The following is a 111,975-nucleotide window of genomic DNA, read 5'->3' on the forward strand; positions in this document are numbered from 1 at the left end:
CGTGCTGCCCTACAAGCAGACGCCGTGGGGCGAGCAGGTCGCCGAATACATGCTCTACGTGCTGTGGGACCTCGGCCTGAAGGTCGGCCACGCCACCCGCAACATCGACGAATGCATCCGACTGTCGCGCGGCGACATCACCATCCGCACCTCGATCCTGGAGGCCCGCTTCCTGTGGGGCGACGAGAAGCTGTTCGACGACCTCGTCGCGCGCTTTGACGAGGAGGTGGTGAAGGACACCGGGCCGGAATACGTCCAGGCCAAGCTCGCCGAGCGCGACGAGCGCCACCGCAAGGCGGGCGAGAGCCGCTACGTCGTCGAGCCCAACGTCAAGGACGGCAAGGGCGGCCTGCGCGACCTGCACACGCTGTTCTGGATCGGCAAATATTTCTATCGCGTGCGCACCGGCGAGGAACTGGTGGGGCAGGGCGTCTTCACCGCCGCAGAATACAGGCAGTTCCTCAAGGCCGAGGACTTCCTCTGGGCGGTGCGCTGCCACATGCACTTCGCCACCGGGAAGGCGGAGGAGCGGCTGCATTTCGACATCCAGCGCGAGATCGCCGAACGGCTGGGCTACACCACCCATCCCGGCCTGTCGGCGGTCGAGCGCTTCATGAAGGACTACTTCCTCGTGGCGAAGGACGTCGGCGACCTGACCCGCATCTTCTGCGCCGCACTCGAGGAAGAACAGGCCAAGCACGTTCCGGGCTTCAACCGGCTGTTCCTCAGCTTCTCGCGCCGCAAGAAGAAGCTGCCCGGCACCAGCGACTTTCTGGTCGACAACAACCGCATCACCATCGCGGCCGACGATGTCTTCACCAAGGATCCGGTGAATCTCGTCCGGCTGTTCTGGCTCGCCGACAAGCACGGGCTGGAATACCACCCCGACGCGTTGAAGCTGGTCACGCGTTCGCTCGGCCTCATCGACCGCACCCTGCGGCGCGACGCGGAGGGCAACCGCCTGTTCATGGACATCCTGACCTCGGACAGGAATCCGGAACTGAACATGCGCCGGATGAACGAGGCAGGCGTGCTCGGCCGGCTGATCCCCGATTTCGGCAAGATCGTCGCGATGATGCAGTTCAACATGTATCATCACTATACGGTGGACGAGCATCTGATCCGCTGCATCGGCGTGCTGTCGGAGCTGGAGCACGGCGACGGCGAGAAGCTGCACCCGCTGTCGCACAAGCTGATGCCGGGCCTGAAGGCGCAGCGCGAAATGCTCTACACGGCGGTGCTGCTGCACGACATCGCCAAGGGCAGACCGGAAGACCACTCCGAGGCCGGCGCCAAGATCGCCCGGCGGATCTGCCCGCATATGGGCTTCAATCCGGCCGAGACGGACACGATCGCCTGGCTCGTGGAGAACCACCTGGTGATGTCGCTGACCGCGCAGACGCGCGACCTGAACGACCGCAAGACGATCGAGGACTTCGCCGCGGTCGTGCAGTCGGTCGAACGGCTGAAGATGCTTCTGATCCTCACCGTCTGCGACATCCGCGGCGTGGGGCCGGGCGTGTGGAACGGCTGGAAGGGCCAGCTCCTGCGCACGCTCTACTACGAGACGGAGCTGCTGCTGACAGGCGGTTTCTCGGAGGTCGCGCGCGAGACCCGCGCCGCCGCCGCGCGGGCGCGGCTGCTGGAAGCGCTGTCCGGCTGGAGCGAACGCGACGCCAAGCGCCTCGTGAAGCTGCACTACGACAACTATCTTCTGACCGTCGACCTCGCCGACCAGCTGCGCCATGCCGAGTTCATCCGCCAGGCCGACCAGTCGAAGAAGAGCCTCGCCACGATGGTGAAGACGCTGGAATTCGAGGGCGTGACGGAGATCACCGTGCTTGCGCCCGACCATCCACGGCTGCTGTCGGTGATCGCGGGCGCTTGTGCCGCGGCCGGCGGCAACATCGTCGACGCGCAGATCTTCACCACCACGGACGGGCGGGCGCTGGACACGATCCTGATCAGCCGCGAGTTCGACATGGACGAGGACGAGCGCCGCCGGGGCGAGCGCGTCGGCAGGCTGATCGAGGACGTGCTGTCGGGCCGCACCTGGCTGCCGGAGATGATCGAGAAGCGCACCAAGCTCAAGCGCGGCTCGAAGGCCTTCACGATCGAGCCCTTTGCCGAGATCCGCAACACGCTGTCGAACCGCTTCTCGGTGCTCGAGGTGGAAGGGCTGGACAGGCCCGGCCTGCTGTCGGAGATCACCGGCGCGATCTCGGACCTGTCGCTCGACATCGCCTCGGCGCACATCACCACCTTCGGCGAGAAGGTGATCGACACCTTCTACGTCACCGACCTGACCGGCCAGAAGATCGAGAACCCGACGCGGCAGGGCGCGATCCGCGACCGGCTGATCGCAACGCTGGAAGGCGGCGCAGGCAAGCCGCAGCGCGCCAAGGCGGCGGCGGAATGAGGGGCCGACCCCAGACTGCGGGAGAAGCGCATCCCCGCGACGTCGGCGAAGGCGCCCCCCTCTGGCCTGCCGGCCATCTCCCCCTCAAGGGGGAGATCGGCAGCTCCTGCGATCCCACTCTTCCCGCGAAGCTGGCGATTGGCGAAAGCCGTTGCGCCAGCCAATCTCCCCCTTGAGGGGGAGATGGCCGGCAGGCCAGAGGGGGGGCGGGCGAGAACGCAGCGCCGGCGCCGGAGCGCCGCATGAGCCTCCTTAAGAAATTCGCGACCGTCGCGTCCGGCACGCTGATGAGCCGGGTGCTGGGCTTTGCGCGCGAGATGATGATGGCGGCGGCGCTGGGCACCGGGCCGGTGGCGGACGCCTTCTATGCGGCGTTCCAGTTTCCAAACACGTTCCGGCGGCTGTTCGCGGAGGGCGCGTTCAACGCCGCTTTCGTGCCGCTGTTCGCCAAGGAGATCGAGGCGAACGGCATCGACGGCGCGCGGCGCTTTTCCGAGGAAGTCTTCGGCGTCCTGTTCACCACGCTTCTGGCGCTGACCATCGTCATGGAACTGGCCATGCCGCTGATCGTCACCTACGGCATCGCGCCCGGCTTCGCCGACGACCCGGGCAAGCTGGCGCTGACCAAGTCGCTCGCCGCGATCATGTTCCCCTACCTCGTCTGCATGTCGCTGGCCGCGATGATGGCCGGCATGCTGAACTCGCTGCGGCGCTATTTCGCGGCGGCGGTGGCGCCGGTCTTCCTCAACATCATCCTCGTCGCCGTCCTCGCCTATGCCTGGTGGCGCGGCGCAAGCGGCCTCAACGTCGGCTACTGGATGGCGTGGGGCGTGATGGCGGCGGGCGTCGTGCAGCTTGCCATCGTGTGGTTCGCGGTGCGCCATGCCGGGGTGCGGCTGGGGTTCCGCCGTCCGCGCCTGACGCCGAACGTGAAGCGCCTGCTCTGGCTGGCCCTGCCGGCGGCGATCACCGGCGGCATCACCCAGATCAACACGCTGATCGGTACCGCCATCGCGACCGGGCAGGAAGGGGCGGTGGCCTCGCTCAATCTCGCCGACCGCTTCTACCAGCTGCCGCTGGGCGTGGTGGGCGTGGCGGTGGCGATCGTGCTTTTGCCGGAACTGTCGCGCGCGCTGAAGGCCGGCAACCTGACGGAGGCGGCAAACCTGCAGAACCGCTCGGTCGAGTTTACCCTGTTCCTGACGCTGCCGGCGACGGCGGCGCTGCTGGTCATCGCCGAGCCGATCGTGCGCGTGCTCTACGAGCGCGGGGCATTCACGGCCGACGACACGACGCGTGTCGCCTTCATCCTGTCGATCTTCGGCCTCGGCCTGCCCGCCTTCGTGCTGATTAAGGCCTTCACGCCGGGCTATTTCGCCCGCGAGGACACCCGCACGCCGATGATCTTCGCCGCGATCTCGGTGGCGGTGAACGTCGCCCTCGCGCTGGCGCTGTTTCCGTCGATGGGTGCGCCGGGCATCGCGGTCGCCTCCGCGGTCGCTGGCTGGATCAATGCCGGGCTGCTGCTGGCCGTTCTGATCTGGCGCGGCCAGTGGGGCATGGACAGGCCGCTCTTGACGCGGCTGCCGCGCATCCTGCTGTCAGCGGCCGCGATGGCCGGCGCGCTGTGGTATGCCACCGGCCTCGCTGCGCCCTGGCTCGTCCGCTCGGCCGGGCTGTTCAACCAGGTGTTGGCGCTGGGCGCGCTGGTGGCGGCCGGCGCGCTGATCTACTTCGCGCTCGCCTTCGCCACCGGCGGGGCCGACATCGGCATGGTGAAGCGCAATATCAGAAGGCGCACGAAGGCCTCGCCGGACGATACCGGAGAGAACCTCTAGGAGGCGTCCGGCCTCTTGATTGTGACCCCGCCATCCGCCATAAGCCGCCTCGTTTCGCCTGCCCCAGACGGGAATCGTCCCGGGGGCTTGGGCCCTCCACCAGCCACGGAACCAGCCATGTCGTTCAAGAAACTCGTCTTCTCCGGCGTCCAGCCGACCGGAAACCTCCACCTCGGCAACTATCTCGGCGCGATCCGCAAGTTCGTCGCGCTGCAGGAGCAGTCCGACTGCATCTACTGCGTCGTCGACATGCACGCGATCACGATGTGGCAAGAGCCGGCGGAGCTGGAGAACTCGACGCGCGAGGTGACCGCGGCGTTCCTGGCGGCCGGGATCGACCCGACCAAGCACATCGTCTTCAACCAGAGCCGGGTGATGCAGCATGCCGAGCTCGCCTGGGTGTTCAACTGCGTCGCCCGCATGGGCTGGCTGAACAAGATGACCCAGTTCAAGGACAAGGCCGGCAAGGACCGCGAGAACGCCTCGGTCGGCCTGTTCGCCTATCCGACACTGATGGCGGCCGACATCCTGGTCTACCGCGCCACGCATGTGCCGGTGGGCGACGACCAGAAGCAGCACCTGGAGCTGACGCGCGAGATCGCGCAGAAGTTCAACCACGACTTCTCCGACCGCATCCGCGACCTTGGCGTGGGCGTCGAGATGAAGTCGGGCGAAGAGACGGTGCACGGCTTCTTCCCGATCACCGAACCGGTGATCGAGGGCGAGGCGACGCGGGTGATGAGCCTGCGCGACGGCACCAAGAAAATGTCGAAGTCGGACCCATCCGACCTGTCGCGCATCAACCTGACGGACGACGCCGAGACGATCGCCAAGAAGATCCGCAAGGCCAAGACAGACCCGCAGCCGCTGCCCTCCGAGGTCGAGGGGCTGAAGGAACGGCCGGACGCGGACAATCTGGTCGGCATCTACGCCGCGCTCGCCGGGAAGACGCGCGAGCAGGTGCTTGGCGAGTTCGGCGGGCAGCAGTTCTCGGTGTTCAAGCCGGCGCTGGCCGATCTCGCCGTGGACAAGCTCGCGCCGATCGCCGCCGAGATGCGGCGCATCTCGGCCGACCGGGCTTATGTCGACCAGGTGCTGCGCGACGGCGGCGAGCGCGCGGGCGCGCTGGCCGAGAAGACGATGAAGGACGTGCGCCGGATCGTCGGCCTGCTGGGCGACTGATCCTGCCCTTGTGGCCTGCTTGCCGCCGGGCCCGCCCGGTGGCAGATTGCCGCCGATCAACCGGACGCATTGAATGGTCTCCAAACGCCTGATCCGCGAAGCCGGCCACCGCCGGAAATTCCTCGCGGTGATCGACGAAACGCCCGAATGCGAGCGCGCGGTGGCCTATGCCTCGCGGCGCGCCAAGACGACGGGCGGGGCGCTGGTGCTGCTGTTCGTGATCGAGACCGCCGAGTTCCAGCATTTCCTTGGCGTCGAGGCGGTGATGCGGCAGGAGGCGACCGCGACGGCGCAGGCTGCCCTCGACGCGGCGGCGGCCACCGTGAGAAGCCGCCACGGCATCGAGCCGGAACTGGCGATCCGCGAGGGCACCAAGGCGGGCGAGATCCACAAGCTGATCGAAGAGGACCAGGACATCGCCATCCTGGTTCTCGCGGCGGGCGCCGCGAAGGAGGGCCCGGGCCCGCTCGTCGCCTCGATCGCCGGCAAGGGCGCGGCCTTCCCCATCCCGGTCACGATCGTGCCCTATAATCTGACCGACGAGGATATCGACAGCCTCGCCTGACACAGCGAATGTCGCTTGAAACCCGCCTCGTGCAGGTCTATTTTAGAATAATTCCAAACTCGACCCTTGAAGTCGACCACGTGGAGAAGCGGCATGTTCATCCAGACCGAGGCGACACCGAACCCGGCCACCCTCAAATTCCTGCCCGGCGTTGTCGTGCTCACCGACGGAACGGCCGACTTTCGCGATGCCGCGAGCGCGAGCGAAGCCTCGCCGCTGGCCGGCGCGCTGTTTTCCGTGCCGGGCGTGACCGGCGTCTTCTTCGGCTACGACTTCGTCACCGTGACCAAGGACGGCCCCGACTGGCAGCACCTCAAGCCGGCGATCCTGGGCGCGATCATGGAGCACTTCATGGCCGGCCGGCCGGTGATGAACTCCGGCTCGCAGGCGGCTGCCGATACGGCCGAGACGGACGGCGAGTTCTACGACAAGGCCGACGAGGAGATCGTCGTCACGATCAAGGAACTGCTCGACACGCGCGTGCGCCCGGCCGTCGCCCAGGACGGCGGCGACATCACCTTCCGCGGCTACGAGAACGGCACCGTGTTCCTGAACATGAAGGGCGCCTGCGCCGGCTGCCCGTCCTCGACCGCGACGCTGAAGCACGGCATCCAGAACCTGCTGAAGCACTTCGTGCCCGAGGTGCAGCAGGTGGAGCAGGTAGCCTGAGGCGGTAGGCAGTAGGGGCTTCATCCTCCACAGCCGTCGTCCCGGACGCCGAAGGCGATCCGGGATCCATTCTTCTCCGCGATTGGCGTCGGGCCAGGATTCCAACCAGCAATGGATCCCGGCTGACCTCCGGTCGCCGGGATGACGATCGGAGAGGTGTGCGGCGGATCAGGGAGATGCCGTGGTCGGGCATGAGGCGGGTCGCCTGTCCGAAAAATCCCCAAGTTCTCCGCAGTTGCCTGTCGGATACAAAAAAGCCGGGTCCCCCGACCCGGCTTTTCTTCAGGCGCCCCCGCCCATGAAACTGAAGCGTGCTACTTCACGATCACCTTCGCGCCCACCTCGACGCGGTTGTAGAGATCGATGACGTCCTGGTTGATCAGGCGGATGCAGCCCGACGACATTGCCTTGCCGATCGACCACCATTCAGGCGTGCCGTGCAGGCGGTAGCCCGTGTCGCCGCCCTTGTTGAAGAGATACATCGCGCGCGCGCCGAGCGCATTGTCGAGGCCGGGGCCCATGCCGCCGCGATACTTGGCGAGCTCGGGCTTGCGCTTGATCATGGCCGCCGGCGGCGTCCACACCGGCCATTCCTTCTTCATGGCGACGCGCGAGGTGCCCTTCCACTCGAAGCCCTCGCGGCCGACGCCGATGCCGTAGCGCACGGCCTTGCCGCCGCCCATCACGTAGTAGAGGTGCTTCGCGCCGGTGTCGACGATCACGGTGCCGGGCACTTCAGTGGTGTCGTAGTTCACCACCTGGCGGCGGTATTCCTTGGGAAGCTTCGCCAGCGGGATGGCGGGGAGCTGGTAGCCCGCGTCCTTCTTCCCGCCATAGGAATTGCTGAACATGGACGCGCCGTCGGTCGCGCAACCTGATATGGCGGTTGCGGCGGCGAGCAGGCCGGCAACGAGCAATGATCTGAATTTCATATCGAATCCCGCAAGTGATCCAGCAACAATACAGCCCGATTCGAGCCGCAATTTCGTCAACATTACTAAGCGGCAGGTTGCGCGCTTGCCAAGCGTATTGCGCCGGGCTTTGCTCTGACCCGGCCATTGAGGTCCGGTCTATGGCATTTCTGCAACAGAACACCCATCTGTCCTGCAAGACAAGTATGAACGACAAGGGAGATTCGACATGAATATCGGGCGCGCAGCGGAGCTTTCCGGCCTGCCGGCGAAGACCATCCGGTATTACGAGGACATCGGCCTGATCAGCGCCGACCGCGCGACGAACGGCTATCGCGACTATTCGCAGGCCGACATCCACCGGTTGTCCTTCCTGCACCGGGCGCGGGCGCTCGGTTTCTCGATCGAGGACTGCCGCCAGCTCCTCGACCTCTACCGCGACCGCAACCGCGCCAGCCACGACGTGCGCGAGATCGCCAAGTCGCATGTCACGGCGATCGACGAGAAGCTGAGGGAACTGCAGTCGATGCGCGCGACGCTGAACCGCCTCATCCATGCCTGCCACGGCGACGACCGGCCGGATTGTCCGATCCTGGAGGATATCGCGGGGGAGGTTAGGCAGTAGGCAGTAGGCAGTAGGCAGTAGGCAGTAGGCAGTAGGTGTTCCCTTCCTAAGCCCTACTGCCTACTCACTACTGCCTCTTCTCCAAACGAAAACCGCCGGCCAAGGGCCGGCGGCTCGCGAAGTCTAAGACCGATCAGCCGATCAGTAGGGGCACTTGTTGTCGGTGCGGTAGTCGTGCACCTGGATGGTGCCGGCGATGATGTCGGCCTTGGCCTTCTCGACCGCGGTCTTCATCTCGGGCGTGATCAGCGGCGCGTTGTTGTCGTCCATCGCGTAGTCGATGCCGCCATCGGCGACGCCGAGAACGTTGATGCCGCCGGTGAACTTGCCGTCCTGGGCGTCCTTGAAGGAGTTGTAGACCGCGACATCGACGCGCTTGAGCATCGAGGTCAGGATCTTGCCCGGGAACAGGTAGTTCTGGTTGGAGTCAACGCCGATGCCGAGCTTGCCGCCGTCGGCCGCGGCTTCCAGCGCGCCGAGGCCGGCGCCGCCGGCAGCTGCGTAGATCACGTCAGCGCCCTGGTCCATCTGTGTCTTGGCGATCTCGGTGGCCTTCGGCTTGTTGCCCCAGGCTTCCGGCGTGTCGCCGATCATGTTCTCGAACACCTGCGTCGCGCCAGCGGCCTTGGCGCCGCCGACATAGCCGCAGCCGAAGGCGGAGATGAGCGGGATGTTCATGCCGCCGACGAAGCCGACCTTCTTGGTGGTCGACGCCATGCCGGCGAGCACGCCGACGAGGTAGGAGCCTTCCTGTTCCTTGAACACGACCGAGCGGACGTTCGGCGCATCGGCGACACCGTCGATGATGGTGAAGCTGATCTCGGGATATTCCTTGGCGATCGCGGCGAGCGGCGTGGCCCAGGAGAAGCCGGCCATCACGATCGGGTTGTTGCCGTCGTCGGCGAAGCGGCGCAGCGCCTGCTCGCGCTCTTCCTCGCCCTTGATCTCGTATTCGCGGTATTCGATGCCCGTTTCCTTCTTGAACTTCTCGGCGCCGTTGAACGACGACTCGTTGAAGGACTTGTCGAACTTGCCGCCGAGGTCGAACAGCAGCGCGGGCTTGACGTCGGCCGCATAGGCCGAGAATGACATTGCGGTGGCGGCCATCAGGCCGAGAATGATACGCTTCATGTGATCCACACCCTGTTGGTTTTCTCTTCCGGTCGCCGTCCTACGGTGCGTTCTCCTGCGCCGTGGCGTCTCCCCGCAGGCGCGAAAACGCCCGCTCGAATTTCAATCTTGCATGGCGTCGCGCAAATTTCACGCGGAATCTTTGACCATCCGGAAAAGGTCCGTGTCATGGAAAAGGCCCGGGGAACGACGCCGTTCCCCGGGCCTTTCATGTCAAAACCGCAGGTGCGGCATGCGCTCAGGCGGCGGCCGGAGCCGGCACCGCGCATTCGACGCCGGTGCCCCGCAGCCCGCAATAGCCGTAGGGGTTCTTCGCCAGATACTGCTGGTGATCCTCCTCCGCATAGTAGAATTCCGGCGCGGGGCGGAACTCGGTGGTGATCTTCTCCCGCCCGGCCTTGGAAAGTGCTGCCGCATAGGCGTCGCGCGAGGCAAGGGCGGCATCGAGCTGTTCGGCCGTCGTGGTGTAGATCGTCGAGCGGTAGGTCGTGCCGACATCGTTGCCCTGCCGCATGCCTTGCGTCGGGTCGTGGCTTTCCCAGAACAGCTTGAGCAGCGTCGACAGGCTGACCTGCGCCGGATCGAAGATCACCTTCACCACCTCGGCGTGGCCGGTCATCCCGGTGCAGGTCTCCTGATAGGTCGGGTTCGGCGTCTCGCCGCCGGCATAGCCGACGGCCGTCAGCCACACGCCGGGCGTCTGCCAGAACAGCCGCTCCGCGCCCCAGAAACAGCCCATGCCGAAATAGATGGTCTCGAAGCCTTCCGGCGCGGCGTCCTTGAGCGGCCGCTTGAAGACGTGGTGGCGCGACGCCGTCGGGATCGGCCGCTCGCGGCCGGGCAGCGCCTCGCCGGGCTTCGGCATCTGGATCTTCTTGTTCATGATGTCAGTCAGGAAGAACATGCTTGCTTTCCTTTCGAAAGAAATCAGCGACCGGCGGCGAACATGCCGGCGGAGGGTTGAGGCCTGTGTCCGACTGCGTAGAGCAGAAGGGCAAGTGCCGCGAAGAAGATGAAGGCCGGAACCTTCAACAGCGTCAGCAGCGCGGGATCCCACAGGAAGCCCCAGACCCCGGCCAACAGGCCCTGCAGCGCCGTTAGCAAAGAGGGTGCGTGCTCGTACCACAGCGCGCCGAGCGGCGTCGGATCGAATTTCGACAGCGCGATCGAGCGCGTCGCATCCATCACCGCCAGGATCACCGAGAGCGCGAGGGAAACGGCAGCCAGCAGCCTGAAGAGGAACCTCACCATCCGATTTGTTCGCCGTGTCGCCAGGAATGACGCTTATGTAGGCCTGCGCGCCGCGATCATCAATCCGGGCACGGGGATTTGACGGCGCGTGAGGATCAGGCTCTGCGCCCGCGCCGCGTGCGTAGCACGGCGAAGATCGGTCCGCCGATGGCGCCGAGGATGAGCCCGAGCAGGCCGATCGCGGCCGCCGCATAGCCGCAGCCGCCCTCGAAGCAGGAGACGTCCAGCCAGTCGACGATGACCGAACCGGCCAGCAGGCCGATGCCGAGCCCCGCCGCGCCGCCGAGGATGAGGCCGAGCACGGCGTTGAGCACGAGCACGCCGGCGGGGACGGGTCCGGCCGGGACGGCGGGCGCGGTCGCCGTCATCGCTGTCGCGGGGTGCGGGCGGCGCACGAGCACGATCGTCCACACCGAGATCGCGACGGAGACGGCGGCGATCAGCCAGGGCGACCAGGTCGGCGTGAAAGCGCCGATGAACAGGGTGGCGAGGGAAAAGCCGATGTCGGCGAGGATGGCCAGCCCGGCCCAGAGCGTGAACCAGAACGGAAAGCGCGGCGACCTGCGCCAGGCGAGACCGAGAACGTAGAGGCCGAGCAGGACCTGGACGAGGCCGGCGGCCTGGCTGGCATAGATGTAGCCCATGACGCCCGCCGGCAGCTCGATGCCGAACACGGCCCACCCGCTCTGCCACAGCCCGCGCAGCGACAGGAACATCGAGGCGCAGAGCCAGATGACGGGCGCGGCCGCGACGAGATCCTGGTGGAAGGCACGCCCGCCCTGCGCCGGCTCCTGGTTCATCGTCATGGCTTCTCCTCGCGTTTTGCCGGCATCAGGGCGCCGGAACCAGCGCGGCAGACTTGCCACTGCTGCGTAACGGCCGGGTGCCGGGCGGAAGCCGGCTTGTAATTATGATCCGCAGGCCGCCCAAAAGGCTTGGCTTTCGCAGATCGATCGACTACATGCAGGCCGCATTCGCGGCCCGCCCGCGATCGCGGAGGGGTGGCCGAGTGGTTGAAGGCGCACGCCTGGAAAGTGTGTATACGGGAAACCGTATCGCGGGTTCGAATCCCGCTCCCTCCGCCATTTCCGACAGAAACGGGCACTGATTTCGTTGGGGTTTTGATCCCCACCCGTGCCCGTCAATATCTTCTGCGCTCATACCCAGTTCCGGCCTCGGCGAGGTCTGTATGGCGAATGGCGAGATGACCATACTAGACGACCTGTTGCGGGCGCCTTTCGATGAGGCCTTTCCAGCTTCCGATCATAGAGGCGAAGCTGATATCGGACATATTCGATAGATAGGCTTCGCCCGATGGCGTGAGCGGCACGAAATCGTATGAAACTTTGACGTTCTGTACCGGCGCCGCTTGCGCTGCACAGGACATCGACGTACGCCAGACGAGACGTGGGTGTTACGCGGAGGTAGCGCGCATGGCGCGCGGCCGTATCGTAGTCCAGACATGTCCAGATGGTGGACTCGTCACCCTGGCCAGTGCGGAATACCATGCCGGTTTTGGTTTCCCCGGATGCCGGCTCAAGGTAATCGGGCAGCCAATCAGGGTCCCACATCTCCTCGCCCTTGGGCGTGAACAGTGGAAATGCCTCGTCCGGCTCGAGCGCAAGTTCGAAGCTGTGGCTAAAGGTCTTCATCACTTCCTCTTCCTTGACGGTTCGGGGTGGAGATGACTGTCGGCGCTGGTCCATCGGCAGCCATACACATCCCGCAGTTTTTCGATGACTGCCCGCGTCTCGGCACCGAAGGCAGACTTGCCTTCGAATGCATGCAGGCAAATGCCCTCGAGCAAGTCGCCGAGGCTCATCTCATGATACTCGGCCAAGCCCTTGAGCACTTTGACGAGCGATGCATCCATACGGACGCCCGTTTGAATTCTTTCCATGAGGAGTTCGGTACCATATTACCTTGGTAACATCAAGCGATGATTCCGCCGCCGGCGCCGCTCTGCGCTGTGCACAGACGTTGTGAAGCAGCGCAGCGAGGCCGGGCATTGCTGGGGGGATCAGGCAGGAACGTAGGTCAGCCTGATCACGTCCTCGTCGATCCGGTCGCTGGCCACGAGGCGGAGTGGTGGCCGGGGGCCGGCGAAGAACGGTTTGCCGCGCCCGAGCACGGCGGGATGGAGGTAGAGCCGATATTCGTCGACCAGGCCGAGATCGGTCAGGCTTTGCGCCAGCTCCGGTCCGGAAACGGTGATCTCTCCGGCGAGCCTGGCCTTCAGGTCGCGGATTGCCGTCTCGAGGTCGCCCTCGACGAGCGTGGCGTTGGGGCCGACCGACTTCAACGTGCGCGACACGACCCATTTCGGCTGGCGCCGCCATGCCGCGGCGAACTCGTGCTGCTCCGGACTCCATTCGGGACGGTCTTCGTCCCAGTAGTTCATGGTCTCGTACATGCGGCGGCCGTACACGCTGCCGGCCAGGCCGCGCACATGCTCTATCCAGTGGCGAAACAGCGCGGGGCTCGTCCGCATTTCCGTATGGTCGACGTAACCGTCGAGGGATTGGTTCATTCCGAAGACGAGCTTCGCCATGCCGCAGATCCTCCATCCCAGGTCGTTCAGGATAGCTTGAGCCGCCGGCAGGCGTAAGGGGAAGCCGGCGCACGACGTCTTCGTTACGCAAGCTCGTTTCGCCTTGCCGAGCTGCCACGCCTTCCGCCGCGCTTGCCGGCCACGTCGACGAGGCGCCGGAATGTCGGGCACTCCATATGCGACGGCGCGCGGCAGTCGGCGACGTGGCGGAGCGTGGCGCGCAGCGCGGTCAGCTCGTGGATCTGGCGGTCGATCTCGGCGGCCTTCTGGTGCAGCACGTCGCGCGGCAGCTCCGGCATGCCGTTGCTGCCGAACATGCCGGCGATCTCGTCCAGCGAGAAGCCGGCCGACTTTCCCATCGCAATCAGCTTGAGCTGCAACAGCACCTCGGGCGGAAACTGCCGGCGCAGACCGTGGCGGGACACCGAGGAGATCAGCCCGGCCTCCTCGTAGTAGCGCAGCGCCGAGGGTTTGATTCCGCTTCGGGCCGCGACCTCTCCGATATCCAGAAATTTCATGCTTGACCTCAAGTCGACTTGAAGTGGCAGCCTGCTCCCGAATTAGAATTCAGGCAAGAGGGCCAGACGATGGAACAGGCGGAAGCGCGCGTTTCGACGAAGGCGCAGACAGGAATCATGATCACATTGGCGCTGGCGATGCTGTTGGCCTCGCTCGGCACCAGCATCGCCAACATCGCGCTGCCGGCGCTGGCCGAGGCATTCCAGGCGCCGTTCGCGCAGGTACAGGCGGTCGTCGTCGCCTATCTCGCGGCCCTGACGGTCTCCGTGCTCGTCGCCGGCCGGCTCGGCGACACGTATGGGCTGAAACAAATGCTGGTCGCCGGGCTGACCGTCTTTGCCGTGGCCTCGCTGCTGTGCGCGGTTGCGCCGACTCTATGGCTGCTGACCGCGGCGCGAGCGCTGCAGGGCATCGGCGCCGCCTTCCTCATGACGCTCTCCATGGCGCTGATGCGCCAGACGGCGGGAGAGGCGCGGGTCGGGCGGGCCATGGGCCTGCTCGGCACGGTCTCTGCGCTGGGGACGGCGCTCGGCCCCTCGCTTGGCGGCCTGCTGATCCCGGACACCGGGTGGCGCGGCATCTTCTGGGTGCAGATGCCGCTGGCGGTGCTGGCGCTGGTCCTCGCCGTCACGACGCTGCCGGACGCTCGGGGAAGGGGAAAGGCACCGTCTGCTGGCCTGTGGACGGTGTTGGATCGGAGCCTCGCGGCCAATCTCCTGGTCAACGCGCTGGTCGCCGCGGTGATGATGACGACGCTGGTGGTCGGCCCCTTCTATCTCGGCCTTGGTCTCGGGCTCGAGGCAAGGCATGTCGGGCTCGTCATGGCGGTGGGCCCGGTGATCTCCATCTTCAGCGGGGTCCCGTCCGGCCGGCTGGTGGACGCCTGGGGCAGCGGGCGCGTGCTCGCCGTCGGGCTCATCCTTCTGGCAGCCGGAGCGCTGCTGCTGGCACTTTTGCCAAGCGGGATCGGCGTCACCGGCTACGTTCTATCCATCATGGTCCTGACGCCGGGCTACCAACTCTTTCAGGCCGCCAACACGACGGCCGCCCTGGCGGACGTGCCCGGCGACCGGCGCGGCATGGTTTCAGGGGTGCTGAACCTGTCGCGCAATATCGGCCTGATCGCGGGGGCATCGCTGATGGGCGCCGTCTTCGCCTTCGGTGTCGGAACCGGAGAGTTCGCCCGCGCGAGCGGCCCGGACATTGCCGCCGGGATGCGGCTGACCTTCCTGCTGGCCGCCGGGATGATGCTCCTCGCAATCGGGGTTGTCTCCGGGCGTCGCAGCCCCGCCAAACGCGAGCGGTGATCGCCCTCGCCTGCGCAGCCGGCGCGGACCGCCGACGAGTGCCGCGCGAGACCTGCCTCGCACGGGAGCCCGCAGCCATGCTAACCCCCAAGCAGCCTGTCGGCGATCATCTCGCCGATGGGGATGGCGGAGGTGGCGGCAGGCGACGGGGCGTTGCAGACGTGGAGCTGGCGCTCGCTGCCGACGAACAGGAAGTCGTGCGCCAGCGCGCCGTCGCGCATGACCGCCTGGGCGCGGATGCCGGCGGGATAGGGCGCCAGGTCGTCCAGGGCGAGCGAGGGGCAGTATTTGCGGCACTCCTCCAGATAGCCGCCGCGCCACATCGAATTGCGCAGCTCGACGGCAGCGGAGCGCCAATGCGTGGCGAGCGCCTTCCAGAGGCCGGGATAGGCGGCCCAGTCGGCGGTATCGCGCATGTCGACGCCGAACCGCCGGTATTTCTCGCGCGCGAAGCCGAGCACGGCATTGGGCCCGACGGTGACGCTGCCGTCGATCATGCGGGTGAGATGAATGCCGAGGAAGGGCAGGTCCGGATCGGGCGCCGGATAGATCAGCGTGGAGACGATCCGGTTCAGCCGCGGCGGCAGACGGAAATACTCGCCCCGGAAGGGCACGATCCGGTGCTCGATGCGCAGTCCCGCGAGGCGGGCGAGCCGGTCGGACTGCAGCCCGGCGCAGGCGAGCAGCCGGCGCGCCGTCCAGCTCCGGCCGGTGGTAGCGACTGAGACGCCGTCGCCCTGTTCCCTGCACCGAGACGACCTCGCTGCCGCGCACGATCTCCCCGCCGGCGGCGACGATCGCGGCCGCCATGGCGTCGCAGATCCTGCGATAGTCGACGATGCCGGTCGATGGGGTGAAGACGGCGCCGAGGCCGACGATGTTCGGCTCGCGCCGGCGCAGCTCCGTCGCGTCGATCCGCTCGGCGGCAATGCCGTTCTGGGCGGCACGTTCGAAGAGAGCGTCGAGGCGGTGCAGTTCGAGTTCGTTGGTGGCGACGATGTGCTTGCCGCAGATCTCGACCGGGATCTCGTGCCGGCGGGCGAAGGCCAGCGTCGCCTCGGCGCCGCGCCGGCACAGCTCCGCCTTCAGGCTTCCCGGCTGGTAGTAGATGCCGGAATGGATGACGCCGCTGTTGTGGCCGGTCTGGTGGCTGCCGAGGACCTCTTCCTTCTCCAGCAGGAGGAGGCTCGACCCCGGCCGGCGTTCCAGCAGTTTCATGGCGCTGGCCAGCCCGACGATGCCGCCGCCGACGACGATGAAATCGTAGATCATGCCCGCCTCCGCAACGACGCCACCAGGCGCCGTTCCTTCCACGCGGAGTCGGCTCGCGCAAGGTGCCGGCTCGGCGGCGGCCTTCTCAGCCGCCGGTTGCCGATGCGGTGTGTTCCCGCGGCAGCGGCGCGGCCGGGCGGGGATCTGCATAGCTTCGCAGGCCGTCGGCGCGGGATGTCCGGCCGGCGTAGCCGAGGTCGCGGCGCGCGGCGTCGTCGTTGACGGTGAATTCCCGTCCGATCATGCGCATCATTGAGCGCGAGACCGGCGGGTCGCCCTCCCGGCGTGTGACGGCCCATATGGCGTCCAGCATCCGGCCGGCGGCGGAGGCGAGCCAGTAGGGCATGGAGCGCAGCCCGTCGACGGACAGGCCCTGCAGGCTCGCGAGCGAGGCGACGAAGGCGCGAAAGGTCTGCGGTTCCGGATCCTTGATGAAATAGGCCCGCCCGCCCGGCCCGCGTTCGAGCGCGCATTTTACCGCTTCGACGACATTGTCGACGTGGCAGGTCGAAACGGAGTAGTCGCCGCGATCGACGAAAGCGAACCTGCCGGACCTGATGGCATCCGGCAGTTCGCGGCTGAAGGCGTCGCCGGGCCCCCAGATCGCCGGCGGGCGGAGCGCGATGGTGCGGAAACCGGGCCCGTTGGCCGCCAGCACCAGCGGCTCGGCCCGCGCCTTGCTGGCCAGATAGGCGGAGAAGTGGTTCGGGAAGGTGGGTGCGCTTTCATCGGCGTCCCGGACCGGCGTGCCGGCATCGTCCATGATGATGCCGGCCGCGCTGATGTAGACGAAGGTCTTCGCCCCGGCTCGGCGGGCTGCCTGCAGAAGTGCCGCGGTGCCGTCGACATTGGTGCGGAAGAACGGTGCGCGAGGCCCCGAAAAGCGGAACAGCGCGGCCGCGTGGACCACGGCGTCGACCGTGGGAAGGGAGAGCGGCGCGCCGCCTTCCAGGTCGCCGTCGACGGGCGATGCGCCCAACGCCCGCAGCCTGGCATGAGAGGATGAGGCGCGGGTGAGGGCGAATATCTGGTGGCCGTCCTGCGCGAGGCTCGGGATCAGGCGGCCGCCGAGAAGGCCGGTGCCTCCCGTGACAAGGATCTTCATGGCTGTGGACCTTTCGATTCGGGATTGAGGATGGTGCGTATCGCGCTCTCGCGGATGTCTTCGAGGGCGGCGGGAGCGGGCGGCGGCGACCGGCGGAGCTGGGCCGTCACATGGAGCAGCGAGGCGGCGTTCGCGGACGCCCATACGATGTCGGCCGCCACCTCGATCGAGGGACCGAGCCGTCCGATGGCGGCAATGGCCGCGATGCGCTCGATCAGGAGCGCGAAGCCCTGCTCGGCGGCGGGAATCTGGCCGCCGGCAAGGACGCGGCTCATCATCGCCGCGTAGAGCCGGGGGCGCGCCGCCGCGAAGCGCACATAGTCGTCCCAGCCCTCACGCAACGCCGTGACTGGGTCGGCGGACTGGACCGCCGCCCGCTTGCTGTCGAGGAACTGCGCGAATGCCTCCGCCAGGGCCGCGCTCAGGAGCCCGTCGGCGCTGCCGTAGTGATGGTAGAGCGTGGGCGCGGTGACGTTCGCGATGGCGCAGACGCTGCGCGTCGAGAACTTCGCCTCGCCTTCCTCCTCGAGAATCTTCAGAGCCGCAGTGAGCAGGGTGACACGTGTATCCATACCTGCCACTATAGCACCGCTATATCAGGTGTCTATAGCGGTGCTATATTATTCGCGCAACGTGATGTCATTCCAACATGTGAATTTCCACCATAGGATGCCTTCGAATGCTGCCTTAGGGACTTGGATAGGGCGATGACGAAGAAGCTGGCGAAATCGGCGGTCTCGCAAAGGCGGGTTCTCGACGCCGCCGCCAAGATCTTCCGCGACTACGGCTATGCCGGCACGACCATGCGCGCGATCGCGGACGAGGCGGATCTCAAGGCCGGCAGCATCTACTACCACAACAAGTCGAAGGACGAGCTGATCGGCGCGGTGCTCGAGATCGGCATCCGGGCCGTCACGGACAATGTCGACAGGGCTCTTACGGCCCTGCCGGACACGGCAACGGGGCGAGATCGCATCGAGACGGCCATCCGCGCCCACCTGTCGGCGATCATCGAGGTCGGCGACTATACCCTCGCCACCCGACGCGCTCTCGGCCAGGTGCCGGAGCCGATCCGCGCGAGGAACAGGCAGATGAGGGACGCATACGGCGCGATCTGGCAGAAGATCCTCGCCGACGCGCATGAGCGCGGCGAGTTCAATACGACGGCCAATCTCTCGCTTGCCCGTATCTTCATTCTCGGCGGGCTGAACTGGACCGTCGAATGGTTCAAGCCGGGCGGCCGCTCGATCGACGACGTGGCGCGCGAGTTCGCGTCGGTCGTGCTGGACGGGCTGTCGGGCAAGGGCGGCGCTGCCACGGTGGAGTCCGTCGGGGTCCGTTAGGAGCCCCGACGCTCCCTCGAAGGGCCGGACATCGCCCAGTCGGCCGTCATACGGTGTTCTATCGTCAGCTCTCGTAGTCGACGGTGGTCATCATGCCCGCTGCCATGTGGTAGAGATGGTGGCAGTGGAACGCCCAGCTGCCCGGGTTGGACGCGTCGAAGGCGACCGTCACCTCGCTCATCGGCGGCAGCCAGACCGTGTCGCGCACCGCACCGGCGAAACGACGGCCATCGATTGCGACCACCTGGAAATGGTGTCCGTGCAGGTGCATCGGATGGCCCATCATGCTGTCGTTGCGCATGACGAGCTCCACCCGCTCACCCTGCCTCACACGGACGGGCTGGTGTTCGCCCCAGGCCCTGCCGTTCAGCGTCCAGGCATAGCCCTGCATCGTGCCGCCGAGAACGATCGGCACAGACCTGGCGGCCTTGCCGGCGTCCGTCGGCGCCTTTGCCTGCAATCGGCCTTCAAGCGCGAGGTCGAGCGCGGCGGCTTGGGTTTCGCCGGTCGGCGCGATGCGCTTCAGCACCCCGTCCTTCGTCGCGAGGACGAAGCCGGTGCGTTCGACGCTGCCTTCGCGAAGCGCGAGGATGGGCCACGCGCCATCCTCTCCGGCGAGGCGGATGCGGATGTCGATGCGCTGACCCATCGCAAGCGGGAACCGACGGCCCGCGACTGGAACGATCGCATTGCCGTCGACGGCGACGAGTTCGCCCTCGAGCGCGCCGGTGTCGATCCAGAACGCGGTGGCGGTGGCGCCGTTGATGAGGCGCAGCCGCACCCGCCCGTTCCGCTCGACGCGGAAAACCTGCGGGTCGTCGAGCGTGCGGTCGTTGGCGAGATAGGCGTCGTAGTCGATGTCGTTGATGTCCATGGCCATGCCGCCATGGCCGGCCCTCATGTTGCCGCCCATGCCATGCCCCATCATGCCGTGGCCCGCCATGCCGCCGCCGGTCGTCCCCGCGAGCCCTGCCAGAAGCTCTTCGGGGCTGCTGAAGCTGAAGTCGTGCAGCAGCACGACGACCTCCTGCTCGTCCAGTCCGGCCTCCGCCGGATCAGCGACGACCAGCGGCGCGGCGAGCAACTGCTGTTCCTGCAGCGTGTGGGCATGCATCCAGTGCGTACCGGGTGTGCTCAGCGGAAAGGCGTAGTCGAAGGATTCGCCGGGCTTTAGCAGCGGCTGCGGAAGGTCCGGGTACGCCGTCCTGGCCGTAGGGCGGCAGGAGGCCGTGCCAATGGATCAGCGTCGGCGCGTCGAGGCCGTTTTCGAGCCGGACGCTGAAATCCCTGCCGGCGTCGAGGGAGAGGCCCGGCTTTCCGTCCGGCCCGGCGAGGCCGAACACCGTGGCGGCGCGGCCGCCGACCTCGATGGTACGGTGTTCGGCCCGAAGCAGGGGCGGGGTCGCTGCCGAGGCGACGCCGGGAGCGAGGAGGGTGGGAAGGGTGCTTGCGGCTCCGCAAGCGGCGGTGGATGCCAGAAACTGGCGTCTGGACAAGGATGTCATGGTTCAGGTCTTTCCTGTTCGTGACGGCGGCCTTTCGGCCGATCTGCACGCGCGCGAACCCGGTCGCGCGCATGCGCTCAGGCGGTCACGGAAAGCTCGGGAGGTCGCAATGTGAGCCTGTCGTCGACAGGCGTGGACACGATCGGGCGGGCGGGTGCGAACACGCTGCCGTGCGACGTGGCGACGAAGCCCGTCGCCGGCAACGGCGCGCAGACGGCGCATCCGGGGCCGGAGACGCAGCAGTCGGCCGCGCCCGGCTCCTGATCGGCGCAGGGGGAGGCATGCTGGTGGCCGGAGGGCGCCTGTTCGTGGTGCATCGCGAGCTGCGTCCCGGCGGGCGAAGCCTGCGCGTGGCCGGGGCCGGCGGCGAATGCGGAGGCAAGCAGGATTGCTGCAAGGCACAGGACGAGCCAGCCTTGGGCGGCGAGACCGGACAGTCCGCCACGCCCGCCGAGCCTCTTCGATCGCCTTGCGCCTGCGCTCACCGTTGTCGTTCTTTCCCGTGGCCTCGCGGCATGACGCGGATACTGCCGCGCCGGCGTCCCTGCGCCTTGTCTCAGATCAAGCCTTGGCCGCTTCTGGGCTTTCCTTGCGGTAGAGCCGGAGCAGCTGTGCGTTGATGGCGACGATGATGGTGCTCGCCGACATGAACACGGCGCCGACCGCCGGCGTCATCAAAAAGCCGGTGCCGAAGGTGATGCCGGCGGCCATCGGGATGGCGATGACGTTGTAGGCCGTGGCCCAGATCAGGTTCTGCACCATCTTGCGATAGGTGGCGCGCGACAGGCCGAGGATGGCGGCGACATCGCGCGGGTCGCTGCGCACCAGCACCACGTCGGCGGATTCGACCGCCACGTCCGTGCCGGCGCCGATCGCGACGCCGAGGTCGGCCTGCACCAGCGCCGGTGCATCGTTGACGCCGTCGCCGACCATGGCGACCTGCAGGCCGCGTGCCTGGAGTTCCTTGATCTTTGCCGACTTCTGGTCGGGAAGCACCTCGGCGAAATATTCGCTGATGCCCAGATCCTTGGAGACGGCGTCTGCGACGCCCCTAGCGTCACCCGTCAGCATGATGGAGCTGATGCCGAGGCCCTTCAGCTCAGCGATCACCTGCCGCGACTCGGCCCGCACGATGTCGGCCAGCGCGAACAGCGCGCGGGGCGTGCCGTCGCGCACCAGCACGACGACCGTCTTGCCCTGCGATTCCAGTTGCGCCAGCTCGGCCGCCGCGATCGGCTTGCCGGTGCGGGCGAGATGGCCGGGGCTGACGATCGAGACGTCCTGTCCCTCGACCTCGGCGACGATGCCCTCGCCGGTGACGTTGCGCACCCCGCTCGGGCGAGGAAGGTCGATGCCGCGATCCTTCGCCGCGGCGACGATGCCATGCGCGATCGGATGTTCGGACTGGCTCTCGGCGGAGGCGGCGAAGCGCAGCTCCTCGTCCTCGCTGCCGCCGGCCAGAAGCACGATGTCGCTGACGCCGAAGCGCCCCTCGGTCAGCGTGCCGGTCTTGTCGAAGACGACCGCATCGAGATTGCGCGCGCGCTCGAAGGCGGCGCGGTCGCGGATCAGCAGGCCGCTGCCGGCGCTGAGCGAGGTGCTGACGGCCACGACGAGCGGCACGGCGAGGCCAAGCGCGTGCGGACAGGCGATGACCATCACGGTGACCATGCGCTCGATGGCGAACTGCGCGCTTTCGCCGAGCGCCAGCCAGACGACGAGCGTGCCGACGCCGACGCCGAGCGCGATGTAGGTCAACCAGCCGGCGGCGCGGTTGGCGATGTCCTGCGTGCGCGAGCGCGTGCCCTGCGCCTCGCGGACGAGGTTGATCACCTGCGCGAGATAGGTCTTGTCGCCGGTGGCAGTGACCTCGATGGTAACGGCGCCGGCGCCGTTGATCGCGCCGCCTATGGCGCTGGCGCCCGGCTCTTTCGAGACCGGTCGCGACTCGCCTGTCAGCATCGCCTCGTTGAACGAGGATTTTCCCTCAATGATGGTGCCGTCCACCGGGACCTTCGAGCCGGGGCGGATCAGGACGCGGTCGCCGGGCAGCAGCGCAGAGATGGGAACATCCTCGACCGCGCCGTCGGCGCCGATCCGCGCCGCGGTGTCGGGCAGGAGCCGCACGAGCTCCTCCAGCGCCCGCGATGCGCCCATCACCGAGCGCATCTCCAGCCAGTGGCCGAGCAGCATGATGACGATCAGCGTCACCAGCTCCCAGTAGAAGGACATGCCCTCGACGCCGAAGGTGACGGCGGCGGAGTAGACATAGGCGACGCTGATCGCGAGCGCGATCAGCGTCATCATGCCGGGCTTGCGGTCGCGCAGCTCGGCCAAGAAGCCGGTCAGGAAGGGCCAGCCGCCGTAGAAGAAGACGATGGTCGACAGCGCGAAGACCACGATCTCGCTGCCGGGAAACGACAGGAGCGCATCGAGGCCGAGGAAATGCCGGATCATCGGCGACAGCAGCAGCACCGGCGGCGTCAGCGCGAGCGAGACCCAGAAGCGGCGGCGGAAATCGGCGACCATCGCGCCGTGGTCGGAGTGGCCGGCATGACCGGAGGAAGCCGCTCCGTGGCCGGCAGTGTGCGGCGCGGCAGGCGCTGCCGCGTGCCCCTTATGCCCCTGGTGATGGTGCCCCTGGTGGTGCTCGTGTTCCATCCTGTGCCTCGCCTGTCTTCGGACAACGGGTAGTCATCCGCACAAAAGATGGAGGTTCCAGCAGCGGGAAGGTCAAGGGGGCCTCAAGGCGATTGTCGCCGGGGTGTCCGCATTTGCGCGGACGCGCCTGTCGCCGGTGGCTGAAGCACGGATATGAAAGGAAAGGGCGGCGGTGCGGGACAGCCGAAAACCGTCGCCATGCCACGTCGGCATGGCGTCTCCGCTCATGCCTTAGATGTCACTCATCGATGATCGCGACGGCACGGCACCAGCCGGCGGAGGCCTTTTCGATCTTGACCGGGAAGCAGCTCACCATGAAGCCGGTCGAGGGCAGGTCTTCCAGCCGGTGCAGCTTCTCGATGTGGCAGTAGCCGGTGTGGCGGCCGGCCTTGTGGCCTTCCCAGATCAGCGAGGCGTCCTTGGTCTCGATGTATTTCTTCGCTGTGTGGATAAAGGGCGCATCCCAGCTCCAGCCGTCGGTGCCGGTGACGCGCACGCCGCGGTCGAGCAGATACATCGTCGCCTCGTAGCCCATGCCGCAGCCGCTGGCGACATAGTCCGGCTGGCCGAACTTCACGCCGGCCGAGGTGTTGACCACGACGATCTCCAGCGGCTTCAGCTCGTGGCCGATGCGCTTCAGCTCGGCCTCGACGTCGGCAGCGGTCGCGACATAGCCGTCGGGGAAGTGACGGAAGTCGAGCTTGACGCCGGGCTGATAGCACCAGTCGAGCGGGATGTCGTCGATCCGCCACGCCGGCTCGCCGTGGTTCATCGTCGGATGATAGTGCCACGGTGCGTCGAGATGCGTGCCGTTGTGCGTCGACAGCACGACGCGCTCGACCGCCCAGCCGGCCCCGTCGGGCAGGTCTTCCGCCTTGAGACCGGGAAAGAAGGACAGGATCTGGGCGAGGCTCTGCGTGTGGTCGATATATTCGATCGACGGGATCTGGATCGGCGGGTCCGCCGGGATGTCGTTGGCGATGGGTATGGAAAGGTCGACGATGCGACGGGCCATGGTTTCCTCCTCCTCCAAAGCAATTCCAGCAAAAGTGTGAAGCGGTTTTGCGTCCGGAATTGCGTGAAAACAAACAGATTGGTCGAGTGGTCAGCCCTGCTGCCGCACGACCTTGTTCTTCAGGATGCCGATCTTCTCGAATTCGAGTTCGACCACATCTCCGTTGGCGAGGAAACGGCCGGTCTCCAGTCCGCAGCCATTGCCGATCGTGCCGGAGCCGATGAACTCGCCGGCATGGACCGTCTCGTCTTGCGACATGTGGGCGAGGATCTCCTCGAAGCTGAACAGCATGCCGGCCGTGGTGCTCTCGCAGCGCGTCTCGCCGTTGACGCGCACGGCCGCCTTCAGCGAATAGGGATCGGGGATCTCGTCCTTGGTGACGATCCACGGGCCGAGCACGTTGGCGCCGTCGAAGCTCTTGCCCTTGGCGGGACCGAGGAAGCCGGGCATCTCCTTGCCCTGCTGGTCGCGGGCGGAGAAGTCGTTGAAGATGGTGTAGCCGAAGATGTGGTCGCGCGCCTTGGCCGCGCTCACATTGGCGCCGGTCCTGCCGATCACCACGCCGTATTCCAGTTCGTAGTCCATGACCTTGGAATAGCGCGGCCAGGTGATGGTGGCGCCCGGGCCGCGCACGATCATGCGGTTGGTGATGTAGTAGATCGGGATCTGGCGGTAGATGTCGGCCAGCGGCGGCAAGGGTTCCGAGGCGAGCGCGGCCATGTCGCCGCCGCTCATCAGCTGGCGCATGCCGCGGCCAGACTGGCGAATATGCGTCTCGTAGCTCATCCCGTCGCGCATCTGCCGCGGCTCGGGCAACGGCGCCAGGAGCTCGACGTCGCCTATCGCGGAGGAGAGCGCCGGATCCTGCCCATGCGCCTCGAACAGTCGCTCCGCCTGCTCCAGGCCCGCATCGCCGGCATCGATCAGCGCCAGCATGGACGCGAAGGGCGCCGTGCCGGCCCCGCTTCGGGATGCCGCCGCGGCGAGGTCGAAGACACGGGTTCCGTCCCCATGCACGATCGCGATCCGCGCCGCGTTCGATCCTGTCCGATAGGTGGCCAGCTTCATGTTCGTCCTCCCGACTTGCTTGCGTATAGATTTTATGATTTTATCGATATTCGAAACTGGCGCGCTTTGGAAGCCGGATTCTGGGAGGAAATCGATGAAGCTCATGATGAAGGCTGCGCTCGGCGCGGCCGTGGTTCTCGCATCCTGGACGGGGCTCGCCGCCGCCCAGACCAAGATCAATATCGGCTGCACCGCGACGACGGACTGCGCCTCGGCGGCCGTGGCGCTGGAAGACGGCATCTTCAAGAAGAACGGCCTCGACGCGACGATGACGCTGATCGGCCTGAACTCGAACATCCCGGCAGCCCTGCTGTCGGACTCGGTGCAGATCGGCGGCCCGACGCCGTCGGTGTTCCTGCAGGCGGTGGACGGCGGGCTAGACCTCGTCGCGGTGGCGGGCGCGAGCTCCACGTCGAAGACCACCTTCGACACCGCCGGCGTCGTGGCCTCGCCCGCGAGTGGCATCAAGGAGCCGAAGGACTTCGTCGGCAAGAAGGTCGGCGCGCCCGGCATCGGCGCCTTCCTGCAGGTCCTGTTCTCGAAATGGCTGATCGACAACGGCGTCGATCCGAAGCAGGTGAACTTCGTTGAGGTCACCTTCCCGACCATGAACGATACGCTGAAATCCGGCGCGGTGGACGCGGTGGTGACGGCCGAGCCGATGATGTCGCGCATCATCGCCAGCGGCACCGGCACGGTCGCGGGCTACTATCTGGAGAAGCTGCCCGAGCGGCGTCCGGCGATCCTCTACGCCTCGACCCGCGCCTGGGCCGACGCCAATCCGGACACGGTAAAGGCCTTCCGTGCATCGATCGAGGAGGCGGCGAAGATCGTCAACGACAATCCCGAAAAGGGTCGGCAGGCGATCGCCAACTTCACCAAGATCCCGATGGACGTGCTGTCCAAGATGAAGCTCTCCGTCTCCGATCCGAAGATCGAGCAGGAGCAGCTCGACTGGTGGGTCGCGACGATGAACGAGCAGAACATGCTCCAGGGCAAGCCCGACACGGCTGCGCTCATCCAGAAATGACCGACGTAAGGGACAAGCCCGACCTGTTCGGGGAGGCCGCGCACTTCGCGGCCTCCGAAACGCTCAGCGAGCGCGCCTCGGCGCTCGTCGAGCACGACATCCTCGCCGGCGTGTGGCAGCCGGGCGAGCGGCTGGCGGTGCAGGCGCTGTCCGAGCGCTACGGCATCGGCGCGACGCCGCTGCGGGAAGGGCTGTCCCGGCTCGTGTCGCGCGGGCTGATCGGGGCCGTCGGCCAGAAGGGCTTCCGCGTCGCCGCCATGTCGAGCTCCGACCTCGTCGACATCACGCTGGTCAGGACGACCATCGAGGTGGAGGCGCTGCGCCGCTCGATCCGCTTGGGCGGCGACGACTGGGAGGCGACCATCGTCGCGACACTGCACCGGTTGTCCCGCTCGGTCGAGCGCGACCCGGAGACGATGCGCGAGGGCACGCCGGAGTTCGACAGGCTGCACAAGGCCTTCCACCGCGCGCTGCTGGAGGCGTGCGGCTCCGAGCGGCTGCTGCGGCTGCATGACGATCTCTACTATCAGGCCTATCGCTACCGGCGCGCGATGATGCGCAGATTCACCGTGCATACCGATTTCATCGAGCCGCACCGGATCCTGGCCGAGATCGTCCTCGCCCGCGACGAGGAGGCCGCCGTGGCGGAGCTGACGCGCCACCTCGCGACGACGCTCGATGTCGTCTACGGTGGCGGGGAGGGAGGAGCATGAACATGGCCGCAACGAACGTGAAGGCAGCGCCCGCGGTCATTGGCTTCGACCGCGTCAGCCTGGCCTATGGCGACCGCACGATCATCTCGGACCTCAGCCTCGACGTCGGCCGCGGCGAGATCGTCTGCATCATCGGCCCGTCGGGCTGCGGCAAGACCACAGCGCTGCGCATGGCTGGCGGGCTGGTGCGGCCGAGCCGGGGCGCAGTGCGCCTGCTGGGCGAGCCGCTCACCGCGCCGCGCCGCGATGTCGCGATCGTCTTCCAGGATTACGGCAAGGCGCTGCTGCCCTGGCGCACGGCGTCTGCCAACGTCTCGCTGGCGCTGGAGGCGGCGGGAACGCCGCGCGCCGGGCGCGACGAGCGCATCCGCACGCTGCTGGCCAAGGTCGGCCTGACCGGACACGAGGACAAGTATCCGACCGAGATGTCGGGCGGAATGCAGCAGCGCATCCAGATCGCACGCTGCCTGGCGCAGGACCCGGCCGTGCTGTTGATGGACGAGCCGTTCGGCGCCCTCGACGCCATGACGCGGCAGGGCCTGCAGGACGAGATGCTGTCGATCGTCGCCGAGACGGGCGCGACGGTGTTCTTCGTCACGCACGACCTCGAGGAGGCAGTCTATCTCGGCGACCGCGTGATCGGGCTCCTGCCCAATCCCGGCCGCGTCGGCATCGACCTGCGCGTCGACCTGCCGCGTCCGCGCAACCAGCTCGAGACGCGCGAGATGCCCGAATTCCTGCGCCTGCGCCGCCAGCTCTTCGACTTCATCGAGAAGGCCGAGCGATGAAGGAGCAGTGGTGGAAGGGGCTGGTCGTCCCTGCCGTGCTGATCGTGCTCGCCGAACTCGCCATGCGGGTTTACGGTTCGACCTCGATGTCGCTGGCCGCGCCGAGCGACATCCTTGCCGCATTGGTAAGGGCACTCGCTGACGGCTCCATCCTGGTCGCGACCCGCGACACGCTGGTCACCGCCGGCGCGGGGCTGGCGATCGGCTGCGCGGTCGGTCTCGCGCTCGGCATCCTGTTCGGCCTCGTCAGGCCGCTCGACCGGCTGATGGAGGTCACGATCGAGGCGATCAGGCCGATCCCCTCGGTCGCGGTTCTTCCGATCGCCATGCTGGTCTTCGGCTTCGGCTACGGCATGGAAATCGCCATCGTCGCCTTCTCCTGCCTCTGGCCGATCATGATCATGACCCGTTCGGCGATGGCCGGCATCGAGCCGCGCCTGATGGAAGTGTCGCGCGCGCTCAGGCTCTCGGCCTTCGACCGCGTGCGCAAGATCGTGCTGCCGGCCGCGTTGCCGCGCATCATCGTCGCCTTCCGGCTCGCAGCCGCCGTCGCGCTCGTCGTGTCCGTCACGGTCGAGATCGCGGCCAATCCGCTCGGGCTCGGCTACGGCATCCTCGTCGCGCAGCAGGGCCTGCAGCCGGCGCTGATGCTCGCCTATCTGGTCTGGATCGGCATCGTCGGATGGGGACTGAACGCGCTTCTGTCGCTGGCGCAGAACCGCCTGTTCGGACGCGCCGCGCGCACGGGGGCGCAGGCATGAAGTCGTCCCGCCTCGCCTGGCTCGCCGCGAGCTTCGCCGTCGCCGCCCTGTTCGTCTGGGGCTGGCAGTTGCTGGCGGATTACAAGCTCGTCAATCCGGTGTTCCTGCCCGGCCCCGACCGGACCTGGGGCGCGCTGATGCGCGGCTTCACGACTGGCGATCTGGGCGTGAAGCTTCTCGCAACGGTCGAGCGGATGTTCTGGGGCTGGCTGATCGCTTCGCTGATCGGCATAGCGCTCGGGGCCGCGATCGGCACCTCGCCGCGGCTGCGCGCCTATCTGGCGCCGATGCTGGAATTTCTGCGGCCGCTGCCGGCCTCGGCGACAATCCCCGTCGCCATCGCCCTGCTCGGCCTGTCCGACGGCATGGTGCTGGCGGTCATCGCCTTTGGCGCGCTGTGGCCGGTGCTGCTGGCGACGATCCACGGCTTCTCGGCGGTGGAGCCGCGGCTTTACGAGGTCGGCAATGCGCTGCGGCTTTCCCGCGCCGCCGTGATCGGCAAGATCGCGCTGCCGTCGGCGAGCCCGGACATCCTTGCCGGTATGCGGCTTGGCCTGACGGTGGCGCTGATCCTGTCGGTGGTCTGCGAGATGATCGCCGGGCGCGACGGGCTCGGTAACTGGATCCTGCTCGCCGCCCGCTCCTTCCGCGCGCCCGATCTCTACGCCGGCGTGATCCTGCTCGGCGTGCTCGGCTACGCGACCGCGGTAGGGATCGGCCTGCTGGAGGCAAGGCTGCTCGTCTGGCGCAACAGGGCGCGCTGACAGGTGATGCGCGAACGGCCGTGCTCCCTAGCGCCAGTCATTTCGGGCGCCTGACAATCATATAGGTGGAAGTGAGCCGGCAGCCGGCTGGCATAGTCGTTCGCGGTCGACAAACGGGTTTGGTCGCGCTAGCCGCATAGGCCTTGGGAGGAACGGCATGGCGAAGATTGCGGTAGTCGGCAGCGGCTTCATAGGACGCGCTTGGGCGATCAGTTTCGCTCGGGCGGGCAACGAGGTCGCGATGTGGGACCAGGCGCCGGCCGCCACCGAGGGTGCGCGTGACTATATCGCCGGCGTGCTCGGCGACCTCGAGGCCAACGATCTGCTGCGCGGACAGGCGCCCGACGCCGTGCTGGCGCGGATCTCGGTGACGACGGACTTGGGGGAGGCGCTGCGCGGCGCGAGCCATGTCCAGGAGAACACGCCGGAGAAGCGCGATATCAAGCGCGAGGTGTTTTCCCTGATCGACGGCGTCGCGGAAGCTGATGCCGTGATCGCCAGCTCCTCGTCGGCGCTGCTGCCGTCGACCTTCACCGATCATCTCGCCGGCCGCCACCGCTGCCTCGTCGTGCATCCGCTCAACCCGCCCTATCTCATCCCGGCGGCGGAAGTCGTGCCGGCGCCGTGGACCTCGCGCGAAACAGTCGAGCGCACCCGCGCCCTGCTGGTCGATGCCGGCCATGCGCCGCTGGTGATGAAGCGCGAACTGGACGGCTTCATCATGAACCGGTTGCAGGGCGCGCTTTTGGAGGAAGCCTTCAGGCTGGTCGCCGACGGCTATGCCAGCATCGAGGACGTCGACATCGGCATCCGCGACGGGCTTGCGCTGCGCTGGTCGTTCATGGGGCCGTTCGAGACGATCGATCTCAACGCGCCGGCTGGCGTGCGCGACTATGTCGAGCGTTACCAGGGCCTCTACGAGAACCTGTTTTCCCAGATGCAGCGCCGGGTCGACTGGGCCGGTCCGGTGCTGGAAACGGTCGAGACCGACCGGCGCGCGAAACTGCCCAGGGAGAAGCTGGTCGAGCGGCAGGTCTGGCGGGATCGCCGGCTGATGGCTCTGGCCGCGCACAAGAGGAAATCCGAGGAGGACATCGGCAAATGAGCGAAGCCACGAAGCCCGCCGGCGCACGCAAGCGCAAGGTTATCATCACATGCGCCGTAACGGGTTCGATCCACACGCCGTCGATGTCGGAGCATCTGCCGGTGACGGCGAGTGAGATCGCGGATGCGGCGATCGGCGCGGCGGAGGCGGGGGCGGCGATCGTGCACCTGCATGCGCGCGATCCCAAGAACGGCCTGCCCGACCAGTCGCCGGCGGCCTTCGAGCCGTTCCTCAAGGTGATCAAGCAGCGTTCCGACTGCGTGGTCAACATCACCACCGGCGGCGCCTCGACCATGACGATTGCGGAGCGCCTGCAGCCGGTCGCCACCTTCAAGCCGGAGGTCGCCTCGCTCAACATGGGCTCGATGAACTTCGGCCTCTACCCGATGCTCGCCCGCTTCAAGGAGTTCAAGCATGACTGGGAGCTGCCCTATCTCGAAGGCTCGCGCGACCGCATCTTCAAGAACACCTTCGCCGACATCGAGAACATCCTGACGACGTGCGCCGAGAACGGCACGCGCTTCGAGATCGAGTGCTACGACATCGGCCACCTCTACACGCTGGCGCACTTCGTCGACCGCGGCCTGGTGAAGCCGCCGTTCTTCGTGCAGTCGGTGTTCGGCATCCTGGGCGGGATCGGGGCGCATGCGGAGGACGTGGCGCATATGAAGCGGACGGCGGACCGTCTGTTCGGCGACAGCTATTCGTGGTCGGTCTTGGGGGCGGGCGCCAACCAGATGCGGATCGCGGCACAGGCGGCCGCGATGGGCGGCAATGTGCGCGTCGGGCTGGAGGACTCGCTGTGGCTCGGGCCGGGCCGGATGGCGAAGACCAATGCCGAACAGGTGGCGAAGGTGCGCTCGATCATCGAAGGCCTCGGCCTCGAGATCGCCACACCCGCCGAGGCCCGCGACATCCTGCAGCTCAAGGGCGCAGACAAGGTGAATTTCTAAGAGCGGGGCGCCTGGTGCGCGGCCTGGCCCGGCGCAGGGTTTGCGGCGCCTACCGGGACGGGCGTTTCGTGCGCGCGACTCAGAGCCCCTTGCCTCCACCGGCGAGCGGCGGCATTGTCGCCGCCCGCAGTCAGGAGTAGCCATGGTCTCGGCACAGGTGAAGTCGGCGACCCGCGCGATCGAGATCCTCGAACTGTTCAAGAGGGTGCGGCAGCCCAAAGGTATGTCGGAGGTCGCCAATGCGCTCGGCTATCCGGCCTCCAGTACGACCGTGCTGCTCAAGACGCTCGTCAAGCTCGGCTACCTCAACTACGACCGCAACGAACGGGTCTATTTCCCGACCCCGAAGGTCACGTCGTTGGGAGAATGGATACCGCGCGCGCTGTTCGGCAACAGCCGCATCCTCGACGCGATGCGGGATCTCCAATCCGCCACCGGAGAGGGCATCTCGCTCAACACCAAGAACGACATCTACCTGCAGTACATCCAGGTGATCTATTCCGTCCACGCGGTGCGCTTCGACATCGACGAGGGGGCGCTCAGGCTCCTGACGCAGTCCGCCGCCGGTTGGACGCTAATGTCGACCCTGCCCGACGAGCGTGTCGACAATCTCGTGCGCCGTGCCAACATCGCGACGGAAAAGGCGGCGGATCGGGTGAAGATCCCCGAGATCATGGCGCGGATCCGCGAGATCCGCGAACAGGGCTATGCCTGGGCAGAGAACATCCCCTTCCTCGGCGGGGCGACGCTCTGTTCGCTGCTGCCGATCACCATCCAGGGCCAGCCGGTCGTGCTGACCCTCGGCGGCGCGCTGGAGCGCATGCGGCTCAACCGGGAGCGCTATCTCGCGGCACTCAGACGCGCCGTAAAGTCGGTCACGCCCAAGGATCCGTTCGACCAGCCGATCGACATCGAGTTCTGACGCCTGGCCGCCCGCCTCAGTGGGCCAGGAGCAGCTGCAGCGGCGGCGATTCCAGCATCGAGCGCGTGACGCCGCCAAAGATGCGCTGGCGCAGCCGGGAATGGCTGTAGGCGCCCATGACGAGCATGCCCGCGGCGACGTCGCTGGCATGGCGGGTCAGCACAGCCTCCGGCGCGAGTCCCATGCCGGCGAGACGGTCGACGGAGACATCGTAGCCCTTTCTCGCGAGATAGGCGGCAATATCGGCGCCGGGCTCCTCGCCGCCGTCCGTCTCGGATGCCTTCGGATCGACCATAGCGATATGGATATGGCGGACCTTCGGCAGCAGGCCGATCGCGGCATGCAGCGCGCGGGCGGATTCGAACGACGAGTTCCAGGCGACGACGATGCGCTCGCAGCCGAGGTCCGGCGGCGATCCTGCCGGCGCCACCACGACCGGCACGCCGGTCTCGAACAAGGCGGCCTCCAGCACGGACGATCCGAGAACCGGGTCCTTGCGCAGGCTGGGTCCGATGAAGATCGCGTCGGCGCAGCGGCCGCGACGCCCGACCTCATCGGCGATGATGCCGGGCTCGACATAGGCATCGGATACGTCGCCCTTGACGCTGTCGGCTGCGAGCAGGCCCTCGAGCTGCTCCGCGCGGGCCGTCAGCGCTTGTTCCTCGGCCGCGCGCGTTTCGAGCCAGACGGAGGTCAAAGCAGCCGCAGCCCCCACCTCGCCGATCGGAGGGCTGGGGGCTACCCCCATGGCGACGACGCAGAGATGCGCGTCGACGGATTGGGCCGTGGCGATGGCTTCCTTGAGGTCGTTGTCGATCGCCGCGCCGAGAATGGTGAGCAGGGTGGTGCCGGACATGATCAGTCTCCTATTCGTATCGAACTCGCGTCGACGGCGCCATTTGGACCGATGGCGACGGCCGGCTCCTTGTCATGGATCAAATATGCCGGTCGCGCGTTGCGCCGAAATTCACGCGGCGCATTCCGCTTTGGCCGCGCCCGCGCTATAGTAGCGCGGATCGCCGCGTGCCGGGAGGAGCGCCGATGTTCGGACAGCCGAAGGAAGACATGCGGGTCGCGGACTATGTCCTCGGTCTGATGGATGCCGAGGAAGCCACATTCTTCGAGCGTGAGATGCGCCGGGACCCGGCCCTCGCCGCGCGCGTCGCCGACTGGCGCGAGCGGATCGCCCGCATGGACGAGGTCGAGCCGGACACTCCGCATGCGCAGATGCGGCGGCGCATCGAGGACGGATTGCGGCGGCGCGGAGACAATATCATTGCGCTTCCCACGGCCTTTCGGGAACGGACGGAGACTAGGCCGGAGCTCAGCGGCTGGCCGATCGTGGGCGCCGCCTGCTTCGCGGTCGGCATCCTGTTCGGCGGCTTCTGCGTCTGGCTGCTCTTCGTCTGATCGCAGGTCCGCGCGTTCATGTCGCACGGTTCCAGTATCTTCTAAACTTGATGTTGATTGACAAGTTTATCCGGCAGGGGCATGTGTGGGTCAGGCACTGCGGACCATGCGACCGACGGATACCCAATCAGACGCGCTGGCTGCATGTGGCAAGGACGAATCCAGCGTTTCCGGCGGATTGTGCGCGGTTTCGTCCCATAGTGACCGATCCGCCTTCGAAGTCTCATGATCGTCTGTCATTGTAATCTGATCACTGAGAAAGACATCGAGCGGACCATCCTCGATCTGCTGCAGGCCGATCCGTGGCAACTGATCGTGCCGGCAAAGGTCTATCATGCCCTGGCGAAGCGCGGACGCTGTTGCGGCTGCTTCCCGAATGTGGTGGAAACGATCATTCGCGTGACCGAAGCGTATCACTCCCAGAGTGCTACCGGTGAGGCGGAGATCGTGTCGTACCTAGACCGCGTGCGCGAACTGCGCGGTCAATACGGGAGCAGAAGTCATGAAGGGCGAACAACAGGTCATCGAGCGGCTTAACGAGGCGCTGTTCCTCGAACTCGGCGCCGTCAACCAGCACTGGTTGCATTACAGGCTTCTGGACGACTGGGGTTTCCAGAAGCTCGCCAAGAAGGAGCGGGCGGAGTCGATCGAGGAGATGCACCATGCCGACAGGCTGGTTGCGCGCATCATCTTCCTCGAAGGCCATCCGAACCTGCAGTCGGTCGCCCCGCTGCGCATCGGCCAGAACGTCAAGGAAGTGCTCGAGGCAGACCTTGCCGGCGAATACGACGCCCGCACCGCCTACAAGAAATCGCGCGAGATCTGCCAGCAGCTCGGCGACTATGTCTCGATGCACCTCTTCGAGGAACTGCTGACCGACGAGGAAGGCCATATCGACTTCCTCGAGACCCAGCTCCAGCTCCTCAACTCGATCGGCGAGGAACGCTACGGGCAGCTCAATGCCGAGCCCGCCAACGACGCCGAATAGACTCTTGGCCTAGCTGTGGGCGAAGATGTCCTCTTCGTCCCAGCCCATCAGGTCGAGCTTTGCGCGCGTCGGCAGGAACTTGAAGCAGGCCGCCGCCTCCGCCGCGCGCCCGTCGCGCTCGAGCCGGCCGACGAGCGCGTCGCGCAGCCGGTGCAGGTAGAGCACGTCCGACGCGGCATATTCGAGCTGCTCGGGCGACAGTGTCTGCGCCGCCCAGTCGGACGATTGCTGCACCTTCGACAGACTGACGCCGAGAAGCTCGTTGCAGATATCCTTCAGCCCGTGCCGGTCCGTATAGGTGCGGGTCAGCCGCGAGGCGATCTTGGTGCAGAACACCGGCTCGGGCATGACGCCGAAGGCCTGATAGAGCACGGCAAGGTCGAAGCGGCCGAAATGGAAGATCTTGGTGATCTTCCGGTTCCTCAACAGCGAAACGAGATTGGGCGCGCGCTTCTGGCCCGCCGCGATCTGCACGACATCGGCCGTGCCGTCGCCGGGCGAAAGCTGCACCACGCAGAGCCGGTCGCGATGCGGGTTGAGCCCGAGCGTCTCGGTGTCGATGGCGACCGCCTCGACGTCGTAGTTGGAGAGGTCGGCGAGGTCGCCCTTGTGGAAGCGGATGGTCATGGAAGGGCCTTACTTTGCAAGCGCGTCGAGGATGCGCGCCCAGGAGCGCTGTCCCTTGTGGAATGAGGACAGCTCGTATTTCTCGTTTGGCGAGTGGATGCGGTCGTCGTCGAGCCCGTAGCCGACGAGGAGCGATTCCATGCCGAGATAGGTCTGGAAATCGCCGACGATCGGGATCGAGCCGCCCATGGCGATCATCACCGCCGGCTTCGGCCATTCGTCCGACAGCGCGTCCTTGGCCTTGGACAGGAACGGCGAGTCGTAGGAGAGCTGGATCGCGGGCGACCCGCCGTGACCATGGAACTCGACCGAGCAGTCGGCCGGGATGCGCTCGCGCACGAAGGCGCGGAAGGCGTCGCGGATCTTGTCGGGATCCTGCTTGTGCACCAGGCGGAACGAAACCTTGGCGGAGGCTTCCGCCGCGATCACCGTCTTGAAGCCCTTGCCGGTATAGCCGCCGATGATGCCGTTGAACTCGGCCGTCGGCCGCGCCCAGATCAGTTCGAGCACCGAGCGGCCCTTCTCGCCCGAGGGGATCGACAAGCCGATCTCGCCGAGGAATTCCTCGGCGGTGAGGCCGAGGCTCTCCCACTGCTTGAGGATCTGTGACGGCGTCTCCTCGACGCCGTCGTAGAAGCCGGGGATGGTGACGCGGCCGTCATCGTCATGGACGGCGGCGAGCACCTTGGCGAGGATGCGGATCGGATTCGCCGCGGCACCGCCATAGGCACCGGAATGCAGGTCGCGGTCGGCCGCCTTGATCGTCACCTCCTCGCCGACGAGGCCGCGCAGAGCGGTCGAGATGGCGGGCGTGTCCCGGTCCCACATGCCCGTGTCGCACACCAGCGCGAAATCGGCCTTGAGCTCCTTCGCATGGGCCTCGAGGAACGGCTTGAGCGAAGGCGAACCGGACTCTTCCTCGCCCTCGAAAAGGATGGAAACGCGGCAGGGCAGGGCGCCGTGCGCCTTCTTGTAGGCGCGGCAGGCCTCGACGAAGGTCATCAGCTGTCCCTTGTCGTCGGCGGTGCCACGGCCGGTGAGCACCTTGCGCCCCGGCGCGACCTCCTTGACCTTCATGTCGAAGGGATCGTCGTGCCACAGGTCCAGCGGGTCGACCGGCTGGACGTCGTAATGGCCGTAAAACAGAACGTGGGGTGTGCCGGCGGGTCCTTCGTGATGCGCCACGACCATGGGGTGGCCGGTCGTGTCGCGCACGCTGGCGTCGAAGCCGATCTCCTTCAGGTCCGCGACCAGCCATTCGGCGGCGCGCCGGCATTCGGCCGCATAGGCCGGGTCGGTGGAGATGGACGGAATGCGGACGAGGTCGGCGAGCCGGGTCAGGCTGGCGTCCAAGCCGGCGTCGAGGGCATCGAGGACGGGTGCGAGCGAAGTCATGGGAAGGGCCTTTCGAATCTCGCGCGACACTAATGCGAGTTCCGTCGCGAGGAAACCGCTTCAGAGACGGAAAACAGGCGGGCCAGTGCGTGGAAGCGCACCTTATCGCGGTCACGGCGGGGTGAGCCGCGCGCGACTGCCGGGTCAACATGTGGTGAGAGAGGCTGCGAGATGCTTGCGGGCAGGGGGCGCGTGCGTCATCTGCCCTGCATGACCCATTCCATCCGGCCAGCCCCGCCGCCTGCGGCCGCAGGATCTGCGACCCCGCGGCCAAAAGGGGCATCCAATCGCGCCCGAACGCGCTATGGTTCAGAGGGGAATCCCGCGGGGGCGGAAATCGCAATGGATGCGCAAGACGGCGAGCGGCGAAGCGTGAGGGTCGGACGATACGTGCCGATCGTCCTGGTCGTAGTCGGCCTCGCCCTCGGCTATGCGATGGGCTGGCAGCGCTATCTCTCGCTGGCATATCTCGCCGAGAGCCGGGACACGCTGAAAATCTATGTGGCGCAGCACCATGCGCTCTCGCTGGTCTTCTTCGCGGCGATCTACGTGCTGGCGGTCGCTTTTTCCTTTCCCGCGGCCACGGTTCTCACCGTCTTCGGCGGCTTCCTCTTCGGCTGGCTGGTCGGCGGCACGGTCGTCGCCTTCGCCGCCACCGCCGGTGCGACGCTGCTGTTCATCGCCGCCCGTTCCGCCTTCGGCGACGTCCTGTGCCAAAGGGTGAGCGGCAAGGCAGCGAAGCTGGCGCGCGGCTTCCAGGAGAACGCCTTCAGCTATCTGCTGGCGCTCAGGCTGGCGCCGATCTTTCCCTTCTTCTTCGTCAACATCGCACCCGCCCTATTCGACGTGCGCCTCAGGACCTATGTCGCGGCGACCTTTCTCGGCATCCTGCCGGGCACCTTTGCCTATTCCTATCTCGGCGAGGGCGTCGACAGCGTGCTCGTCGCTGCTCAGGAAGCGGGACGTGAGCCCTCGGTGCAAGACCTGGTGACGCCGAAAATCGTGCTCGCCTTCGCCCTTCTCGCGCTTGTTGCGCTGATCCCGGCCGTCGTAAGGAAGCTGCGGCGCACGGGGCCGGGCTGAAGCCGTCGCGCCATGCCGGGTCCGGACCGGCCAGAGCCCGGGAGAAAGGCACGTCCATGCAGACCCTGACGCCGGATATCTGCGTCATCGGCGCCGGTTCGGCCGGCCTGTCGGTTGCCGCCGCGGCTGCCGCCTTCGGCGTGCCGGTGGTGCTCGTCGAAAAGGGCAGGATGGGCGGCGACTGCCTGAACTATGGCTGCGTGCCCTCCAAGGCCTTGATCGCCGCCGGCCGGCAGGCGCAGGCGATGCGCGAGGCGGCGAAGTTCGGCATCGTCCCGGTCGAACCCGAGGTGGACTTCCGCCAGGTGCACCGGCACGTTCACGACGTGATCGCGGCGATCGCGCCCAACGATTCGGTGGAGCGTTTCACCGCGCTGGATGTGCGCGTCATCCAGGCCGAGGCGCGGTTCGCCGACCGCAGGACCGTGGTCGCGGGAGAGTTCGAGATCCGCGCCCGCCGCTTCGTCATCGCCACCGGGTCGCGCCCCGTGATCCCGCCGATCGAGGGCATCGGCACAATCGATGTGCTGACCAACGAAACGATCTTCGACCTGACCCGCCGGCCGCGACATCTGGTGATCATCGGCGGCGGGCCGATCGGCGCGGAGCTCGCGCAGGCGCATCGGCGGCTGGGCAGCGAGGTGACGATTATCGAAGCCACGCGCGCGCTCGGCCGGGAGGATCCCGAAATCGCCGGCTTCGTGCTGCGCGCCCTGCGCGAGGAGGGGGTGACGATCCGGGAGGCGGCCACCGTCACGCGCGTCGAGCGGCGCGGCAAGACCGGCGTGCGGGTGCATGTCGAGGCGGCCGACGGCACCGAGACCGTGGACGGCACCCATCTTCTGGTGGCCGCCGGCCGCGCCCCGAACGTCGAGGGGCTGGACCTCGCCAAGGCGCGGGTCGCCTTTTCCGACAAGGGTATCAAGGTGAACGACCGGCTGCGCACGGCAAACCGCCGCGTCTATGCCATCGGCGACGTGGCGGGCGGGCCACGATTCACCCATGTCGCGGGCTATCACGCCAGCCTGGTGCTGCGGCCGCTGCTCTTCCGCCTGTCCGCCCGCGTCGACCCGTCGATCATCCCGCGCGTCACCTATTGCGATCCTGAACTGGCCCACGTCGGCCTGACGGAAGCGGAGGCAATGGCGGCGCACAGGGGCGTGCGCATCCTGCGCTGGCCGCTGTCGGAGAACGACCGCGCCCAGGCCGAACGCCGGACGGCGGGGCTCGCCAAGCTGGTCGTCAGTTCACGGGGCAGGATCCTCGGCGCCTCGATCGTGGGCGCCAATGCCGGCGAGATGATCGGCCTTTACGGCCTCGCGATCGGCAAGGGAATGGGCGTGAAGGACCTGGCGTCCTGGCTGCCGCCCTATCCCACGATGGGTGAAATTGGCAAACGCGCTGCGATAGCCTATTTTGCCGCGGTGACCCGCAAGCCGGTGGTTCGCGCGCTGATCCGTTTCCTGCGCATCTTCGGCTGACGGGTGCCCGGAACCTTTCGAGGCCGGCGCCGCATGGCTGCGGGGAATGGATGGCATGCCGGACAGGACCATTGTGAATTCCGACTTAGCAACGACGCATGCGCCCATTCCGTGGCTCAAGCGCCTGTCGACCAAGATGCTGATCCTCACGGTCATCTCGGTGCTGGTGGCGGAAGTGCTGATCTTCATCCCGTCGGTCGCAAACTTCCGCCTCCGCTGGCTGGAGGAGCGGCTGAATACGGCGGCGGCGACGGCCGTGGTGCTCGTCGGCACCGACACGATGACCCTGCCGCGCAATGTGCAGGACGACGTGCTGATGGCGCTGGGCGCCAAGGCTGTGGCGGTGCGCTCGGGCGGGGATTCGCGCCTGCTGGTCGTCTCCGAGGTCCCGCCGGAAGTCGATGAGCACATCGAACCGTCGACGGTCGGGCCGCTGAGGGCGATCGCCGATGCGCTCGACACGCTGGTCTATGGCGGCGACCGCACGCTGCGCGTCTTCGGCAAGGTCGGCGACAGCGACAAGGAATTCGAGCTGATCATCGCCGACAAGGGATTGCGCAAGGCGATGCTGGTCTATGCGCGCAACGTGGCGATCTTGTCGCTCATCATCTCCTTCATCACCGCGGCGCTGGTGTTCGGCGCCATCAACCACATGATGCTGGGGCCGATCCGCAAGATCAGGACAGCGATGGTCACATTCGCCGAGGCGCCGGATGATCCCTCGCGCGTAGTACGCCCCAGCGACCGCGCCGACGAGTTCGGTGTGGCGCTGCGCGAGCTTGCGAGCCTGCAGACCCGGCTGCAGCGCACGCTGGCCGAACAGGCGCACCTCGCCAATCTCGGCCTCGCCGTGTCGAAGATCAACCACGACCTGCGCAACATCCTCGCCTCCGCGCAGCTGATCTCGGACCGCCTGCGCATGGTGAAGGACCCCTCGGTGCAGGCCTTCGCGCCGAAGCTGGTGCGCACGCTGGACCGCGCCGTGGGCTATACCGAAAGCGTCCTGGCCTATGGCCGCGCGCAGGAGGCGCCACCGTCGCGCCGCAGACTGAGGCTGCGCCAGCTGGTAGAAGAGGTGGAGGGCCTGCTTGGCGTCGATCCCGCGGCGGCGATCGAGTTCGAGAACGCGGTGGACCACGCCTTCGAGATGGACGCGGACGCAGAGCAGATGTTCCGCGTGCTCTCCAACCTCTGCCGCAACGCCGTGCAGGCGATGAGCGCCGACACCGACAGCTCCGTCGTGCGGCGCCTGACCATCTCGGCCGAGCGGCAGGGCTCAGTGAGCCGCATCGTCGTCATGGACACCGGCCCCGGCCTGCCGCCCAAGGCGCGCGAGAACCTGTTCGCCGCCTTCCGCGGCTCGGCCCGCAGCGGCGGCACCGGCTTGGGGCTGGCCATCGCGCAGGAACTGGTCCGGGCGCACGGCGGCACGCTCGACCTGGTGGAGAGCGTCGGTGGCCGCACCGTCTTCGCGATCTCGGTGCCCGACCAGCCGGTGCAGATCGAAGCCGCCCGCCACGCCCTGCGCCGCCCGGCCTGAGCGCAGAGCGCAGGACCGCGAAGGCTCACCCGTCCAGCCGAATGTGCACCCCGTTGCCGGCAACCCGCCGCGCCTTGGCGCCGCACGGCCGCCCATTGTGGCCTAATCCGCCGGACGATTAGCCAACGCCGCGACCGGCGCGCCCACGCCTTGCGCGCCGGCCGAATTTCTTGTCCGAGATGCTTGCAATTCGCGCGGCCAGCGTTTAGTTACGCGGCTCTTCCGGCCGAGAGGCTGGAGCCCAAGCGGCTTGTTATACGCAGGCTGCCAGCGCGCCCGTAGCTCAGCTGGATAGAGCACCAGACTACGAATCTGGGGGTCAGGAGTTCGAATCTCTTCGGGCGCGCCATTCATTTCAACTACTTAGCGCGCTTTTCGAGCTTCGTCGTCTCGGCGGTTTGCAGACGGTTTGCAAAATCTGTGCTTGTTGCGTTCTCGAAACGGGCCATTGCCTCTGTCGCCAGCACACGAGTTCGGGCTAGATAGCGGTCGAGAATTGACGAAACCGTCTTGAGCGAATGCCCGGTAATTGCGGCGATCTGCGGCGTCGTGCAGCCCGCCTCGGCCAACATGGTCCGCAGTACCGCGCAGATCATGGAAGTGCAGGTTGTCGATGCCGGCCTTCTTCGTCGCGGCCTCCCACTGGGCGTTGAAGTAGCGAGCCGTCCACGGCAGTCCGCTCTTCGTTGAAAGGATCATTGTCGACGCGCGCGGAACCGCGTCCAGCATACGCCGCAGCGCGGTCGTGCATGGGATCTCCACTCTGCGTTGACCCTTGCCCTGTCGTAGGCTGATCAGTTCGCCATCGTAGTTCGACCACGTCAGGCGTCTCAGATCGCCCTGCCGCTGTCCGGTGTGCAGCGCAAGGATCAAGGCGCGTTGCATCTCGATGGGTGCGACCTTCATGAACGCCTCGATGTGCTCCGGCATCCAGATCAGCTCCGACTGGTCAGACCTGTGCAGCCGCCTGAACCCTGAGACATGGTTGGCTGTGACGCGCCCGTTGTCGCGCGCCCAGGAGATCATCGCCGACACCACGCTCAGGCGATTGTCAGCTTCCCGGTCGCCAAAGGTGCGCGAGACTTCCGCGCGCCAGGCGATGAAATCCTGTCGCACGCGTGGATCGTCGAGAGCAGCAATCGGCATCGTGCCGAAATGCGCCTCGACCTTCGTCAGCATGCGCTGATATTCCTTGCGCGTGCTCTCGGCCCGCTTCTCGAACTCGGGCGACAGGATGTACGCTCGGATGAGCTGAACGAGCGTGCCTTCGTGGCGTTGTGATAAGGTCCTCTCGGCCGCGGCGTAGGCTTCGAGAAATTCCACGCTTCCCGGCTTGCCCTTGAGCGGCTTTCCGCTGCTCCGATAATAGTAGTGCGTTCGCACGCTGCCGTCGGCGAGGCGCTTACGCACCGTGTTGATGCCCTTGAGACGCGCTTCAACCATTGGCGAGCCTCCATGCATCGAGGGGTGACAGCGTCGGCGCCACATCGGCCGTCGAGCGAGAGAAGACCGAGCCGACCATCTTGGCGTCCACTGCGCTATCCAGCGCCCGTCGATCCCAAACCTTACGACCGGACAGGTCAATGACGGCATCTGTCCGCCTCTGACGAGTCGGTCGAACGTGCCGACACTTACGCCGACGTAACTCGCTGCTCCTTGCGATCGAGACAGCGGCGATCAGCTATCGGCAATGCATGGATGAGCCCGAACATCACGGAGGCATCTTTCCGAGGATATTGATCTCGATCTCGAGTCGAACTGGGAGACGTCATAGGCTGATATGATTTTGGCGGCATCTGGGAAGCTCTGCCAATGTAAATTTGGTCGCCATAGTCGTCATCATGATCGCCGCTGTAGTAGGCGTCTCGAATTCCAAGCAGCTTCCAGGCGTCTTCTGGATTTCGCTCGGCCAGCCATGTCAGGAATTCTCGCATAGGAGTGGAGACGCCCGCTGTTTGGAACTCTTGCGCGATGCTATAAGGGAATGCGACATTAACTTTGCGTTCGTAGTCTTCCCGCGAGAGCTTCTCGTCGAATTCAGCGATCCTCGCCTATGCATTGTCTAAAATATAGTCCGGCTTGTCGTTCGACATGATGAAATGGTCTTTCCGTCAATAAGTAACAGTTTGTCCTTAGCTGAAGACTGTATCCAGTCTCCAACTTCGCCCTGCGTAGAGCTCGTTGTATCTGCTATTTTCGATATAGCGGTCTGTCAGCGGGGGAGCAGAAATTTCTCAAAAAGCTGTCTCCGCCTTTTTGACTGCGATAGGCCAGCATCTGGCTGCCCGCCTCGTGGGTCTAAGCCCCGCCTTTGCTAAACCCGGTCACGACTTGATTGGACTCTGGGCGTGACCGGGAGAATTTTGATTGGATCTGCCTCACCGTCAGCTCGGATGGCGAGGACGGTATGGCGGGTTGGCTTTTCCAACTGCGCCTTGATGAGCTTCAGCCGGTCGATTTCATCAATGGCCTGTTTCAACGCGTCGACGTCGCTACGAGGTAGGTTGGCGTTCCGGTCGATTGCTTTGCCGATGGCTGCACTGATCTCCTCGAGCTTGAATGCGTTGACCACTTGGGCGAGATCTCGCGCCGCATCGATGAAGACGTCGACCAGAGCCTCTGCGCGTTGCAGGGCCGTCAATGGCGGATCCCACTCTTTTTGACCGTCGAAGCGCTGGACCTCCTCATCGAGGAAGTTGCCGACAATCTTGATGCCGAACGCATCCAGGTTCTGGTCGAGCTCGAACGTCCTGTAGCCCATGAACTCCGAGAACGATCCAGATATTAACGACGCGGCTGGAGAGGCCTTGAGCTTCTCGCGCTTTGCCCTTTCCGCCAGACGCTCGCGATAGCGGCGCTTCTCTGCTGGGGTCAACACCATCTTCCGGCTCCTTCCTCAGTCGCATGAGAAAAAGAATGCGCCTTTGAATAGTGTAGATGTGCATATTTATAATATTTCTACTAGATAAAATCTCGATGATGGCCGAAATATTCTTGCTATATATGAAATATACAATAAAAGAGAGCAGTATGATGCACACACGCAAGCCTTTTGCCGGAACGCAGCTGACGCATTTCCTCGAGAAGAGGATTCTCGAACTGAGGCCGACCAAGATCCAAGCGGAAATCGCATTTGAAGCGGGCTTCCAGAACGCCAATATGCTGGCGATGCTCAAGAATGGCACCTCTCGTTTGCCGATTGACCGCGTTCCGGCACTGGCCAAGGCACTCGACGTTGATCCAAGGAGACTTCTGCAGCTCGCCCTTACGCAACGCGGTGGCGACACGACTGAGATGGCAATTCGAGAGGTGCTCCGCGTGGTGGTGAGCAGCCACGAGGAGGACTGGATCGACGAGCTGCGATCGGCATCCGGGAACAGCGACCCGGCGCTTACCAGCCGCGCTCGATCTGCGCTCCGCGGAATCTTCGGGAAATGAGCGCGATGCATAGCTACACAGTGCGTCGGGCGCATGAGCTTCGATACCGCGCCCTTACTGAGAGTGAGTGTGAATCGGCATGCAATTTTGACCCCCTAGGCGGGAGGATCGGCGTCCAATTTTGACCCCCCTCGTGAAGTCGATCTGCGACCATCCGTTCGTTTTGGCGAGCGGGTGGAGAGGGGATGAAGACAGTGGACACGATTGCCCGGGTTCGGCGTGCCTTTCATGTGCAGGGGTGGTCGCTCAAGCGGATCTGCCGCGAGCTGCACGTGTCGCGCAACACCGTCCGCAAGATCCTGAGGTCCGACGAGACATCGTTCTCTTATGAGCGGGAGCGACAGCCGAAGCCGAAGATCGGACCGTGGAAAGACCAGCTCGACGGGCTCCTGAACGGCAATCTCGGCAAGCCGGCGCGCGAGCAACTGACGCTGATCCGGATCTACGAGGAACTGCGCGCGCTCGGCTATGAGGGCGGCTACGACGCCGTGCGCCGCTACGCCGGGAGCTGGGCGAAGACGAGAGGATCGGCGACGGCCGAGGCCTACGTGCCGCTGCTCTTCGCGCCAGGCGAAGCCTACCAGTTCGACTGGAGCCACGAGATCGTCCTGCTCGCCGGCGTGACGGTGACCGTGAAGGTCGCCCATGTCCGGCTCTGCCACAGCCGCATGATGTTCGTGCGGGCCTATCCGCGCGAGACGCAGGAGATGGTGTTCGACGCCCACGACCGGGCCTTCGCCTTCTTCGGCGGCGCCTGCACGCGCGGCATCTACGACAACATGAAGACGGCGGTGGAGACGGTCTTCGTCGGTAAGGAGCGGCAGCAACCGTCGCTTCCTGCAGATGTGCAGCCATTATCTGGTCCAGCCGGTTGCCTGCACACCGGCCTCGGGCTGGGAGAAGGGGCAGGTCGAGAACCAGGTCGGGCTGGTGAGGGAGCGCTTCTTCACGCCTCGGCTGCGCTTCAGGAGCTACGAGGAGCTGAACGCCTGGCTGCTCGATAAGTGCGTCGCCTACGCCAAGGCCCACCGCCATGTCGACCAGCCGGAGCGCACCATCTGGGACGTGTTCGAGGAGGAGCGCGGCAAGCTGGTCGAGTATCGCGGCCCTTTCGACGGCTTCCACACGGTTCCCGCCTCTGTCACGAAGACCTGCACCGTGCGCTTCGACAACAACAAGTACTCGGTGCTGTCGACCGCGGTCGGCCGGCCCGTCGAGATCCAGGCCTATGCTGATCGCATCGTCATGCGCCAGGACGGGCACGATCGTTGGTGAGCATGCCCGCTCGTTCGGCCGCAACCAGACGGTCTACGATCCATGGCACTACGTCCCGGTGCTGGCGCGCAAGCCCGGCGCGCTGCGCAACGGTGCACCGTTCCAGGGCTGGGAACTGCCGCCGGCGATGGAGCGGGTCAGGCGCAGGCTGAAGGCTGCCGACGACGGCGACCGGCAGATGGTGTCGATCCTGACGGCGGTGCTGTCGGATGGGCTCGCTGCCGTAGAGACCGCCTGCCAGCAGGCGCTTGCCGAGAACGTCTGCTCGTCCGCCGTCATCCTCAACATCCTGGCCCGCCGGCGCGATCCGGCGCCTGCCGTGACCATCCTCACCCCGGATGCGCTTCGCCTGCGACACGAGCCGCAGGCCGACTGCGCCCGCTACGACAGCCTCAGGAGGGCAAGCTGATGGAACGCACCCAGGTTCTGGACCTGATGGGAACGCTGAAGCTCTACGGCATGCGCAGCGCCTACGACGAGATCATGACCACTGCGATCAAGCGCCAGCATGAGCCGCCGAGGGTCGTCGGCGACCTGCTGTCGGCCGAGATCGCCGAGAAGCAGGCGCGCTCCATCAATGTACCAGCTCACCGTCGCCAAGCTGCCGCTGGCCAAGGACATCGACGACTTCGACTTCCCCGGCACTCCCGTCAACGAGACGCTCGTGCGCGACCTCGCCACCGGCGCCTTCGTCGCCGACCAGCGCAACGCCGTGCTCATCGGTGGCACCGGCACGGGCAAGTCGCATCTGGCCATCGCGATCGCCCGCGCACTCATCCGCAACGGAACTCGTGGCCGCTTCTTCAACGTCGTCGATCTGGTCAACCGGCTGGAGACCGAGCACCGCTCCGGCAAGCAGGGACGCATCGCCGACTACCTCACCCGGCTCGACTTCGTCGTGCTCGACGAGCTCGGCTACCTCCCCTTCGCCCAGGCCGGCGGCCAGCTCCTATTCCACCTGATCAGCCGGCTCTACGAGCGGACCTCCATCATCGTCACCACCAACCTCGCCTTCGGGGAATGGCCGGCCGTCTTCGGCGACGCCAAGATGACCACCGCTCTGCTCGACCGGCTCACCCATCACTGCGAGATCATCGAGACCGGCAACGAATCCTGGCGCTTCAAGAACCGCACTCAAAGCTAAAGCCGGAAAGTCTCACCGACGCGCCCGACCGGGCTGCGCAACCCAGACCAGCTCCACCCGGTCGGGCGCTCACCGTCGCGCACTACGAGGGGGTCAATATTGGACGCCGATGCGGGGTCATCTTTGCGCGCCGATTGACAGCCTATCCGTTGCTCAAGAAATCTCGATGGCGTTACTGAGGGTATCGACGTTCCCGCGTAGGACGCGAACGAATCGCATGATCGGAAAGAGTTCGGAGTCGAACGCATCGTCGATCCGCACATCCAGTGGTGGCGCTTGCCTCCTCCGCTCATCCGCGCGCTCGACTGGAAGAATGCATACGACGCCGCCGCCTTGCGCGCATCCTGAAGCTGCCGGGGAAACCATCGACGGTGGGTATCTGCGCTGGCTTGTGCCGCGTCGCGACGGTCGTGAATCCTGGCAAGCAGCAGAGTTGCGGAAGACGAGACGCCGGTCGTGATGGAGGCCCTGCAACGGGTGACGGCCCTCCGAACAAGGTCGCTCATTTGTGGATCTTCAGGGGTACCGCCCGCAGATGTCTTATTGGCGCGCCCGGGGTGAGACTTTGGGCCGCAGCCATGATGCCCTTAGCGTCGATGCCATAGTGACGATACAGTTCTGCAATCGATCCTGTCTGGCCGAAGTGTTCGACGCCGAGCGAACGGGTGCGATGCCCGTGCACCGAACCCAGCCAGGCCAACGTCGCAGGATGACCGTCGATGGCCGTCACCAGTCCGCAATGCGGCGGGAGGTCTGCCAGGAGTCTCTCGATGTGGCAGGAGGCATGTGTCAGTCCGGATTCCCGGGCGCGTTGGGCGGCCGTCCAGCCGGCATTCAGACGATCTGCGGACGTGATTGCGAGGAGGCCGAGATCGCGTCGGTCCTCCGCCATAAGTCCCACCGCTGCGATCGCCTCCGGGGCAATCGCGCCGGTGTATGCCACGACGACCTGCGCGTTTGGTCCGGGCCGACGCATCCAGTAACCGCCGTTGACGATATCGGACTGAAGGTCGGGCGTCATTTCCCGCCTGGGCTGCTCGATCGATCTTGTCGACAGCCGAAGATAGACAGAGCCGCCCGTTGCATCTCGCAGCCATGTCAGTTTGTCCGGATCTTCAGCGCCATCGCGCTGCATGTATTCGAAGGCCCAACGCATCAGGACGGCGACCTCGTCGACGAAGGCGGGCTCGAAACTTGCCAGCCCATCTTGGGCCATGCCGATCAAGGGTGTTGCGATAGACTGATGGGCGCCGCCTTCTGGCGCAAGTGTCACGCCCGATGGAGTCGCCGCCAGCAGGAAACGCGCATCTTGATAACATGCGTATTTCAGCGCATCGAGGCCGCGCTCGATGAAGGGATCGTATAGCGTTCCGACCGGAAGCAGGCGCTCCCCGAACAGTGAATGCGACAAGCCGAGCGCCGACAACGTGAGGAACAGGTTCATCTCGGCGATCCCCAGTTCCATATGCTGCCCTTCGGGTGAATAGGACCAGTTATAGGTAGACGGAATACGTTCCGCCCTGAACAGGTCAGCCATCTTCACCTTCGCAAACAGCCCGCGTCGGTTCACCCAGGCACCCAGATTCGTCGATACGGTCACATCCGGAGAAGCTGTCACGATTCGCTCGGCGATCGCGGTATCGGACTTCGCGAGCTCATGCATGATCAGGCCGAATCCCTGCTGGGTGGACATAGAAGGCTGAGCGCCGAAAGCCAGAGCTTCAGGAACCGGGATCGTTTCGGACTCATACCGGCGACGCCCCCTGGACGCGAAGGGAAGCGATTTGAGGAATTCACGCACATCGGCTGCCCTGGCGGACAGGCCCTCGAAGGGTTCCCACTCGCGACCTTCCCGAACACGCATAGCCTTTTGCAGGGCCGCAATCTGGGTCGGCGTCATCAAGCCGGCATGATTGTCCTTATGCCCAGCAAGCGGGAGGCCGAAACCCTTGATCGTGTAGGCGATGAAACAGACGGGCCGATCGTGCGCGCGAGCTTCTTCAAAGGCCTCCAGCAGCGAAGGGAGGTCGTGCCCGCCCAGATTGCTCATCAGTGCTGCGAGTTCTTCGTCGCTTCGGCTCTCGATCAGGCGCGACACCGGACCCTGATCTCCGATGTCGTCCATCAGACGCTTGCGCCATGCCGAGCCGCCCTGAAAGATCAGAGCCGAGTAGAGCTGGTTAGGGCAGTTATCGATCCACTCACGCAACACATCGCCGCCCGGTTCGGCAAAGGCAGCTTGCTGGAGCCGGCCATGCTTGAGGACGACGACGTCCCAGCCGAAATTACGGAATATGGCTTCAAAGCGGGACCAGAGGCCCTCGCGAACCACTGCGTCGAGACTTTGCCTGTTGTAGTCGACGACCCACCACGTGTTGCGCAGGCCGTGCTTCCATCCCTCGAGCAGCGCCTCGAAGATGTTGCCTTCGTCCATCTCGGCATCGCCCACGAGGGCGATCATCTTCCCCGCAGGAAGATTTTGTGCCCAGCCCTTCGCGTGGACGTAGTCCTGAACGAGGGACGCGAAGATCGTCTGCGCCACACCCAGCCCGACGGAGCCGGTGGAAAAATCCACATCATCGATATCCTTGGTGCGTGACGGGTAGGACTGGACACCTTTGTAGCCACGAAAATTCTTCATCCGGTCAAGGGTCTGGTTGCCGAGCAGATACTGGATGGCGTGAAAGATCGGGCTTGCGTGCGGCTTCACCGCCACCCTGTCCTCGGACCTGAGCGCAGCGAAGTAAAGCGCTGTCATGATCGTCGCCATCGAGGCGGAGGATGCCTGGTGACCCCCTACCTTCAAGCCATCACCATTGTCCCGAAGGTGGTTGGCGTTGTGGATCATCCACGTCGCCAGCCAAAGCACCTTGCGCTCCAGTTCGCCGAGCAAATCGAGTCTGGTCATGATCCTGCCCCTTCCTGCGCGGGAATCATGCACCCGGCCGGGAAGCGAAAGGGGCCAAAGATCGGCAGAAAGACGCTTTGCCATTGGTGGATTGTGCTATAAAGCTCGGCCATTGAGGTGAAATGTGCCACGCCACTCAATTGATGACATCGACCGCAAGATACTTCGCACCTTGCAGGCCGACGCAAAAACCACAGTTGGCGACATCGCCGAACGGGTGGGCCTTTCGCCATCGCCTTGCGCGCGCCGCATAAGGCTCCTCGAGCAGTTCGGCGTTATCAAGGGCTACACGGTCGTTCTCGACCAGGAGAAGGTAGGACTGCCGATCAGCGCATTTGCTTCGATCAAGCTGGAGCGTCAACGAGAGGAGGATCTCGACAAGTTTGCCGAAGCCGTGGCTCGCTGGCCCGAGGTCGTGGACTGCTATCTCATGACGGGACAACGCGACTACCTCATGCGGATCGTCGCGAGCGATCTTCAGGCGCACGAACGCTTCCTGAAGGATAAGTTGACCCGGCTGGACAATGTCGCCTCCATCGAAACCAGCTTCGCGCTGGGGCAGATTAAACGTGCAGAGGTGCTGCCGCTGGGGTAGACTCGGGGGGCTGAATGGCTGGTGAGCAGCAGCGCTGTACTAACCGCGAGACAATGCCGGCGCCGTTCACCTGTGTCGGAACGTCAACCGTTGGCTACCAGTTCGTGGCGTCCTAGCTGAGAACGTCCGACAGTTCATCGCATGACCGTGGTTCGAAGCTTTGATTCATTTGTTTGCCAGGATGTCGGGACCGCGCTCCGCCCGTCTCAGATCATAATCACCGGCGGCCAATTCGCGGGATAGGTCCGTAGCCGTATCAACAAGGAGCTGCTTGTACGATTCAACCGCATCCTGAAAGCTGAGCGCTGACCTGAGCCAGATGACCGTCAGGCAGGCGATCACGGATTGGCCGTGATAAATCGGTGCTGACATGCTCATCGTGTCGGCACGAAACCCCTGCTTCCGAAAGCCGACGCCCAGCTTTCTGCTTTGGTCCAGTAATGTATCCAACTCGCCGTCTCGGCTCGTGAGAGGGCCCTGTGCGTTGTGGCGATACTTCAGGCCCTGCAGCACCTTGTCTCGTTCTTCCGGCGGCGAGAAAGCCAGATAGGCGCGGCCGCTTGCCGTCTCGATCATCGGGAGCTTTGTTCCAACCATTCCCCGGTCGAGAGCGTACGGACTGAGGTAGTAGGTCGATTCTCGTACTTCCATCTGGTCGTATGTACGGCACCATGAGATCGACAGGCCATAGAATGCGCTTACCCAGTCGCACCATCGCTGGTACGACGACATGGCAAACCCAGTCGGCGTCCCTAAAGCCGGAGCTAAGCGATTTCGCATGCAGCGCCACGCGCCATTTTTCTGAAAGTCGGTCACGCGTGACGAAGCGAAGTTCTTCCATCGTCTCCAGCAGCCGATAAACCGTCGCGCGCGGATAGCCGGTCGCTTCGGCGATCTCACCGGCCTTGACGCCGTCACGCTGATTAATCGTCTGCAGAATTCTAAAGGCCCGCCCTACTGCGCGGACGTGTTTGGTATCCGACATCAGCGCACCTTGGGCACCCACAGATTTCTGATGGCAACCGTCATCATGCCGGCCCCCAGCGGCGATCACCATCCAAACCCTAATATCCGCCTATTAAGAGGCGGTGTCCACCTGGCGGGCAAGGTTCACATAGGGGCTTATGGCACAACTCGTGACCGGTACATTGCGGTCGCCAACGATCCCCAAGCCGCTCGCCGACGGGAGAGTCGGCCGGCGCGCCGGAGGGCCATTGCCAGACGCCGGATCGTCTGCGTGAACAACCAGGAGGACAGAGATGCGGATCAGCTCATATCAAAGGCCCGACGGCATCGTCTCCTTCGGCGTGGTCGAAGGAGACGTGATATCAGAAGCGAGCGAAGAAATTCGGGCGACGTATCGGGACGTGCGTGGGTTGCTTGAGGCTGGTGCGGCCGCCGAACTGAAATCGACCGGAACCACGTTTCGCCTCGGCGAAGTCAGCCTGTTGCCGCCTATCCTCCAGCCGGACAAGATCATCTGCATCGGCTTGAACTACATGTCCCATATCAAGGAAACGGGGCGCGACAAGCCGGAATATCCATCCATCTTCACGCGCTATCCGTCCTCGATCGTCGGTCACCGTCAATCTCTGGTGCGGCCCACAGTTTCGGACCAGTTCGATTTCGAGGGCGAGCTGGCCGTCATCATCGGCAAGCGAACCCGAGCTGTGTCAAGCGCCGACGCCATGAAACATGTCGCTGGTTACACGTGCCTGAATGACGGCTCGATCCGCGACTACCAGCGTCACACGACCCAGTTCTGGTCAGGGAAAAACTTCGTCGGCACTGGTTCGATGGGCCCCTGGCTGGTGACGGCCGACGAGTTCGGAGATCCGGCAACCAGAACGCTCCAAACCCGCCTGAACGGTGAAATGGTCCAGGACGCGGCCATTTCAGACCTGGCCTTTTCCGTTCCCGAGCTTGTCGCATACCTCTCCATCGTGACCGAATTGCTGCCGGGCGACGTGATTGCAACCGGAACGCCAGGTGGAGTCGGTGTCTTTCGCAATCCGAAGCTTTTCATGAAGCCGGGTGACGAAGTCGAAGTCGATATCAGCGGTATTGGCACCTTGCGCAACACTGTCGTGGCGGAAGGCTGAAGATGCAACGGGTATGCTCATGACAGTCCCGTGTTCTCAGGAAGCCATCGTGATCCGAACCGCCGGCGGGCCTGAAGCCCTGCAACTGGATCGCGTTCCGATCCCGATCGTGACGGCTGGAATGGTGCTGATCCGCGTGACAGCTGCTGGCGTCAACCGACACGACGTCAATCAACGGATCGCTGGCAAACATACCGATGGGACGCCAATTCCCGGTCTCGAGGTCTGTGGCGAAGTCGTGAGTCTCGGCGAAGGAGTGACCGAGCCCAGGCTCGGAGATCGTGTAATGGCACTGGTTCAAGGAGGCGGCTACGGTCAGTATGTGGCCGCTTCGGCGGCCCTTGCGTTGCCGGCACCGACAAGTCTGACTGACACCGAAGCAGCTTCTCTGCCGGAAGCCCTCTTCACGACATGGTGGAACTATTTCGGGTTGATGGCGCTCGAAAAGGATCAGTATGCACTGATACACGGCGGCACGAGCGGCGTTGGGCACCTGGCGTTGCAGGCATTGTCCAGCCTTGGTTACAAGCCTATCGCGACAGCAGGGTCACTTGTCAAAGTGGCGGCTGCGCTCGAATTTGGAGCCCTGGCGGCCTTTTCCTACTCAGATCCTGACCTGGCAAACAAAGTAATGACCGCAACGGCCGGTCAGGGAATCTCGGCATTGCTGGACATGTCGGGCGGAGCGCATATCGAACAGGACGTCGCGATGATGGCCGAAGACGGATGGATCGCTCACCTGTCTGGCGGAACCGGGGAATTCAAACTGCCGTTGCGCACCGTTATGGCTCGAAGGATCAGGCTGACGGGCTCGCTGCTGCGCCCCTTGCCGCTCGACCGCAAGCGGCGCATCGCCGAAAAATTGCGGCACGAGGTTCTGCCGCTGGTCGGCACGAAAATCCGCCCGCGGATCGCGGCTGAATTCAATCTTGCCCGTGCCGCGGAGGCGCATCGCCTGCTCGAGGAGGGGCAGCAAATCGGCAAGATCGTATTGCGTGTGGCTGACCAGTGAGGCTTCGGTCGCCTGAAGGCAGCCTTTGGACAGAAGAGGTCGCACGAAAGGCGAGACGGCTTGAAGGTTTCTCTGTCCACCTGGCGGACTGAAGAGAGTGTCCACGCCACATCCGCGCCTGCGCCTGTAACATGCGCTGAGTGGTTCGACATGTACGGCTCGCGCGTCCGGAAGAGCAACGCGACCTCTGAACTGAATGCGATGGAGTGATCGATGTCCCTGATCTCGCTTGGATATATTGGTGTAAACTCCCGCCGTACCGACGAGTGGGCGTCATTCGCAACAAACCTTCTGGGAATGCAGCAGGTCGATCGTGGCGGGGCGGGGCGACTGTTCCGCATGGACGACCGGAAGCAGCGGCTCGTCGTAACTGGCGAAGGTGACGAGGGGCTTGCCTTCATGGGCTGGGAGACAGCGTCTTCAGCTCATCTGGATGCTTTCGCCTCCATGCTCGAAAACGCGGGTGTTGGGGTGAAGGAGCATGGCCCGGCGCTTGCCGATGAAAGGCATGTCGGAAGGTTGATTTCTTTCCATGACCCTGATGGCAACCGGCTGGAGGCTTTTTGCGACCCCGAGATTGCCGAAACGCCATTCCTGGCCGGGCGCCCGATCTCGGGCTTCAAGACAGGCACGCTGGGCATGGGCCACGCCGTGCTGCATGTCGAGAATGTGCAGGGTATCCTACATTTCTATCGCGACCTTCTCGGCTTTCGGGTCACCGATTACGGCCTCACGCCATACCCCCTCTATTTCTTCCATCTCAACGGGCGACACCACAGCTTCGCCATGGTCGGTTCGGGCCGCAAAGGGTTGCATCACTTCATGGTCGAGTTGCTGTCGCTGGATGATGTCGGGCAAGGCTACGATATCGCTCAGACAACGGATGGGCGCATCGCCTATACCCTTGGCCGCCATGCCAACGATCACATGCTGAGCTTCTACGCCACCACCCCGTCGGACTTCTTCGTCGAGTATGGATGGGGCGCGACAGTCATAGATCCGGAGACATGGAGACCGTTCGAAACGAGCGAGGGGCCGTCCACCTGGGGTCACGAGCGGCTTTATCTGCCGGAGACCTCTCCCGTGCGAACACGAATGCGCGAGATGCGCTTCAAGAATGCCGAGAACGGTTTCCGTGCACCGGATCCCGGTCCGAATTGTGCCTGGTTAGACAGGGTCGTGGGGCGCGAGTAGCTGCAGGTTTTATCCAGCGTGCGACCACAACGCGTCCTCCGGGTTTCAGGTTGCCTCCGGGTCGTCCACATCGCTCTCATCCAGGATGCTCGCGTGCTTCAGCACATCGAGGAAAAGTTGGACGGAAAGCATGATGATGCCGGATTTCTTGATTTTCCGGTCGTCAATCCAGGCCAGGACCATTTCGTCGAAAAACCCGAGCCAGGCCCGGACCGCCGCGACGAGATGCGGTTTGGGATTGGTCACGCCGTACATATCGCGCAGCACGAGAAGTATGAATTCGTGGCGCGAAGCTTCCCAGATTGCGCGCACCTCATTGCTGATGCTGCCGCGGACGTGGAACTTATAGGACGCGGGCCGTTGAACGATGACGTCCATATGCCTCGACAGGCATGCCGCGAGCTTCGCATCGGCTGTCGGCTCAGGGCGGCGCTCTTGGTGCACGAGGGCCAGGCGCTGAGCGGCTCGCCTCGAGACCTCCGCGTAGAAGGCCATTTTCGACTTGAAGTAGTGAAAGAGCAGTCCGTGTGCGACACCGGCCGCATTGGTAATTTCATCAACCGATACCTGGCCAAGTTCACGTTCGTTGAAAAGCACATCCCCTGCCTGGAGGAGCTTTTCGCGGGCAGCATCCGCCTTGGCGGCCGCATTGGGCGACCGCCTCCTGCCAACCTGATTGGATCTGGCACTGTCTGGTTTCATCAGGCGCATCCTGGGTTCGTCTGCGTGGGTCATAGCGCCTTCGACAGCTAATTGCATCGGTCACGTGGGCGGGGCCCGCGTGCCTTGCTGCCTGACGTTCTCCACTCGGCAGCGTGGGCTGTCCCCGCGAAGACCGAGGGACAAAAAGACAAGAAGCCAAGATTGACTGACAGTCAACGTTATGGTTGATTGACTGGCAGTCAGCTGAGTGGGAGGAGCTCATGACGAACAGCGCGGTAGAGGTGGCCATTATTGGCGCCGGCCCCGTAGGCCTTAGCGCCGCCGCCTTGCTTCAGAGGCTGGCTACCTCCTGCGTTGTGTTCGATCGCAATCCGTCGACTTCTTTTCATCCCCGCGGACACGTGATCACCGCGCGCACGATGGAAATCTTCCGACAGATTGGCATCGAGAACGAGATCAGCAGCGTTTCCTTACCGATCGAAAAGCATGCAGGCGTCGGTTTCATGACCAGCCTTTCGGGCGAGGAGATCGGCGTGATCTGGACCCGACCCGATCGCAGGCCGGAGCTCGAAGAACTCGCAATTAGCCCGTGCCTGAAGCGGTCCTGCCCCCAAGACATGCTGGAGCCAGTCTTGCGGCGGCATGTCGAATCCGTCCCCGGGCACGACTTGCGCTTCTCGACCGAGATCACGGCGATTCTCCAGCGCGACGATCGAGTTGATCTTCACTGGCGTGCCGCTGGCGGCGAAACCGGGACCTGTACCGCAAAGTATGTGATCGCGGCCGACGGCGCGCGCAGCTTTGCACGCGAGCAACTCGGAGTCGGAGCTAGCGGTGGCTCGATGGGCCAGCAGATCGGCGTCTACTTCAAAGCGGATCTGCTCCGCTTTACCAAGGGGCGGCCTTACCTGCTCTGGTGGATCTACAATGCGACCACGAGTGGCGTCTTCATATCGCTCGATGGCCGTTATCGCTGGACCTACAACTTCGCCTACGGCGAAACTGATAACAGGCAAGACTTTACGCGAGAGCGCTGCGAGGCGATCATCAAGGCCGCGATCGGCTCGCAGGATGTCGACATCGACATCCAGAGCATCATGCCTTGGAGAATGCAGGCTCGGATAGCCGACAAGTTCCAGAGCGGACGCGTCTTCTTTGCCGGCGATGCGGCCCATCCGCTGCCGCCCACCGGCGGGCAGGGAATGAACACCGGCATAGCCGACGTTCACAATCTGGCCTGGAAGCTTGCTCTCGTGCTGCGTGGGGACGCGCCAGCCGCAATCCTGGAGACGTATGGCGAGGAGCGAATGCCCATCGCGCGGTTCAACGTCGCCCAGAGCGTACGCAACGCCGAGAAGATGGCGGCTTCTGGATTGGCCGGCATGTTGTCGGACAACAAGGATGTGACCAGCAGGATCGAAAGTGACGAAAGCGATGTGGTAAGGGCACGCCTAGCCGCCGCAATTCCGGACCAAAGGGAGCACTTCGACTATCCTGGCCAGACGTTCGGATATGTCTACAGATCGGCCCTGATAGCAGACGACGGCGCCGAGTATGAACCTCACTCGGTTCGCGACTACATTCCGTCAGCGCGCCCCGGCCAACGTGCCCCGCATTTCTGGCTTGCTGGAAGGGAAGGCACGCTCATGTCCTCGCTCGATCTCTTTGCACTCTCCGAGTTCACCCTGTTGGTCGGAGCGGATGGGAAGCTTTGGAAGGATGCATTCAGCGAAGTTCTCGACGAACTCGGCCTCAGCGGGCGGGCGCACATCATCGAGAAGGATGATGGTCTGCGGGCGGTCGACGCCGACTGGCTTGAACTTTACGGCATCCAGTCGACGGGCGCAGTCCTGGTCCGCCCGGACGGACATGTGGCGTGGCGCGCGTCGTCGCAGCCTGATGATGTCAGTGACGACTTACGACGCGAGTTGCAGCGGGCGACCGGCAGGTTTGTAGACGCGCGGAAGGTCAGCATTCCGGCGGTTCCTCTTGCCGCTCAGGCGAAGTCGAACTTGCAGGTCACAGAGTAGGAGCCGCCACCGAACGTCGGATGATAACCGGCCACCTCATTCCATAGCATTCGTCATTACTTTCTCAGGGAGGAGAAGAAATGAAGACGATCATGAACGTGAAAGCGGCAGCAGTCGGTATGATTGCAGCCATGATCTGCGGCTCCGGCGGGTATGCGGCCGACAAGTCGGTGACATTTGCGCTGCCTGCCCAGTCGCTGCTGTTCAGCCCGTTCTACGTGGCCGATGACAAGGGTTTCTTCAAGGAAGAAGGATTGGACGTCAAGACGACCGTGGTGGCAGGCCCGGGAACCGTCACCGCGGTTCTGAGCGGCAGCGCGGATATCGGATCTATCGCGGGTGCCGTCATCGTGGCGGCGGCGGCGAAGAACCAGCGGGTCGACATCATCGGCCTGACCCAAAGTTCGTTCAGCACCGAAATCGTCCTGAGCAAGGAAGCGGCGGCGAAGACCGGCATCTCGCCGACGGCGAGCGATGCCGACCGGGCCAAGGCCCTCAAAGGTCTTACGATCGGAGTCGATGCTGTCGGTGGGCTTCCTCACGGATACCTGCGCTTCATCGCCAAAAAGGTGGGTCTGAATGCCGACAAGGACATGACCGTTACGCCGCTGCAGCCACCCGCAATGATCTCCGCGCTGCAGCAGGGGCGCATCGACGGGTTCGTCTTTTCTCAGCCCTTTACCTTGCAGGCGACAAATGAAGGCGCCGTCAAGTGGTTCTCCGGCATCCGTGGTGACCTGCCCGAGTTGAATCCAAATCTGTACAATGTCGTCATCGCGCATTCTGGATACTGCAAGGAGAATGCGGAGACCTGCACCAAGTTCATGAGGGCCGTCGGCAAAGCGATGACGCTCATCAAGGACAAGCCGGACGATGCGTTGGCATCGCTGCAAAAGGTGTTCGCCAAGATGCCGCCCGAAATACTGAAGGAATCTTTCAAGGCAACAGCCGGCCTCACGCTGCCGCAGGCGACTGTCAGTGAGCAGGCGGTGACGAATACAATAGACTATGCCAAGGCCGCCGGCATGATACCCGAGGGCACTCAGCTGCCCGAGGCCAAGAGCTTCTTCGATAACTCCTACATCAAGTGACATTCGATGATTGCTCTGCGCCCGGACCAGAGATTGGCGCCGGCAACGCCGGCGAGAGAGTCACGGCATGCGGTCCTGGATCGGCTCGTGGTCGTTGCTCTCTTGCTGGCGAGCTGGCAGATCGGCAGCGTCTACACCGGCCCACAATGGATAAGTTCTCCGCTGCTCGTCAGCGAACAGCTATTGCTGTGGTTCGGCTCGGGCGAGATCCTCTATCACCTGGGTTACACATTGCTGGCGGCGGTGCTCGGGTTCCTCATCGGAGCAATTCCGGGCGCAATTCTCCCGTTCGCCATACGTCGCTTGCCGTTCGTGGCAGCGGTTCTGGAGCCATTCATGCTGGCGGGGTATGCGATACCCAAACTCGCGCTCATTCCGATCCTCGTCATCTGGTTCGGCATCGGCATCTGGTCGAAGGTGGCGCTCGTTGCGAGCGTGAGCTTCTTTCTGGTCTACTTCAACACGATGGCCGGCGTGCGTTCCATATCGCCTCATCTGGTGCGCGTGGCCGAGATCATGGGAGCCAGCGATCGGCAGGTCTCTCGTCTCATTGTCTTTCCAGCGACGCTGGCCTTTGTATTCAACGGGATCAGAGTGTCTCTCCCGCTAAGCATCGGCGGCGCCGCCATAGCGGAGATGTTCACCTCCAATGCCGGTCTCGGCTACCTGATCCAACTCTCGGCAACCAACTTCGATCCCACCGGATCATTCGCGGCCCTCGCTGTGCTTGCTGCCCTGGTCGCAGGTGCGAACATCGTCGTCGATGTGCTGGAGGGCCGATTACAAGCTTGGAAGCCGAAAAATGACGACCTTCTGCACGGAGGATTGCCCACATGATGAATGAAGATCCCCTTTTCGAAGCTACGTGATCTCGGCAAGCGCTTCGCCTCGCAGAGTGGTCAGGAGAGCCCTTGGATAATAAAGGACCTTTCGTTCCACGTACGGGAGGGTGAGTTTCTGACGATTGTCGGACCTTCGGGCTCGGGCAAATCGACAATGCTCAACGCATTGGCTCAGATCGACAAGCCCACGACGGGCGCCATCCTGATGCGCCAGCAGGTTATTTCCGACGGCAACGGCCGGATGCTCAACCCGGGTTGGAACTGCGAGATCGGCTATGTCACCCAGGAAGACAATCTGATGCCGTGGCGCACGCTGGTCGACAACGTGCTCTTCCCGCTGCAGGTGCAGAACCGTCTGACATCCGCCACCCGACAGCGCGCTGCTGACCTGATGAAATCGGTTGGACTGGCCGGCTTCGAGAATTACTATCCGCACCAGCTTTCCGGCGGCATGCGCAAGCGTGCGGCACTCATCCGAACGCTAGCATACGACCCTCCTGTCATCTTGATGGACGAGCCGTTCGGCGCCGTCGATGCGCAGACGCGCATTTCCCTCCAGACCGACCTTCTCAACCTGTGGCAAGCTGGACGGAAGACGATCATCTTCGTGACGCACGATATCGGAGAAGCCATCGCGCTCGGCGATCGGACACTCGTTCTCACGAACTCGCCGGCACGCATCGCCGGCGAGTTCGACATCGATATTCCGCGCCCTCGCAGCATACACGACGTGTTTTCGATGCCCGGCTTTCCGAAGCTGTACAACAGCATCCGGTCAAAGGTGAACTAGTGGCAACCGCAGCAAGAACCGTTCCGTATGCGCCCGTAGCGATCGGGTTCACCTCTCAGGCTCTAAGGCTTCTTGGGGCAAGGGTCGCGCTGCTGCTGGCCTTGATCGGTGGCTGGCAGCTCCTTTCGAACCGAGTTGGGCCATACGCGCTGTCTCAGCCGGCGGACGTGTTCGCCCGGCTCGTGGAACTGGCGACGTCAGGCGAACTGTTCCAGATGACCGCGACGACCTTGAGCGTCGTGGTGCTCGGGCTCTGTTTCGGCGGCGGCCTGGGCATTGGCTTGCCCTTCCTGCTCAGTCTTTCACCCCGCCTTACGCGCACCGTCGAGCCCATCGTCAAGGTCCTGATGGGCGTCCCCAAGCTGGCTCTGAGCCCGATCATCATTTTGTGGTTCGGTATCGGCATCGAGGCGAAGGTGGTGCTTGTCTCGCTGATGGTCTTCTTCATGCTCTTCGTCTCGACCTTCGCTGGCATCAGGTCGGTCGATGTCAAGTTGTTGATGATGGGGAGAATTCTGGGCGCTCCGGCCGGTCGGCTCATCCGCGAAGTATTGTGGAATTCCGCCCTTCCATTCGTGATGGCTGCGTTAAAGACAGCCATTCCGTGGGCCATCAATGCCGCGATCGTCGCCGAGTTTCTAGCGTCCGACTCCGGCCTCGGACACTACATTCATTCTTCCTACGACTCGGCCGATATGGCCGGCGCGATTTCGGGGGTCGTCGCCGTAACCGTGCTGATGGTCCTCATCGATTTCGCGTTTGCAGGTCTGCAGCGGTTCCTTCTGCGATGGCAGCCGGTCGACACGCGGGCGATCTATTGAGGGCGAGCGGAGACGTGCGATGAGACTCTTTTTTGCGCCTGGGGCATGTTCAATCGGCATACGGTTCCTTCTTGAGGAGATCGGAAAGCCCTTCGACACGGTCCGACTGAACTTCCGCGAAGGTGACCAGTTCAAGCCGGAATATGTCGCGATCAACCCCAAGTCCAAAGTCCCGGCACTGCAGCGTGAGGACGGGTCGGTGCTCACGGAATATCCGGTGGTCGCGCTGTGGCTGGCACGCACGAACCCAGACAGGAACTTGCTGCCGCCCGATCTCGAGGGCGAGATCCAGACATTGGAGATGCTCGACTACGTCGTCAGCACGATCCACATGCAAGGGCTGTCCAGAATGCTCCGGCCAGCCAAATTTGCAGTGAACGAAACTGACCATCAAGCCGTCGTCAGCGCTGGGCGCGAGATCGTCGTCAAGGCCTATCATATCGTCGCTGATCGGCTCGGCGAGCGACCGTTCATCATGGGCAACAATCTGACGATCGCCGACAGTGCGCTCTTCTACACTCTTTTCTGGGCGATAGACCGACAGAAAGTTGATCTGCCCAAGAACGTCTCCGCCTACTACGCACGCCTCAAGTCACGCGCGACCGCACAGAAATGCTTCGCCGATGAGGGTATCGTCGTCGGTTGTGCTAAATCGGATCCGCGTCAGTTATTTCGCGCACCGCAGACCTCGTGACACAGCATCCGATCGGCCGCCGAGCCCTCCCGCACCGTCAAGGGAAGGTGGCAACCATGACGTTCAACCCAACCGGCAGGTATCTGATCGCTGTGCTCTGAAGCGGGGCGGCGAGGCGTTGACAATCCGCGAATAGTCTGCCCAATATGAGTAGTTGGACATCTTGACCATATTGTGGGCAATCTTCCAACGGGAGGATCGAAGCCACGCTGCCACACAAGCCCGAATGAGGGGCCGGACTGGCGTGCGCTGATTTTTGAAATCAGGAGGAGGACGTAATGAAAGTCACCCGACGATCATTGTTGAAGGGCGGGGCCGGGATCGCCGCCGCAGGCAGCAGCATTTTCCAGGTGAACATTGGCAATGCCGCGGGCCTTGGCCATGGCGGGAGCCCACGTGTCGCCGATGTCGTCGTTGTGGGTTGCGGCTCGGCGGGCCTTGGCGCCGCAGTCGCCGCCGCAGAGGCAGGCGCGTCGGTTATTGTCCTCGAGGCGCAACCTCACATCGGGGGACGCGGCATCGTCAGCTCAGGCAACATTCCCCTGGGAGGCGGAACCCCTGCCCAGACGGCGGCCGGCGTCGTGGACACGCCAGATCTTCTGTTTCGCGATCTCACCGACTGGTCCATCGTCCAGTCGAACGGCTTTCCGAGCTACCGCTACAACGATCGCGAGGTCATCCGGGCTTTCGCCGACATCAACCTCACCATTTACGACTTTCTGGTCCGCCATGGCGTCAGGTGGACGAGAAGCACGGTCGACAACGTCGGCGGCAATGAGGTCGGCAATTCGGTCAACCGCATGATGCACACGGCGATCATGGACTACGTCTCGGTCCGGACCGGCTTGCAGGCCCCGAGTCGCAACGTCTGACGACGTCTCAAGGGCCCGGCTTCATATATCCGCTGGAGGCCGCAGCAAAAGCTCGTGGGGTGAAGATCCTGCTGAATCACCGCCTGGAGTCGCTGCACCGGATGCACCATGGCGTGACCGCGGTCAAAGCCACTCATCAAGGCCGCACCGTCAACATTCAGGCACGCAAGGGCATAGTGATCGCGAGCGGCGGCGGAAACGGGAATGTCGAATACCGCCGGATGTTCGACCCGCGGCTCACCGCGGAGTATTGCGGCGTCGCCGGCGAGCCCTATTCCTTCCAGGACGCCAGCGGCATCCTCGCAGGGCTGAATGTCGGCGCCTCGCTTGCGGGCACGCACAACCAGACCGGCGAGTTCGGCACCAACATCACCAAGCCAAGCCGCATCGGAACGCGGTATAACTACTCGTTCCTGGAGTGGCTGCCCACCAGCGTTGTCTTCCCGCTTGCGAAAGCCAGGGGACTAAGCGTCAACAACTTCCAGGACGTGATCCATGTCAACATGATCGGGAAGCGATTCTACGACGAGACGGGGGGCCAATTCGGGACGAACAGCGCTCGTTCGGTCAACCCGTACGTTCAAGACAGCTACCTCAACGCCAAAAACATCACATGGAACCCGCAAAACTGGATCAACGCCGCGATGGCTGGAATCGGCGACGGCCACAACGGCGGCGGCCCGATCTGGGCCATCTTCGATGAAACGACCAGGGCCCGCAGGAATTGGAATGTGGCGCCGCCGTATGTCGATCCTGACGGTTTCTTCTTCCAGGCAAACTCGCTGGAGGAACTCGCAGCGAAGATCGTCATGCCGTATCAGCGGGTTCCCATGCCGCCAAGCAACCTGGTCGAGACGGTGACCTCGGCATAACGGCTTTGTTGACGCGGGTGCCGACGCCGACTTCGGCAAACCGACACCACAATACAAGATCCAGACGGCGCCCTTCTATGCCGCCTGGTCGACGCCGGTGCTCCACGACCCCCGGTCCGGCCTGCGCATCAACGCCGCAAGCCAGGTCCTCGACTTTGCCGGTCAGCCAATTCCCGGCCTCTACGCCGCCGGCGAAGCTGCTGGCGGATTCAGTCAGCACGGGAACGGTCGAGCCCTCGCACAGGGCTACATCGCAGGAAGGCACGCAGCCCTCCGTTAGATTTAGCGGGACTGCAGCTCTCTACAATGATCCCGCCGGACCTCTCGGTCCGGCGGGATCATCTGTTTCTCAGACGCGAGGTCGGTGAGGCGCGGGCACCAAGCGCGCCCTGACGGGCGCCAAGGATCCTTTTGTGACGCTACCGCGCGCGACGCAGATCAGGCGGCCGTATAGGCCGTCTTGACCGTCGTGTAGAACTCCGCGGCGTAGCGACCCTGCTCGCGGGGCCCGTAGCTGGAGCCTTTGCGGCCGCCGAAGGGCACGTGATAATCCACGCCCGCGGTCGGCAGGTTCACCATCACCATGCCGGCCTGCACGTGGCGCTTGAAATGCGTCGCGTATTTGAGGGAGGTCGTGGCAATGCCTGCGGAGAGACCGAACTCGGTGTCGTTGGCCAAGGCCAGTGCCTCATCGTAATTCTTCGCGCGGATGACGCTCACAACAGGGCCGAACACCTCTTCGCGGTTGATGCGCATTGCCGCCGTCGTCTCGGCGAACAGGGCGGGACGCATGTAGTAGCCGGGCGCGCCGTCGTCATTTTTGTCGATCGTCTCGCCGCCTGCCACCAGCTTGGCGCCTTCGGCAGCGGCAATCGAGACGTATCTAAGGTTCTGCTCGAGCTGCTTGTCGTCGACCACGGGACCGATGTCGGTGCCCTTCTTGCGCGCGTCGTCGACTTTCAGCGCCTTCATCTTTTCCGCCATCGCAGCGATGAAGCGGTCGTGGATGCCTTCGGTGACGATCAGCCGCGAGGAGGCCGTGCAGCGCTGACCGGTTGAGAAGAAGCCGCTGTTCAACGCCGCGTTCACCGCGACGTCGAGGTCGGCGTCGTCGAGCACCACCATCGGATTCTTGCCGCCCATCTCCAGCTGGAACTTGGCCATGCGCGCGACACAGGCCTGCGCGATGCGCTGGCCGGTGGCCACCGAGCCGGTGAAGCTGATCGCGTCGACGCGTCTGTCGTCCAGCAGCACCTGGCCCACTTCGGAGCCGCGGCCCATCAGCAGGTTGAACACTCCCGCCGGCAGGCCAGCGCGGTGCAGGATGTCGGCGATGGCCCAGGCGCTGCCGGGCACGAGATCGGCCGGCTTGAGCACCACGGTGTTGCCGTAGGCGAGCGCCGGGGCGATCTTCCAGGCGGGGATCGCAATGGGGAAGTTCCAGGGCGTGATCAGGCCCACGACGCCCACGGGCTCGCGGGTGACTTCCACGCCGACGCTCGGGCGTACGGAAGGCACCACGTCGCCGCCGACACGCAGCGCTTCGCCGGCAAAGAACTTGAAGATGTTGCCGGCCCGCGCCACCTCGCCGATGGCCTCGGGCAGGGTCTTGCCTTCCTCGCGGGCGAGCAGGTCGCCGAGTTCGGCCTTGCGCGCCAGGATCTCGGCGCCGGCAGCATCAAGGATGTCGAAGCGCTGCTGCGGGGTGGACAGGCCCCAGGCGGGCTGGGCCTGGGCGGCTGCGGCGATCGCCTGCCGGGCCTGGGCCGCGTCGGCTTGCGCGAATTCGCCGACGACGTCGCGCGTGTCCGAGGGGTTGATGTTGCGGGAAACGCGAGGGCCTTCGACCCACTCGCCGCCGATCAGGTTTCTGAACATAGTGTGCTTGCTTCCTACAGGTTGGCTTCGAGCATCGCTTGATAATCGGTGTCGGACGCAACGCGCGGGTTGGTCCGGTGGAAGAACGTCATGCCGAGTTCGCCGGCGCGACGGCCGAGGCCGATCGCGAAATCATAGCGGCGAACGATGTCGTCGGTCATGGGAAATCTTTCGGTTGGGAGAATGCGGCAGCTCGCCTCAGTGATTGTCGCGTGGGACGCCGCTGGTATGTGCGACGTCGCGGTATTTCACGGCGGGCTTCAGAACCATGCCTTCGGAGAGCTGGTCGACCATGGAGCGCTGGATCTCCTGCCAGGGCGTCTGGTGCTTCGGATAATGATAGCCGCCATTGTTCTGTAATTCGGCGCGACGCCGCGTGATCTCGTCGTCGGTGACGAGGATGTCGGCCGTGCCCTTGCGCAGGTCCACCCGCACCCGGTCGCCCGAGCGCAGCAGCGCAAGACCGCCGCCGACGGCTGCCTCCGGCGAGGCGTTGAGGATCGAGGGGCTGCCCGACGTGCCGGACTGCCGCCCGTCGCCGATGCAGGGCAGCGAATGGATGCCCTTCCTGATCAGATAGGCGGGCGGCTGCATGTTCACCACTTCGGCCGCGCCCGGATAGCCGACCGGACCCGCGCCGCGCATGAACAGGATCGTGTGCTCGGTCAGGCCGAGCGCGGGATCGTCGATGCGGGCGTGATACTCCTCCGGCCCGTCGAAGACCTGCGCCGTGCCTTCGAACGCATCCGGATCGCGCGGATTGGACAGGTAGCGGTCGCGGAACTCCTGCGAGATCACGCTGGTCTTCATGATCGCGCTGTCGAACAGATTGCCCTTCAGGTTGATGAAGCCGGCATCCCGCTTCAGCGGCGAGGAGACCGGGCGGATGACCTTCTCGTCCATGTTCTCGGTAGTGGCGCAGTTCTGCCCCATCGTCCTGCCGTTCGCCGTCATCGCGTCCGGGTTCGGCAGCAGTCCGCCCTTCATCAGTTCGGCAACCACGGCCGGCACCCCGCCGGCATGGTGATAGTCCTCGCCGAGATATTCGCCGGCCGGCTGCAGGTTGACCAGCAGCGGCACGTGATGGCCGATCGCCTGCCAGTCGTCATTGTCGAGTTCGACACCGAGATGACGCGCGATGGCGTTGAGATGGATCGGCGCGTTGGTCGAGCCGCCGATCGCCGAGTTCACCACGATGGCGTTCTCGAAGGCCGCGCGCGTCATGATGTCGGACGGCTTCAGGTCTTCATGCACCATGCCGACGATGCGCTTGCCGGTCTCGTAGGCCATCTGGCCGCGCTCGCGATAGGGCGCGGGGATCGCCGCGGCACCGGGCAGCTGCATGCCGAGCGCCTCGGCAAGGCTGTTCATCGTCGTCGCCGTGCCCATCGTGTTGCAGTAGCCGACGGAGGGAGCAGACGAGGCGACGATCTCCATGAACTGGTCGTAATCGATCTCGCCGGCCGAAAGCCGCTCGCGCGACTTCCACACGACCGTGCCGGACCCGGTGCGCTCGCCCTTGTGCCAGCCGTTCAGCATCGGGCCGACCGACAGCGCGATCGCCGGGATGTTGACCGTGGCGGCGGCCATCAGCAGCGCCGGCGTGGTCTTGTCGCAGCCGATGGTCAGCACGACGCCGTCGAGCGGATAGCCGTAGAGCACCTCGACCAGAGCGAGATAGGCCAGATTGCGGTCGAGCGAGGCTGTCGGACGCTTGCCGGTCTCCTGGATCGGATGGACCGGGAACTCAAGCGGCACCCCGCCCGCCGCCACGATGCCGTCGCGCACGCGCTTGGCGAGTTCGATATGGTGGCGGTTGCAGGGCGAAAGGTCAGAGCCGGTCTGCGCAATCCCGATCAGCGGCTTGCCCGACTGCAACTCGTCGCGCGTGAGGCCGTAGTTCAGATAACGCTCCAGATACAGCGCCGTCATCCCCGGATTGTCCGGATTGTCAAACCACTCCCGCGACCGCAGCTTCGTGCTGCGCGATCCGTTGCCGTTGCTGGCGCTCATGCTGGTCTCCCCCAATCGATTCCAAGCCATCGTAAGATATCCCGACTGCGGGGCATCAGAGCCCCCCCGCCACCGTGATCAGGGTGCCTGTTACGAACCCGGAGCCAGGAGAAGCAAGCCACAGGGCTGCACGCGCGATGTCTTCAGGCTCGGCGATGCGGCCCATGGGAGTTGCCGCCGCAACCTTTGCTGGTCGCTCGGGGTTTCCGCCGTGTGTGTGTATCCGCGTGTTGGTGGTCCCGACACGTATGGCATTCACGCGGATGCCCTCCGGCGCCAGTTCCTTGCCCGCGCCGAATGTGATGGATTCCACTGCCCCCTTGGTCGCGGCGTAATGGACGTATTCGTTGGGGCTGCCGAGGAAGGACGCCAGCGACGACATGTTCACGATCGTCCCGCCCTGGCCACCCTTGCGGATGGACATGCGTTTTACGGCCTCCTGGATACAGTATGACGCCGAAGACGTTGATCCTGAAGGCGGTTTCCAGCACCGCAGGCTGCAACTCCTCTATCTTTCCAGCTTTCCCGATGATCCCGGCATTGTTGACCAGGCAGGTCACTCGCCCAAGTCCATCGTCGCAGGCGCTGAACAAAGCCTCGATGTCTTCCTTCTTACCCACGTCTCCCTGTACCGCGATGGCGCGGGCGCCCGCGGCCTTGCAGTCCTCGACGACCTCGGAAGCGGCGGCGGTGTCTGAAAGGTAATTTATGCAGACATCGTAGCCTTCGGCGGCGAACAGCCGAGCCGTCGCGGCGCCTATGCCGTGGCTCGAGCCCGTTACGATCACGATCGGTTTCACGACATGACCTCCTTGCTCATTCTCTGAGGGTTCGCAGCCTAGAAGACGGACTCAAGGATCGCGGCGTAGTCTTCCTTGGTCAGCGGGCGAGGATTGGTGGGATGACTGTGGTCCGCAAGGGCTCGCTCACACACCCAATCGATGACCTGACGGGTCACGCCCAACTCGGACAGTCTGGGCGTAATGCACAAACTGCGATTCAAGTCGTCCAGCGCGTCCGCGAGCGTTGTCCCTTCAAGTCCCGCCAGGCTCTCGAGGTGGCTGACCTTCTTGGCCACGGCCTCAATTTCCATGTTCCACCGAAGGACGGTCGGCATCAGGATGGCGTTGAGAGTCCCATGATGAAGCTTGGCCTCCTTGAGACCGCCCAATGCGTGGCTAAGCGCATGGACGGCTCCAAGCCCCTTCTGGAACGTCATGCCCCCTTCGAGGGCTCCCATCATCAGTTCTGTCCGCGCCTCGGCGTTCGCGCCATCCGCGTAGGCGACAGGCAAAGCCTGCCAGATGCGTTTGAAGCCATCGGTGGCGATCGCTTCGGCCGGCGGATTATAGCGGGGGGAAAGGTACGTCTCAATGCAATGCGATAGAGCGTCGAGCCCTGTCGAGGCCGTCAGACCGGGGGGTAGTCCCATTGTCAGGGCCGGGTCGCAGACCGCCCTGCGGGGGATCAGGAACGGGCTGATGAATCCGAGCTTTCGGCCGTCATCCAGCGTAATCAGCGCCGCGCGTCCGACTTCGGATCCGGTACCAGCCGTTGTCGGGATGGCCACGAGCGGAGCCACTGCGCTGGTGATGCGTGCCACTCCGCCCAGGATCGCCGCGTAACGCTCGAGTTCACCATCGTGGGTGGCGAGCAGCGCGACGCCCTTGGCCAGATCGATCGGAGAGCCCCCGCCGATCGCCACGACGCCGTCGCAGCCGCCCTGCCTGTACAGTTCGAGACCAGCGGCAACCGCGCTTTCGGTCGGGTTGGTGGGAACGTCCAGGAAGACCGGCGCCGCTTTCAGGAACACGAAGCCCGGGCGATCCAGCAGACCGGCAGCCTTGATGCCGTGATCGCTGATCACCAGCGGGCGAGACACGCCCAGTTCGCGCAATATTTCTGCCAGTGAATCGGAAGCCCCAAGGCCGAAACTAATATTCGTAAGATAGGTTATAGTATGCACGCTGCCACACTCCTTGATATTCCGCCCATGCATCGCTGCAGCCACCGTCTGGCATTCGGCACATTCGTGCAGCCGGTGAATGCGAGCGCGCGACCTTTTTGGAATCGCTAAGTCCATAATATGGACATTTTGTCCAAACATTAGGTGGAACTGCGCACTTGTCAAGCTCCACCTTGCGGTTGCGGCGTGCGCGCCGTCTTGACAAGGAGGTTGCGGTTCCTTATCAGAATTTGGACACAATGACCACATTATGGTCAAACTGACGGCAGCCTTGGAGGACTGGGACCGCCGACATGCTGATTTCGCCGAAGAAGCTGACCAGCCGACGCTGCGAACTTGAAGCCAGTATCAAGTCCGCGGCTCAGCGCATTGCACAATCCGAAGGCTTCCCGCGCGACAACCACTGATTCACCTGCGGCCGTTCGTGCCGGCAGTGCCCCCGGAACCGGAAGGAAAACCGTTGTCGAAACCCGCCGCCACCGTGCTGATACCAGGCTGGATGCACGAGCATGCCCGGTCCATGCTCAGAACGCATTTCGAGCTAGTCGAAACCCCTGACTCTGACATTCACGCCCATCTGTCCCCGGAGGTGCGGGCGTCAATTCGTGGCGTGGCCTGCCGCGCCAGAATCGATCGGCAGTTCATCGACGCCCTTCCCAACCTTGAGATCGTCGCCAGCTACGGCGTCGGCTACGACGCGGTGGATGCTGCCTACGCACGCAGCAAGAATATCGTCGTCACCAACACCCCTGATGTCCTGAACGAGGAGGTCGCCGATCTCACGTTGGGGCTTCTTATCAGCGTCGTGCGCGAGATACCCAAGGCGGAAGCGTTCGTTCGCGAGGGGCGGTGGAAAACATCGGACTACCCGCTCAGCCGTCTGACGCTGCGAAACCGCAGGGTCGGCATTTATGGAATGGGGCGGATCGGTCGCTGCATCGCCCGACGAATTGAAGCATTCGGGCTTCCTGTTGCCTATCACAGCCGGCGCCCGGCGGAGGGAGTCGCGCATCGACTACTTCCCTTCCCTGCTGGAACTTGCCAGTGCCGTCGATACGCTCATCTCCATCGTGCCGGGGGACTCGTCGACCGCAAACAGCGTAAATGCTGAGGTGCTGTCCGCTCTCGGGCCCGAGGGCGTGTTCATCAATGTCGGTCGCGGAACCGTGGTGGACGAGGCTGCACTGATCAGCGCCCTGCGCACAGGAACCATCGCGGCGGCCGGACTCGACGTGCTCGCGGATGAACCCAATGTCTCCGAGGACCTGCTGGCGCTCGATAACCTGACGATCCTGCCGCATATCGGATCCGCGTCGGTCAGTACGCGCACCGCAATGGCGGACCTGGTGGCACAGAACGTCATCGCCTGGTTTCAGAACGGAGCGGCGATCACACCCGTGCCCTAGTGTTCGGACCCTCGAGCATCCGATCGGCTGCCGAGGCGCCCCCCCAATCGGACGATGCAGCGAAGCCGCCATCAACGCCAATCGGCTTATGCGGTGAATCGAGTCCCACCGTCCCGAGGCTCTGAAGCGCGGTGGTGAGGCGTTGACAATCCGCCAACAGTCTGCCCAATATGAGTTGTTGGACATCGTGTCCATATTATGGACATTCTCTCAATTCGATGCTTGGAGGTTTGAGCGGGTTTTCGGTGTCGGCAACGATCAAGCGATAGAGGAGGAGGAGAGCGTGAGGAGCTTGTTGAAAGTCGGGTTGGCTATCTTGGGTGCGATAGCGGTCAGCGCGGTGGGCGTGACGGGAGTAATTTGCACAGTCAACGTATTCTTGGACGCCAAAGCCGAAAAAGTTGGCGAAATACGAGAACGGGCACGTTCCGCATACGAAGCTGAGTGAGGTCCTCGCCGGCAAAAACCCTTCCAAAAGTTGGACCCACAAGGTCGTCGACGATAAACACCTGAGAGCTGGATGGGTGGGTTTGAAGGTGGGCGACTCGACGAGGCCCATCCGCGTCACGGATCACCAGACCGCCTTCATTGTCTGGGATGGCCAGGTTGAAGTCACGATCGAGGGTGTGACGCCGTTTGTCGCCACCAAGGGCTTTATGATCCGGGTTCCGTTCCGCCGGCTCTATTCACTGAAGAACGTGGGCGAAACGCCGTCGCTGCACTTTGGAATCTGGAATGCAGACTCCACATTCCTTTACCCGCAAGACTCGGCAACATTGCCCAAGCCACCGAAGATCAATGGAAAGGATCAAGTGTGGTACCTGAGTCGACATGATGCCCCCGACAGCTTGACGCGTCAGCCTGAGCCTATTTTCTACGACTTCTTTGCTCAGCCCGCGGCCGGTGCATTCGTAAGCGATGATCGCATGTTCGTTAACCGCATCCGCGGCCAGGCGTTCAATTGCAACCCTCAGCCCGCCACGAGCATCGGACATTTCCACGTCGACTATGCTGAGTTCTGGTTCATCATGGAAGGTCAGATCAGCTACAACATCGAAGGCTTGCCCTTCTTTGTCGCAGAGCCCGGCGATATCGTCTACGTCCCGGCCGGCCGCTGGCACTCGGCGGCGAACCATTGTCCGGGATTCGACACGCGGATTGCCATCAATGGCTACCCGCGGGGTACGCATAATTGGCCGGTGACCACCCAGCCTCCGGTCCCCCCGATCGAAAGAGGAAGACCCCACTGATCCTAGCTGATCTTACGGGTGGCCCGTTCTCATCGCGAGGGCGGGCCGCTGGTCTCATCCACCTTTGGTGACGGCGGCAGCAGGCAATAGCTTGGTGTATTGTGGGGTTCTGTTCATCATACCTGCAGCAATTGGCCGAATGGCCGTTCTCGCACTGTCGGACCTGTCTCCTTCGTTGGTGACAGTCAACGCATCCTGGTTCCCGGTGAACCGTTCTTGGGAGGTTAAATTATGAAAGCATTACTTCTAACTGCGGCGCTGCTGGGGGGGCTTCTGGCTGCCGCTCCGGCCCTGGCTCAGAACCCGCGCCTGGGCTACGTGCCTACAGAGGACCATCCGGTCGGACAAGCTTCGCGCCATTTTGCGAAGCTGGTGGAAGAAAAGACCGGCGGGCGCATCAAGATCGATACGTTCGGCAACGGCGTGCTCGGCAGCGAGCCGGAGATGCAGGCGTCGGTTCAGGCCGGCTTCATCGACATCATGGTGGGCCCCACGCCCAACCTCGTCGGCGTCGTTCCGCAATTCATGATCTACGACCTTCCGTTCTTCTACAAGGACTTCGCGGCGGTCGATGCCGTGATGGACGGCGCGGTCGGCGAGCAGCTGTTTGCGCAGCTGAAGGAAAAGACCGGCATCGTCGGACTGGCCTGGTGGGATAACGGCTTCCGCCACATGACCAACAAGGTTCGCCCCGTCAACACGGTGGACGATATGGCAGGGATCAACATCCGGGTCATTCCTAACCCGTTGTTCATTGCGACGTGGACGGCCTTGGGCACCAATCCGACGCCGCTTCCCTGGCCCGAGCTTTACAGTGCCCTCGAAAATGGCGCCGTCGACGGTCAGGAGACGCCGTACGCCCTTATCTACACCGCCAGGTTCTACGAGGTGCAGAAGTACCTGGCCAAGACGGGCCATGTGTATACGCCGTTCGTTCTTCTCGCGAGCCAGAAATGGTTTGGGAGCCTCTCCGAGGAAGACAAGGCAGCCGTCATGGAAGCTGCAAAGGAATCGGCGGCTTTCCAGCGGGAAGTTTCCCGCAAGGCGGCGGCGGAGTTGGAGGAACAGCTCAAGGAGAAGGGCTTCGAGATCACCCAGCCTACGCCTGAAGCGCTCGCAGCAATGGGCGAACGCGTTGCGCCTGTCGTGAAAGAGTACAGCGAAAAGATCGGGGTCGATCTGGTCGAGAAGGCGCGCGCCGATATGGCCGCTGTTGCCAAGCCGTAAGGTCTTGTTGCGCCGGAGCCAGGTTCGCCTGCTCCGGCGCCCATTTGCAGAAGCACGCTGCCTGCTCCAGCACGTCGAAGGTCACCTCGACCAGCGACCGGTCGAGTTACTCGCGCGACAACTGGCCGGCGTGGAGATCCTTGACCGCCTTTCGCAGCCGCATGGCAGGTCAGGAATGTCCCCGGCAGTCCGTCATCGAGCGCTTCCAGCCGAACGCCGGCCCCGTCCGAAACATCTTTGTGTCATTTTTGCCTGCCGTGGAGTGGGACCGGCCGGTCGTCCGTTCAGCGAGGTCGGCCCGGCGCGGTGGCCGATGATCTTGTCGCCAGATCGTCCGCGGTTCCGTGAGCGCCGGCGGCCGGCAACGAGCCAACGATCAGCGGCCGCTCGGCAGTGTTGAGATCGATCCGTAAGGCGCTGATGACGCTTAAGATGAAAGCTTCGACCGAAGTAAGTCCGATCTGGGCGCCGACGCCGGCCTGCCCGACCGGGATGGGGATACACCGATTAGCTGATGTCTCGAAGCCGCCGACGTCGCGGCTGCCCAGCCTCCAGTATGGCGACGCCGAACAGCCACCAGCAGGAGCAACAGCGCGCCCACGTCCCGATGCGCCAGACCACTACGGCGAAATCGCCCGCCTTGAACCACCCCTCGGCGAACCCGACAAGAAGGATGCCCTGCGTGTAGCGGTTGGGAATGAGCAAAGACGCAAGATCATGGACCGCGATTGCCGCGGCTAGAAGGCATAGCGTAGCGTCGACGCGACGAAGGATGCGGGGCATCTGCGGGCATGGTACCGACGGCGAGCGCGAATGCGATGGCCTGGATGTCCCGCGGCCGAGGCGAGAATGTCTTCATTCGATGATCGTCTTGTCCGGCCGCCGCAGCGGGACGTTCCAGGACGGTTCGTTCATCAGCTGCAATTGCGACCGCATCTGCTCGGCCACATGTTGCGCAGCCAGGGTGTCATGGATGGCCTATGGCCGGGTCAGGATGACGGGCTCGGCGCGCGTCCCGGAGTTCTGGTTGGGATGGGAACGCGTCGCCGATCGGCGGAAGGTTGGCGAGAACTGGCGGGCCGTAGCGGCCATGCTGCTGGCGTCCGACGTCGGTCAGCCCGAGGCACAGGAAGACCTAGAATATGTGCAGCAATTCGACATCGGCCTACGTCAGCGACTGCGGCTGCTCCCGCGTCAGGATCTCGCCGCCGTCCGCGTGCGAGAGCCTGTGCAGCACGGGCGGAAAAGCCATAGCCGAGGGCTCGTCCAACTCCTCCACGGTTCGAGCCTTAATGAAGCCAGGACGCTGGCACGGTCACCAATGCCGGGAACAGAACCAGCAGCACAATGAGGATCATCTGGGCCACAAGGTGCACGGCATCGCGCCCTTCGTAGCCGCCTCCATTGAAACCCCGCTGATCCCGCACACTGTGTTGAGGACCGTTCCGACAGGCGGTGTGATCAGGCCGACTGCGTTGACCATCATGAAAATGACCCCGAAATAGACCGGATCGATCCCGGCCGCATTGACGAGCGGTATGAGGATCGGCACCAGAATCGTGATGCAGGGCGCGAAATCGAGCGCCGTGCCGACGATGAAGACCGCTATGACGATCATCCCCATCAGCAGGATCGGCGAGTCGATGAACGGATCGAGGAGACTGACGAGTTGGGCGGGCATGTTGGAGATCGTCAGCATGAAGCCGGAGATCATGGAGGCCGCCACCAGGAGCATGATCACTGCCGTCAGGCGCCCGGACGCGAGCAGCGCGTCGTAGAGCAGCCGCGGCGTCAGCTCGCGATAGACAAATATCCCCACGAACAATGCATAGGCGGCGGCAACAACGCCGGCCTCGGTGGGCGTGAAGAGGCCGAAGCGCAGTCCGGCCAGGATGATCACCGGCATCATCAACGCCCAGACGGCGTCGACGATGGTCTTCGGGAGATCCCTGCGCGGCAGTTTGGGCCGGACCGACGCCGTTTCCTTTTTGGAGAGGAACCACCAGGCGATCATGAGGCTCACTCCCATCAAGATCCCCGGCACGATTCCGGCGAAGAACAGGCCGACGATGGAGATATTTGCGGTGACGCCCAGGATGATGAACCCGACGGAGGGCGGGATGATGGGGGCGATGATGCCTGTCGCCGCCATCAGGCCTGAGGCTCGACCCATGTGGTAGCCCGCCTGCCGCATCAGGGGCACCAGCATGACGGCCAGCGTCGCCGTATCCGCGATGGCGGAGCCCGAGACGCTGGCAAGGATCAGGCCCGTGCCGATGACCACGTAACCGAGGCCGCCGCGTATGTGCCCGACGAGCGCCAGGGCGACGTTGACGATGCGGCGAGAGAGGCCGCCGGCATTCATGAGCTCGCCCGCGATGAGGAAGAACGGGATCGCCATCAGCGGATAGCTGTCAGCGCCGTTGACCAGCCGCTGCGCCAGGATCTGCGCATCGACATTTCCCATCAGGAGCATCATCGCGACGCCCGACAGCATCAGGGCAAAGGCAATGGGAACTCCGATGCCCATCGCACCAAGGAGGGAAACGATAAAGACCAGGCCGCTCACGGTGCTTTCTCCGAAGTAAGCGCGGGGGGCACGACCGGCAGCGGCTCGACATGCTCCACCCCCGACCAAGGGGTGGGCAGGATGCCGCGCAGCGAGCGCCACAGATCAAGAAGGAGAATCAGGGCCATCAGGATGGCAGCGATAAACCCCGCGAGGTAGATGGCGCCGACGGGAATTCCCGAGAGTGCCTGGACATTGCCCCATTCGATCACGGTGAGTGACCAGCTGCCTTGCGCCAGGAGCCAGCAGCACCAAAGCATCAAGGCGTATGAAACAAGGAAGCAGACGAAGCGCGCCCTGCGAGGCAACCGGACCACCAACGACTCGACGCCGAGATGCGCGCCCTTGGCTAAGGCCACCACGGATCCCATGAAGATGACCCAGACGAGGACCACACGTGAGACCTCAACCGCAAACGGGATGCCTGAGCTGAAGCCGTACCGAAGCACGACATTGGTAAAGATCAGGAGGCTGATGACGGCCATACCGGCGACGACGAAGACATCGAAAGCCTTGAAAAGCCATTGTAACGGTGAGGACATGACTGCTCCCAAAAAAGGCTGTGCGCGCATGCAACACACCTCGCCGCACTCCGACGAGGCTACGGAGACCGTCAGCAGGATACTTCCAGCCTATTGATCGGGTGAAAACACCCAATCGAGCGATGGAGGCCTGGCCTGCTCATCCGGTCGACAGCACGCGAAGGTAAAGACAACGATCCCTCCACCCAGCATGATAGAAGGTCTCGAGCGCGCGCGCGGTGTCAGACACCTTCCACGACGGCCAGATGTGCCTTGGCGTGATTCTCGCGGGCCTTGATCGCCGTCTGATACTCGGGAGAGTTGTAGCAGGCGAGTGCGGTTTCGTAGTCCTTGAACTCGATGACCGCCAGCCGGTTCGCGGGAGGGCCCTCCATGACCTGGCTCGTTCCCGCACGAACGACAAAGGTCGCGCCGTATTTGTCGAACGCCGCCTTGTTCAAGGCAATGTATTCCTTATGCCCCTTCCTGGTCTGCAATATCGACCATTGCAACCCAGTATCCTTTTTTGGTCATTTGCTTCCTCTCCCCATAACTATTCCCGCGGCCTTTGGCGAAAGGTGCGGACGGCCGGATACGTTCATATTCGGTGCAAGTGCTTGGCTGTTGATCCTCCTCGATCACACGGCTAGCACCGAAAACAGGAACGTTGACTACAATATGGACAACTTGCCCATGAACGTGTATGCCCCGCATGTTGCGTTGTCAAGCTCGCAAGGAGATGCGCTATGAGCCGGAGTGACCTTGAGGACGAAGCCGATGCAAGGGCTCCTACTCACGTGCAGGGAGCGGCCTCGTTCTCGAAGTTCATAGCGGTGCTGCAGATTATCGCAGATGCCCCCGGAGCACTGGACATTGCCCAACTCACGAAGCGTGCCCCGTTTCCCAGGGGGACGGTCTATCGCCTCGTTTCGGCGCTCATCGCGGAGGGACTCGTCGCGCAGTCGGGAGAGGACGGAACGTTTCGCCTCGGGCCGCGCCTCCTTCAGCTTGCCGCCAAGACCTGGGAAGACTTCGACTTACGAACGATCGCACGACATTTTCTGGTATCGCTCCGCGACCAAACGGACGAGGCCGTGCACCTTGCGGTGCCCAGCAACAACCGGATGGTCTACATCGACAAGTTGGTAGGCTCCAGCTCGGTTCAGATGAAAACCAGTATTGGCGGCCAGGTAGAACTTCACTCCACATCCGTGGGTAAGGCGTGGCTATCTGGCCTGCCGGACCAGCGGCTGTTGGAGGTCATCAAGAGCCTCGATCTGAGGCGCCATACCCCCAAGACGTTCACGACACCAGAAGCGCTGTTCGATGAATTGAAGCGGACGCGCGAGCAAGGCTTCGCATTCGATGACGAGGAGAACGAGCCGGATATCCGTTGTATCGGCAGCCCGATCTTCAATCGTTCGGGAGAACCGGTCGGAGCGGTCAGCGTCAGTATGCCGGTGTACCGGCACGACGAGCGCCGCCACGAACTCTGCGCAAGGCTGGTGCGTCAAACGGCCAAACTGATCAGCACCGAACTGTCCAGGATAGTGTAGCGCCACGGGCCGACTTGTCTCGACGGCGGCTACTGATCATATCGATTTGGGAGGCAGATATGGGAGTGTACCACCACGCCGGGAGATTATTTGCTGCCGGCATTTTTGCAGTTGTTTCAGCGGCCCACGCTGAAGAAGATCGTCGAGAGGTTGGTCCGCATGTCCATGGACGCGCGACATTGGCGATCGCTATCGAGGCCAACAATGTTCAGATGGAGTTCGTTGCCCCCGGCATGGATATTGTCGGGTTTGAGCACGAAGCTGAAACCGCCAGGCAGAAGAGAGCTGTCGAGACCGCGCTGGCCGACCTAAGGGAACCACTGAACCTCTTCGTATTGCCCGAATCCACAGGCTGCACTTTGACCTCAGCGGAGGTCACAGTCGTCGCCCAAGACCAAGAGCACCATGACGCCGCAGCTGAGGCTGACGACAGCGCGGAGACCGAAGAGCTCGAAGACCATCACAGCGAGTTCCGGGCAACTTATGCTCTCGCCTGCACGGATGCTGCACAGCTCACGTCGATCTATTTCCCTTTCTTCGATCGCTTCGCGGAGGCCCGCGCACTCGCCGTGACGATCATCGACGCCGATGGACAATCCTCCTCGGACGTGACCCGCGACTACCGTCATCTGGAAAGATGAGATGAACGGGGAGGCAGAGACAGACGCCGTGCGCTTGCGCGGCGTCGAATACAAATGGACAGCGCGAGATGAATTCGGCCTCTCGATCGACCAGTTTGAGGTTGCCCGCGGGGAGCGTCTCCTGATGCTTGGCGCATCCGGCAGCGGAAAATCAACGCTGCTCAGCCTGCTGACCGGCCTCGTCTCGCCGCAATCCGGAACGCTCAATATCTTAGGGACGCGACTGGAAAAGCTAAGCCGCGGCGCACGCGACCAATTCCGCGCCGAGCACTTCGGCATCATCTTCCAGATGTTCAATCTTCTTCCCTATGGCGCCGTCATCGACAATGTGATGCTGCCGCTCAGCTTCGCACCGAATCGCCGCGCCCGCGCCACTGCCGCCGGCGGCATGCAGAGCGAAGCCCGCCGCCTCTTGTCCGCCTTGGGGCTTCCGGCTGATATCGGGCGGCAAACGGCGGCCACTTTGAGCGTAGGTCAGCAACAGCGCGTCGCGACGGCGCGGGCGCTCATCGGTTCACCCGAGATCGTTGTCGCCGACGAGCCGACATCAGCCCTCGACGACGATCGGCAGCAGGATTTTCTCGACCTTCTGTTCGGCCAGATCGAGGCGACGGGGGCAACCCTGATCATGGTAAGTCACGACCGACGCTTGACGCAGCATTTCACGCGGGTGATCCAACTCCACGACATTCTGACAACGTCGAAAGGCGGAGCCCGGGCATGATCCTCGCGCGTCTTGCCCTTCAATCGCTGCGCAACCGCTGGGTCACGGTGTTGCTGACGATCCTTGCGATCTCGGTCAGCGTCATGCTTCTGCTCGGTGTCGAGAAAGTGCGCAGCGGCGCGCGAGACAGCTTTGCCGGCACGGTGTCGGGCGCGGATCTGGTCATCGGCGCCCGGTCGGGTGCCATGCAGCTCCTTCTCTACTCGGTGTTCCGCATTGGCAACGCCACCAACAATGTCACCTGGCGCAGCTACGAAGACATCGTTTCGCGCCCGGAAGTAGCCTGGGCAATTCCACTCGCCCTTGGCGACAGTCACCGTGGCTTCCCTGTTATCGGGACGACCCCGGATTATTTCGAGCACTTCCGGTATCGCGGCGGCCAGGCCTTGGCGTTCGCCGCCGGACAGCCCTTTGATGACCTCTTCGATGTCGTCCTCGGCGCGGACGTTGCGAGCCGGCTTGGCTATGCCATCGGAGACAAGATCGTCGTTGCGCATGGTGCGGGTTCCCTTGGGCCACAGCATGACGACCTTCCGTTTCGCGTCTCCGGCATTCTGACGCGAACCGGCACGTCGGTGGACAAATCCCTCCATGTCAGTCTCAAGGCGATCGAGGCGATGCATGTCGACTGGCGGTCCGGTTCACGGATTCCGGGACAAGTTACTCCGGCCGATCGTCTGCGGCAGATGTCCCTCCCGACGAGGGCGATAACCGCGGCCATTATCGGCTTGAAGTCGCGCCTGCAGGTTATCGGATTTCAGCGCGACGTGAACGAATACAGGGCCGAGCCTTTATCAGCCGTCCTGCCCGGCGTCGCTTTGCAGGAGATGTGGGGCCTGGTCGGTACCGCCGAGACCGCATTGCTGGGTGTGTCCGCCATGGTCGTGGTGACGTCGATGCTCGGCTTGTCGGCGATGATACTGTCGACGCTCAATGAGCGACGTCGTGAGATCGCGATATTGCGCTCGCTGGGCGCGCGACCCGGCACGGTCGCGAGCCTTCTTGTCGGAGAGGCGACGCTGCTGACCGTGGCGGGAATTGTGACCGGCACCGCCGCGCTGTATGCGGCCCTGGTGGTGGCTCGCCCTCTGATCGACCGAAGATTCGGCATCGACATCGGCGTCCAACCCCCATCCACGACCGATGCACTGTTACTGTTGGCAATCTTGATCGGCGGCATGGCAGCAGGATTCCTGCCAGCCCATCGTGCCTACAGAATGTCCCTCGCAAACGGCATGATGGTGAGAACATGAAGCCCCCCAGATTCTTCTTCGCCAATGTGAGATCGGCGTTCCACTGCATCACTCTCGTTCTGGCTGTTTTGGGCGTCGGCTGCGACGCGGCATTCAGTGAGCGCGCCACCCAGCTGAAATGGGAAATGCTGGTCCCGCCGACAGAACCGCTGGCAAATTTCGTGGAAGACCTTCCTTCGGAGCAGCAGGAGGCGCTGAGAGATTTCAATTACCTGCAAGGTTACCTGGCGCACGAGGCGGCCGAACAGCTTGCCGATCAGATCGACGAAGCCAAAAGGAGAGTCGACGCCAACAGGGAGAAGTTTGCAAAGCAAGGCGTCGACATCGATGCGCTTCACAAACGATACCTCGACTGGGTTGGCGAGATTGAGAGGCGTGGAACCCTTACCGAGAAGAAGTTTGACGGCAAGCAGGTAGCCATTGCCGGCTATTTGCTGCCCTTGGATTTTGATCCGGACGGCACGACCGAGTTCCTGTTGGTCCCCTATTTCGGTGCGTGCATCCACGAGCCGCCACCGCCGCCGAACCAGGTGATCTATGTAAAATCATCCGCTCCATTCGCGCCTGCGAGACTGTTTGAGGGCGTTCTGATCACGGGCACAATGCGAGTACAGTCTGAAAAGAAGGACCTCTCCTTCGTAGACGGTTCCAGCGAAATTGCTTTGGGCTACGTCCTGGAAGACGGAAGCATCGAGCTTTATCAGAACGAGTAAGGCCGCCCCAAAAGGCCTGCGCCATTGGGTGTCGCAGCGGTCACGGCCAGCACAGGCTTTGCGCGAGCACCAGATCGACCAACCACGTGTATATCGGCAATGGAAGTGCCGACCAGCGGATTGCCTTCGCTTTGTGAGGGTGCACCTCGCATTTCGACCATGACACGCTGCCAACACAGTCTTATGCACCGGCATATTTCTTAGGATTAGGCCGCTGCCAGTTTGGCACTTGCTCGATTTTCGATATTGTTTCAGCCGGTTAGATAGATTCAGCAGCCTCCGCGTCACGACGGCAAGGCGCTTGGTGATCGTCCAGGTCACGCAGGCCGACGAAAATATTGGTTGAGCGACGAATCTACCGCCCTCAGGCCGAGCCCGCTGAAGGACTTGAAGACAATACCGGCGAGATCATTGAAGTCGCCGATGATGAAGGCGAAGAAGCCGCGTCTTCTTCACGAGCCGCTGGACCACGTCATCGGCGGCGCCCCAGGCCCAGAATAAGCCAGCGAGCGTGATGTCGATAACGATCAAGCTGGAAGTGAGGAAGGCAACCTCGCCGCCGAGCGACCGAAGCCGGAATCGAATAGGAGGTGAAAGTCGCCAGGAAGCGATCGACAACGCCGGTGTTGTTCATCGCATCAGCGTTTCGTCAGCATCCACCTCGGCCCTATCGACAGAGGCAAAGGGCAAACGGTCTGTGGTCTTGGCCGCTGAAGGTGCTTCCGCAGTATCAAAATCTGTCGGCGGAATTGTTGGAAAACGCAGTCTCCGAGTTGAGCTCTGACACAATCTTATCCAGCACGCGATTTGCATCCCCTGCGTCGAACTGAGGCGACAGCAAGACTAGGCGGAACCGCTCATCCTCCTGTTCGTTCATCACGCCTGAGGGTTCAAAAAACGCGGCAGGGCGCCCACGACGTATGGCGCCGCCGGAATGGCATGGGTTGGCTGTGACATCCATCGTTCACGACCGCGTCGCGCGCGACGGTGTGGCGCGGAGGACCTCGGGCCGCGTTTCTCGGCTTCGCGACAGGCTGGCATCCTCGCTGGCCGCGCAGTTCCTGGCAGTCGGGGGAATCGTTGCCCTTCTGGCGATGCTTGTCGTCGGCGCGGCCGTCACCTTCCTGATCGAACGCGCGGTCACCCGCAACGCGGCTGCCACGACCGCGCTCTACGTAGACAGCGTCATAGCTCCGCTTCTGCCGGACATGCGTGCCAGCACGGTGCTGGACGACGTCGTGCGGCGCGCACTCGACGAGACGCTCGGCCAGGGCGCGCTCGGCCGACGCCTCGCCGAGATGCGTCTGTGGGCGCTCGACGGCACCATCCTTTATGCCCAGGAGGACAGCCTGATCGGACGGCGCTTCCCGGTCACTCCGAGCTTGAGGCAGGCATTCGCCGGCAAGATCGTCGCCAACTACGATCGTTTCGATGTGCTTGACGGAAGTTCCACCACACCTGCTGGACCGCTTCTGGAAATCTACAATCCCATTCTGCAGCCTTGGTCCGGAGACGTCGTCGCCGTGATCGAGTTCTACGAACGGGCGGAGGAACTGGAGGCCACGCTGGCCACGACGAGATTGCGCAGTTGGGCGGCAGTGGCAGCGGTGACCTCGCTCTTCTTCCTGGCACTGAGTGCCATCGTGCTACGCGGCAGCCGCACCATCGACCGGCAGGCCAGCGATTTGAACAACCGTGTCGCCGAACTGACCGGTCTTCTCGACAGAACCGCGCCCTGCATCGGCGCGTCCAGCGCGCTACCCAGGAGGCGACCGCGCTCAACGAGAGCTATCTGCGGCGTCTCGGCGCCGATCTGCACGACGGGCCCGCGCAATTCGTGGCGCTGGCAGCCATGCGTCTCGACAGCGAGTTGGTGCTGGCTGCCGATGCCGATCCCAAGAGGCGCGAGGACGAGATCCGCAGCATCCGCGGACGTCTTGCCGAGGCGCTCGACGAGATCCGCACCATCTGCCGCGGCCTTGTGCTGCCTCAGATCGAGAGCTCGGATCTTAGCAGCGTCGTGACCCAGGCTGTCGATACCTACGAGAAATTTTCCGGCGTACGCGTTTCTCGCAGCTTCGCAGCCACTGACGCACCCGTGGCACTGTCCCAACGCATCTGTGCCTACCGCTTTGTGCAGGAGGCGCTCAACAATGGCTACCGCCATTGCCGCGGAGCGCGCCAGCGCGTCGCCATTGACGCCAGCGGCGGCAGGCTTTCGATTTCCGTCAGCGACGACGGGCCTGGTTTCGACCCCTCTGCGATCAGTCCCGAGAGTCTCGGCATCGCCGGCATCCGGGAGAGGATCGAGAGTCTCGGCGGCACATTCCTGCTGGACACGTCGGCAAGGGGCACGACGCTGGCCATGGTGCTCGACCTGGAGTCTGGGGAACGCGCATGAGCGACCGAATCTCCGTCGCTGTCGTCGACGATCATCCGCTTTTCCGCGAGGGCGTGGTCCGCAGCCTCAGCGAAACCGGCCTGTTCGCGATCGTCGCAGAGGGCGCCTCACGCGACGATGCCGTGCGCATTGCCGCGGAAGCCCGGCCTGACCTCATGCTGATAGATCTGTCGATGCCCGGCAATGGGCTGCATGCCATATCGTCGATCTTGGCCGCCCAGCCTTCCATTCGCATTGTCGTGCTGACCGTTTCCGAGACGACGGACGACCTCGTCGCAGCGCTGAAAGGCGGCGCCAAGGGTTACCTGCTCAAAGGGATCGGCTCCCGCGCGCTGGCAGAGATCCTGTCTGCAATCGTTGCTGGCGAGACCTATGTGACGCCCAGCCTCTCGGTCCGTCTCCTGTCGCACCTGTCAGCCGAAAGGGGCTCGCCCGTCGCGGTCGACCCGGTAAGCGCGCTCAGCGCAAGAGAAAGTGAAGTGCTCGATCTTGTAGCTGCCGGCCTGAGCAACAAGGCAATCGCCATTCGCCTCGATCTGCAGGAGAAGACGGTCAAGCACCACGTCTCCCGCATCCTGTCGAAGCTCGGCGCGGGCAACCGGACGGAGGCGGCCATGCTCTATCACCGCGTCGGCGCGGCCAGCGCTAGTTCCGCCGCAGCCGTTCGTAATCGGCGCCGGTCGCTGGACGGTTGACGATCCGACGTCCTTGCGCGTCGCGCATCTCGTAGCGGCCGCCGCGCACGGACTCCCGAATGCCGTTGCGGTGGCGGATGACCAGCGGCGCGGCGGGCTTGCTCGCCCTGGCTTTGCCTTTGCCCTTTCCGGTGCCACTTTTCCCCGCATTGCCCTTGCCGTTGCCCCCACCGCCTTTTCCGCCTCCCTTCTTCGCGTGTGCGACTGCCGCCTCGATCGACAGGCCTCCCGACGTGACATGGAGCGCAAGGGGCTGGGCGACGAATGCCGCTGCAACGGCCGCCACCGCGAAATACCTCCTGAGATGCTGAAATCGGATCATGCCGGGTTTCCCTGCTCTGGCGCATCACGACGCACCAGTAAACGGATTGCCCGCCGGGCGTGTTCCACCCGACGGGCGCGACGCGGGAAGGGACGGAGGCCGCGCCGGTAAGTCCGTGTCGTGTCAGCCGACCATTAGGCCGATGCCGACGAAGGCAAAGCAGAATAAGAACAAGGGCCCGAGCAACCAGCGGGCCTGATAGACACTGTTGTCCATGATCGGCTCCTATGTTGAGCGGACCGTTCGATCCGATCCTGGCCGAACAATCGCAAATGCGGCGCACGTGTTCCCGCCATCGGACCAATGCGCCGCGGCGATAGGCCGAAGGTCCTATCCCAATTGCCGAAAGGCCCCCGTGACATGGGCATGAAGCCCGCATCGGGGAACGACCCTTCCATTGCTCACGTTCGATGGTCGGCTTCCACCCCAACCGGAAGTTTTGTGAAACACGAACCCGAGAGGATGCGTCATGATACGCACAACACTCGTCGCGCTCGCCCTGGGCGCTGCAATGGTCGGCGGCGCGCTCGCCCAGACCGTGATCATCCAGCCGGAGCAGGAAACCCTGATCCGCGAATACGTGACCACCCACACGGTTGAACCAGTCGACGTCACCGGCATCGAGGTCACCGTGGGCGCAACTCTTCCCGAGACCGTGGAACTGCACGCACTGGAAGTTCCCGATGTCCAGCACCGCTACGTCGTGGTCGACGGCAGGACGGTGCTGGTCGAGCCCGAGACGCGCAAGATCGTCCACGTGATCGACAAGTAGCGCTCGGGACATATGGCCGGATGATCGGCCCTCACTCAAACAATCGACAGGAGAACGCCATGAAACGCTTCAACAGACTTGGCTTTGCCGCCGCCCTTCTCGCTGGCTCCGCCCTTTCCGTCACGACTGTTTCTGCTCAGGAGGCCGACACCACCAAGCCGCCTCTGCAAGACCAGAAGGCTCCTTCGGCCAAGTCCGAGGCACCAGGCCAGAATAAGCTGGACGGCCAGGCCGCGACCGAGATGGCGCCCGGCCAGAAGCCGCAGTCGGGTGAGGTCGATAGCGCAGCCGAGGCCGCTCCCGGCCAGGTGAAACGCGAAGGCCAGGCTGACGCCGCCGGCAAAGCCGGAGAGACCAAGCCCAACGACAACGCCGCGACCGAGACGGCGCCCGGCCAGCAGCAGAAGGCCGGCCAGGCCGATGCCCAGGATGCGGCGCCCGGCCAGATGCAGAAGAATGAACAGGCCGACAGCGCCACGGAGGTTGCCCCGGGTCAGCAGAAGCAGGATCGAGCCGGAACTGACCAGCAGCCGTCGAACGAGACGACCGGCTCGATCGACATTTCGGCCGAGCAGAAGACCGAGATTCGTACGATCATCCAGGAGACCAAGGTCGAGCCGGCCGACATCGATATCGATCTGCGCGTCGGCGTCGCAGTTCCCACCACGGTCGAGTTCCACCCGCTGCCGCCGCGTTTCGTCGAGATCGTTCCGCAGTATCGCGGCTATGAATACTTCGTCCTGGCCGACGGTCGCATCATCATCGTCGAGCCGACCTCTCACGAGGTGGTCTACATCCTCGTGGTGTAACGACCTCGTTCGGAGGGCCAGGCCGTCCACCCGCTGCCTGGCCCTCCGTCACAACTGGCGTCTCGTCTGCCGCGACTCGACTGCTTCGGCAGGTTCTCACACAGGTCGAGATCAGGGCACAAGCCAGCGCAGATACCCACCATCGATGGTTTCCCGGGCAGCCTTCAGGGTGCGCGCAAGGCAACGGCGCTCGGATGCGTTCTTCCAGTCGAGCGCGCGAGGGGAAGCAGCATCCGGATTGATAACACTGGCGACTTGGCGTCGCGATACTCCCGCCTTCATCCCATCCCGGGCGATAGATAGACCGAACGCGGCGAGAGTGAGGAAGATCAAGATGCCGGCGACCGTTCCCGCGCCGTAGGCGATACCCGACGCCCGGCCGTGCGAGATCGTGAGCGACGATCGTCATATTGTCCGAGCCGGGGCTGGCGGCGAACACAGAAGGCCGCCGCGAAGGCGAGTAAGGTCGCAATTTCCATGGAATCCCCGAACGCTGTCAGTGATCTCGGGCTTTCAGGATGCGCGCATTTCTCCAGTGCGAAAGGGGATGGCGGGGTGACGTCCTAGCGTGGTGTAGCTGGTTATCGCGGTGGTCATCAGCGCTTTCCGGTAGGGCCTGGTTGTCGAAGCCAACCTTTCCGGAGAGACGACCGAAGGCCGACGACATGATGAACCTGCGCGCTCGTGGAGAAGTGCGCGGATGCCGATCTGCTGCGCGAGATGATCGGCTTTGCCGCCGAGCGGCTGATGGAGATGGAGATGGGGGCGGCGACTGACGCCGCCTGGGGCGAGAAGAGTCCACCCCGGACGGTCGAGCGCAACGGCTATCACGACCGGGACTGGGAGACGCGCGCGGGACCGTCGAGCTGTGCATTCGGAAACTCCGGAAGGGCACTTCCCTGGCTTCCTGGAGCCGCGCCGCATGGCCGAGAAGCGAGAAGGGCGCTGGCGGCCGTCATTCGGGAAGCCTATGTCCGGGCATCTCGACGCGCTCGGTCGACGAGCTGGTCAAGGCGATGGGCATGAGCGGCGTCTCGAACGCCTACGAAATAACGGCCGCGCCGATGGGCCTCGACGAGAAGAATGTAAAGATCAAGCTCTCCAGTCACACCCTGACCATCGAGGTCGAGAAGAGCGAGGAAAAGGAACACAAGCATAAAGGACTATTATCTATCCGAGCGCCGTTACGGGTCATTCCAGCTTCCAACTTTCCAAAGGGGGCGACGCCGACAAAATCGACGCCTTCGCCAAAGGCGTGCTGACGGTGAAACTCCCCAAGACCGCCGAGTTGAAGAAAGGTGGAGAAGCAGATCGCGGTCAAGGCTGCGTCAATTGCTTCGCCGGGGCACCGGTGCGCCGTTCGTGGTTCCGAGTCGGCAGCCGGGCGTCTATCGGTGACCGGCATCCGATATCAGTGTCGGGCAAGACAGCAGTCATTGTCGACGACGGCGAGGCGACGGGAACGACCATGAAAATGGCGGCCCGTGCCCTGAAACGACGTTCGCCTGGCGAAATCGTCGTAGCGCTTCCGGTCGCACCACCAGAAGTCGTGGAGGAATAGGTACGAGAAACAATCAGGATCGTGTGCCTCGACCAACCTGTGCGTTTTTTGCCTTGGGCTTTCGCTATCACGACTTCACACAGCTCACCGACGAAGAGGTCATACGGCTCCCGCGGGACCACGTGCGTAACCACACGGTGTCCGCAGCTGCTACTTGACCAACTACGGAATCCCCGCCGAGACTCTACAGTCTAAACAGCACTACGGTGCGCGAGATCGCGCGGCGAGATACCGTATTTGCGCCTGAACAACGTCGAGAAGTGCGCGGAACTGTTGAAGCCGAGATCGTAGGCGACGGCGGTGATGGTTCGGTGGTCGCCGCGCGCCAGACGGTTATAGGCAAGTTGCAGACGGCGGCTCCAGATCCACTCCGATGCGGTCATCTCGCTTCCTTCGAAGAGCATATGGAGATGGCGCAGCGAAACACCGTTGGCGACGGCGATGCGCTCAAGCGTCAGGTCGTGCTCGCCTATATGGGCTTCGATCCAATTCTGGACCGAGAGGAGCCGTGCCTTTCTGACGGAGCCGTCGGCCAACGGCGCGTCGTCCGGACCCGACTGCAGCGTGAGCGCGAGCATGTCCATCAGTCGGTCGCCAAGGCCGGCGCGGATCCCTTCACCGAGTTTCGAACCTTCCGTCGCGAGCGAGGCGCAGAACTCGGTCGCGATACGGCCAAGGCCCTGAGTGGTGTTGATGAGGGCCGAGACCGGAATCTTGTCCTTGTCGAAACGGCTGGCGAAGTCGTCGCGAGGAAGTTCGAGATAGAAGGAGCGGGCCTCGCCGTGGCACTGCAATTCGTAGAGTTCGCTGGCGCAGAAGATGGCACCGCGGGCGGCATTCGACCGCAGCGTCGAACCCCGCTGGATGACACTGAAATTGCCGCTATGGACGAGTTGCAGATAGTAGCAGTCCTTGTCGAGGCGGGCGATGTGGTGGCGATTGCGTCGAATGCGCTGCTCGGAGAGAAGAATATCGGTCATGACGACCTCTCCGAACCGGGCCTCGCGTATGAAGCCTCGGTAGTCCTCCGGCCTGGTCGCGGCCACGTCGACATTGACGTAGACGTCGCAGATGGCGTCTCGCCACGCTGCGTAGCGCTCTGCCTGCGGCAGGCTCTGCGTATCGAACATCAGGTCCAAGGGCCCCTCCACCCGAGAACAAATCCCACCGGGCGACGGCGGCTCCTCCCGAGCCGCCACAATCCCAGTCGATCAAGAAAGCTTATCCCTCGCAAGGGAAGGCGTCCAGCGGCAGCGGCGTCTGCGCTCTCAGAGAAAAGCTTTGCGTGGACGTGAAAGAAGCAGGTTCGAAGCGTCGCTAGCTTGCACCCGTCCGGCGGTTCCGATCGCTGGCGCCGTCTTTGGGAGGAGCGGATATGCAGGTGTTCGGCCGGCTGAGCCAAGAGCAGATCGTCTTCGGCCTGGCGCTGCTCCTCTGCGTCGGGTTCGCAATTGCCCTGCCCGGCTTTCTGACCGCCAACAACGTGCTGAACCTGGTGCGGAGCGTGTCGATCCTCGGCATCCTCGGCGTGGCCATGGGCCTTGTGGTCATCGGCCGCGGCATCGACCTGTCTCTCGTCGCGCTGATGGCAATCTCGGTGGCCTGGACGCTGAGCATGATCGCGGGAGGGATGCCGCTGCCGCAGGCGATCGCCATCGGGCTTGCCTTCAGCGTGGCGATCGGTGCGCTGAACGGCTGGTTCGTAGCCTATGTCGAAATCCCTGCGATCTTCGCGACCCTCGCCATGGGCACACTGGTCTACGGGTTCGGCCGCTACTTCCTGTTCGATCTCGACGTCGTCTACATGCCCCCAGCCGGCGGGCCGCTCCTGTGGCTCGGACAGGGTACGGTGTTCGGCGTTCCGGTGCCGATCTACCTGTTCGCAGGCGTGTGCCTGGCCGGCCACGCCTTTCTCCGCTTCGCGAAGTCCGGACGCTATCTTCGCGCCGTCGGCGACAACATGCTCGCCGCGCGCATCACCGGCGTGCCGACACGGCCGACGGTCGTGATGCAATACGTGCTCTCCTCGCTGATCGGCTATCTCGCCGGCATCATCACGGCCGCCTCGGTGGCCTCGATGAACACGCGCGTCGCGATCTCGACCTATGTCTACGACGTGATCCTGGTCGTCGTGCTCGGCGGCATCGGCCTGTCCGGCGGCAAGGGTGGCATCCGCAACGTCATCGTCGGCACGCTCCTGATCGGCGTACTGCTCAACGGCATGACGATCATGGACATCCAGCACACCGTCCAGAACGTGATCAAGGGCGCGATCCTGCTCACGGCCATCGTCATCGACACGATCCTGAACCCCCGCGACGAGCAGACCGCTCAGCAGGGCGACATCTAGAGCCAAGTCAACAATGGGAGGAAGACCATGCGACTGATCAAGACAGCAGCACTCGCCGCGGTGCTCGCGTTGTGCGGCGGGACCATTCATGCACAGGAGGGTATCGACGACCCGACCCGCGCACCGTACTACGATTCCTTTGTCGGCAAGAAGGTCGCCTACGTTCCCGTGGCGATGGGGTTTGACTTGACGGAGGGCTGGGCAGCTGGCCTGAAGGAAGCGCTGGAACCGCTGGGCGTGACCTTCGACATCCGGGATCCGAACTGGTCTACGGATGCCGGCGCGCAGGCGATCACAACCCTGATCGCCGAGAAGCCGGACGTCATCGTGGTGCACAATCCCGACGTCCAGTCCTATGCCCGCCTTTTGAAGAAGGCCGAAGAGGCCGGCATCTACGTGGTGCAGGTGAACATGCGTTCGAGCTACTCGACCGACGTGTTCGTCGGCGCGGACTATGTCGGCATGGGTCAGCAGATCGGCGAACGGCTGGTAGAGGTCTGCTCGCCGTCCAAGGGCGGTTCTGGCAAGGTGGCCATTACCCAGGGCGTGCTGACCGCAGCGGCCTCAATCTACCAGATGCAGGGCATCAAAAACGTCCTGTCGAAGCATCCCGAGATCCAGCTCGTTTCCAACCAGGCGGCGGACTGGGACGCGACCAAGGCCAAGAACATCGCCGCGACCGTGATCCAGCAGCATCCGGATCTGTGCGCCATCACCGGATTCTGGGATGTGATGGACGTCGGCACGGCGGCGGCGATCAAGGAGTCGGGCAAGAATGTCTACCTGCTAACGCAGGGTGGTGGAAACCGGATGGTCTGCGACGGCCTCGCCAACGGCACCTATTCGGAATCCGTGGTCTACTTCGTGCCCGGCCAGGCCCGCGACATGGCGACCATGATCAAGCAGCTGCTGCAGCTGAAACAGCCCGCCGGCACCACCAAGACGACGCTGTTCACGCCGCTTATTTTCCTGCGCAAGGACAACATGACGGCGGCGTCGTGCTGGGACATGCCCACCAAGGGCTGACGCATAGCGCGGGCGGCCATGGCCGCCCGCTTCCCTCCTGAACCAGGCAGACAAACATGGCCGTATCCGACCAGATCGTGCGCTGGCGCTATCGCCTCGTACCCGATCATCTCCTTGGCGAGATCCTGACGAAACGCTGGGTCGATAACGCGATCCCGGTCCTGATCCTGATCGTGGTGGCGGCCGTGTTCGGCTGGCTCATCCCCGACTTTTTCTCGGCGGCCGGCATTTCGAGCCTGATGCGGCAATGGGGCGAGTTCACCCTGATCGCGCTCGCGCTAATGATCGTCATGGTGGCGGGCGGTATCGATCTCAGCGTCGGCTCGACCTTCGCGCTGGGCAACATCGTGGCGCTGACGCTGATCACGGTGGCGGGATGGTCGGTGCCGGCGGTGATCGCGGCGACGCTCGCTTGCGGTGCCTTGGTCGGCCTCGTCAACGGCGTGCTGGTCGGCTACCTACGCCTGCGAGCGTTCCTGACGACACTGGTGACGCTGATCATCGTGCGCGCCATCGTCGACATGCTGCTGCTCAAATATTCCGTGGCGATCGCGGCCGGGTTCGTCGACTCCGACCTGTGGTACTACTTCGGAGAGGGCGATGTGCTCGGCGTTCCGTTCAGCGTCGCGACCGCCCTTGTGCTTGCGCTCGTCGCACACCTCGTTCTAAGCCGCAGCCGCGTCGGCTGGCACGTGCTCGCCGTCGGCGGGTCGCGCCGCTCGGCGCACAATGTCGGCATCCCGGTGCGGCGGATCATCTGTCTGACCTATGTCGTATCGGGCACGCTGGCTGCACTCTCCGGCGTTCTTTTCGCCTCGCGGCTCGGCGGAGCGGGGGCCGATACGGGCGTGGGTCTTGAGATAGCCGCTCTCACGGCGGCGGTGCTCGGCGGCAACAGTCTCGGCGGCGGCAGGGGATCTGCCGCTAAAGCGATCATCGGCGCCATCATCGTCATGATCATGGTCAACGGGCTCGTCAGGCTCGGCGTCACCCGCGGCGGCAGCTCTCTGCTGCTCGGCATGGTGCTCCTTGCGGCGGTGGCGATCGACGTCCGCTGGCTCAAGAACCGCCACAAATTCCTGTCCAAGGTCTACGTGTCTCCGACCTATTCGGAACTGCCGGAGGCACCGGCGACATCTGGCTCGTCGCCCTATGCTCTGAACGACCGGCTGCGGCCGGTGGAAGCGATCGGGCTCGACCAGATCGACGGACCGGAGGATGTTATCCTCGACGAGGACGACCATATCTATGTCGGCAACCGCACCGGCGACATCGTGCGCTTCCTGGCGCCCGACTACAGCCGCCAGGAGGTCTTCGCCCATGTCGGCGGGCGGCCGCTCGGCATGGCCTTTGCGAAGGACGGGGCGCTGCTTGTCTGCATCGGCGGCATGGGACTCTACAGTATCGGGCGCGACCGCTCGATCCGGAAACTCACCGATGAGACCAACCGGTCCTGGTTCTCCGTGATCGACGATTCCCGGCTGCGGCTGGCCGACGATCTCGACATCGCGGCCGATGGTCGCGTGTTCTTCAGCGAGGCGACGGTGCGCTACGAGATGCACGAATGGCCGGTCGACTGCCTCGAATCGCGCGGCAACGGGCGCATCATCTGCTACGATCCGAACACGGGAACGACGCGCACCGTCATCAAGAACCTGCTGTTCCCCAATGGCATCTGCATGATGCATGACGGGCAGTCCTTCCTGTTCGCCGAGACCTGGGCCTGCCGCATCAGCCGCTACTGGTTCGACGGGCCTAAGAAGGGCACGGTGCAGGTGGTCATCGCCGACCTGCCGGGCTATCCCGACAACATCAATCGGGCTTCCGACGGCACCTACTGGCTGGCGCTTGTGGGCATCCGTACGCCCTCGCTCGACCTTGCGCTGAAAATGCCTGGCTTCCGCCGCCGCATGGCCCGGCGCATTGCGCCCGACGAATGGCTCTACCCCAACATCAACACCGGCTGCGTGGTCCGTTTCGACGAAACCGGGCGCATCATCGAGACACTGTGGGACTTCGGCGGCGAGAACCATCCGATGATCACCTCGATGCGCGAGCACAAGGGGCACCTCTACATCGGCGGCATCCTGAACAACCGCGTCGGCAGGCTGAAACTCGACGGCATGGACCCGGCCTGGAGCGGCATCGACTCATACTGGAGGCGGACATGATCGGCTCGCTTTCGCGCGCAATCGACAACCTGTTCGGGCGCGGCGACGCCGCCGTCACCGTCCCGCCGCTGGATGGCGCGATGCGGCCCAACCGTGCGCTCGACGAAGCGGACTGGCGCTCGCCGCTGGCTGATGTCGATTGTCTGGCAGTGCAGGACCGCGCCCTCGTCGCTTCGTCCGGCAACACGCTCCATGTGCTCGGGCAGGACGGACGCTGGTCGCCGCGCAAGAGCCATGCCGGCCAGATCGTGTGCATCGCGCCCGCAGGGCACGACGGCCTGGCCGTGGCCAAGGACGACGGCGAGATCGTGATCGACGGCGGTGCGTTCGACGGGCGACGCTACCGTGCGGACGCGGCGGCTCGCTGCATCACCGCGATGGTTTATGCCGACGGCGCGCTGTTTGTCGCGAACGGTTCCGCGACCAACGCCGCGGGTTATTGGCAGAAGGATCTGCTCGAGCGGAACGCATCGGGCAGCGTGTGGCGGATCGATCTCGCAAGCGGCGAAAGCAGGCAGGTCGCCGCCGGTCTCGCCTGGCCGGCCGGGCTCGCGCCTGACGCCCAGTCGCTGGTGGTCTCCGAAGCATGGAAGCATCGGCTCGTCCGCATAGGCGCCAACAGCGGCGGGCAGCCTCGGCCGGTACAGATCGATCTTCCGGGATATCCCGGCCGGCTCTCGCCCGCGGCAGGCGGCTGGTGGCTGGCAATGTTCGCGCCGCGCAGCCAGCTCGTCGAATTCGTTCTGCGCGAGCCGGCCTACCGCAAACGCATGATGGCCGAAGTGCCGCGCGAGTACTGGGTCGTGCCGAAACTTAAGTCGGGACGCAGCTATTACGAGCCGCTGCAGGGCGGCGGTGTGAAGCATCTCGGCTTGTTGAAACCTTGGGCGCCGACCATGTCGTTCGGCATGTGCGTCGGGCTCGACCAGGCCTTCCAGCCGCGGCTCAGCCTCCAGAGCCGGGCGGACGGCAAGCACCCATGGCATCACCAGCGTGGTCGAAGATGAGGGGATGGTCTATGCGGCCGCGCGAGGCGATGGCGCCGTCGTGCGCTTCGCGCCGCCGGCGAGCTCCGTCGGAGGCGCAGCATGATACCGATCGTCGAAGTCCGGAACGCGACCAAGGAGTATCGCGGCGTGCCGGCGGTGAAGGACGTTTCGTTTACGCTGCATCGCGGCGAGGTGCACGCGCTGCTGGGAGAGAATGGCGCCGGCAAGTCGACGCTGACGAAGATGATCGCCGGCGTGGTGGAGCCGACCGCGGGCGAAATCTGGATCGACGGCGCGAAGGCCGAGCTCAGTTCCCCGTCCGAGGCACTCGGCCGCGGCATTGCGATGGTCTACCAGGAAACAAGCCTGGTGCCGTCGCTGACGGTGGCGCAGAACATCTATCTGACGGACGCCAAGCGCTTCCACCGGCTGCGCGGCATCTACATCGCCGGCCAGCAGTTCCTGCAGTCGCTCAACTTCCACGTCGATCCGACCGCGATGGTCTCCGCCCTGGGAGCCGGGCAGAAGCAGATGGTGGAGATCGCGCGCGCCGTCCACCACAATGCGCAGGTCATCATCTTCGACGAACCGACAGCAACGCTGACGCCCGAAGAGAAGCACCAGTTCTTCTCGCTGGTGGAGCGGCTCAAGCTGCGGGGCGTGTCGATCATCTTTATCAGTCATGCTCTCGAGGAAGCCTTGACGATCGCCGACCGCATCACCGTCATGCGCGACGGCGAGCACGTCGTCACCGACGTCGCCGCGGCCTTCGACCGAGAGAAGATCGTCCGCGCCATGGTTGGCCGGACGCTCAGCAACGAGCTCTACGGCTCGCTGGAAGGGCGGCGCATACGTGCCGCCGGCGCCAAGGTGTTGAGCGTGCAGAACCTGTCGATGGGCAGCATGGTGCGCAACACGTCCTTCTCCATCTTTGCGGGGCAAATCACCGGCGTGTTCGGGCTGATCGGATCGGGACGTACCGAGACCGCCAAGGTGGTGGCCGGCGTGCTCAAGCGCGACCTGTTTCACGGCGGCCAGGTACGGCTCGACGGACGGCCCGTGCGCTACAGGGTGCCGCGTCCGGCTGTGCGGGACGGCATCATCTACGTCACCGAGGACCGCAAGGTCGAAGGCTTCTTCGAGACGATGTCGATCGCCGAGAACATCCATCTCGGTGCGATCGCAGGCGGGCGGACGAAGTCGTCGTCCGTGTCGATGGCGGAGATGCGCGCGATCGCCCAGGAATGGATCACCGCGCTCAACGTGAAGGCGATCAATGCCGACGCAAAGGTCATCGAGCTGTCCGGCGGCAATCAGCAGAAGGTCGTGGTCGCCAAGGCGCTGGTGCAGAAGCCGCGCGTGATCATCTTCGACGAGCCTACCCGGGGCGTCGACGTCGGTGCCATCGCGGAGATCCATCAGCTGATCAATCGACTTGCCGACGACGGCATCGCGGTGATGGTGATCTCCTCCTACCTGCCGGAGGTCCTGCAGCTTTCCGACCGAATCCTCGTCTGCAGGCAGGGGCGGATCGTCGAGGAATTCGACGGCCACAAGGCCGACGAGGAGACGATCATGTATGCGGCGGTCCACTGATGGAGCAGCGGCTCCTCAAAACGACGCGGCCCGTCCTCGACGTGCGAACGATAGAGGACATCAAGGCGATAGAGGCGCGGCCCTATGACGAGCTGGTCACGGCGCGGAGCCTCTACGATCTCTTGCTTGCGACGGCGCAGAATGTCGGCGACCGCAAGGCGCTGACCGTGCTCAATACGCCGGACGCGGCCGATGTTGGCGTCACGCTCACGCACCGTGAACTGCTCGGCGAGGTGACGCGGGCAGCCAACCTCTTCCGCTCGCTCGGGCTTATGCCCGGGCGCGGCGTAGTTGCGTTCCTTTCCCCTACATTGCCCGACCTGCCAGCGCTGCTGCTCGGCGCGCAGGTGGCGGGTGTCGCGAGTTCCGTCAACTACCTGCTCAGCCGCGAGGCGATCGTCGACCTGCTGAATGCGGAGGAGGCGACCATTCTCGTCGTCCCCGCGCGCGATCTCGATGAGACGTGCTGGGCGAAGGCGAGAGGCATGCTTGACGACGTGCCGACGCTGACCGACGTGCTGGTGATCGGGGCAGGCGGAGCGTTCCCGTCACGCCACTGCGCAGTCGGCGAGGCGCTGACCGGACACCGTGCCGATGTGCTCGACTTCGCGCCGCCGCAGGATCGCGACGCAGTGTGCGCGTTGTTCCACACCGGCGGCACCACCGGTCGCCCTAAGCTGGTCCAGCTTACCCACGGCAACCAGATTCATGCGGCCTTCGGTTTCGGACAGGTGTTCGGCTACGATGAGAACGACACGGTGTTCAACGGATTCCCGTTCTTCCATGTCGGGGGGGACGATGACGGTCGGCCTGTCGGTGCTCGCGGCGGGCGGGCATGTGGTGGTGCCGTCGCCCTATGGGATGCGCATGCCGCAGACCGTGGAGCGCTATTGGTCGCTGGTGGAAGCGCTCCGCGCGACCGTCATCGGCGGTGTCCCGACTTCGATCGCCGCGATCACCGACAGCTGGGTCGAGGGCTCCAACGTATCGAGTGTGCGGATGGCGGTGACCGGGGGCGCGGTCCTGCCCCCCGCGGTCGGCGCGCGCTTCGAGGCGACGACCGGAATCCGCCTCTACGAGACGTATGGCATGACGGAGACGGCGGCGGCGATCGCCTTCAATCCGGGGCGGGGGACGCCGGTTCCAAGCAATGTCGGCTTCCGCGCACCCTATTCGCAGACGCGTGTCGTGCGGATCGGTCGTGAAGATATGCTGTGCGGGCCGGAGGAAAGCGGGCTGGTGCAGGTGAGGGGACGCCAAGTGTTTCCCGGCTATGTCGATCCAGCCCACAACACCGGGACGCTGGCGGCCGACGGATGGCTCACGACGGGCGATGTCGGATATCTCACCATGGACGAGAGGCTGGTGCTGACGGGGCGCGAAAAAGATCTCATCGTGCGCAGCGGCCACAACATCGATCCGGCCGCCATCGAGGATGCCGCCAACCGCTTTCCTGGTGTCCAGATCAGCGCCGCGGTTGGGATGCCGGACCAGTATGCCGGTGAAATACCGGCGCTGTTCGTGGTGCCGGCGCCGGGCGTGCTGATCGATTCCAAAGCATTGCGCGATTATCTCGAAGCGGCAGTCCACGAGCCACCGGCACGTCCGCGCAGCGTGCTGGTGATCGATGCGCTGCCGGTGACGGCGGTGGGCAAGATCTTCAAGCCGGCGCTGCGCGATCTGGCGATCCGGGAGAAGGTCAGGCTGGAGGCGGAGGCGGCGTGCGGGACGGCAACGGCGGTGACGGTTGAAGTCGGTCTCGACGAGCAAAAGCGGACGGTGGTGGATGTGACGGTCGCCGGCGCGGACACGGTCGGACTGGCAGCGCTCGAAGCAGCGCTGAAGCCGTTGCCGCAGACTTACTCGATCCGGGCGGCGGAGGGATGACATGGAAGACAGTTCCGTAGACCTTACCTACGAGAACGGGATCGCCACCCTCACGCTCAACCGCCCCGACAGTCTCAACGCGATGTCGGGCCGGATGATGCGCTCACTCGAGAGGCGGCTCGATGAGATCGAGCGGTTGTCGGGATTGAGGGCGGTGATCATCACCGGCGCGGGCCGTGCCTTCTCGGCTGGCGGCGATCTCAAGGAGTTCGAGGAGGCGCTCGACGCGGGCGGCACGAAGCTCGTCGACATCCTGCGCTACAACCAGGACGTTCTGCAACGGGTCGAGGACATCCCAGTTCCGGTGATCGCGGCCGCGAACGGCACGGCCATCGCCGGGGGGCTGGAACTGCTGCTGTGCTGCGACATGATCCTTGCCTGCGAAGGTGCCCTAATCGGCGACGGACATGCCCGTTACGGGATCGTGCCGGCCGGCGGCGCGACGGTGCGTCTCCGGGAACGGCTGTCGCCATCCCAGGCTGCCCAACTGTTCTACACCGCATCGACGATCAGCGCAGACGTTCTTGCTGCATGGGGTCTGGTGAACGAGGTGGTGCCGAAGGATCACCTGATGGATCGCGCCCGGGAGCTTGCCCTGGAGATCTGCCGGAACAGCCCGGAAGCCATCCGCGCAATCAAGAGGCTCGGTCGAATGCGGTCCGGCGATCGGACGCGGCAGGAACGGTTGCAGATGGAGATTGATACTTGGTCACATCACGTCTCGCATCCGGACCTTGCGGAGGGATTGCGTTCCTTTCGCGGAAGGAAGGCGCCAAGCTATTGATTCTGCTGCGGCCTCATTCGACACCCTCCATGTCGCTGCCGGCCAGTGTTTGCGGCGCCAAGTCGAATGTATACAAACGTAGCCGCAGGCAATCCAGGCGATGAAGACATCCTGAACCAAGACCCATGATCAAGCTTATCGTAAAACGTATGGCGCCGCCTCACGGATGCGGTAAGGGCGGCCTTCAGGGATGAGATTATGGGTAGCCGTTTCCCGAAAGACGACCCCGAACTTCGCGGCCATCGTTGCCATCGCAGCAGGCTTCGTCTTCGCTAAATCCGTCCATGTCGCCCAGGACGATCGATATCGCCTATGCCGCCAGTGTTGGCTTCACGCACTCGACCAGTTGCAGGAATCGGATGGCACGAGCCCCGGCAGCCAAAGGTTCTGCGATCGTAGGTCCGATAAAACCGACTTCTGAAAGGACGCCGGGTTCTTTGTTGTCCAAATGATCGGGGCGTCACACTGTGCCGATCTTTACCGCCTTGACGATCCGATCCAGTTTTTCGTCGAGGACCGTGCGTGATGTCGAGAAGTTCAGGCGGACGAACCGTTCGTAGTGCGGTCCGAAGTTGCGTCCGTCGCCGCCGGCGACCTTTGCTTCCAAAAGAAGTCGTTCATAGGGGACGGCGTTCATCCGGACGTCACTGAAATCCGCCCAAGCGAGATAGGTCGCTTCCGGGGAGTACATCCTTACCGTCGGGAGTTCTTCCGCCAGCCGCGACAGCATGTGGTCCCGGTTGGCTTCGAGCACCTTGATCAGCGCCCGGCACCAGTCTTCGGATTCCTCCCACGCGGCAAGCGTCGCGAATGTGCCGGGAGACGCCGGTGTGCCGAGAAGCATCTGCGGGATGCGGCTGTGGAAGCCGCGCAGCAGCGCATCCGACCCGAAATGCATCACGGCCGTGCGCAATCCCGGAATGTTGAAGCTCTTGGTCGCGGAATAGAGTGTGATCGTGCGATCCGCGGCTTCGGGGAACATGTGCGCGAAAGGGATGTGCCGGCGGCCGTCGAGCAGCAGGTCGGCGTGGATCTCGTCGGCCACGATGATCATGTCCAGCTCCATCGCGCGTTCGACGATGGGGGCCAGTTCCTCGCGCGGGAACACCCGCCCGGTCGGGTTCTGCGGCAGGCAGAGCAACAGCACACGGGTCTTTTCGTCCACGACGTCGCGGAATTGTTCTGAGTCGATTTCGTAACGCTCGCCGGTGTCGCGCATCGGGTTGCAGACCGTCTGGCGGCCCGACTGCGCGATGATCCCGAGAAAGGCCGGGTAGGACGGCACCTGGAGGGCCACGCCGTCTCCCGGCTCGGAGAAGGCGAGGACGGAGGACATCACCGCCTGGATGAGGTCGTTGACGATGACCACACGAGCAGGATCGGCCCCGTCCCACCCGAACTTGTCCAGCATTCGCCGACAGAACGATTCGGCAAGCAGGGCGCCGGGGCTTTCCGGTCCGCGCGTCGAATAGCCGTATTTCTGCTGCGAGACGACCCGTTCCATCGCGGCCTGGATCGCTGGCGCCACCGCAAAATCCATCTCGGCGGGATTGGAGGGCAGGACCGGAGCGTCAAAGCTCGACCATTTGGCACTTTGCCGGGCGCGCAGAAAATCGGGGTCGAGGTCTTGTATGATGCTCATGGATGCACTCGGCAGCGGGAGGGCCGTGACGAGGCACGGCCCCTGTTCATGTCAGGCGGAAATATAGGCAGAAGCGAACGTACCCTCAAAGCCGGATGCCGTATCGGCCATGCCGTGAGACCGGGTCGTATGAATGGTTTCCCAGATCGGCATGACGAGGTTGATCGTCGGTATGTCGTGCATCACCAGATCCTGGATCTTCATCCACATCTCGATGCGCTTTTCGGGGTTGGCTTCGACGGCGGCGCCTTCGAGCAGCTCGTCCACTTCCGGATTGGCATAGTGCGTGGCGTTGGAATACGGCACGCCCTTGATGTAGTTTTTCGACCAGTATGTCCGCTGGACACCCACCTGCGGGTCGAAGAGCGGGCTCAGCGAGGCAATCTGCATCTCGAAGTCGCGGTCGGTGTAGACACGCTTGGCGATCGAACCGAGATCCTGTCCCCGCGCCGTCACCTCGATGCCGATGCGGCTCAGCGTGGCGCGCATGTATTCGGCCAGCCGCCTCGTCGTATCTTCCGAAGGATAATCGAGGGTCACGGCAAAACGCTTGCCGTCGGCCCCGCGGGAGAAGCCGGCCTCGTCGAGCAGCGCATTGGCCTTGTCGAGGTCGACCGGATAGGGGCTCGGCTTCGGATTGTGGAAGGCCTTCAAGCCCGGAACCACCGGCGAATGCGAAGGAACGGCCTTGCCGAAAAACACGATCTTGCAGATCGCCTCGCGATTGATCGTGTGCGCGATGGCCTGGCGGACCCGGATGTCCTTGAACTTGTCGGAGTCGAGATTGAATTCGAGGCAGAAATTGTTCGGCGGCGAATACTGATAGCCGTCACCCTCGAAGGCCAGCGTCGTGATGCCTTCGAGGCGCTCGACATCGTTGAGCGCGACGGGAGTGCGGAAGCCGGCGTCCAGTTCCCCGGTTTCGAAGCCGACCGAACGGGCGGCCTGATCGGGGATGAAGCGGGCGACGATGCCGTCGAGATAGGGCTTGCCCGCATCCCAGTAGTTCGGATTGCGCTCGTAGACGACGTGGCTGCCGCGGACCCATTCCTTGAACACGAAGGGCCCGGTGCCGATCGGCGCGATGTTGGCGGGGTTGGTGGCCGGATCGGACCCGTCGTAGATGTGCTTCGGCACGATCGGCGATTCTGCCGCCGAAAGCGCGGTCAGCAGGAACAGCGTCGGCTTCGCGAGCTTCAGCACGACCGTATGGTCGTCGGGTGCCTCCATGCTCTCGACATGAGCGAAGGTGGCTCGCCCACGCGGATGCGACTTCTTCAAAGTGGCGAGCGAGAAGATCACGTCGGCGGCGGTGAAATCGGCGCCGTCATGCCATTTGACGCCCTGGCGCAGTTTGAACGTGTAGGTCAGCGTATCATCCGAGACGGTCCACTCCGTCGCGAGCTGCGGCTGCGGCTTCATTTCCAGATCGAACTGCAACAGCCCTTCCGTAACCTTGCCGCTCAGCGGCAGGCTCGAAGGGCTGCTGAGCGACACCAGCATCGGCGGCTCCCAGCCGGGCAGGATCGTCATTACGCCCCCCTTCGCGGGAGCTGAAGCCGCAGCTGAATTTTGCGTGAAGGAGAAGCCGACCTGGCTCATGGCTGCGGCGCCGGCAAGCCCCTTGAGGATGAGACGGCGACTTATTTCGGTGTTCATCTTAGACATGGCGTGTTCCTGAGCGTTTGAGGAAGGAGGCAGGATCGAGGCTGCTGAAAGAAATGAATGGCGAACAGAAAGAGATCGCAAAAACGGCTGCGGTTATTGATTTTATTAGCTTGACGGCACCGGAGATGGTCATCATTAGAAAATGAACGATATCAGGGATTCGAAACGCTTGAGTGCGACTGCAGACATCAGGGCGAAGCCGGTGGCGAAGCGTCGTGCTTCGGGCGCGGGAGACGAGACGAAGCCTGGCAAGCGCGAGGAGAACAAGCAGCGCAAGCTGGCCAGGATCGCGAAGGCGGCGAAACAGGTCCTTTCCAAGAAGGGCTTCGAGGCCGCGACGATGCAGGAAATCGCCAAGCTTGCCGGTGTGGCCACGGGAACGCTGTTTCTCTACGCCGACAACAAGCGGGACATGGCCTATCTTGCGACGGCGGACGATTTCGGCCGCGCTCTCGATGAGGCCGGATCGGTCCCGACGGACGCGACCTATATCGATCAGATCGTAGCGTGCTGGCGACCGTATTTCGTCATGCACAATGCCAATCCCGAAATGGCGAAGATCATCCTGTCCGAATTCCTCTTCTTCGCCGGAAAGCAGGCCCGGCGGCACGGCGAAGGCGTTGCCGGCATGAAGGCCGAAGCCCTGCGCCGGGCGCTTCGGTGCCAACAGCGCGGCGAACTCGTGAGCACCGTGCCAGCCGCTGAGATCGCCGATCTGTCCTATTATCTGTTCCAGGGCGTCGTCAGGCGCTGGGTGCAGACCGGAGCGATCGACGTCAACGAAGGCCTGGCCATGTTCCATCGGGCGCTTTCGCTGGGCCTCTCTGGGCTGAAGGTGCAGCCCGCCCGTTAGGGGTATCAGGCGGGCCGCAGCGCTCATTCTGCGGCTTCCATCGCCGGAGCGGGATCGAAGCCGTAAAGCTTCTCGGCCGCCTCGGGCGAAATGAGTCCGAGTTCCAGATCGCGAAGGATCGCCGCTCGATCGCGGTCGAGTGGATTGCCGTGCCCGCCGGCGCCGGGCGAGTTGATGTAGACTCTCGTGCCAGCAGGAATGCTGTAGGTGCCTTTTCCCGCAAGCTTTTCGCCGCTCGAAAGCCGGATGGATCCGATGGCGCCGTCCGCCCCACCGTCGACGCCGCGTGGCGCGAACCGGGGTACGCTCGTACGAGGCGAAATAGGTGAAAGGCTCGGGGATCGAGTTGCCGAGGATCATTTCCTGCCCGAGCCCGCCGCGAAACTTGCCGGCGCCGCCACTGTCCTGCCGGTATTGCTTGCGCCACATGACGAGCGTGGACATGGATTCGAATATCTCGACCGGCCCGCCGCGCACGCCGCTCGGATAGCCGGTAGCCGAAAGGCCGTCGCGGAACGGCAGTGCGCCCATGCCCCCGGTGGTCACCACGCCGACGCGGAAAATGTCGCCGTAGGTCGGCGGACTCTTGCGCGGCCCCGTTCCGTTGACGTGCCAGAGGCAGCCTGCGCCTTCCGCCGGAACCCTGTCGGGCACCGCCTGGCGAAGGGCGCCGAACACCAGATCGGGCAGGCTGATGCCCACGATATGGCGTGATACGACGGCCGCGGGCTTCAGCGCGTGCATGATCGTGCCCTCGGGCGAGGACACGGTGATCGGCGCAAGCGAGCCGGCATTGTTGGGAATGCCTTTGGAGACGATGCAGCCGATGCCGAAGGATGTGTAGGCCAGTGTGTAGCAGATCGGCACGTTGATGTTCTGCCTCACCATGGGCGACGAGCCGGTGAAGTCGACATTGATGCCATCGTGCGAGATGGTGAGCGCGGCCTTGAGGCAGATCGGCTCGTCGTAACCGTCGAGCCACATTTCCGAATGCCAGGTACCAAAGGGGAGGGCCCGGATGTTGGCGAGGACCGCTTCGCGCGAGGTATCGACTATATGCTCGGCGAGCTCCGAAAGATCGTCGATGCCGAACTCGTCCATCATCATGTTGAGGCCGGCATAGCCGACGTCGTTGCAGGCAATCATGGCGTAGACGTCGCCTTCCGTGTCCACAGGCAGGCGCGTGTTGGTGCGGATCATCGCCATCAGCGTCTCGTTGACCTTGCCGGCCTCCACGAGCTTCAGGATGGGGATGATCAGGCCTTCCATGTAGAGATCGGTGGACGAGGACGGCCCGAGCACGCCGCCGATATCCATGAGGTGGCAGTTGCAGGCAAACAGCCCGACGATCCCGCCATTGCGGAAAACCGGCGTGGTGATGCAAAAATCGTTGGTATGGCCGGTGCCGAGCCAGGGATCGTTGGTGATGTAGACGTCACCGTCCTGCATGGTTTCGGCGGGATGTGCATCGAGCACATGGCCCACATTGAGCGCCATTGTGTTGATGTGGCCGGGCGTGCCGGTCACGGCCTGGGCCAGCATCCGGCCCTTGACGTCAAACACGCCCGCCGCGAGGTCCCCCGACTCGCGCACGATGGTGGAGAAGGCTGTGCGCTGCAGGGTCTGGGCCTGTTCCTCGACGACGGCGATCAGGCGATTCCACATCACCTGCTTGTCTATGAGAGAGAGGGGCGTTCGGCTCATGGGGTAAGCTCCAGGAAGGAAGTCATTGCTCGGCTCACGCCGCCTGCTGCAGCAGGGCACGTGCCTTGCGCTGCATCACGATCGCGCCGGAGGCGTCGATCCAGGCGTCGAAGGCATCGCTGACGAAGGTCGAGGTTTCAGCTTCATTGACGATCGCCGGGCCGGCGAAGCGCTGGCCGGGACGCAGGGCCGATCGCCGATAGAGCGGGATGTCGATGCTGACGCCGTTGCGGCCGTCGAAGAAGCGGCGCTTCTCGTCCGTTTCCGGCGCATCGGTGAGTTCGATCGGCTCTATCGCCTCCGGCAGCGTCGGTTCAGTGGATATGGACACCGACCACGCCATGACCTCGATCGCAGCCTTAGGGATGATGCGCTTGAACATCATCCGATACGCATCCTCGAACTGTTCCCGGAAGGCTGTGGCGTAACCCGGCTCAAGCGTCCCGTTCGGGATGACCACCGGGATTTCGTGGCCCTGGCCGAGATAGCGCATGTAGGCGATCCGCCTCTCGACCAACGGGGCGCCGCGCGCAGCCGTTTCCACCCAGGCGCGGATTTCCGTGGCCATGGCCTCCAGCAGTTCGTTTGCCGCGGCGGCGTCAAACGTATCGAGACGCTGATAGCCTGACCGCACGACCTCGTAGGAAATGGGAGCGGCAAGGAAGCCGACGGCCGAGCCGACGCCGGCATTCTGCGGAACGATCACGCGTTCCGCGCCGATCTTCTCGGCAACGCGGGCGACGTGCAGCGGGGCGGCGCCGCCGAAGGCGATGACCGTGTGCTGGCTCGTTACCGCGCCGCGTTCCACTGCGTGAACGCGAGCCGCGCTGGCCATGTTCTCGCACACCATCTCGTAAACGGCATAGGCGGACATTTCCGCATCGAGCGACAGAGCCGCGCCGACGGTTCCTGCGAAAGCGGTCCGGGATTTTTCGGGATCAAGCAGGATCGACCCGCCGGCGAACGCCTTCGGATCGATCAGCCCGAGCGTGAGATCAGCGTCGGTGACGGTGGCTTCCGTGCCGCCGCGACCGTAGCAGGCCGGTCCGGGAACGGAAGAGGCGCTCTCCGGTCCCACCGTGACACGCTTGAGCTGGTCGATGCCGGCGATCGAGCCGCCGCCGGCGCCGATCTCGACCATCTCGATGACGGGGATGCGCAGAGGCAGCCCGCTACCCTTCAGGAAGCGGGCGGCGCGATCAACCTCGAAGCTGCGAACGGTTTCGGACTGGAAGTCGTGAATGAGGCTGACCTTGGCGGTCGTGCCGCCCATGTCGAAGGCGAGAACCTTCTTTTCGCCCAACATCGCGGCGATCTGCGCGGCGAAGATCGAGCCACCGGCCGGGCCGGATTCGACCAGGCGGACAGGAAAGCGGCGCGCCGATTCCACCGAGGAGAGACCGCCGCCTGAGGTCATGAGGCAAAGAAAGCCGGTGAAACCTCTCTCGCGGAGCGACACGTCGAGCCTCTTCAGATAGCCGCTCATCAGCGGCTGGACATAGGCGTTGGCGATCGTCGTGGAGGTGCGCTCATATTCGCGGATCTCCGGCGAAACCTCGTGGCTGAGCGAGACAGTCACGCCGGGCAGGTGCTCGGAGAGCAGGGCTGCCACGCGCAATTCATGTGCCGGGTTTGCATAGGCATGCAGGAAGCAGACGGCGACCGAGAGAACGCCCGCCGCCTTCAACTGTTGGACGATGTCAAGAACGTCCGTTTCGTGGAGCGCCAGGAGAACGTTGCCCCGCGCGTCCATCCGCTCGCGGACAGTGAAGCGCAGCGGGCGCTCCACCAGCGGCTTCGGCCGCACCAATGCCAGCTCATACTGATCGTACCGGCTTTCGGTGCCGATTTCGACCACGTCCCGAAAGCCGTCCGTGGCAATGAGGGCGGTTTTCGCGCCGCGGCGTTCGATGATGGCGTTCGTGGCAAGCGTCGTTCCGTGGACGAAGGTGGTGACGTCGCCGATGGATTTCCCGGCAATATCCAGGATCTCCGCGATGCCGGCCAGCACGCCTTCTTCCGGGCGCGCAGGGGTTGTCAGGACCTTCGATGTCCAACGCGTACCGGCCTGCTCCAACACCATGTCCGTGAACGTGCCGCCCACGTCGGCGGACAATCTCAGTTCCGGTTGGCCGGTCATGTGGACTCCTCGGTATCGCCTTGGTGGCCGGCTAGTCGGCCCTGCAGATAGAATTATGAACATCTTCATTTATTGCAACAGAAAAGAGAGTGTTTTGTAGCCAAACAGAACGATTGCCCAAAAATTGCCCATGATGCAAAAATCGTGCTCTATGACGGCCTAATTGGTATGCAGATTCTTATTTTCAGGGCGCGGTGGAGCGAATTCCCCCCAGATCGAGGATGGCCACCGAAATGCGTTGACAGATAGATGAACTCATTCAATTATAGTTCAACGTTGGAGTGCCCGCATGCCCAAGACCGTTGACTATTATTTCTCGATCAGTTCGCCCTGGGCCTATATCGGCCTCGACCGTTTCAGGGCCCTCGCCGCCGAGCACGACCTGAAGATCGAGCCGTATCTGATCACCATCATCGAGGCGAACGGCGCCATCCCGTCCAAGAGCCGCCCTGAGCCGCGCAGGGCGCACTGGAAGAAGGATCTGGTGCGTTGGGCGCGCTATCTCGACAAGACAGTCCTCATCGACGGGCGCGACAACCAGGGGCGGCCGACGACAGATTGGGTGCCCGCATCCTTCATGATCATCGCCGCTCAGCTCGACGGGCTGGACTGGATCGAGCTCGTCGCGGCCATGCAAGAGCGCTGGTGGGGGCATGTCGACGACATCGGACTTCCCGAAGTACGCGGGCGCATCGCCGACGATGCGGGCTTCGACGGCGCCGCGCTGCTGGCACGCGAGCAGGACGCCGACGTCCAGGCCAAATGGCAGGGGAATCTCGCCCGCGCCAAGGCGAACGGCATCTTCGGCAGCCCCACCTATGTCTACGAGGGCGAGCCTTATTGGGGCCAGGACAGCCTTCCCTTCCTGAAGATGCACCTGACCGGCGAGATGACGCCTCTTCCGCTCAGGGCCGCGGAGTGAACGACATGCTGGCGGACCGCTGGTGGCCCGCCTTCATCCTTCGAGCCGGAGGCAAGCCGATATGGCCAACGCCCGCATCGCCAAGATCTTTGGAAAGACCGCGTTGCAGGCGCTGCCGACGATCTTCGGCATTGTCGTCTTGAACTTCCTGCTCCTCAAGATGTTGCCTGGCGACGTCGCCGACACGATCGCGATGGAATCCGGCTCGGCCACCGAGGAGTCGATGGCGGCGATCCGCGAGCGCCTCGGCCTCAACCTGGGCATGTTCGAGCAGGTCGTGAACTATCTGAACAACCTTGCCCATTTCGACCTGGGCACGTCCGCCCGCCTCGGCGTGCCGGTGACCGATCTGATCGTCGGCCGGCTGCCGGACACGCTGCTGCTGGTGCTGAGCGCTCTCGGCTTCGCGCTGGTGATCGGCATCGTGCTGGGCTGGGTCATGTCGGCATTTGCGGGGAAATGGCCGGATCGGGTCATCTCCGTGGTGCTGATGTTCATCTATGCCATACCCGGTTTCTGGCTCGGTCTGATGGCAATCGTCCTGTTCTCCGTGACGATGAACTGGCTGCCGAGCAACGGCAATGCTAGCATCGGGGCGGGGTTGACGGGGTGGGACGCGTTCGTCGATCGCCTGCGGCACCTGATCATGCCCGCGCTGTCGCTGTCGCTCTTCTATGCCGCTGTCTATGCCCGGCTGACCCGCGCCACCATGCTTGAAGTGCAGCAGCAGGACTTCATGCGGACCGCGGCAGCCAAGGGGCTCCATCCCGTGGTGATGCAGTTCCGACATGCGCTGCGCAATGCGCTCATCCCGGTGACGACGGTGGCCGGCATGCATCTCGGCAACATGCTCGGTGGCGCGATGGTGGTGGAAACCGTCTTCGGCTGGCCGGGCATGGGACGGCTTGCGCTCGACAGCGTCGTGAACCGCGATTTCTCTGTGCTTCTCGGAATCCTGCTTCTGTCGTCGATCCTCGTCATCATCGCCAATGTGGTGGTGGACATTCTGCAGTCCTGGCTCGATCCCCGTATCGAGCTTCGTTAGGCGGAGCATCCGATCATGAACACGCAGGCGTTCATCGATACTGCGGCGGCAACGCCCCTCGCAGCCGCCGAGATTCTGGTGCCGAAGAAGCAGGGATCGCGCGCCTGGCGCGCCGTGCGCAACAACATCCCGTTTCTGGTCGGCTCGGCGATCCTGATCGCCATTATTGCCCTGGCGCTGTTGGCCGACATCCTCTACCCCGCCGACCCGCGCGACATGGTGACGATGCCGCTGATCTGGCCATTCCAGGATGCCGAATATCCGCTCGGCAGCGGCTCGCTGGGCACCGACATCGCGAGCGGCCTCGTGCACGGGGCGCGGGCCTCGCTGCTGGTGGGCGGCTCCGCCGCGCTGGTGGGCTTGATCATCGGGGTGCTCGTCGGGGCGATCGGCGGATATTTCGGCGGCGTGCTCGACGATGTGCTGGTCCGCGTCACCGAACTGTTCCAGACCGTCCCGACATTTCTCCTCGTGATCGTGTTGGTGGCGATCGCCGGACCGTCGCTGCCGATGATCGCATTCGCCATCGGCATCGCGACGTGGCCGACCGTCGCCCGTCTCGTGCGCGCGCAGTTCCGCGCCCTGCGCAGCTCGGATTTCGTCATGGCCGCGCGCAGCCTCGGCTACAGCACGACACGCATCATCTTTGGCGAGATCCTGCCAAACGCGTTGCCTCCCGTGGTGGTCACCACCTCGGTTCTCGCCGCCAACGCCATCCTGACTGAGGCCGGCCTGTCTTTTCTCGGCATGGGCGACCCCGATCTGGTGTCCTGGGGTTCGATGATCGCCGACGGGCGCTCGCTTCTGCGGGTGGAGTGGTGCGTGACGGCGCTGCCCGGCGCCGCCATCACCCTTACCGTCCTCTCGCTGAACCTCGTTGGCGACGGCCTCAACGACATCCTCAACCCCCGCTCGGTGAGCAATCGATGAAACCCATTCCGGTTCTCGAAGTCCTCAACCTCGCCATCGGCTTCCCGTCCGGACCAGCCGTCCACGGGGTGTCGTTTGAAATCCACAAGGGCGAGATGCTGGCGCTGGTCGGCGAATCCGGTTGCGGAAAGTCCATGACCGCCTTTGCGATCATGCGCCTCTTGCCGCCCGCCGCGCGGATCCTGAACGGTCAGGTCATCTTCGAAGGGGTCGATCTTGCGACGGTGTCGCCGTTCGAGCTGCGCCGTATCCGCGGAAACGGCGTTTCACTCATCCTTCAGGAGCCCATGACCTCTCTCAACCCGGTGCTGACCGTCGGATCCCAGGTGGCGGAGGTTATCCGGCGCCACCAGAAGCTGTCCTCGCGGGCCACGCGCGCCCGCGTGGTCGAGCTCTTCGAGCTGGTCGGGATTCCTGACCCGCACAAGCGCTACGACCAGCACCCGCACAACTTCTCCGGCGGCATGCGGCAGCGGGTGATGATCGCGATGGCCGTGGCGTGCAATCCTGCCCTGTTGATCGCCGATGAGCCGACCACGGCGCTCGACGTCACGATCCAGGCTCAAGTGATGGACCTCCTCGACCGGCTGCGCCGCGAATTGTCGATGGCGGTTCTGCTGATCACCCACGATCTCGGCGTGGTCGCCCAATGGGCCGATCGCGTCGCCGTCATGTATGCCGGCCGGGTGGTCGAGACCGCTCCCGTCAAGCGCTTCTTCGACGCGCCGCCCCAGCACCCGTACTCGATGGGACTCCTCAACTCTTCGGTCAGCAATGGCGAGGGCGCCTGGCACTACACGAACCACCGCCTGACGGAGATCAAGGGGTCCGTGAACTCGGCGGCCTACGCCAAGGGCTGTTCCTTTGCGCCGCGCTGCAGCCGCGTGTTGCCGACGTGCCACGCCATGCAGCCCGAACTTTCCGCTCTGGAGGAAGGGTGGCTGGCCAGTTGCCGGCGCGCCCAGCGGCAAGAGGAGCAAGCGCATGCCTTTGCTTAGCGTCGAGAACCTCGAAGTCACCTACGCGCAGAAAGGGCGCAGTTTCCGCGCGCTCGACGGCGTGAGCTTCTCGCTCGAAAAGGGCGAGACGGTCGGGCTTGTCGGGGAGTCGGGCTGCGGAAAGTCGACGCTCGGCAAATCGATCCTGCGGCTGATCGAGACATCTGGCGGCGCCATCCGCGTCGATGGCGACGACATCACCAAGCTCGGCCACAACGCCATGATGAGCAAGCGCCGACGCATGCAGATGGTGTTTCAGGATCCCTTCGGCTCGCTCAATCCGCGCCAGACCGTCGGCAAGCTGCTCGACATCCCGCTGCGGACCCATGGCATTTCCGACAAGGCGGAACGCCGGAGGCGCATAAGCTCCATCATCGACAAGGTCGGCCTGCCGCAGGCGGCGCTGTCACGGTTTCCGCACGAGTTCTCCGGCGGCCAGCGCCAGCGCATCGGCATCGCCCGCGCCCTCATCCTTCAGCCGGACCTGCTGATCTGCGACGAGCCCGTGTCGGCACTGGACGTGTCGATTCAAAGCCAGATCCTCAATCTCCTCGTCGATCTCAAGATGGAGCTGGGGCTGTCCTACCTCTTCATCAGCCACGACCTCTCCGTCGTGCGCTATTTCGCCGATCGTGTCATCGTCATGTATCTCGGCCGGATCGTCGAGGTCGCCGATCGCGAGGCACTCTGGCGCCAGCCAGCACATCCCTATACCCGCGCCCTCCTGGCGGCTGTGCCCGTGCCGCGGCCGGGCAGCCGCAGGCAGGCGGAGACCATCGCCGGCGAATTGCCCAGCGGCGCAGCCGCAGAGGGTTGCCGGTTCTACAACCGCTGCCCAGCGGCGCAGGCGCGCTGTGCGACCGAAGACCCCACCCTGCGGACGCTTTCCGCCAATCATCAGGCTGCCTGCCACTTCGCCTGAGAAGGAAACCCCGGTGTCCGAACCTGTTGAGCTCTACGTCCGGCCGATGCCCCACGGCGTGAAAACGGCCATCCTGCTCGAAGCGCGGGGGCTGGACCGTGTGGGCGCATGCGAGGCCGTCGGCGTCGCATACCGGCGCCACATGAGCTAAGCCGGAAAATGTCAGTCACCACCACAAACCCCGCGGCAACGCGCAACATGGCCGTGCTCTTTGCCGCCCAAACGCTCGGCGCGGCGAGCCCGCCCGTCATCGTGTCGCTCGGCGGCCTCGTCGGGCAGGCCTATGCACCATCGCCGTCACTCGTCACCGTGCCGGTCTCTGCCTATACGATCGGCGTCGCGGCCGGGACGATCCCGCTCGCCATGCTGCTGAATCGTCTCGGCCGCCGGCCGACCTACATGATCGGATCGCTCGTCGGGATGTCGGCCGGGCTGATCGCGGCGGCCGGTATCTGGGCCGGGCAGTTCCTCATCTTCTGCCTCGGCACCTTCATCGCCGGCCTCTATGCCGCGGCGGTGCAAAGCTACCGCTTCGCCGCCATGGATGGTACGCCGCCGGAGAAGCGCGCCAGTGCGCTGCAATGGGTGCTGATCGGCGGTCTCTGCGCCGCCGTGCTGGGACCGCAACTGACGATATTCTTCCGCGATGCTCTTCCGGGCGTGCCCTATGCGGGCGCCTTCATCGCCCAGGGCGTGATGGCGTTGTTCGCCTTTCCGGTGCTGTCGGCGCTGCGGCTGCCGCCGGTGCGGCGGCTGGACGGTTCGACCGGCCGTCCACTTGGCGAGATCACCCGCCTGCCGCGTTTCCGCATCGCGCTCGCCACGTCGATCGCTTCCTACTCGATGATGAATTTCATGATGACGGCCGGGCCGGTGGCGATGGTGATCTGCGGCTTCTCGCCGTCGGAGGCGGCACTTGGCATCCAGTGGCACGTGCTCGGCATGTTCGCGCCGAGCTTCGCAACGGGCAGGCTCATCAAGACGTTCGGGGAGCGGCCCGTGATGATCCTGGGGCTGATCATCATGGCGGCAGGCGCCTGCAGCGGGCTTTCCGGCATCGATCTCTACAATTTCTGGATCGCCCTGTGCCTTCTCGGCGTGGGATGGAACTTCGCCTTCTTCGGCGCCACCACCATGCTGGCGAGTTGCCATACTCCCGAGGAAGGCCCGAAGGTCCAGGCACTCCACGACTTCTCCATGTTTGGTGTGGTGGCGGTGGGATCGGTATCGT

99 protein-coding genes, 2 tRNA genes and 14 pseudogenes (2 of these 115 only partly in view) are annotated in these 111,975 nt (G+C 64.1%); 72 read left to right on the forward strand and 43 right to left on the reverse strand.

The genetic code is table 11. The features are described from left to right. The 5 genes from LRS09_RS14680 to LRS09_RS14700 all read left to right on the forward strand — a co-directional run. Positions 1-2,419, forward strand: partial view of a [protein-PII] uridylyltransferase gene (locus LRS09_RS14680; protein WP_257807525.1) — the 3' portion only. The gene continues 380 nt to the left of window position 1, outside the view; 2,419 of the gene's 2,799 nt are visible here — the last part of the coding sequence; its start codon lies off the left edge, out of view; the stop codon is at positions 2,417-2,419. A 242-nt stretch (positions 2,420-2,661) separates the two neighbouring features. Next, complete coding sequence (murJ, locus tag LRS09_RS14685; RefSeq protein ID WP_257807526.1) at positions 2,662-4,257, forward strand: murein biosynthesis integral membrane protein MurJ; 1,596 nt, start codon at positions 2,662-2,664, stop codon at positions 4,255-4,257. A gap of 117 nt (positions 4,258-4,374) precedes the next feature. Beyond that, complete coding sequence (gene trpS, locus LRS09_RS14690; protein ID WP_257807528.1) at positions 4,375-5,439, forward strand: tryptophan--tRNA ligase; 1,065 nt, start codon at positions 4,375-4,377, stop codon at positions 5,437-5,439. A 73-nt stretch (positions 5,440-5,512) separates the two neighbouring features. Continuing rightward, on the forward strand, positions 5,513-6,004 hold the full coding sequence (locus LRS09_RS14695; RefSeq protein ID WP_257807529.1) for a universal stress protein: 492 nt from the start codon (positions 5,513-5,515) through the stop codon (positions 6,002-6,004). A gap of 93 nt (positions 6,005-6,097) precedes the next feature. Then, the gene (locus LRS09_RS14700; RefSeq protein ID WP_257807531.1) at positions 6,098-6,673 is read left to right on the forward strand and encodes a NifU family protein; all 576 of its coding nucleotides are present in this window, start codon (positions 6,098-6,100) and stop codon (positions 6,671-6,673) included. 314 nt (positions 6,674-6,987) lie between these two features. On the opposite strand, the gene LRS09_RS14705 is transcribed toward LRS09_RS14700, so the two are convergent. After that, positions 6,988-7,605: a L,D-transpeptidase gene (locus LRS09_RS14705; RefSeq protein WP_257807533.1), complete on the reverse strand. Its 618-nt coding sequence runs from the start codon at positions 7,603-7,605 to the stop codon at positions 6,988-6,990. 208 nt (positions 7,606-7,813) lie between these two features. On the opposite strand from LRS09_RS14705, the gene cueR reads away from it, so the two are divergent. Next, a complete protein-coding gene (gene cueR, locus LRS09_RS14710) occupies positions 7,814-8,209 on the forward strand; it encodes a Cu(I)-responsive transcriptional regulator (protein WP_257807535.1) in 396 nt (131 codons plus the stop codon). 141 nt (positions 8,210-8,350) lie between these two features. Here the strand turns inward: cueR and LRS09_RS14715 are convergent, their stop codons facing one another. From LRS09_RS14715 to LRS09_RS14730, 4 genes are all read right to left on the reverse strand, one after another. Then, a complete protein-coding gene (locus tag LRS09_RS14715; protein WP_257807536.1) occupies positions 8,351-9,340 on the reverse strand; it encodes a BMP family protein in 990 nt (329 codons plus the stop codon). Between the two features lie 238 nt (positions 9,341-9,578). Next, positions 9,579-10,244 carry a peptide-methionine (S)-S-oxide reductase MsrA gene (msrA, locus tag LRS09_RS14720; RefSeq protein ID WP_257807537.1) on the reverse strand — a complete coding sequence of 222 codons (666 nt, stop codon included), beginning with the start codon at positions 10,242-10,244 and terminating at the stop codon, positions 9,579-9,581. A 23-nt stretch (positions 10,245-10,267) separates the two neighbouring features. After that, positions 10,268-10,591 carry a hypothetical protein gene (locus LRS09_RS14725; protein ID WP_257807538.1) on the reverse strand — a complete coding sequence of 108 codons (324 nt, stop codon included), beginning with the start codon at positions 10,589-10,591 and terminating at the stop codon, positions 10,268-10,270. A 95-nt stretch (positions 10,592-10,686) separates the two neighbouring features. Next, positions 10,687-11,397, reverse strand: a complete 711-nt coding sequence (locus tag LRS09_RS14730) for a hypothetical protein (protein ID WP_257807540.1) — start codon at positions 11,395-11,397, stop codon at positions 10,687-10,689. Positions 11,398-11,586: 189 nt separating this feature from the next. Here LRS09_RS14730 and LRS09_RS14735 point away from each other — a divergent pair. Then, positions 11,587-11,676, forward strand: a tRNA-Ser gene (locus tag LRS09_RS14735). Between the two features lie 566 nt (positions 11,677-12,242). Here LRS09_RS14735 and LRS09_RS14740 read toward each other — a convergent pair. The 3 genes from LRS09_RS14740 to LRS09_RS14750 form a co-directional block, all read right to left on the reverse strand. After that, a complete protein-coding gene (locus LRS09_RS14740) occupies positions 12,243-12,491 on the reverse strand; it encodes a hypothetical protein (RefSeq protein ID WP_257807541.1) in 249 nt (82 codons plus the stop codon). A 120-nt stretch (positions 12,492-12,611) separates the two neighbouring features. Continuing rightward, entirely contained in the window at positions 12,612-13,142 is a 531-nt protein-coding gene (locus LRS09_RS14745; protein WP_257807544.1) for a dihydrofolate reductase family protein, read from the reverse strand. An 83-nt stretch (positions 13,143-13,225) separates the two neighbouring features. Next, entirely contained in the window at positions 13,226-13,660 is a 435-nt protein-coding gene (locus LRS09_RS14750; protein ID WP_257807545.1) for a helix-turn-helix domain-containing protein, read from the reverse strand. Between the two features lie 69 nt (positions 13,661-13,729). Between LRS09_RS14750 and LRS09_RS14755 the strand changes: the two genes are divergently transcribed. Continuing rightward, the gene (locus tag LRS09_RS14755) at positions 13,730-14,968 is read left to right on the forward strand and encodes an MFS transporter (RefSeq protein ID WP_257807546.1); all 1,239 of its coding nucleotides are present in this window, start codon (positions 13,730-13,732) and stop codon (positions 14,966-14,968) included. Between the two features lie 80 nt (positions 14,969-15,048). Here the strand turns inward: LRS09_RS14755 and lhgO are convergent. From lhgO to LRS09_RS14770, 3 genes and pseudogenes are all read right to left on the reverse strand, one after another. Beyond that, positions 15,049-16,237, reverse strand: a pseudogene (gene lhgO, locus LRS09_RS14760) (L-2-hydroxyglutarate oxidase). 88 nt (positions 16,238-16,325) lie between these two features. After that, positions 16,326-17,345: an NAD-dependent epimerase/dehydratase family protein gene (locus tag LRS09_RS14765; RefSeq protein ID WP_257807548.1), complete on the reverse strand. Its 1,020-nt coding sequence runs from the start codon at positions 17,343-17,345 to the stop codon at positions 16,326-16,328. After that, positions 17,342-17,917 (reverse strand): TetR/AcrR family transcriptional regulator, encoded by a 576-nt coding sequence (locus tag LRS09_RS14770; RefSeq protein ID WP_257807549.1) that lies wholly within the window; start codon positions 17,915-17,917, stop codon positions 17,342-17,344. The genes LRS09_RS14765 and LRS09_RS14770 overlap by 4 nt, the downstream gene beginning before the upstream one ends. Before the next feature lie 135 nt (positions 17,918-18,052). On the opposite strand from LRS09_RS14770, the gene LRS09_RS14775 reads away from it, so the two are divergent. Then, on the forward strand, positions 18,053-18,688 hold the full coding sequence (locus LRS09_RS14775) for a TetR/AcrR family transcriptional regulator (RefSeq protein ID WP_257807550.1): 636 nt from the start codon (positions 18,053-18,055) through the stop codon (positions 18,686-18,688). 64 nt (positions 18,689-18,752) lie between these two features. On the opposite strand, the gene LRS09_RS14780 is transcribed toward LRS09_RS14775, so the two are convergent. From LRS09_RS14780 to LRS09_RS14800, 6 genes are all read right to left on the reverse strand, one after another. After that, complete coding sequence (locus LRS09_RS14780) at positions 18,753-19,802, reverse strand: multicopper oxidase family protein (protein ID WP_374684844.1); 1,050 nt, start codon at positions 19,800-19,802, stop codon at positions 18,753-18,755. Continuing rightward, on the reverse strand, positions 19,744-20,193 hold the full coding sequence (locus LRS09_RS30050; RefSeq protein WP_308240302.1) for a multicopper oxidase domain-containing protein: 450 nt from the start codon (positions 20,191-20,193) through the stop codon (positions 19,744-19,746). The genes LRS09_RS14780 and LRS09_RS30050 overlap by 59 nt, the downstream gene beginning before the upstream one ends. Positions 20,194-20,270: 77 nt before the next feature. After that, positions 20,271-20,678 carry a hypothetical protein gene (locus LRS09_RS14785; protein WP_257807551.1) on the reverse strand — a complete coding sequence of 136 codons (408 nt, stop codon included), beginning with the start codon at positions 20,676-20,678 and terminating at the stop codon, positions 20,271-20,273. Positions 20,679-20,754: 76 nt separating this feature from the next. Further along, positions 20,755-22,854, reverse strand: a complete 2,100-nt coding sequence (locus LRS09_RS14790) for a copper-translocating P-type ATPase (RefSeq protein ID WP_257807552.1) — start codon at positions 22,852-22,854, stop codon at positions 20,755-20,757. 238 nt (positions 22,855-23,092) lie between these two features. After that, a complete protein-coding gene (locus tag LRS09_RS14795) occupies positions 23,093-23,869 on the reverse strand; it encodes a cyclase family protein (protein WP_085463784.1) in 777 nt (258 codons plus the stop codon). Positions 23,870-23,959: 90 nt separating this feature from the next. Next, positions 23,960-24,937, reverse strand: coding sequence for a fumarylacetoacetate hydrolase family protein (locus tag LRS09_RS14800; RefSeq protein ID WP_257807553.1), 978 nt, complete (start codon positions 24,935-24,937; stop codon positions 23,960-23,962). A gap of 94 nt (positions 24,938-25,031) precedes the next feature. Here LRS09_RS14800 and LRS09_RS14805 point away from each other — a divergent pair, with 94 nt between their 5' ends. From LRS09_RS14805 to LRS09_RS14840, 8 genes are all read left to right on the forward strand, one after another. Beyond that, positions 25,032-25,967: an ABC transporter substrate-binding protein gene (locus LRS09_RS14805; protein WP_257807554.1), complete on the forward strand. Its 936-nt coding sequence runs from the start codon at positions 25,032-25,034 to the stop codon at positions 25,965-25,967. After that, complete coding sequence (locus LRS09_RS14810) at positions 25,964-26,680, forward strand: GntR family transcriptional regulator (RefSeq protein ID WP_257807555.1); 717 nt, start codon at positions 25,964-25,966, stop codon at positions 26,678-26,680. The genes LRS09_RS14805 and LRS09_RS14810 overlap by 4 nt, the downstream gene beginning before the upstream one ends. A 2-nt stretch (positions 26,681-26,682) precedes the next feature. Beyond that, a complete protein-coding gene (locus LRS09_RS14815) occupies positions 26,683-27,468 on the forward strand; it encodes an ABC transporter ATP-binding protein (protein WP_374684845.1) in 786 nt (261 codons plus the stop codon). Further along, the gene (locus tag LRS09_RS14820; protein WP_257807557.1) at positions 27,465-28,229 is read left to right on the forward strand and encodes an ABC transporter permease; all 765 of its coding nucleotides are present in this window, start codon (positions 27,465-27,467) and stop codon (positions 28,227-28,229) included. Before LRS09_RS14815 ends, LRS09_RS14820 begins: the two co-directional genes overlap by 4 nt. Then, positions 28,226-28,993: an ABC transporter permease gene (locus LRS09_RS14825; protein ID WP_257807558.1), complete on the forward strand. Its 768-nt coding sequence runs from the start codon at positions 28,226-28,228 to the stop codon at positions 28,991-28,993. The genes LRS09_RS14820 and LRS09_RS14825 overlap by 4 nt, the downstream gene beginning before the upstream one ends. 157 nt (positions 28,994-29,150) lie before the next feature. Further along, the gene (locus LRS09_RS14830; protein ID WP_257807559.1) at positions 29,151-30,098 is read left to right on the forward strand and encodes a 3-hydroxyacyl-CoA dehydrogenase; all 948 of its coding nucleotides are present in this window, start codon (positions 29,151-29,153) and stop codon (positions 30,096-30,098) included. Further along, positions 30,095-31,051 carry a 3-keto-5-aminohexanoate cleavage protein gene (locus LRS09_RS14835; RefSeq protein WP_257807560.1) on the forward strand — a complete coding sequence of 319 codons (957 nt, stop codon included), beginning with the start codon at positions 30,095-30,097 and terminating at the stop codon, positions 31,049-31,051. The genes LRS09_RS14830 and LRS09_RS14835 overlap by 4 nt, the downstream gene beginning before the upstream one ends. A gap of 142 nt (positions 31,052-31,193) precedes the next feature. After that, complete coding sequence (locus LRS09_RS14840; protein WP_257807561.1) at positions 31,194-31,973, forward strand: IclR family transcriptional regulator; 780 nt, start codon at positions 31,194-31,196, stop codon at positions 31,971-31,973. 16 nt (positions 31,974-31,989) lie between these two features. Here LRS09_RS14840 and LRS09_RS14845 read toward each other — a convergent pair whose 3' ends face one another. Beyond that, on the reverse strand, positions 31,990-32,829 hold the full coding sequence (locus tag LRS09_RS14845; protein WP_257807562.1) for a universal stress protein: 840 nt from the start codon (positions 32,827-32,829) through the stop codon (positions 31,990-31,992). 185 nt (positions 32,830-33,014) lie between these two features. Between LRS09_RS14845 and LRS09_RS14850 the strand changes: the two genes are divergently transcribed. The 3 genes from LRS09_RS14850 (at position 33,015) to bfr (ending at position 34,371) form a co-directional block, all read left to right on the forward strand. Continuing rightward, positions 33,015-33,383, forward strand: a complete 369-nt coding sequence (locus LRS09_RS14850) for a hypothetical protein (protein ID WP_257807563.1) — start codon at positions 33,015-33,017, stop codon at positions 33,381-33,383. A 225-nt stretch (positions 33,384-33,608) separates the two neighbouring features. Further along, positions 33,609-33,920, forward strand: a complete 312-nt coding sequence (locus LRS09_RS14855) for a bacterioferritin-associated ferredoxin (RefSeq protein WP_257807564.1) — start codon at positions 33,609-33,611, stop codon at positions 33,918-33,920. Further along, positions 33,886-34,371, forward strand: coding sequence for a bacterioferritin (gene bfr, locus LRS09_RS14860; RefSeq protein ID WP_257807565.1), 486 nt, complete (start codon positions 33,886-33,888; stop codon positions 34,369-34,371). Before LRS09_RS14855 ends, bfr begins: the two co-directional genes overlap by 35 nt. A 9-nt stretch (positions 34,372-34,380) precedes the next feature. Here the strand turns inward: bfr and LRS09_RS14865 are convergent, their stop codons facing one another. Both LRS09_RS14865 and LRS09_RS14870 read right to left on the reverse strand, forming a co-directional pair. Continuing rightward, complete coding sequence (locus tag LRS09_RS14865; RefSeq protein WP_257807566.1) at positions 34,381-34,998, reverse strand: ribonuclease D; 618 nt, start codon at positions 34,996-34,998, stop codon at positions 34,381-34,383. A 9-nt stretch (positions 34,999-35,007) separates the two neighbouring features. Then, on the reverse strand, positions 35,008-36,393 hold the full coding sequence (locus tag LRS09_RS14870) for a M20/M25/M40 family metallo-hydrolase (protein WP_257807568.1): 1,386 nt from the start codon (positions 36,391-36,393) through the stop codon (positions 35,008-35,010). Positions 36,394-36,735: 342 nt separating this feature from the next. Here LRS09_RS14870 and LRS09_RS14875 point away from each other — a divergent pair, with 342 nt between their 5' ends. The 4 genes from LRS09_RS14875 to LRS09_RS14890 all read left to right on the forward strand — a co-directional run bounded on the left by LRS09_RS14875 (position 36,736) and on the right by LRS09_RS14890 (position 40,846). Beyond that, positions 36,736-37,476 (forward strand): TVP38/TMEM64 family protein, encoded by a 741-nt coding sequence (locus tag LRS09_RS14875; protein ID WP_257807569.1) that lies wholly within the window; start codon positions 36,736-36,738, stop codon positions 37,474-37,476. A 56-nt stretch (positions 37,477-37,532) separates the two neighbouring features. Then, positions 37,533-38,957, forward strand: coding sequence for an NAD(P)/FAD-dependent oxidoreductase (locus tag LRS09_RS14880; RefSeq protein WP_257807571.1), 1,425 nt, complete (start codon positions 37,533-37,535; stop codon positions 38,955-38,957). 55 nt (positions 38,958-39,012) lie between these two features. Next, complete coding sequence (locus LRS09_RS14885; RefSeq protein WP_257807573.1) at positions 39,013-40,497, forward strand: ATP-binding protein; 1,485 nt, start codon at positions 39,013-39,015, stop codon at positions 40,495-40,497. Between the two features lie 272 nt (positions 40,498-40,769). After that, a tRNA-Arg gene (locus tag LRS09_RS14890) sits at positions 40,770-40,846 on the forward strand. 14 nt (positions 40,847-40,860) lie between these two features. On the opposite strand, the gene LRS09_RS14895 is transcribed toward LRS09_RS14890, so the two are convergent. Together LRS09_RS14895 and LRS09_RS14900 are read right to left on the reverse strand one after the other, a co-directional pair. After that, positions 40,861-41,907 carry a tyrosine-type recombinase/integrase gene (locus LRS09_RS14895; protein ID WP_257807575.1) on the reverse strand — a complete coding sequence of 349 codons (1,047 nt, stop codon included), beginning with the start codon at positions 41,905-41,907 and terminating at the stop codon, positions 40,861-40,863. 904 nt (positions 41,908-42,811) lie between these two features. Next, on the reverse strand, positions 42,812-43,378 hold the full coding sequence (locus tag LRS09_RS14900) for a hypothetical protein (RefSeq protein ID WP_257807576.1): 567 nt from the start codon (positions 43,376-43,378) through the stop codon (positions 42,812-42,814). Positions 43,379-43,527: 149 nt separating this feature from the next. On the opposite strand from LRS09_RS14900, the gene LRS09_RS14905 reads away from it, so the two are divergent. The 3 genes and pseudogenes from LRS09_RS14905 to istB all read left to right on the forward strand — a co-directional run bounded on the left by LRS09_RS14905 (position 43,528) and on the right by istB (position 46,354). Continuing rightward, positions 43,528-43,935, forward strand: coding sequence for an XRE family transcriptional regulator (locus tag LRS09_RS14905; RefSeq protein ID WP_257807577.1), 408 nt, complete (start codon positions 43,528-43,530; stop codon positions 43,933-43,935). A 185-nt stretch (positions 43,936-44,120) separates the two neighbouring features. Then, positions 44,121-45,722 (forward strand): annotated as a pseudogene (gene istA / locus LRS09_RS14910) (IS21 family transposase). Next, positions 45,619-46,354: pseudogene (gene istB, locus LRS09_RS14915) on the forward strand (IS21-like element helper ATPase IstB). Before istA ends, istB begins: the two co-directional pseudogenes overlap by 104 nt. A gap of 502 nt (positions 46,355-46,856) precedes the next feature. Here the strand turns inward: istB and LRS09_RS14920 are convergent. Beyond that, entirely contained in the window at positions 46,857-49,262 is a 2,406-nt protein-coding gene (locus LRS09_RS14920; protein ID WP_257807578.1) for a transketolase, read from the reverse strand. 124 nt (positions 49,263-49,386) lie between these two features. On the opposite strand from LRS09_RS14920, the gene LRS09_RS14925 reads away from it, so the two are divergent. Further along, positions 49,387-49,857, forward strand: a complete 471-nt coding sequence (locus LRS09_RS14925; protein WP_257807579.1) for an Lrp/AsnC family transcriptional regulator — start codon at positions 49,387-49,389, stop codon at positions 49,855-49,857. A gap of 165 nt (positions 49,858-50,022) precedes the next feature. Here LRS09_RS14925 and LRS09_RS14930 read toward each other — a convergent pair whose 3' ends face one another. Continuing rightward, entirely contained in the window at positions 50,023-50,433 is a 411-nt protein-coding gene (locus LRS09_RS14930; RefSeq protein ID WP_257807581.1) for an IclR family transcriptional regulator C-terminal domain-containing protein, read from the reverse strand. Positions 50,434-50,728: 295 nt separating this feature from the next. After that, positions 50,729-50,914 (reverse strand): annotated as a pseudogene (locus LRS09_RS30305) (hypothetical protein); the annotation flags it as partial. A 202-nt stretch (positions 50,915-51,116) separates the two neighbouring features. On the opposite strand from LRS09_RS30305, the gene LRS09_RS14935 reads away from it, so the two are divergent. The 3 genes from LRS09_RS14935 (at position 51,117) to LRS09_RS14945 (ending at position 54,165) form a co-directional block, all read left to right on the forward strand. Then, entirely contained in the window at positions 51,117-51,959 is an 843-nt protein-coding gene (locus LRS09_RS14935) for a fumarylacetoacetate hydrolase family protein (RefSeq protein WP_257807583.1), read from the forward strand. 49 nt (positions 51,960-52,008) lie between these two features. Then, a complete protein-coding gene (locus LRS09_RS14940) occupies positions 52,009-52,971 on the forward strand; it encodes a zinc-binding dehydrogenase (protein ID WP_257807584.1) in 963 nt (320 codons plus the stop codon). A 213-nt stretch (positions 52,972-53,184) separates the two neighbouring features. After that, a complete protein-coding gene (locus LRS09_RS14945) occupies positions 53,185-54,165 on the forward strand; it encodes a VOC family protein (RefSeq protein WP_257807585.1) in 981 nt (326 codons plus the stop codon). A 45-nt stretch (positions 54,166-54,210) separates the two neighbouring features. Here LRS09_RS14945 and LRS09_RS14950 read toward each other — a convergent pair whose 3' ends face one another. Then, positions 54,211-54,867, reverse strand: coding sequence for a TetR/AcrR family transcriptional regulator (locus LRS09_RS14950; protein WP_257807586.1), 657 nt, complete (start codon positions 54,865-54,867; stop codon positions 54,211-54,213). Positions 54,868-55,088: 221 nt separating this feature from the next. Here LRS09_RS14950 and LRS09_RS14955 point away from each other — a divergent pair, with 221 nt between their 5' ends. The 9 genes and pseudogenes from LRS09_RS14955 to LRS09_RS14995 all read left to right on the forward strand — a co-directional run. Continuing rightward, positions 55,089-56,858 carry an FAD-dependent monooxygenase gene (locus LRS09_RS14955; RefSeq protein WP_257807587.1) on the forward strand — a complete coding sequence of 590 codons (1,770 nt, stop codon included), beginning with the start codon at positions 55,089-55,091 and terminating at the stop codon, positions 56,856-56,858. Positions 56,859-56,938: 80 nt separating this feature from the next. Next, positions 56,939-57,949, forward strand: a complete 1,011-nt coding sequence (locus LRS09_RS14960) for an ABC transporter substrate-binding protein (protein WP_257807588.1) — start codon at positions 56,939-56,941, stop codon at positions 57,947-57,949. An 87-nt stretch (positions 57,950-58,036) separates the two neighbouring features. Further along, positions 58,037-58,786 carry an ABC transporter permease gene (locus LRS09_RS14965; RefSeq protein WP_257807589.1) on the forward strand — a complete coding sequence of 250 codons (750 nt, stop codon included), beginning with the start codon at positions 58,037-58,039 and terminating at the stop codon, positions 58,784-58,786. A gap of 3 nt (positions 58,787-58,789) precedes the next feature. Then, entirely contained in the window at positions 58,790-59,581 is a 792-nt protein-coding gene (locus LRS09_RS14970; RefSeq protein WP_257807590.1) for an ABC transporter ATP-binding protein, read from the forward strand. After that, positions 59,581-60,402: an ABC transporter permease gene (locus LRS09_RS14975; protein ID WP_257807591.1), complete on the forward strand. Its 822-nt coding sequence runs from the start codon at positions 59,581-59,583 to the stop codon at positions 60,400-60,402. The genes LRS09_RS14970 and LRS09_RS14975 overlap by 1 nt, the downstream gene beginning before the upstream one ends. A gap of 19 nt (positions 60,403-60,421) precedes the next feature. Then, the gene (locus LRS09_RS14980; RefSeq protein ID WP_257807592.1) at positions 60,422-61,096 is read left to right on the forward strand and encodes a glutathione S-transferase family protein; all 675 of its coding nucleotides are present in this window, start codon (positions 60,422-60,424) and stop codon (positions 61,094-61,096) included. 302 nt (positions 61,097-61,398) lie between these two features. Beyond that, positions 61,399-61,968, forward strand: a complete 570-nt coding sequence (locus tag LRS09_RS14985; RefSeq protein WP_257807593.1) for an FAD-dependent oxidoreductase — start codon at positions 61,399-61,401, stop codon at positions 61,966-61,968. Between the two features lie 32 nt (positions 61,969-62,000). Beyond that, positions 62,001-62,840 (forward strand): FAD-binding protein, encoded by an 840-nt coding sequence (locus LRS09_RS14990; protein ID WP_257810199.1) that lies wholly within the window; start codon positions 62,001-62,003, stop codon positions 62,838-62,840. Between the two features lie 25 nt (positions 62,841-62,865). Beyond that, positions 62,866-63,120 (forward strand): annotated as a pseudogene (locus tag LRS09_RS14995) (FAD-binding protein); the annotation flags it as partial. Between the two features lie 158 nt (positions 63,121-63,278). Here the strand turns inward: LRS09_RS14995 and LRS09_RS15000 are convergent. From LRS09_RS15000 to LRS09_RS15020, 5 genes and pseudogenes are all read right to left on the reverse strand, one after another. Continuing rightward, positions 63,279-64,718, reverse strand: coding sequence for an aldehyde dehydrogenase family protein (locus LRS09_RS15000; protein ID WP_257807595.1), 1,440 nt, complete (start codon positions 64,716-64,718; stop codon positions 63,279-63,281). A 14-nt stretch (positions 64,719-64,732) separates the two neighbouring features. Beyond that, positions 64,733-64,879 (reverse strand): hypothetical protein, encoded by a 147-nt coding sequence (locus LRS09_RS15005; protein ID WP_257807596.1) that lies wholly within the window; start codon positions 64,877-64,879, stop codon positions 64,733-64,735. 37 nt (positions 64,880-64,916) lie between these two features. Further along, positions 64,917-66,731 (reverse strand): IlvD/Edd family dehydratase, encoded by a 1,815-nt coding sequence (locus LRS09_RS15010; RefSeq protein ID WP_257807597.1) that lies wholly within the window; start codon positions 66,729-66,731, stop codon positions 64,917-64,919. A 55-nt stretch (positions 66,732-66,786) separates the two neighbouring features. Then, positions 66,787-67,531 (reverse strand): annotated as a pseudogene (locus LRS09_RS30310) (SDR family oxidoreductase). A gap of 38 nt (positions 67,532-67,569) precedes the next feature. Beyond that, positions 67,570-68,697, reverse strand: coding sequence for an iron-containing alcohol dehydrogenase (locus tag LRS09_RS15020; RefSeq protein ID WP_257810200.1), 1,128 nt, complete (start codon positions 68,695-68,697; stop codon positions 67,570-67,572). A 460-nt stretch (positions 68,698-69,157) separates the two neighbouring features. Between LRS09_RS15020 and LRS09_RS15025 the strand changes: the two are divergent. The 5 genes and pseudogenes from LRS09_RS15025 (at position 69,158) to LRS09_RS15045 (ending at position 73,931) form a co-directional block, all read left to right on the forward strand. After that, positions 69,158-70,103, forward strand: a pseudogene (locus tag LRS09_RS15025) (2-hydroxyacid dehydrogenase). 401 nt (positions 70,104-70,504) lie between these two features. Further along, complete coding sequence (locus LRS09_RS15030) at positions 70,505-71,353, forward strand: cupin domain-containing protein (RefSeq protein ID WP_257807598.1); 849 nt, start codon at positions 70,505-70,507, stop codon at positions 71,351-71,353. A 231-nt stretch (positions 71,354-71,584) separates the two neighbouring features. Continuing rightward, positions 71,585-72,580, forward strand: coding sequence for a TRAP transporter substrate-binding protein (locus tag LRS09_RS15035; protein WP_257807599.1), 996 nt, complete (start codon positions 71,585-71,587; stop codon positions 72,578-72,580). Positions 72,581-73,000: 420 nt separating this feature from the next. Continuing rightward, positions 73,001-73,321: a hypothetical protein gene (locus tag LRS09_RS15040; RefSeq protein WP_257807600.1), complete on the forward strand. Its 321-nt coding sequence runs from the start codon at positions 73,001-73,003 to the stop codon at positions 73,319-73,321. A 121-nt stretch (positions 73,322-73,442) separates the two neighbouring features. Continuing rightward, on the forward strand, positions 73,443-73,931 hold the full coding sequence (locus LRS09_RS15045) for a hypothetical protein (protein WP_257810331.1): 489 nt from the start codon (positions 73,443-73,445) through the stop codon (positions 73,929-73,931). Here the strand turns inward: LRS09_RS15045 and LRS09_RS15050 are convergent. The 3 genes and pseudogenes from LRS09_RS15050 to LRS09_RS15060 form a co-directional block, all read right to left on the reverse strand. After that, positions 73,870-75,149: pseudogene (locus LRS09_RS15050) on the reverse strand (TRAP transporter large permease). The gene LRS09_RS15045 and the pseudogene LRS09_RS15050 sit on opposite strands and share 62 nt — an antisense overlap. After that, the gene (locus tag LRS09_RS15055; RefSeq protein ID WP_257807601.1) at positions 75,146-75,721 is read right to left on the reverse strand and encodes a TRAP transporter small permease; all 576 of its coding nucleotides are present in this window, start codon (positions 75,719-75,721) and stop codon (positions 75,146-75,148) included. Before LRS09_RS15055 ends, LRS09_RS15050 begins: the two are co-directional and overlap by 4 nt. A gap of 191 nt (positions 75,722-75,912) precedes the next feature. Further along, positions 75,913-76,204, reverse strand: a pseudogene (locus LRS09_RS15060) (DUF1330 domain-containing protein). A gap of 212 nt (positions 76,205-76,416) precedes the next feature. Between LRS09_RS15060 and LRS09_RS15065 the strand changes: the two are divergent. From LRS09_RS15065 to LRS09_RS15085, 5 genes are read left to right on the forward strand one after another with little or no spacing between them, the layout of a single operon-like run. Then, the gene (locus LRS09_RS15065; protein ID WP_257807602.1) at positions 76,417-77,226 is read left to right on the forward strand and encodes an IclR family transcriptional regulator; all 810 of its coding nucleotides are present in this window, start codon (positions 76,417-76,419) and stop codon (positions 77,224-77,226) included. 59 nt (positions 77,227-77,285) lie between these two features. Then, complete coding sequence (locus tag LRS09_RS15070) at positions 77,286-77,867, forward strand: DUF2796 domain-containing protein (RefSeq protein ID WP_257807603.1); 582 nt, start codon at positions 77,286-77,288, stop codon at positions 77,865-77,867. Between the two features lies 1 nt (position 77,868). Next, on the forward strand, positions 77,869-78,591 hold the full coding sequence (locus tag LRS09_RS15075) for an ABC transporter ATP-binding protein (protein ID WP_257807604.1): 723 nt from the start codon (positions 77,869-77,871) through the stop codon (positions 78,589-78,591). Next, on the forward strand, positions 78,588-79,844 hold the full coding sequence (locus LRS09_RS15080) for an FtsX-like permease family protein (protein WP_257807605.1): 1,257 nt from the start codon (positions 78,588-78,590) through the stop codon (positions 79,842-79,844). Before LRS09_RS15075 ends, LRS09_RS15080 begins: the two co-directional genes overlap by 4 nt. Then, on the forward strand, positions 79,841-80,557 hold the full coding sequence (locus tag LRS09_RS15085) for a DUF3299 domain-containing protein (protein ID WP_257807606.1): 717 nt from the start codon (positions 79,841-79,843) through the stop codon (positions 80,555-80,557). Before LRS09_RS15080 ends, LRS09_RS15085 begins: the two co-directional genes overlap by 4 nt. A 341-nt stretch (positions 80,558-80,898) precedes the next feature. On the opposite strand, the pseudogene LRS09_RS15090 reads toward LRS09_RS15085, so the two are convergent. Then, a pseudogene (locus LRS09_RS15090) lies at positions 80,899-81,191 on the reverse strand (type IV secretion system protein); the annotation flags it as partial. Between the two features lie 460 nt (positions 81,192-81,651). Here LRS09_RS15090 and LRS09_RS15095 point away from each other — a divergent pair. Further along, positions 81,652-82,958, forward strand: a pseudogene (locus LRS09_RS15095) (sensor histidine kinase). Next, complete coding sequence (locus LRS09_RS15100; RefSeq protein WP_257807607.1) at positions 82,955-83,653, forward strand: response regulator transcription factor; 699 nt, start codon at positions 82,955-82,957, stop codon at positions 83,651-83,653. Before LRS09_RS15095 ends, LRS09_RS15100 begins: the two are co-directional and overlap by 4 nt. Here LRS09_RS15100 and LRS09_RS15105 read toward each other — a convergent pair. Next, positions 83,604-83,975 carry a hypothetical protein gene (locus tag LRS09_RS15105; protein WP_257807609.1) on the reverse strand — a complete coding sequence of 124 codons (372 nt, stop codon included), beginning with the start codon at positions 83,973-83,975 and terminating at the stop codon, positions 83,604-83,606. The genes LRS09_RS15100 and LRS09_RS15105 overlap by 50 nt on opposite strands. Before the next feature lie 469 nt (positions 83,976-84,444). On the opposite strand from LRS09_RS15105, the gene LRS09_RS15110 reads away from it, so the two are divergent. Next, positions 84,445-84,747, forward strand: a complete 303-nt coding sequence (locus LRS09_RS15110; RefSeq protein WP_257807610.1) for a DUF1236 domain-containing protein — start codon at positions 84,445-84,447, stop codon at positions 84,745-84,747. A 59-nt stretch (positions 84,748-84,806) separates the two neighbouring features. Beyond that, positions 84,807-85,556 (forward strand): DUF1236 domain-containing protein, encoded by a 750-nt coding sequence (locus LRS09_RS15115; RefSeq protein ID WP_257807611.1) that lies wholly within the window; start codon positions 84,807-84,809, stop codon positions 85,554-85,556. A 111-nt stretch (positions 85,557-85,667) separates the two neighbouring features. Here the strand turns inward: LRS09_RS15115 and LRS09_RS30315 are convergent, their stop codons facing one another. Beyond that, entirely contained in the window at positions 85,668-85,838 is a 171-nt protein-coding gene (locus LRS09_RS30315; protein ID WP_374684915.1) for a DNA -binding domain-containing protein, read from the reverse strand. A gap of 12 nt (positions 85,839-85,850) precedes the next feature. Further along, positions 85,851-86,035 (reverse strand): annotated as a pseudogene (locus LRS09_RS15120) (LysE family transporter); the annotation flags it as partial. A 205-nt stretch (positions 86,036-86,240) separates the two neighbouring features. Between LRS09_RS15120 and LRS09_RS15125 the strand changes: the two are divergent. From LRS09_RS15125 to LRS09_RS30065, 3 genes are read left to right on the forward strand one after another with little or no spacing between them, the layout of a single operon-like run. Beyond that, on the forward strand, positions 86,241-86,582 hold the full coding sequence (locus LRS09_RS15125) for a transposase (protein ID WP_374684846.1): 342 nt from the start codon (positions 86,241-86,243) through the stop codon (positions 86,580-86,582). Next, entirely contained in the window at positions 86,579-86,818 is a 240-nt protein-coding gene (locus LRS09_RS15130) for an Hsp20 family protein (protein WP_308240375.1), read from the forward strand. The genes LRS09_RS15125 and LRS09_RS15130 overlap by 4 nt, the downstream gene beginning before the upstream one ends. 2 nt (positions 86,819-86,820) lie before the next feature. After that, positions 86,821-87,117, forward strand: coding sequence for a phosphoribosyltransferase family protein (locus tag LRS09_RS30065; RefSeq protein WP_308240304.1), 297 nt, complete (start codon positions 86,821-86,823; stop codon positions 87,115-87,117). 191 nt (positions 87,118-87,308) lie between these two features. Here the strand turns inward: LRS09_RS30065 and LRS09_RS15140 are convergent, their stop codons facing one another. Beyond that, positions 87,309-88,247, reverse strand: a complete 939-nt coding sequence (locus tag LRS09_RS15140) for a helix-turn-helix domain-containing protein (RefSeq protein WP_257810201.1) — start codon at positions 88,245-88,247, stop codon at positions 87,309-87,311. A gap of 245 nt (positions 88,248-88,492) precedes the next feature. On the opposite strand from LRS09_RS15140, the gene LRS09_RS15145 reads away from it, so the two are divergent. The 8 genes and pseudogenes from LRS09_RS15145 to LRS09_RS15180 all read left to right on the forward strand — a co-directional run bounded on the left by LRS09_RS15145 (position 88,493) and on the right by LRS09_RS15180 (position 97,920). Beyond that, the gene (locus tag LRS09_RS15145) at positions 88,493-89,467 is read left to right on the forward strand and encodes an ABC transporter permease (protein WP_257807613.1); all 975 of its coding nucleotides are present in this window, start codon (positions 88,493-88,495) and stop codon (positions 89,465-89,467) included. 27 nt (positions 89,468-89,494) lie between these two features. After that, on the forward strand, positions 89,495-90,493 hold the full coding sequence (locus LRS09_RS15150) for a sugar ABC transporter substrate-binding protein (RefSeq protein ID WP_257807614.1): 999 nt from the start codon (positions 89,495-89,497) through the stop codon (positions 90,491-90,493). Between the two features lie 56 nt (positions 90,494-90,549). Next, a complete protein-coding gene (locus tag LRS09_RS15155; RefSeq protein WP_257807616.1) occupies positions 90,550-92,664 on the forward strand; it encodes an SMP-30/gluconolactonase/LRE family protein in 2,115 nt (704 codons plus the stop codon). Continuing rightward, complete coding sequence (locus tag LRS09_RS15160) at positions 92,661-93,671, forward strand: hypothetical protein (protein ID WP_257807617.1); 1,011 nt, start codon at positions 92,661-92,663, stop codon at positions 93,669-93,671. The genes LRS09_RS15155 and LRS09_RS15160 overlap by 4 nt, the downstream gene beginning before the upstream one ends. An 81-nt stretch (positions 93,672-93,752) precedes the next feature. After that, the gene (locus LRS09_RS15165) at positions 93,753-95,249 is read left to right on the forward strand and encodes a sugar ABC transporter ATP-binding protein (protein WP_257807618.1); all 1,497 of its coding nucleotides are present in this window, start codon (positions 93,753-93,755) and stop codon (positions 95,247-95,249) included. Next, positions 95,249-95,983 (forward strand): annotated as a pseudogene (locus LRS09_RS15170) (AMP-binding protein); the annotation flags it as partial. The gene LRS09_RS15165 and the pseudogene LRS09_RS15170, both read left to right, overlap by 1 nt. Positions 95,984-96,047: 64 nt before the next feature. Then, on the forward strand, positions 96,048-97,136 hold the full coding sequence (locus LRS09_RS15175; protein WP_257807620.1) for an AMP-binding protein: 1,089 nt from the start codon (positions 96,048-96,050) through the stop codon (positions 97,134-97,136). 1 nt (position 97,137) lies between these two features. Next, positions 97,138-97,920: an enoyl-CoA hydratase/isomerase family protein gene (locus LRS09_RS15180; protein WP_257807622.1), complete on the forward strand. Its 783-nt coding sequence runs from the start codon at positions 97,138-97,140 to the stop codon at positions 97,918-97,920. 460 nt (positions 97,921-98,380) lie between these two features. Here the strand turns inward: LRS09_RS15180 and LRS09_RS15185 are convergent, their stop codons facing one another. Both LRS09_RS15185 and LRS09_RS15190 read right to left on the reverse strand, forming a co-directional pair. Beyond that, a complete protein-coding gene (locus LRS09_RS15185; RefSeq protein ID WP_257807623.1) occupies positions 98,381-99,562 on the reverse strand; it encodes a MalY/PatB family protein in 1,182 nt (393 codons plus the stop codon). A gap of 51 nt (positions 99,563-99,613) precedes the next feature. Continuing rightward, positions 99,614-101,230, reverse strand: coding sequence for an ABC transporter substrate-binding protein (locus LRS09_RS15190; RefSeq protein WP_257807624.1), 1,617 nt, complete (start codon positions 101,228-101,230; stop codon positions 99,614-99,616). Positions 101,231-101,570: 340 nt separating this feature from the next. On the opposite strand from LRS09_RS15190, the gene LRS09_RS15195 reads away from it, so the two are divergent. Continuing rightward, on the forward strand, positions 101,571-102,083 hold the full coding sequence (locus LRS09_RS15195) for a TetR/AcrR family transcriptional regulator (protein ID WP_374684916.1): 513 nt from the start codon (positions 101,571-101,573) through the stop codon (positions 102,081-102,083). A 23-nt stretch (positions 102,084-102,106) separates the two neighbouring features. Here the strand turns inward: LRS09_RS15195 and LRS09_RS15200 are convergent. Beyond that, positions 102,107-103,787: pseudogene (locus LRS09_RS15200) on the reverse strand (hydantoinase B/oxoprolinase family protein). A gap of 34 nt (positions 103,788-103,821) precedes the next feature. Then, the gene (locus LRS09_RS15205; RefSeq protein ID WP_257807626.1) at positions 103,822-105,927 is read right to left on the reverse strand and encodes a hydantoinase/oxoprolinase family protein; all 2,106 of its coding nucleotides are present in this window, start codon (positions 105,925-105,927) and stop codon (positions 103,822-103,824) included. 289 nt (positions 105,928-106,216) lie between these two features. Between LRS09_RS15205 and LRS09_RS15210 the strand changes: the two genes are divergently transcribed. The 6 genes from LRS09_RS15210 to LRS09_RS15235 form a co-directional block, all read left to right on the forward strand. Next, positions 106,217-106,849 (forward strand): 2-hydroxychromene-2-carboxylate isomerase, encoded by a 633-nt coding sequence (locus LRS09_RS15210; protein WP_257807627.1) that lies wholly within the window; start codon positions 106,217-106,219, stop codon positions 106,847-106,849. A gap of 61 nt (positions 106,850-106,910) precedes the next feature. Continuing rightward, entirely contained in the window at positions 106,911-107,894 is a 984-nt protein-coding gene (locus LRS09_RS15215) for an ABC transporter permease (protein WP_257807628.1), read from the forward strand. 15 nt (positions 107,895-107,909) lie between these two features. Beyond that, complete coding sequence (locus LRS09_RS15220; RefSeq protein WP_257807629.1) at positions 107,910-108,824, forward strand: ABC transporter permease; 915 nt, start codon at positions 107,910-107,912, stop codon at positions 108,822-108,824. Next, positions 108,821-109,822, forward strand: coding sequence for an ABC transporter ATP-binding protein (locus LRS09_RS15225; RefSeq protein WP_257807631.1), 1,002 nt, complete (start codon positions 108,821-108,823; stop codon positions 109,820-109,822). The genes LRS09_RS15220 and LRS09_RS15225 overlap by 4 nt, the downstream gene beginning before the upstream one ends. Further along, the gene (locus LRS09_RS15230) at positions 109,809-110,744 is read left to right on the forward strand and encodes an ABC transporter ATP-binding protein (RefSeq protein WP_257807632.1); all 936 of its coding nucleotides are present in this window, start codon (positions 109,809-109,811) and stop codon (positions 110,742-110,744) included. Before LRS09_RS15225 ends, LRS09_RS15230 begins: the two co-directional genes overlap by 14 nt. A gap of 159 nt (positions 110,745-110,903) precedes the next feature. After that, on the forward strand, positions 110,904-111,975 hold the 5' portion of the coding sequence (locus LRS09_RS15235; RefSeq protein ID WP_257807634.1) for an MFS transporter. The gene runs 128 nt beyond the window's last position; only the first 1,072 of its 1,200 coding nucleotides appear in the window; its start codon is at positions 110,904-110,906; its stop codon lies beyond the right edge, outside the window.

Source organism: Mesorhizobium sp. J428 (genome assembly GCF_024699925.1).
GTDB lineage: Bacteria > Pseudomonadota > Alphaproteobacteria > Rhizobiales > Rhizobiaceae > Mesorhizobium_A.

Excerpts from the sequence above, each read along its gene's own strand:
- murJ (WP_257807526.1), top strand. The coding sequence starts at position 2,662 with ATGAGCCTCCTTAAGAAATTCGCGACCGTCGCGTCCGGCACGCTGATG.
- trpS (WP_257807528.1), top strand. The coding sequence starts at position 4,375 with ATGTCGTTCAAGAAACTCGTCTTCTCCGGCGTCCAGCCGACCGGAAAC.
- LRS09_RS14695 (WP_257807529.1), top strand. The coding sequence starts at position 5,513 with ATGGTCTCCAAACGCCTGATCCGCGAAGCCGGCCACCGCCGGAAATTC.
- LRS09_RS14700 (WP_257807531.1), top strand. The coding sequence starts at position 6,098 with ATGTTCATCCAGACCGAGGCGACACCGAACCCGGCCACCCTCAAATTC.
- LRS09_RS14705 (WP_257807533.1), bottom strand. The coding sequence starts at position 7,605 with ATGAAATTCAGATCATTGCTCGTTGCCGGCCTGCTCGCCGCCGCAACC.
- cueR (WP_257807535.1), top strand. The coding sequence starts at position 7,814 with ATGAATATCGGGCGCGCAGCGGAGCTTTCCGGCCTGCCGGCGAAGACC.
- LRS09_RS14715 (WP_257807536.1), bottom strand. The coding sequence starts at position 9,340 with ATGAAGCGTATCATTCTCGGCCTGATGGCCGCCACCGCAATGTCATTC.
- msrA (WP_257807537.1), bottom strand. The coding sequence starts at position 10,244 with ATGTTCTTCCTGACTGACATCATGAACAAGAAGATCCAGATGCCGAAG.
- LRS09_RS14725 (WP_257807538.1), bottom strand. The coding sequence starts at position 10,591 with ATGGTGAGGTTCCTCTTCAGGCTGCTGGCTGCCGTTTCCCTCGCGCTC.
- LRS09_RS14730 (WP_257807540.1), bottom strand. The coding sequence starts at position 11,397 with ATGACGATGAACCAGGAGCCGGCGCAGGGCGGGCGTGCCTTCCACCAG.
- LRS09_RS14740 (WP_257807541.1), bottom strand. The coding sequence starts at position 12,491 with ATGGAAAGAATTCAAACGGGCGTCCGTATGGATGCATCGCTCGTCAAA.
- LRS09_RS14745 (WP_257807544.1), bottom strand. The coding sequence starts at position 13,142 with ATGGCGAAGCTCGTCTTCGGAATGAACCAATCCCTCGACGGTTACGTC.
- LRS09_RS14750 (WP_257807545.1), bottom strand. The coding sequence starts at position 13,660 with ATGAAATTTCTGGATATCGGAGAGGTCGCGGCCCGAAGCGGAATCAAA.
- LRS09_RS14755 (WP_257807546.1), top strand. The coding sequence starts at position 13,730 with ATGGAACAGGCGGAAGCGCGCGTTTCGACGAAGGCGCAGACAGGAATC.
- LRS09_RS14765 (WP_257807548.1), bottom strand. The coding sequence starts at position 17,345 with ATGAAGATCCTTGTCACGGGAGGCACCGGCCTTCTCGGCGGCCGCCTG.
- LRS09_RS14770 (WP_257807549.1), bottom strand. The coding sequence starts at position 17,917 with ATGGATACACGTGTCACCCTGCTCACTGCGGCTCTGAAGATTCTCGAG.
- LRS09_RS14775 (WP_257807550.1), top strand. The coding sequence starts at position 18,053 with ATGACGAAGAAGCTGGCGAAATCGGCGGTCTCGCAAAGGCGGGTTCTC.
- LRS09_RS14780 (WP_374684844.1), bottom strand. The coding sequence starts at position 19,802 with ATGCATGCCCACACGCTGCAGGAACAGCAGTTGCTCGCCGCGCCGCTG.
- LRS09_RS30050 (WP_308240302.1), bottom strand. The coding sequence starts at position 20,193 with ATGACATCCTTGTCCAGACGCCAGTTTCTGGCATCCACCGCCGCTTGC.
- LRS09_RS14790 (WP_257807552.1), bottom strand. The coding sequence starts at position 22,854 with ATGGAACACGAGCACCACCAGGGGCACCATCACCAGGGGCATAAGGGG.
- LRS09_RS14795 (WP_085463784.1), bottom strand. The coding sequence starts at position 23,869 with ATGGCCCGTCGCATCGTCGACCTTTCCATACCCATCGCCAACGACATC.
- LRS09_RS14800 (WP_257807553.1), bottom strand. The coding sequence starts at position 24,937 with ATGAAGCTGGCCACCTATCGGACAGGATCGAACGCGGCGCGGATCGCG.
- LRS09_RS14805 (WP_257807554.1), top strand. The coding sequence starts at position 25,032 with ATGAAGCTCATGATGAAGGCTGCGCTCGGCGCGGCCGTGGTTCTCGCA.
- LRS09_RS14810 (WP_257807555.1), top strand. The coding sequence starts at position 25,964 with ATGACCGACGTAAGGGACAAGCCCGACCTGTTCGGGGAGGCCGCGCAC.
- LRS09_RS14815 (WP_374684845.1), top strand. The coding sequence starts at position 26,683 with ATGGCCGCAACGAACGTGAAGGCAGCGCCCGCGGTCATTGGCTTCGAC.
- LRS09_RS14820 (WP_257807557.1), top strand. The coding sequence starts at position 27,465 with ATGAAGGAGCAGTGGTGGAAGGGGCTGGTCGTCCCTGCCGTGCTGATC.
- LRS09_RS14825 (WP_257807558.1), top strand. The coding sequence starts at position 28,226 with ATGAAGTCGTCCCGCCTCGCCTGGCTCGCCGCGAGCTTCGCCGTCGCC.
- LRS09_RS14830 (WP_257807559.1), top strand. The coding sequence starts at position 29,151 with ATGGCGAAGATTGCGGTAGTCGGCAGCGGCTTCATAGGACGCGCTTGG.
- LRS09_RS14835 (WP_257807560.1), top strand. The coding sequence starts at position 30,095 with ATGAGCGAAGCCACGAAGCCCGCCGGCGCACGCAAGCGCAAGGTTATC.
- LRS09_RS14840 (WP_257807561.1), top strand. The coding sequence starts at position 31,194 with ATGGTCTCGGCACAGGTGAAGTCGGCGACCCGCGCGATCGAGATCCTC.
- LRS09_RS14845 (WP_257807562.1), bottom strand. The coding sequence starts at position 32,829 with ATGTCCGGCACCACCCTGCTCACCATTCTCGGCGCGGCGATCGACAAC.
- LRS09_RS14850 (WP_257807563.1), top strand. The coding sequence starts at position 33,015 with ATGTTCGGACAGCCGAAGGAAGACATGCGGGTCGCGGACTATGTCCTC.
- LRS09_RS14855 (WP_257807564.1), top strand. The coding sequence starts at position 33,609 with ATGATCGTCTGTCATTGTAATCTGATCACTGAGAAAGACATCGAGCGG.
- bfr (WP_257807565.1), top strand. The coding sequence starts at position 33,886 with ATGAAGGGCGAACAACAGGTCATCGAGCGGCTTAACGAGGCGCTGTTC.
- LRS09_RS14865 (WP_257807566.1), bottom strand. The coding sequence starts at position 34,998 with ATGACCATCCGCTTCCACAAGGGCGACCTCGCCGACCTCTCCAACTAC.
- LRS09_RS14870 (WP_257807568.1), bottom strand. The coding sequence starts at position 36,393 with ATGACTTCGCTCGCACCCGTCCTCGATGCCCTCGACGCCGGCTTGGAC.
- LRS09_RS14875 (WP_257807569.1), top strand. The coding sequence starts at position 36,736 with ATGGATGCGCAAGACGGCGAGCGGCGAAGCGTGAGGGTCGGACGATAC.
- LRS09_RS14880 (WP_257807571.1), top strand. The coding sequence starts at position 37,533 with ATGCAGACCCTGACGCCGGATATCTGCGTCATCGGCGCCGGTTCGGCC.
- LRS09_RS14885 (WP_257807573.1), top strand. The coding sequence starts at position 39,013 with ATGCCGGACAGGACCATTGTGAATTCCGACTTAGCAACGACGCATGCG.
- LRS09_RS14900 (WP_257807576.1), bottom strand. The coding sequence starts at position 43,378 with ATGGTGTTGACCCCAGCAGAGAAGCGCCGCTATCGCGAGCGTCTGGCG.
- LRS09_RS14905 (WP_257807577.1), top strand. The coding sequence starts at position 43,528 with ATGATGCACACACGCAAGCCTTTTGCCGGAACGCAGCTGACGCATTTC.
- LRS09_RS14920 (WP_257807578.1), bottom strand. The coding sequence starts at position 49,262 with ATGACCAGACTCGATTTGCTCGGCGAACTGGAGCGCAAGGTGCTTTGG.
- LRS09_RS14930 (WP_257807581.1), bottom strand. The coding sequence starts at position 50,433 with ATGATCGAGACGGCAAGCGGCCGCGCCTATCTGGCTTTCTCGCCGCCG.
- LRS09_RS14935 (WP_257807583.1), top strand. The coding sequence starts at position 51,117 with ATGCGGATCAGCTCATATCAAAGGCCCGACGGCATCGTCTCCTTCGGC.
- LRS09_RS14945 (WP_257807585.1), top strand. The coding sequence starts at position 53,185 with ATGTCCCTGATCTCGCTTGGATATATTGGTGTAAACTCCCGCCGTACC.
- LRS09_RS14950 (WP_257807586.1), bottom strand. The coding sequence starts at position 54,867 with ATGAAACCAGACAGTGCCAGATCCAATCAGGTTGGCAGGAGGCGGTCG.
- LRS09_RS14955 (WP_257807587.1), top strand. The coding sequence starts at position 55,089 with ATGACGAACAGCGCGGTAGAGGTGGCCATTATTGGCGCCGGCCCCGTA.
- LRS09_RS14960 (WP_257807588.1), top strand. The coding sequence starts at position 56,939 with ATGAAGACGATCATGAACGTGAAAGCGGCAGCAGTCGGTATGATTGCA.
- LRS09_RS14970 (WP_257807590.1), top strand. The coding sequence starts at position 58,790 with ATGAAGATCCCCTTTTCGAAGCTACGTGATCTCGGCAAGCGCTTCGCC.
- LRS09_RS14980 (WP_257807592.1), top strand. The coding sequence starts at position 60,422 with ATGAGACTCTTTTTTGCGCCTGGGGCATGTTCAATCGGCATACGGTTC.
- LRS09_RS15000 (WP_257807595.1), bottom strand. The coding sequence starts at position 64,718 with ATGTTCAGAAACCTGATCGGCGGCGAGTGGGTCGAAGGCCCTCGCGTT.
- LRS09_RS15005 (WP_257807596.1), bottom strand. The coding sequence starts at position 64,879 with ATGACCGACGACATCGTTCGCCGCTATGATTTCGCGATCGGCCTCGGC.
- LRS09_RS15010 (WP_257807597.1), bottom strand. The coding sequence starts at position 66,731 with ATGAGCGCCAGCAACGGCAACGGATCGCGCAGCACGAAGCTGCGGTCG.
- LRS09_RS15035 (WP_257807599.1), top strand. The coding sequence starts at position 71,585 with ATGAAAGCATTACTTCTAACTGCGGCGCTGCTGGGGGGGCTTCTGGCT.
- LRS09_RS15040 (WP_257807600.1), top strand. The coding sequence starts at position 73,001 with ATGACGCTTAAGATGAAAGCTTCGACCGAAGTAAGTCCGATCTGGGCG.
- LRS09_RS15045 (WP_257810331.1), top strand. The coding sequence starts at position 73,443 with ATGATCGTCTTGTCCGGCCGCCGCAGCGGGACGTTCCAGGACGGTTCG.
- LRS09_RS15055 (WP_257807601.1), bottom strand. The coding sequence starts at position 75,721 with ATGCGCGCACAGCCTTTTTTGGGAGCAGTCATGTCCTCACCGTTACAA.
- LRS09_RS15065 (WP_257807602.1), top strand. The coding sequence starts at position 76,417 with ATGAGCCGGAGTGACCTTGAGGACGAAGCCGATGCAAGGGCTCCTACT.
- LRS09_RS15070 (WP_257807603.1), top strand. The coding sequence starts at position 77,286 with ATGGGAGTGTACCACCACGCCGGGAGATTATTTGCTGCCGGCATTTTT.
- LRS09_RS15075 (WP_257807604.1), top strand. The coding sequence starts at position 77,869 with ATGAACGGGGAGGCAGAGACAGACGCCGTGCGCTTGCGCGGCGTCGAA.
- LRS09_RS15080 (WP_257807605.1), top strand. The coding sequence starts at position 78,588 with ATGATCCTCGCGCGTCTTGCCCTTCAATCGCTGCGCAACCGCTGGGTC.
- LRS09_RS15085 (WP_257807606.1), top strand. The coding sequence starts at position 79,841 with ATGAAGCCCCCCAGATTCTTCTTCGCCAATGTGAGATCGGCGTTCCAC.
- LRS09_RS15100 (WP_257807607.1), top strand. The coding sequence starts at position 82,955 with ATGAGCGACCGAATCTCCGTCGCTGTCGTCGACGATCATCCGCTTTTC.
- LRS09_RS15105 (WP_257807609.1), bottom strand. The coding sequence starts at position 83,975 with ATGATCCGATTTCAGCATCTCAGGAGGTATTTCGCGGTGGCGGCCGTT.
- LRS09_RS15110 (WP_257807610.1), top strand. The coding sequence starts at position 84,445 with ATGATACGCACAACACTCGTCGCGCTCGCCCTGGGCGCTGCAATGGTC.
- LRS09_RS15115 (WP_257807611.1), top strand. The coding sequence starts at position 84,807 with ATGAAACGCTTCAACAGACTTGGCTTTGCCGCCGCCCTTCTCGCTGGC.
- LRS09_RS30315 (WP_374684915.1), bottom strand. The coding sequence starts at position 85,838 with ATGAAGGCGGGAGTATCGCGACGCCAAGTCGCCAGTGTTATCAATCCG.
- LRS09_RS15130 (WP_308240375.1), top strand. The coding sequence starts at position 86,579 with ATGAGCGGCGTCTCGAACGCCTACGAAATAACGGCCGCGCCGATGGGC.
- LRS09_RS15140 (WP_257810201.1), bottom strand. The coding sequence starts at position 88,247 with ATGTTCGATACGCAGAGCCTGCCGCAGGCAGAGCGCTACGCAGCGTGG.
- LRS09_RS15145 (WP_257807613.1), top strand. The coding sequence starts at position 88,493 with ATGCAGGTGTTCGGCCGGCTGAGCCAAGAGCAGATCGTCTTCGGCCTG.
- LRS09_RS15150 (WP_257807614.1), top strand. The coding sequence starts at position 89,495 with ATGCGACTGATCAAGACAGCAGCACTCGCCGCGGTGCTCGCGTTGTGC.
- LRS09_RS15155 (WP_257807616.1), top strand. The coding sequence starts at position 90,550 with ATGGCCGTATCCGACCAGATCGTGCGCTGGCGCTATCGCCTCGTACCC.
- LRS09_RS15160 (WP_257807617.1), top strand. The coding sequence starts at position 92,661 with ATGATCGGCTCGCTTTCGCGCGCAATCGACAACCTGTTCGGGCGCGGC.
- LRS09_RS15165 (WP_257807618.1), top strand. The coding sequence starts at position 93,753 with ATGATACCGATCGTCGAAGTCCGGAACGCGACCAAGGAGTATCGCGGC.
- LRS09_RS15175 (WP_257807620.1), top strand. The coding sequence starts at position 96,048 with ATGACGGTCGGCCTGTCGGTGCTCGCGGCGGGCGGGCATGTGGTGGTG.
- LRS09_RS15180 (WP_257807622.1), top strand. The coding sequence starts at position 97,138 with ATGGAAGACAGTTCCGTAGACCTTACCTACGAGAACGGGATCGCCACC.
- LRS09_RS15185 (WP_257807623.1), bottom strand. The coding sequence starts at position 99,562 with ATGAGCATCATACAAGACCTCGACCCCGATTTTCTGCGCGCCCGGCAA.
- LRS09_RS15190 (WP_257807624.1), bottom strand. The coding sequence starts at position 101,230 with ATGTCTAAGATGAACACCGAAATAAGTCGCCGTCTCATCCTCAAGGGG.
- LRS09_RS15195 (WP_374684916.1), top strand. The coding sequence starts at position 101,571 with ATGCAGGAAATCGCCAAGCTTGCCGGTGTGGCCACGGGAACGCTGTTT.
- LRS09_RS15205 (WP_257807626.1), bottom strand. The coding sequence starts at position 105,927 with ATGACCGGCCAACCGGAACTGAGATTGTCCGCCGACGTGGGCGGCACG.
- LRS09_RS15210 (WP_257807627.1), top strand. The coding sequence starts at position 106,217 with ATGCCCAAGACCGTTGACTATTATTTCTCGATCAGTTCGCCCTGGGCC.
- LRS09_RS15215 (WP_257807628.1), top strand. The coding sequence starts at position 106,911 with ATGGCCAACGCCCGCATCGCCAAGATCTTTGGAAAGACCGCGTTGCAG.
- LRS09_RS15220 (WP_257807629.1), top strand. The coding sequence starts at position 107,910 with ATGAACACGCAGGCGTTCATCGATACTGCGGCGGCAACGCCCCTCGCA.
- LRS09_RS15225 (WP_257807631.1), top strand. The coding sequence starts at position 108,821 with ATGAAACCCATTCCGGTTCTCGAAGTCCTCAACCTCGCCATCGGCTTC.
- LRS09_RS15230 (WP_257807632.1), top strand. The coding sequence starts at position 109,809 with ATGCCTTTGCTTAGCGTCGAGAACCTCGAAGTCACCTACGCGCAGAAA.